The organism is Microbacterium sp. KU4F, from assembly GCF_056868075.1.
This window is the reverse complement of the sequence record NZ_CP200324.1, coordinates 1,291,275-1,403,955: the sequence shown is the minus strand read 5'-3', so window position 1 is coordinate 1,403,955 and position 112,681 is coordinate 1,291,275. Positions and strand designations below refer to the sequence as shown.

Below are 112,681 nucleotides of genomic sequence, written 5' to 3'. Positions count from 1 at the left end.
CGCGGGCTCAGCGGCCGACTCTACTGGCTCGCGGTGCTGCCGTTCCACGGTTTCGTCTTCCGCGGCATGGCCGAGCACATCATCGCTGCAGCCGAGGCCCGCGAGCTCTGACGCACGTCGTAGGCTGACCGGTATGCGTCTGGCGGCTGTCATCACCGTGTCCGATCGGTCCGCCGCGGGCGAGCGCGAGGACGCATCCGGGCCCGTCGCGGTCGAGCAGCTGCAGGCCGCGGGGTGGGAGTGCCCGCCGGCTCGTGTCGTGGCGGACGGCGTCGACAGCGTCGAGAGCGCACTGCGCGCGGCTCTCGCCGCGGGCGCTCGACTGATCGTCACCTCGGGCGGTACGGGCGTCTCGCCGAGGGATCAGACTCCGGAGGCGAGCGCGCGCGTCATCGAACGCGAGCTGCCCGGCATCGCGGAGGAGCTGCGTCGGCGCGGCGGCGAGAGCAAACCGGCGGCACTGCTCACCCGCGGCCTGGCCGGAACCGCGCAGGGCGCGTTCATCGTCAACCTGCCGGGCAAGCCCGCAGCGGTTGCGGAGGGGATGCCGCTCATCATCGCCGTCGCCGACCACGTCGTCGACCAGCTCGCCGGAGGAGACCACTGATGCCCGTCGTCATCGCACGCGTGAGCGCCGAGCCCCTCGATCTCGACGCGCACCTCGCCGCCGTGGACGACGCCGCATCCGGCGCGCTCACCACGTTCGTGGGTCGCGTGCGAGACAACGACCCCGATGCGCGCACCGCGGTCGTGGCCCTCGAGTACTCGGCCCACCCGGATGCGGAGCAGTTCCTGCACCGGATCGCCGAGCAGGCCATCGGCGACACCGGCGCGCTCGTGGCCGTCAGTCATCGCATCGGCCGACTGGAGGTGGGCGACGCCGCGGTCGTCATCGCTGTCGCATCCGGGCACCGCGACGCGGCCTTCACCGTGTGTCGCGAGGTGATCGAGCAGATCAAGAGAGAGCTGCCGGTGTGGAAGCGCCAGGTCGAGTCCGACGGCACGACAGCCTGGAAGGGCCTGGGCGGCTGAGCTCAGCCGCCCGCGAAGGGCGGCAGCACGTCGACCAGGGTGTCGGCGTCCAGCGGTGCATCGTCGTCGCGCCGCGCCCCGGCGACCAGCACGGCACATCGCGGCAGGATGCCGCCGAGCCCTGGGCGCTCCGCGGCCAGGGCACGACGGAGCTCTCCGACCGTCGCCTCTGTGCGGTGCTCCTCGGCGCGCCCGGCGAGCTCCTCGGCTGCAGCGAAGTAGCGGACGTGCGCCATCACGCCTCGCGCTCGGCGACGAGGTCGGCGATCTCGGCGATGGCCCGCCGCACGTCTTCGGCCGAGCCGCCGGCGCGTCCGGCCGCCAGTCCTGCCGCGAAAGTGCTCACCGGTGCGGCGGGACGCGCGACGCCGCGCGCGACCACACCCGCCAGATCCAGCACGGCCGAGATCGGGAGGTCGTCGGGCGTGAGTCCCAGACGCTCGGCGATCTGCGCCGCCCATTCGTCCAGCGCCTCCGGCGGAAGGTGCTCGCTCATCGGTCCTCCTCCTTCTCGATGCCGGGCGCGACGGCGCCCGCATCCTGCAGATCCTGCCACGTGTCGATGTCGGCCACGACCCCGTCCGGCGCGCGCACGACCGCGATCGCGAGGTCGGCCATGACCTGACGAACCGGTTGGTCCCTGCCTTCGTCGGCAAGGGATGCGGTTCCGCGTGCGAGTGCCGCGGTGCGGTAGAGCCCCGTCAGCCATTGCGGACGGGAGGAGGCATCGCCGAGGCAGACACCGTCGGTGTCGGCGGGCAGCAGTTCTCGATCCGCCATCAGACGGGGGACCGCCTCGGCTGGGCGGACGAGATCCACCGCCAGGACAAGCGTCCAGGGCACATCGGTCGCGACCGCCATCGCGGCGTGCAGCGCCGCCGCAGGTCCGGTGAACACCGGCTCCTCCCGGACCCACCGAACGTCGTCGGGTGCGGGCCGCACCTCGGGTCCGGCGACGATGACGGGCGCAGCGCCTGCAGAGCGTACGGCGCTGACCGCGCGCTCGAGCAGCGTGGCGCCCTCGAGGCGCACGAGCGGTTTCGGGATGCCGTCCAGTCGCGCGGCTCGTCCACCCGCCAGGATGATCGCCTGCAGGTCGGTCATGCCTCGCCCGGACGCTCCCAGGTGCCGGACTTGCCGCCCTCCTTGCGGACGATCCGCACGTTCTCGATCGACGGGGACTTGTCGATCGCCTTGACCATGTCGATCACGGTCAGCGCAGCCACACTCACCGCCGTGAGCGCCTCCATCTCCACGCCGGTGCGATCGGCCGTCCGCACCGTCGCCTCGATCTCGACGCCGGCCTCCACGACCGACAGGTCGACGACGGCGCCGTGCACGCCGATCACGTGCGCGAGCGGCAGCAGCTCGGGCGTGCGCTTGGCCGCCTGGATGCCGGCGATCCGGGCGACGGCGAGCACGTCACCCTTGGGGACGGAGCCGTCGCGCAGCGCCGCCACGATGTGGGCGGAGGTGCGCACGAAGCCGCGGGCCGTCGCCGAGCGGACGGTCGGCTGCTTGGCGGTGACGTCGACCATGCGGGCATGGCCCGCCGCATCCAGGTGGGTGAAGCTCATGAGATCAGCATGACATCGACGAGATCGCCCTCGCGGACCTCCTCGACCTCCGCGGGAACGACCGCGTAGGCCTCGGCGCGTGCGAGGCCGCCCGCGAGGTGCGAGCCGGAGCCGCCCGCGGTGGCGGGTCCCACGCGCCAGGCGGCGGGGTCGGAGCGGTCGATGGCGGCGGGCAGGTACTGGCGCCGGCCGGGCGGTGTGCGCCATCCGGTGGCCGCGGGCAGGCGGATGAGGTCGCGGTGCAGCCTGGTACGACCGAGCATCTGCAGGAGCGCCGGTCGCACGAACACCTCGAACGAGACAGCGGACGAGACCGGATTGCCCGGCAGCGCGAACAGGAGGGGTCCTGCGGCGAGACGTCCGAAACCCTGCGGCTTGCCCGGCTGCATGGCGATCTTGGGGAAGTCGATGTCGCCGCTGAGCGCGTTCTTGACGACCTCGTACGCCCCCGCGCTGACGCCGCCGGAGGTGATGACCACGTCCGCGCCGGCGTCCTGCGCGTCGCGAAGCACCGCGAGCAGCGACGCGTCCGTGTCGTCGACGCTCACGCGCAGGACGACGTCGGCGCCCGCGGCGGTCGCGAGGCCCGCCAGCAGGATGCTGTTGGACTCGGGGATCTGTCCGCGCCGGAGCGGAAGGCCCGGAGCGACGAGCTCGTCGCCGGTCGACACGACGGCGACGCGCGGGACCTGTGTCACCTCCACCTCGCCGACGCCGGCCGCCGCGGCCGCCGCGATCTGCAGTGGACCGAGGAGAACACCGGCGTCGATCACCACATCGCCGGCGGACAGGTCGGAGGCGCGTCGGCGCACGTGTGCGCCGGGGGCGGGTGGGGCGATGAGCACGGCGATCTCGTCCAGCGAATCGTCGAGGCCGCCTGCGGTGTGCTCGAAAGGCACGACGGTGTCGGCGGCGGTGGGCACGGGGGAGCCCGTCATGATGCGCGCGGCCTCACCGGGGCGCAGGTCGGGGTCGAGGGCGGTGCCGGCGGGAAGGTCGGCGACGACGCGCAACCGGCTCGGCTCGGCATCCGTCGCGGCTCGGACGTCGGCGAAGCGCACCGCGAAACCGTCCATCGCGGAGTTCTCGAAGACGGGGATGTCGATGCCGGCGCGTACGGGCGCGGCGGTCGTGCGGCCGGCCGCGGACGAGAGAGCGATCCGCTCGGCGGGCAGCGCCACCGCCTCGGCGAGCACGAGGGCGAGCTGATCCTCGACGGTACGGATACTCATGCGCGGCCTCTGCTCCACGCGTCCATGCCGCCGGAGAGCACCACCACGTCGGCCCCCGCCGCGGCGAGGGCGCGGGCGGCGCGGTGCGCCCGCATGCCGGCCTTGCAGACGACGGCGTAGGGGCCGGCGCCGAGCGCAGCGGGATTTTCGAGGACCGTCGCCAGCGGCACGAGCCGGGCGCCGGGAACCGTGCCCAGGTCCGTCTCTGCGGGCTCCCGCACATCCAGCACGGCGACGCCGGCGGCGCGGCGCGCATCGAACTCCGCGGTGTCGATCTCGGCGATCTCGGGAAGCGGATCGGGTGCCGGCGTCGGGCTCTGTCCGCTCGGGCGCAGCGGAACCTCGCGGACGCGGGCGGTGAGGGCGTCGACGAGCAGGATGCGGCCCAGCAGCGGCTCGCCGATGCCGGTGAGGAGCTTGACGGCCTCGATCGCCAGCATTCCGCCGACCTGTACGCACAGGGCCCCGAGGACGCCGACCTGGGAGCAGGAGGGCACCTCGCCCACCGTCTCCGGCGGGTACAGATCGGCCAGCACGACCGGGGCGACGCCGTTCGGCGGCGCCGACCAGAACACGGTCACCTGGCCCGCGAACTCCTGCACGGTTCCCCACACGAGCGGGATGCCGCGGCGTTCGCACGCGGCGGCGACGGCCGCACGGGTGGCGAAGGTGTCGCTGCCGTCGATGACCAGGTGGGCGCCCGCGAGCAGGTTGTCCGCGTTGGTGCCGTCGATGCGCGTCCGGATGCCGGTGACCACGGTGGCCGAGCCGAGGTCTTCGGCGGCGCGGCGGGCGCTGTCGACCTTCGGGGCGCCCACATCCTCGACGCGGTGAAGCACCTGACGCTGCAGGTTGGTGAGCTCCACCTCGTCGTCGTCGATGACGATGAGCTCGCCCACACCGGCGGCCGCCAGCGCGAGCACGACGGGGGAGCCGAGTCCCCCGACGCCGATGACGGCGACGCGGCCGGCGGCCAGGCGACGTTGACCGAGTTCACCGAACCCGGCGAGGACGGCATGACGCGCGGTGCGCGCGCGCTCGGACTCCGACAGCGCGGCAACCGGCTCGACGAGCGCGGGCAGGGGCATGTCCCCAGGGTAGTCGCGGCCGGCGGGCATCGGATCGAGCGGACACCGGGGTCGCCGCGCCACAGCTCAGGCCTCGACGGTCACCTTCGTGACGGCGTCGTCGGGACCGAAGTGAACGGCGGGCCAGTATCCGTCCAGGAAGTGCTGACCGCAGGTGTCGTTGAAGTGGACCGTGACGGCGGCGTCGGGAAAGACCACGATCTGCTCGGCCCTGAGGTCCACGGCTGCCTCATCGAGCTCGGTTTTCGTCGGGTCTTCGGAACTGAACTCGACGACCACCGCGTCGGTGGCTGCGCGCTCCCAGAGCGCCCGACGCGACAGGAACGCCTCGAGGCGGTTCAGAAGCCCCGCAGCGATCGCCGTGTCGCCGGTCTCGAGCGTGAGGTGCGGATCACCGGCGACCGAGAACCGCTCGAAGACCCTGACCTCGCCGTCGATCGACGTCACCGAATCGCGGGAGAAGACGCCCCACGGGGACGGGAGACTCGCTGACTCGTCGGGCATGTGCTCAGGATAATCGCGGCCCTCGTCCCCACGCGTCCTCAGGCAGAGCCCGCGCCCGGCCACGCCCCCATGGTGAGCTCCGGCTCGATTCCCGCTGGCACGGGGAACCAGGCGAGGAATGTGACACCCTCCTCGGTGGCATCGAAGCGTGTGATCGTTGTGTCTGCGGGCTCGAAGAAGGTGTCCCCCGCGTGCAGAACCTGCTGGGGGTGGTCCTGCACCTGGAAGAAAGCGGAGCCAGATTCGATCACGCCGAACACCGGGCCGTTGTGCCAGTGGACGCCCGGATGGATGTTCGGTGCCATGGTGATGCGTCGCACTTCCATCGAGGCGAAGCTCGCTGCATCGTCGATCACGAATGAGCTCACAACGGTGCGGGTGACAGGCGACTCGTCCATGTCTCGATCATGCCAGCGGCGAATCGGGAATCGAGCAGATCGCAGTGGACGCGGATGCGGAGTAATCGATGCTGATTGTCCGCGAATGCGGATAATGTTGCGGGCATGCACTCCTTCAAGGTGTCTCACGCCGCTCGACTGCTCGGTGTCAGCGACGACACCGTCCGGCGGTGGATCGACCAGGGCATCCTGCCGACGACCGATGCCACCCCCGTCGAGATCCCCGGCGACGCGCTCGCCGCGCGAGCGAGCGAGCTCGCCGCCGCATCCGACGATCCGAGCGACGTGCTCTCGAGCGCCCGCAACCGCTTCGTGGGCCTCGTGACCCGGGTGCAGATCGACGGGGTGATGGCCCAGGTCGACATCCAGGCCGGTCCGCACCGGGTCGTCTCGCTCATGACGGCGGAGTCGGCCCGGGACCTCGCGCTCGAGCCCGGGTCTCTCGCCGTCGCCGTCGTCAAGGCGACCACCGTGATCGTCGAAACCCCGAAGGACTGACATGACCGCTCGCCGCCTCTCGCTCATCGGCGTCGTCGCCGCCGGTGCCCTCCTGCTCGCCGGCTGCGCCGGAGCGGCCACGCCGACCTCCGACCCCAGCACATCTGCGACCGCGGAGCTGACCGGAACGCTCACGATCTCCGCCGCCGCCTCCCTGAGCGCCGCGTTCGACGAGATCGCCCAGAGCTTTCAGGAGCAGTACCCGGGCGTGCAGGTCCTGCCGATCTCGTACGACGGCTCGTCGACCCTCGCGACCCAGATCATCGGCGGCGCGCCTGTCGACGTGTTCGCCTCCGCGGACGAGAACAACATGAACAAGGTGGTGGACGCCGGCCTCGCCCAACACCCGCAGGTGTTCGCCACGAACACGCTCGTCATCGCCGTGCCCGCAGGAAACCCTGCCGACATCGAATCGCTCGCCGACCTCGCGAAGCCCGGCGCGAGCGTCGTCCTGTGCGCGCCGGAAGTGCCGTGCGGCGCCGCATCCCAGAAGCTGCTGAGCGCGGCGGATGTCAGTGTCACCCCGGTCAGCCAGGAGCAGAACGTGACCGCGGTGCTGACGAAGGTCGCTGCCGGCGAGGCCGACGCGGGCCTGGTCTACGCGACCGACGTCAAGGGCCGCGACGATGTGGACTCGCTCACGCCCGACGGAGCGGGATCCGTCGTCAACCGGTACCCGATCGTCGCGCTCACGGATGCTCCGGATGCGGCGGCCGCCGCAGCCTTCGTGGCCTATGTGCGTGGTGAGCGCGGCCAGCAGATCCTGGCCGTGCACGGTTTCGGCGCGCCGTGAGCGGAGCCCCACGCGGCCACCTGCCGCGCTCCCTCGCCATCCCGGCTGCGATCGGGCTCGCGTTCCTGCTCCTGCCCCTGCTCGCCCTCGTCGCCCGCGTCGAGTGGTCCACGTTCGCATCCGATATCACGTCGCCGGCCGCACTGAGCGCGCTCACCCTGTCGCTGGGCACGGGGGCCGTCGCGACGGCCGTCTGCGTCGTCGTCGGCGTGCCGCTCGCGCTGCTCATCGCCCGTGCGGCTGCCCGCCCCGCCGCCGTGCTGCGCGCTCTCGTGACCGTGCCGCTCGTGCTCCCGCCGATGGTCGGCGGTGTCGCGCTGCTGTACCTCTTCGGACGCAACGGGGTGCTCGGCGACGCCCTCGGCTTGGTCGGGGTGCGCGTGCCGTTCACGACGGCGGCCGTCGTCATGGCGCAGGTCTTCGTCGCGCTCCCGTTCCTCGTGCTCGCCGTGGAGGGGTCGCTCCGTGCCATCGGCACGGGCTACGAGCGTGCCGCCGCATCCCTCGGCGCCGGTCGGTGGACGGTGCTGCGCCGCGTCACCCTCCCGCTCGCCGCCCCCGGGCTCGTCGCGGGCGTCGTGCTGTGCTTCGCGCGGGCGATCGGCGAGTTCGGTGCCACCGCCTTGTTCGCCGGCAATGCGCCGGGTGTGACCCAGACCATGCCGCTCGCGATCTACACGGCGTTCAACGGGGCCGGTGTGTCACAGGGCACCGCCGTGGCGTTGTCGCTGCTGCTGCTGGCGACCGCGGTCCTGGTTCTGCTGCTCGTGCGTGCCTGGCGCCCGGGGGCCGTGCGATGACCGCGCTGCACGCCCGCATCCACGTCTCGCGCCCGGGGTTCGAGCTGGAGGTCCCCCTTTCGGTGGCATCCGGCGAGACGGTGGCGATCATGGGCCCGAGCGGCGCCGGGAAGTCCACGCTGCTGGATGCGCTCGCCGGTTTCGTGCCGCTCGGCGACGGGCGGATCCTCCTCGACGGGGAGGAGGTCTCGACCCCCCGGTTCCAGCTCGCTTCCGCCCGGCGCGGGACCGTGCTGCTCGGTCAGGACCCCCACCTGTTCCCGCACTTGAGCGCGCGCGAGAACGTGGCGTTCGGACTCCGCGCCGCGGGGACACCCGCTCGCGCCGCGCGGAGGCAGGCGGAGGACTGGCTGGCGCGGGTGGGACTGGCGGATGCGGGGGACCGGCGACCCGCGGAACTGTCCGGGGGGCAGCAGCAGCGCGTCGCGATCGCGCGGGCGCTCGCCGCATCCCCTCGGCTCGTGCTGCTCGACGAGCCGCTGACCTCGCTCGATCCGGTGACGGCGGACGGCATCCGGGCTCTTCTGGCGGAGCACCTCGGGGGGCGCACGTGCGTGCTGGTGACGCACGACGCGGTGGATGCGGTCGCCTTCGCCGATCGCGTCGCGGTGGTCGAGGCGGGCCGGCTCACACAGGAGGGGGCGGTGCGCGACGTGCTCGGTGCCCCGGCGACGGCGTTCGTCGCCTCGCTGGCCGGACTCAACCGCGTGGTCGGCGCCCCCGCATCCGGCGGAGTCCTGGTCGACGGGGTGCTGATCGAGGGGCGCGGAGACCTCGAGGGGACGCCGGTCGGGGCCGCGGTGTTCCATCCCATCGACGTGCGGATCGCCGCCGCAGGTGAGCCCGCGTCGTGGTCGACCCGCGTCGTGCGCGTCGAGCCCACGATCGCGGGCGCACGCGTGCACACCGCGACGGGCGGGATAGCGGTTGACGTGTCGCTCGACGAGCTCGCAGCGCGTGGCCTGCGTCCGGGGGCGGAGGTCATCCTCTCCGTGGCCCCTGAGTGCGTCCGACTGCTGCCCGCCTGATCTCCTCACCCCTTCGCCGAGCTCGCTCGGCCGGAAGGAAGGGAGGGGAGGGAGGGAGGGGAGGGATACGCTCGGTGCATGGGAGTCATCCGTCCGTTCCGACCGGGTGACGAAGACGCGCTGGCGGCGGTCTGTCTCGCGACGGCGGCCGCTGGCTCCGACGGCACAGGGATCCTGAGCGACGACGGCCTCTGGGCCGACCTCTACCTGTTGCCGTACCTCGAGCGGCATCCCGATCTCGCCTTCGTGGCGGAGGATGCAGAAGGTCGCCCGGCGGGCTACATCGTCGCCACCGACGACACGATCGCGTTCGACGCCTGGTTCGCACGGGACTGGTGGCCCGCCCACCGTGCGCGCTACGCGCTGCCGGACGCGAACGCCCGGCAGCGGGCGATCGTCGCCGAAGCGGATGCGCGCACGGAGAGCAGTGCGCTGCGCACCACCCACCCCGCGCACCTGCACATCGACCTGCTGCCCGTGCTGCAGGGGCAGGGTACCGGACGCCGCCTGGTCGAGACCCTCGTCGTCGCGCTACGCGAGCGCGGTGTGCGCGGCCTGCACCTGGGCGCGGACGCGCGCAACGTCGGAGCGCTGGCGTTCTACGACCGTCTCGGGTTCGTGCGCGCCGCCTCGCCCGAGGGCGCCCAGCTGTTCACCCTCGATCTCTGAGTCAGGCGGATGCCGCCAGCCGGCCGTTCTCGAGACGCACTTCCCGGTCCACGAGCCCTTCCGGCGGTGCGATGTGCGAGATGAGCACGACGGCGCGGTCCTCATCGACGGCGCTCAGCAGATCTCGCAGAAGCAGATCGGATGCGGCCGGATCCACGCCCGCGGTCGGCTCGTCGAGCACGAGCACGGGGAACCGCGCGAGCAGAGCGCGTGCGAGCGCGATCCGCTGCGCCTGCCCGCCGGACACGAGCGCACCGCGCTCGCCGAGGTCGGCGTCGAGCCCGCCACGCTCGCGCGCCCATTCGGCGAGCCCGACGCGCTCCAGCACGTCCCAGAGGTCTGCGTCGTGCGCGGTCTCGCGGGCGAAGAGCAGGTTCTGCCTGAGCGTCTCGTCGAACAGGTACGGGGACTGCTCGCAGAGGCCGATCGTGCGGCGTAGGTCATCCCCGGAGATCTCACGAACCTCCGTGCCGCCGATGAGGTAGGAGCCCTCGTAGTCGAGGAAGCGCACGAGGACGTGCGCGAGGGTCGTCTTGCCCGCACCGCTCGGGCCTGTCACCAGCACGCGCTCGCCGGGGCGTACGTGGAGGTCGATGTCCGCCAATCGGCCGGAATCGTCGACGGATGCGGACGCCGCGTCGTCGCGGGACGTGCGAGCGTCGAGGCGGTCGGGCCAGCGCGCCGACACGCCCGACAGGCGCAGTCCGTCACCGAGGGGCGGGGCATCTCCCGTCGCCGTCGGCTCGTCGCGGGGGAGTCCCGCGGGCACCTCGTCGGGCACGGTCTCGGCGACGCGCTCGGCGGCCGTGCGTACCTGGCGCCACGCCGCGAGGGCCAGCGGCACCGCCCCGAAGACCTCGAACACCGCCATCGGCAGGAGCACGACGACGGCCAGAGCGGGACCGTCGAAGCCGCCCTGGCCGAGTAGCGCGGCGCAGGCGAGGAGGGTGGCCAGCGAGGCGATCCCGGCGACGAGCGACACCGCGCCGGAGGTGAGCCCCTGCGCGCCCGCGCGGCGCACCGTGGCCCGGCGCAGCCGCTCGTCGGCCTGACGGATGCGGCTGCGAGCCGCATCCGTGGCGTCGAACGCGGTGAGCACATCGAGAGTCGTCAGCTGGTCGAGGAGGGCATCGGAAAGGTGCGAGCGCAGCGGCGTGATGCGGTTCTCGGCCCGCGCGCCGGCCCGCCAGCCCACCCACGCGGCCAGGGCGAACGCCGCCGCGAGGCACACCGCGAGCACGGTGGCCGCGATCGGCTGCAGGAAGGCGGTGAACACGACGCTCGCGACCGAGGCGAGGGTTGCGGTGGCGAGCGGCATGACGACGCGCAGCGGCAGGTTCTGCAGCTCGTCGACGTCGTCGACGAGGCGGGAGAGCAGCGCGCCGCGGCGGGTCGTACCCAGCCCGTCGGGAGCCAGCGGCACGATGCGGCGCACGAGGTCGGCGCGTACGGTCGCGAGGCGTCCGAGTGCGGCATCGTGGCCGCTGAGGCGCTCGAGGTAGCGGAAGACGCCGCGCCCGAGCGCGAAGGCGCGCACAGCCACCACGACCGCCGTGATGTACATGACGGCAGGCTGCTCGGCGGAACGCGTGATGAGCCAGGCGCTGGCCGCCAGCAGAGCGATCGCGCTGACGGCGGTTCCCGTTCCGGCGGCGAGGGCCCACCAGAAGCTGCGCAGCGGCGGCTGCGCCGACCTCAGGACGTCGGAGGTTCTCACGCCGCGCCCCCTTCCGCCGCGGAACCGAGAGCCGCGGCGGACGAGACGGCGATCACGCGGTCGGCGATCGTCCGCGCCGTCGGCCGGTGCGAGACGAGCAGGACCGCGGCGCCTTCGGTGTCGGCCGCGCGCCGCACCGTCTGCCAGAGCTCCGCCTCGGTGTGCGCGTCGAGGGCACTCGTCGGCTCGTCCAGTGCGAGCACGGGCGTACCGCGGTGCCGCATCCGGTACAGGGCGCGTGCCACTGCCACGCGCTGTGCCTGACCGCCCGACAGTCCCCCTCCGGACACGCCGAGCACGACGGCGCCGTCGACATCGGCGACCGCGTCCGCCAGGCACCGCGCCACGAGAGCCTCATCGGGTCGGTCGTCGCCGAGGGCGACGTTCTCCGCGACGGATCCGGTCACCAGTCCCGGCCGCTGCCCCGCCCACGCCAGGATGCCGCGCGCGGCCGCATCCGTCGCGGGGATACCGGCCACCTCGAGACGACCCGTGTAGTCGGCGAAGCCGAGGAGGGCGGCGAGGATGCTCGACTTGCCCGCGCCGCTGGGGCCCTCCAGCAGCACGATCTCTCCCGGTGACAGATCCAGGTCGATCGGGCCGATCACGCGGTCGTCGCGAGCCACGCGTAGCTCGCGCAGGCGCAGCAGAGGTGCATCGGTCGGCACCGGTGCCGCCGCGGAGTCGACGGGGGCGACCGGCGCCAGGGCGCGGGCGTCGTCCAGGGTCCGGAAGATCTCGTCGGTCGCGGCCACGCCCTCGGCCGCGGCGTGGAACTGCACGCCCACCTGTCGCAACGGCAGATACGCCTCGGGCGCGAGGAGCAGCACGAACAGGCCCACCAGCAGCGGCATCTGCCCGCCCAGCAGGCGGAAGCCGATCTCGACGGCGATGATCGCGACGGAGATGGACGCGAGGAACTCGAGCGCGAAACCGGACAGGAACGAGACGCGCAGCACCGCCATCGTCTCGCGCTTGTAGTCGCCGGTGACCTTCTCGATGCTGCGTGCAGCGCGGTGCTGGCGTCCGAAGACCTTGAGAGTTCCGAGACCGGCCACCGTGTCGGCGAAGCGCGACGCGAGATGTTGCAGGGTGTCGTACTGCCGGCGCTGCACGGTTTGTGTGGCCAAGCCGATCAGCACCATGAACAGCGGGATCAGGGGCATCGTGAGCACGACGATGAGGCCCGAGAGCGGGTCCGAGACGAGGATCGTCACGATCAGGATGGGCATCGTGATCGCGGTGGCGACCAGCTGCGGCAGGTAGCGGCCGAAGTAGGCGTCGAGCGCTTCCAGACCGTGGCCCGCCGTGACCGCGAGCGCGGCACTGTTGCGGCGGGAGAGCCACGCGGGGCCGAGCCGGTCGACCGCGGACACGAGCGCCGCGCGCAACTGCAGCGACGCGCGAGCCGCACCCACGGCCGAGGTGCGCTCGGATGCGGCGATCAGCAGTCCGCGCAGGAGCGCGAGCGCCGCGGCGCCCCCGAGCGCGGGAAGGAGGGTCTCGACGGGCTCGCCGGCGATGGCGCCGACCAGCGCCGTCGTCAACAGCCAGGCGAAGCCGATGATCACACCGGTCTGCGCGAGCACGGTCGCGGCGGTGATCAACAGGAAGTGGCGCGACGCGGAGCTGTATCGCAGCAGCCGCGGATCGATCGGGCGGTTACTGCCCGACGCGCGGGTGGCGGCGTCCGTATTCACTCTTCGATCCTGCCTCATATGCCGTCGGACCGGCCGATGCCCGGGAGCATCCGCCGGTCCGACGGGGTGTGCCCTCATCCGCTCCGAAGGGGAGGAGCGGATGGGAGCAGTCAGTGGACGACCGCCGCGGCCTTCTCGATCCGCGAGCGCATCACGCGCTTGCGGAAGACCCAGTACGTCCAGCCCTGGTAGAGCAGCACGAGCGGCAGGAAGACCACTGCGGCCCAGGTCATGATCGTGAGGGTGTAGTCGGTGCTCGAGGCGTTCTCGATCGTCAGGGTGCCCGCGGGGTCCGTCGAGGACGGCATGACGTTCGGGAAGAGCGCGAGCCACAGCGTCAGCACGGCGAAGGCGACGGTGCCCGCGCCGAACGCGAACGCCCATCCCTCGCGGTCGGTGGCGTTGGCCAATACGGATGCGATCAGCAGCACGGCCGCGACAACGGCGCACACGATCACGAGCGGCAGCGCGGGAGCCTGGGCGCCCATCGCGTTCACGACCGTCCAGCCCAAGAACGCGGCAGCGACCACGATCGTCAGCAGGCCCGAGGTGCGCGCGAGCTTGCGGGCATCGGTGCGCACCTGGCCGTCCGTCTTCAGGGCGACGAAGTACACGCCGTGCGTGAAGAACAGCAGCAGTGTCGTGACGCCGCCGAGCAGGCCGTAGGGATTCAGGAGCGTCAGCAGCGAACCGGTGAACTCGTGGTGAGCATCCAGCGGCACGCCCTGCACGATGTTCGCGACCGCCACACCCCACAGCAGCGCCGGAAGGGCGGAGCCGACGACGATCATCGTGTCGAATCCCTTCTTCCACCGCAGCGAATCACGCTGGTGGCGGTACTCGAACGAGACGCCGCGGGCGATCAGGGCGAGCAGGATGAGCAGCAGCGGCAGGTAGAACCCGCTGAACAGCGTGGCGTACCACTCCGGGAACGCCGCGAACAGGCACGCGCCGGCGACGATGACCCACGTCTCGTTGAGGTCCCAGACGGGGCCGATCGTGTTGATGATCTGCCGGCGGCCGATGTCGTCCTTGCCGAGGAACGGCAGCGACATCCCGACGCCGAAGTCGAAGCCGTCGAGCACGAAGTATCCGACGAACAGCACGCCGACGATGAAGAACCAGATGTATGCGAGATCCATGGCGAGCTCCTCAGTAGACCGTGGTCATGCGGTGGGCATCGTCGTCGGCACTCTCGCCGTCCCCGGGTTCGGGGATCGGCTCGGGCCCCTTCCTCGCGGCCTTCAGGATGAGGCCGAACTCCACGACGGCCAGCGCCGCGTAGGTGAGGGTGAAGGCGATCAGTGAGATCAGCACGTTCCACCCCGGAACACTGGGCGAGACGCCGTCCTGGGTCAGCATGAGACCGAACACGATCCAGGGCTGACGCCCCATCTCGGTGAAGAGCCACCCGACGAGGCTGCCGAACATGGGCAGCGGAGCCGACCAGATCGCCACACGCCACGCCCACTGCGGGACGGCGCGCTTCGCCTTCTTGCGGGTGAGCCACAGGCCGACCACGGAGATCACCGCGGCGAGGCCGCCGAAGCCGATCATCCAGCGGAAGGACCAGTAGGTGATCCAGATCGTGGGGGCGAAGGGCAGGTCGCCGCCGAGCTGGTCGGCGAACACGGGCCAGTTCTGGGTGTACTCGGCGTTCAGATTGTTGATGCCCTCCACGCAGCCGTCCAGCGTGTGGGTGGACAGGAACGACAGCAGGTACGGCACGCGCAACGACCAGATCTCGCTCGTTCCGTCGGGGGTGCCGAGCGAGAAGATCGAGAACGACGCATCCGCGCCGCACGCCGTGTTGTACAGCGCCTCCGCGGCCGCCATCTTCATCGGCTGAGTGGCCACCATCTGAAGGCCCAGCAGGTCGCCGGAGATGGCGGTGCCGGCGAAGGAGATGATGACCGTCCACATCCCGAAGCGCAGGGCGGGACGCATCGAGTCGAAGTGCTTTCCGCGGGCCAGATGCCAGGCGGCGACGGCGACCACGACGGCGGCGGCGAACATGATGGCCGCGAACATCGTGTGCGGGAAGGTCGCGAGCACGACGCGGTTGGTCAGCACCGCGAAGAAGTCGGTCATCTCCGCGCGGGTGCCGTCGGGCGACATGGTGTAGCCGACGGGGTTCTGCATGAAGGAGTTCGCGGCGAGGATGAAGTACGCAGACAGCGTCGCTCCGATCCAGGCGCACCAGATGGTGGCCAGGTGCACGCGCTTCGACAGGCGGTCCCAGCCGAAGATCCACAACCCGATGAAGGTCGCCTCGAAGAAGAAGGCGAGCAGGCCCTCGAAGGCGAGGGGAGCGCCGAACACGTCGCCGACGAAGCGCGAGTACGCCGACCAGTTCATGCCGAACTGGAACTCCTGCACGATGCCGGTCACCACGCCCATGGCGAAGTTGATCAGGAAGATCTTGCCGAACAGGCGCGTCAGCTGCAGCCACTTGGTCTCGCCGGTGCGCACCCACCAGGTCTGGAAGATCGCGACGATCAGACCCATGCCGAGCGTCAGCGGCACGAACAGGTAGTGGTACAGCGTGGTCAAGCCGAATTGCCAGCGCGCGAGCGCGAGCGGATCAAGAAAATCCATGAGCGTCCCCTTCAGAGCCCTCGCCTCGACTCCCGGCCGCAGGACCGGTCGGATCAGAGGTTGCGGCACAGTGTCGCAGTTCGAAATGAGATGGCCGCAGGGGGCGGCCGTGAATAATGGCGAGGGATTTCCGCGTCGATCCGCGCCGGGGGTCCGAGCGCGGCACGTACCCTCGTGTCATGGGCGATCGAGCGGCGGAGGTCAGAGGATGACGGCGATCCCGCTCCAGCTGCGCCGCACGCCGCCGGTGGATGCGGGGCAGCAGCGACAGGGCGATCCGCTCGTCGACGCGTTCGGCCGGGTGCATCGGGACCTCCGCATCTCGTTGACCGACCGCTGCTCGTTGCGCTGCACGTACTGCATGCCCGAGCAGGGCAACGAGTGGCTCGCGCGCAACAGCATCCTGACGACCGACGAGATCGAACGCGTCGCCCGCATCGCCGCCGCCGACGGGATCAGTACCTTCCGGCTGACCGGCGGTGAGCCCCTGCTGCGCCGCGACATCGTGGACGTCGTGGCGCGCCTGGCGCGCATCGAATCCCCCGAGGGACCGGTCGCGATCGCGATGACGACCAACGGGATCCGCCTGCCTGAGCTGCTGCCCGAGCTCGTCGCGGCGGGACTCAGCCGGCTGAACATCTCCATCGACACGCTGCAGCGCGACCGTTTCGCCGAGCTCACGCGGCGCGACCGCCTCGAAGAGGTGCGTGAGGCGATCGCCGCGGCTGCCGCATCCGGGCTCCGCCCGCTCAAACTCAACGCCGTCGCGATGCGCGGGGTGAACGACGACGAGCTGGTCGACCTGGTCGAGTTCGCCATCGCGCACGACGCGCAGATGCGCTTCATCGAGCAGATGCCGTTGGATGCGGGCCACACGTGGGACCGTTCGCAGATGGTCACCCGCGAGGAGATTCTCGAGGCGCTCGGCCGCCGGTGGAGCTGACCCCCGTGCCCGGCCGCGGCGGCGCGCCCGCCGAGCGCTGGACGCTCGATGGCGGCCCTCACACGGTGGGTGTCATCGCGTCGGTCACGGCGCCGTTCTGCGGTGACTGCGACCGGATGCGGCTGACCGCCGACGGGCAGCTGCGCAACTGCCTGTTCTCCACGACCGAGTACGACCTCGTTCCCGTGCTGCGCGGGGGTGCGTCGGACGCGCAGGTCGACGCCATGCTGCGCTCGTGCATCGCCGGAAAGCTCGCGGGACACGCCATCGATGACCCCTCGTTCCTGCAGCCGTCGCGGGGAATGAACGCGATCGGCGGCTGAGGGCCGTTCGCTCATGCCGGTAGCGGCACCCGCTGCGCGAGCATCAGCTTGACGACACAGTTGCGCGGGTCGCACGAGGCGGCCATCTTGTCCACGCGAAGCGGGCCGCCGGCCTCGGCGAGCACGCCGTCCATGAGTCCCAGATGCACGTCGCAGAGCGTCTCGCGGTGATCGGGGTCGGCGCCCGCGTTGGGGCAGGGGGAGATGTCGACGGTGAGCTCGGCCTCGTCGACGATCGGGTCGAACCCGGCGTCGCCGAGGTCCTCGACGAGGGCGTCGATCTGGTGAACGGCATCCGGGGTGAGCCCGGTGTCGGTCACGTTCGTCCACGGCATGATGCGGCGCATGAGGTCGCCGCGCTGTGCGGCCTCGCGCACCTTGCGCTGCGAGATGACGCTGATGCCCCGGCGGTCCGAGGTGGTGCTGTACAGCACCCGCGGGCGGCCGCGGGTGGTCCGGTGCTCGGTCTCGGCCACGATGTAGCCGCCGTCGAGCAGACGCTGCAGGTGCTCGCGAACCGTGTTCGGGTGGAGTTCGGTCGCCTCGCACAACTCGGCGACCGTGCGCTGTCCGCGCTTCTGCAGAACGTGGAGGATCTGGACGCGCGAGTAGCTGGAGATCGCGCTGTAGCCGGGGCGGGTCATGCCTTCATTGTTCATGTTTCCGGATGAAATTGAAAGGTCAGACCACAACATTTCCGAGGTTCCACAGTTCCGATCGCGCATTCGCGCGGAGGGTGTTGTGGATTATCCACGGCTCGCGTCGGGAGATCGTCATACCGTGCTCGCATCCGCAAGCGGAGCCGTGCGCCGCGCGGAGGGTGAGAGCATGTGTGCATGCCCGCATCCCGCACCGCCATCGTCTACAACCCGAGCAAGACGAAGCGCGAGGATCTCGCGCGCGCGTGGGCCGGTGTCAGCGCCGAGGCCGAGCCGGAGTGGTTCGAGACGACCCCCGAGGACCCGGGGCAGGGGCCCGCGCGCGCGGCCGTCGAAGCCGGGTGCGATCTGGTCATCGCCGCGGGCGGCGACGGCACCGTGCGGGCGGTGGCGGAGGGGCTCGCCGGAACGGATGTCGCCCTCGGCATCGTGCCGCGCGGCACCGGCAATCTCCTGGCGCGCAATCTCGGCGTGCCGCTGCTGAGTCTGCCTGCCGCGATGCGACGGGCCCTGACGTCGGAGTCGCGATCGATGGACATCGGCTGGGTCGATCTCACGCGGGAGCGCGGCACCGAGCGTCACGCCTTCGTCGTGATGGTGGGCTTCGGCCTGGACGCGCAGATGCTCGCCGAGACCGACGACGATCTGAAGTCGAAAGCGGGGTGGCTCGCCTATGTGGCCGCGATGGGACGCGCGCTTTCGTCGTCGAGCGTGATCGATGTCCGCCTCGCGCTCGACGACGAGCCGGCGCAGAGCGTCGAGGCCCACACGCTGCTCGTGGGCAACTGCGGCGCCATCCAGGGCGGGGTCACCCTCTTCCCGGACGCCCAGCTCGACGACGGACTGCTCGATGTGCTGATCATGAGCGCGGCCGGTGTCGGCGACTGGCTCGAGACGCTGCGCACCGCGATGTGGGACAACGGCATCCTCCGCCTGTTCGACCGCGAGCGTTCGGCGACGAGCACCGACTCTGCGCGGCATGCGCAGGCTCGGCAGCTGCGCGTCGAGTTGTCCGAGCCGTGCGCGTTCGAGATCGACGGCGAAGAGGTCGGCGAGGTGACCGGCTTCGCGGTCAGCGTCGAGCCTGGGGCGTTGCGCGTTCGCTGATCGGGCTCAGGCGATCTGCTCGCCGCACATGCCGCAGACGCCGTTGGCGTTTGCCTCGAGGAAGCACGTGGGACACACGGCGCGCACGCGCTCGGGAACCACAGGTTTCGGCGCGCTCGTGCGGGCGGGGGCTGCCTGACGTGCCGCGGTACGCTTCGGGCGCGCCGCCGGCGCTGCGGGCGCTGATGCGCGGGGCGGCTCCGGGCGGTGCTCGACGCAGTAGAAGCGCACGAACCCGTCGTGGTTGTTGGGATGGCGGTGCTTGACGGCCCACAGCTCCGTGCGCTCGCGCGCCGGTGCGTCGGCGGGGCAGGATGCGCAGCGCCCCGGCTCGCCGGGGGCGATGTCGGCGACCAGCAGCGGTGTCTCGAAGGGGATGTTCTGCCGCCAGTCCGATGACGATGCGATCCTCACGGGGTCCTTCCTGGCGGGCGCGCTTCGGGTGCGGATCCTGCCTCTACAACGGTAGATCACCTGGCGGGGGCCGGGCGCCTCGTCCCCCGCCAGGAGCGGATCAGTTCGGGAACTCTTGCGCGGGTGCCGCCGCGCGGGTCACGTGCAGTTCACTGATCCGGCGGCGATCGATCGCGCTCACGCGGATCGTCGCGCCGTCGATCTCCACGACGTCGCCCACGCGGGCCAGGCGCCCGAGCCTCTCGACCACGTAGCCGGCGACCGTGTCGGCGCTGCCGCGAGGGATCGCGATGCCTGTCGCCTCTTCGAAGTCCTGCAGATTCAGCCGGCCGTCGACCGTGCCGCCCTCCGCGCTCAGCGCTTCGGCGACCGCATCCGTGTCGTACTCGTCGAAGATCTCGCCGACGACCTCCTCGACGAGATCCTCGAGCGTGACGATGCCGTCCGTTCCGCCGTACTCGTCGACGACCACCGCGATGTGGTGGCCCTGCGCCCGCATCCCTGTGAGAGCCGGCAGCACGCGTGCGGAGGACGGGAGGTACGAGATCTCGCGGGCGATGGACGCCAGTTCGTCACGGCCGGATGCGGATGCGGCGTCGAAGATGTCGCGCACGTGCACGAACCCGACGATGTCGTCGATCGACGTGTCGATGACCGGGTAGCGCGAGTGCGGCAGGTCTTTGACCCGCGTGGCGGCCTCATCGATCGGTTCACGGGCGTCGAGTGCGATCACCTCGGGGCGGGGTCGCATGACCTCGCTGATCTGGCGGTCGCGCAACGACAGCACGTCGTCGAGGATGCGGCGCTCATCCTCCGGCAAGCCCTCATGGCTGGAGACGATGTCGCGCAGCTCCTCGTCGGTGAGCTCATCGGCGGTCTTGTTCGGATCGCCGCCGAGCAGTCGCACGAGGGCGTTCGTCGACACGGACAGCAGCCAGATGACGGGGCGCATGAACCACGCGAATCCGCCGAGCACTGGGGCGACGGCGTAGGCGAACTGCGCGTTGCGCTGGATCGCGAGGCGCTTGGGGACGAGCTCGCCGAGCACCAGCGAGAGGTAGGCGATCACGAGGGTCAGCACGATCGTCGCGACGGTCGCCGCAACGGAATCGGCGAGTCCGAGCGACACGAACAGCGGCGTCACCGACGGTGCGATGGATGAGGCGCCGTACGCGGCCGAGGCGAAACCGGCCACCGTCACGCCGATCTGGACGGCGGAGAGGAAGGTGTTGGGGTTGCGGGCGAGATCGGCGACCTTGCGACCGCGCTTGCCCCGCGCCGCGAGCGCGTTGACCTGGCTCTCGCGCAGGGTGACGAGGGCCATCTCCGTGGCGGCGAACACGCCGCCGATGAGGACGAAGACGATGACGAGGGAGATATTGAGAAGGAGGTCGCCGTTCACCGGCCGACCTCCTCGATGTGCAGGCAGACGCCCGGGGTCACCCGGGCGCGCGGACTATGACTGTCGGAGGAATCGGCAGAGTGCGTCATTGCACCAGCGTAGAGGGGCGGCCGTCAGCGATGCTCGATGTTCGCCGAGAGCGCGGCCGCAGTCGCGCTTGACAGACGATGCGTTCGCGCTAACATCGAGCACAAGTCATTGGTACCGCTAACACGCGATGTCGCGTATCCGCATCCCGCTCGACGCTCCCGCATCCCTTGTGCGCGTTGCGGCGTGCGCCGATGACGACCCATCAAGTCGAAGAACGAGTGAGTGACCCATCGTCGGGTCACAGCAAAGGTGCACGATGCTCGCTGCGCACGCAGGCCCTCGGCCCGACGTCGCGACCGCACGCGGCGAGAGCACCCCTTTCACCGAGAGGGATGCGGCCGCGATCGCCGCCCTGTCGGGCCATCCGACGGCCGGAGAGTCCGGCCGTCGTGGAACTCGGCGCAGCTGTGTCGCTTCGCCGGAGATCGGAGACACACCATGAAGAAGGGCCTTCTCGCCCGGACCGCCGTCGGCCTGGTCGGCGGCGCACTTCTCATCGGCGCCGCCGGAGCGGCCGTTGCGGACGAGATCGGCAACGACGAGGTCGATGTCACCGTCGACATCGCGGCGCTGCCCGATGCCGGCGCGCTGACGTTGAGCGTCGCCCCCGGCTCCGCCGTGCTGACGGAGGGAGAATCGGCCGACCCCGACCAGCGCGTCTTCGGCGGCACGCTTCCCACCGTGACCGTCACCGATGACCGTGACACCATCCCGGCCGGCTCCGCCTGGTACGTGACGGGCCAGGCCAGCGCGTTGACCTCCGGCGATGCCTCGATCGACCCCGGTCATCTGGGCTGGAAGCCGAAGCTGCTGACGCAGAGCGCCGATGTGGCGGAGGGCCCGGACGTCGACACCGTGCTCGACGGCGGGCCGAACAACGTCGGGCTCGTGGACGCCGAGTTCCTCGCGATCGCCTTCGATGCACAGAGCGCTGCCGGCACCTGGCAGGCCACCGCCGATCTGCTGCTGAAGACCCCGAAGAATGTCACGCCGGGCAGCTACTCCGGCACGATCACGCTCACCCTCTGGGAGGAGCTCTCCTAAGCTCGCGCCCCCGCCTCGCGCACGTCCGACGCGGAGGAGCCCGTGACGGCTCCTCCGCCCCTTCCCCCAGGATGACCGCTGTGTTCCGACCCCTTCGTGCTCTGCCGTCCGTGATCCGGGCGTCGGCGCTCTCCGTCGCCGCGCTCGCAGTGATACTCGCGTCTCTCGCTCCCGCGGCGGCTGCCGCTGCCGAGGACGATCCTGTCCGCTGGTCGATCGCGCCCGCCGATGCCGACGGTGCGGACGGGCGGCGGGCCGTCGAACACGAGCTCGGGCCGGGAGAACGGGTGGACGAGCACTTTGTGGTGCGCAACCTCGGTGAGCGGGAGATCACCTTCCGGATCACGGCCGCCGACGGCTTCTTCACGCAGACCGGCCGCTTCGACATCCTCGCGGATGCGGCGGCGTCGACCGCGGCCGGCACGTGGATCACGGCACCCGCCGCGGTCACCGTCGCCGCCGGTGAGAGCGTCGTCGTCCCCTTCTCGCTGGCCGTGCCCGAGCGGGCGGAGCCCGGCGACTATGCGGCGGGCGTGACCGCATCCATCCTCTCGGCGGGCAGCGCAGAGGGAGGGGCGAGTGTCGGCGTCGAGAGCAGGGTGGGCTTCCGGGTGCTGACGCGCGTGACGGGTGAGATCACCCCAGCGGCTTCGCTCGACGCGCTCGTCGGCGACTACCGCCTGTCGTGGAACCCGCTGCGCCCGGGCGAGGCGCAGGTCTCGTTCGACGTCGTGAACGACGGCAACACACGCCTGGCCGCGGCGGGCACCGTGTCGGTGGGTGGTCGCACCGTCCCCTTCCCCGCGGAGGGCCAACAGGCGCAGGAGCTGCTGCCCGGTGACCGTCGCGAGATCACGGTCACGATCGATGAGGTGTGGCCCTGGGTGCTGCTGACCACGACCGTGACCCTCGCTCCGGAGGTTCTCGCGATCTCCGACACGGACGCGACCATCGCGCCGATTTCCGCCGACGCAGCCATCTGGGCGGTACCGTGGCCGCAGTTGGCGATCTTGCTGGGGGCGGGGCTCGTCGTCTGGGCTATCCTGTGGCGACGATCACGCTCCCAGAGGCGGATCTCCGCCATGATCGACGATGCGCTCCAACGAGGGCGCGAAGAGGGACGCAACGAGATGACCGACCGGGTAGGAGCATCATGAAGCGCTGGGGCGCGGTGCTGGCCACGGTCATGAGCGCGCTTGCTGCTGCCGCGGTGGCGGTTCCCGCCCGTGCGGCCGACATCGACCCCGACGCGGGGAGCATCGGTGTGAGCGTCCAGATCACGCCGATCGAGTGCGTGAGCGGATGCGGCGTCGGGGCCGAGGGGGTCGGATCTCTGGCCGCCAGCGGTCTTCCGCCCGTGGAGCCCGTCCTGTGGGCCGCGGCCCTGGTGCTCGCTCTGGGAACCGCCCTGGTGCTGCGCGCCACCGTCTCCCGCCGCGCGAGGACGACGTCCGCATCCGATTCCGGAGACGGTGCGTGTCAGAGGCTGACGCGGGGCTGGCAGCGCCCCAGCATCTACGACGTCGCCAAACATGCGGGCGTGTCTCATATGACCGTCTCGCGGGTCCTCAACGACCATCCCAACATCCGTGACTCGACGCGGCAGCGTGTGCTGAAGGCGATCGAGGAGATGAACTACACCCGCAGCTCGATCGCGCGGGCGCTGGCGACGCGGCGGGCCATGCGGATCGGTGTGCTGGTCGACGGTCCGGTGCAATTCGGTCCGAACAGCACGCTGCGCGCCCTGGAAGCCGCGGCGCGTGACGTCGGTTACGCCATCAGCGCGTTCTCGATCGACGACGACGACGATGCGCAGCTGGATGCGGGGGTCGTGGAGCTGGTGACTCAGGGCGTGGACGCCCTCTGCGTCATCGCGCCCCGCGCATCCTCGCTCGAGCTGCTCCGGCAGAAGAGCACGGGGCTTCCCACGATCGTCATCAAGGCGGAGTCCGACGACGTGTGGCACACGGCGGCCGTGGATCAGCGCAGCGGCGCATGGCTCGCGGTCGACCATCTGCTCGAGCTCGGCCACCGCCGCATCGCGCACCTCGCGGGACCGCTGGACTGGTACGACGCGAGGGAGCGCGAGCAGGGCTGGCGCGAATCGCTGGCCGCCGCGGGGCTCGACGCGGGTGAGGCGATCATCGGCGACTGGACGTCGGACTACGGCTACGAGGTGGGCAAGGCGTTCGATTCCGGCAGTGCGACGGCCGTGTTCGCCGCGAACGACCAGATGGCGCTCGGCCTCGTGCACGGACTGGTCGATCAGGGCTTGCGCGTGCCCGAGGACATCAGCGTCGTCGGATTCGACGACGTTCCGGATGCGCGGCACTTCCTGCCGCCGCTGACGACCGTCCGCCAGGACTTCTCGGCCCTGGGGGAGCTCGCTCTGCAACTCGTGATCGCCGCCATCGACGGCGAGGATCACACGCGACACGATCGCATCGCGCCGCTGCTGGTCGTGCGTTCGTCCACGGCTCCCGCGCCGCGCGACTGAGCCACTGCCACGCGTTGTTGTGCGCAACAAATGTTCGCGGTAACGGAAAAGTAACGAATCGCCCCGAAATAGTTGCGAAGTCGCTTTGTTAGCGCGCACAATGTGGCTACCCGACGTTCCCACTGGGGGCACACGGACCACCTCTTCGACGATGAGCGTCGGGGAGTCTCAAGGAGGAGATCACATGGCACACAACAAGCGCGCTCTGGGCATGCTGGGATTCATCGGCGTGGGGGCTCTCGCGCTGGGTCTGGCCGGCTGCTCGAGCGGGGACGCAGAGGCCGGCGGCGAGGCGAGCGGCGGCAGCGGCGACCTCACCACGGTCGGCTTCGTCGCGGTGGGTCCTGAGGGCGGCTGGCGCAACGCGAACGAGCAGGCCATCAAGGACGCCTTCACCGAGGACGCCGGCTTCGACCTCAAGTACGCCCCGGCCGCCAGCCCGAGCGACCAGAAGTCGCAGCTGGACGCCTTCTCGACGTTCGTCAACGACGAGGTCGACGTCATCCTGCTCACCGCCACCGAGGCGTCGGGCTGGGAGGACTCGCTCAAGCTCGCCAAGGAGGCCGAGATCCCGGTCATCCTGCTCGACCGTGGCGTCGACGCTCCCGAGGACCTCTACGTCACCCGCATCGCGCCCGACAACGTGCAGGTCGCGAAGTCGGTCGGCGAGTGGGCGACCACCGCGTTCCCCGAGGGTGCCAACTACTTCGTGCTCGAGGGCGTTCCGGGCCTCTCGGTCGTCAACGAGCGCAACGAGGGCTTCGACGAGGCGCTCAGCGGCAAGTCGGGCTGGAACAAGGTCGGCGCGCAGACCGCCAACTGGAAGACGGACGAGGGCAAGTCGGTCATCGAGACCGTGCTGAAGGCCAACAACAACGACATCCAGTTCATCTTCGCCCAGAACGATGAGATGGGCATCGGCGCGGCGCAGGCCGTGACGGCGGCGGGCCTCAAGCCCGGCACCGACGTGAAGATCGCCACGATCGACGGCACCAAGGGTGCGCTCGAGGCGCTGTCCAAGGGCGACCTGAGCTTCGTCGCTCAGTACAACCCCTTCTTCGGCACCGACGCCGTCGACGCCGTCAAGAAGGCCCTCGCGGGCGACAAGGTCGACTCGACCATCATCGTCAAGAGCGCCACGTTCGACTCGCCCGAGGCGGCGGACAAGGCGCTGGCCGACGGCCTCGCGTTCTGAGCGCCGCACACCCGCACTAAACCGCGCCGGCAGGCAGAGCGGGGATCGCCCCGGGCGATCCCCGCTCTCTGTCCGGCCCCAAGGGCATCAGCCCCGTAGCGAGGAAGCTCGTCAGTGATGACCGAATCACCCCCGATCGTCGAAGTCCGCGGCGCATCGATCACCTTCCCCGGCGTCAAAGCGCTCGACGCCGTGAACTTCCGACTCCTCCCCGGAGAGGTCCACACCCTGATGGGTGAGAACGGCGCGGGAAAGTCCACGCTGATCAAGGCGCTGACCGGTGTGTACCAGATCGACTCCGGATCGATCCTCGTGGGCGGCGTCGAGCGGCGCCTGACCGGCACCAAGTCCGCGCAGGATGCGGGGATCTCCACGGTCTACCAAGAGGTCAACCTCTGCACGAACCTGACCATCGGTGAGAACGTCATGCTGGGCCACGAGGTACGCGGCCCGCTCGGCATCAACTGGCGCAAGACCCACGCCCGTGCCGCGGAGGCGCTGGCACGCATGGGCCTCGGCCATCTCGACACGCGCGCCCCGCTGGCCTCCATCTCGATCGCGCTTCAGCAGCTCGTTGCCATCAGCCGCGCCATGGTCACCGAATCGAAGGTGCTCATCCTCGACGAGCCGACCTCCAGCCTGGACTCGGCCGAGGTCGAGGTGCTGTTCGGCGTCATCCGCAACCTCCGCGACCAGGGCGTCGCCATCCTCTTCGTCTCCCACTTCCTCGACCAGGTGTATGCGATCAGCGACCGCATCACGGTTCTGCGCAACGGCGCGTTCGTGGGGGAGTACCTCACCCACGAACTCGATCGCACGCAGCTCATCTCGAAGATGATCGGCAAGGACCTCGACGCGCTGCGAGCCCTCGGCTCGAACCGCCAGGTCGACGAGCGCGACCGGACCGACACCCCCGTGTACAGCGCGGAGGGGCTGGGCCGCAAGGGCGCCCTGAACCCGACCGACATCGAGATCCACCGCGGCGAGGTCGTCGGCTTCGCGGGTCTTCTGGGTGCCGGCCGCACGGAGCTCGCCCGCCTCATCATGGGGGCCGACCGTGCCGATTCCGGCACCGTGCGCATCCGGGGCAAGAAGGCCAGCATCGCCTCGCCCGTCGCAGGCCTCGCCAACCGGATCGCCTACTCGACCGAGAACCGCCGCGACGACGGCATCATCGGCGACCTGAGCGTCCGCGAGAACATCATGCTCGCACTGCAGGCCAAGCGTGGCTGGCTGCGCCGTGTGCCCGCCCGCGAGGTCGACGCGTTGGTCAAGACCTACATGGAGCGCTTCAGCGTCCGACCGAACGACCCCGACCGGCCGATCCGGCTGCTCTCGGGCGGCAACCAGCAGAAGGTGCTCCTCGGCCGCTGGCTGGCCACGGAGCCCGAGCTGCTGCTGCTGGACGAGCCGACCCGCGGTATCGATGTCGGCGCAAAGGCCGACATCCAGGAGACGGTCGCCGAGCTCGCGGAGGGCGGAATGGGCGTCGTCTTCATCTCCTCCGAGCTGGAGGAGGTCGTCCGCCTGTCCGAGCGCATCGTCATCCTGAAGGACCACGACAAGATCGGCGAGGTCGTCAACGGGCCTGATGTGACGGCCGAGCGCATCGTCTCGATCATCGCCGCCGAAACGGAAGAGAAGGCGGAGGCCCAGACCGAGGCACTCGCCGAAGGAGAAGCTGTCATGACGTCCTTCCTGAAGACGCTCGTGCGCACGCCCTGGTTCTGGGGCATCGTCGGAATCGTCCTGCTGCTGACGCTCAACGTCATCAAGGACCCGACCTATCTGTCGGTCGGCATCAACCCGACGACGGGGATGCTGGCGGGCAACCTGCTCGACATCCTCCGCGTCTCGGCGCCGATCATCATGATCGCCCTCGGCATGACCTTCGTCATCGCGACCAAGGGCATCGACCTGTCGGTCGGGTCGATCATGGCCGTCGGCGGCGCCGCGGCCATGGAGAGCCTCTCCGCAGCCGGCGCGCCGACCTCGGTGGGCGCCATGCTGACGGCGATCGGCATCGCGCTCCTGCTGGGCGCCGTCCTCGGTCTCGTGAACGGTCTGCTCGTGTCCGTCATCGGACTGCAGCCCTTCATCAGCACGCTCGTGATGATGCTCGCCGGCCGCGGTATCGCCCGCGTCATCACGGGGGGCCAGAACACCAACGCCACCAACGAGCCCTTCCGACAGATCGCGAACGGGCAGATCCTCGGACTGCCGATCAGCTTCGTCGCGGCGATCGTGATCGTGGTCCTCGTCTCGGTGATCATGCGGCGCACGGCGCTGGGGCTCATGATCGAGTCCATCGGTGTGAACCCGGCCGCCAGCCGTCTCGCCGGCATCCGTCCGCGGCCGATCCTCATCGCGGTGTACATCCTCTCGGGTGTGCTCGCGGCCACGGGCGGCCTGTTCACCGTCTCGGAGGTCATGACCGTCGACGTCTCGGGCACCGGCTACCAGATGGAGCTCGATGCGATCCTCGCGGTCGTGATCGGGGGGACGTCGCTCGCGGGCGGCAAGTTCTCGATCCTCGGTTCCACCGTCGGCGCCCTGCTGATCGCGACGCTCAACAAGACGGTCCTCTTCCTCGGGATCTCGGCCGCTGCGACCCCCGCCTTCAAGGCGATCGTCATCGTGGTGCTGGTTCTCCTGCAGTCCGAGCGGGTGCGCGGCTACGTGCTCCGACTCGGGCGCACCCGTTCCCGAAAGGAGGCCGTCGCGTGAGCGCGTCCGTCTCGACCTCGTCCATCGACCTCGACAAGGCACCCTCCCGCGGATTCGCTCGCGTCTGGGGGCGCAGCCAGTCGGTGATCCCCTCGCTCGCGGCGGTGCTCCTGCTGATCGCCATGCTCGTCTACGCGGAGCTCGCCTACGGCCGCGTGTTCCACATGGGCACGATGTCGAGCCTGCTCGTCAGCTTCGCGCCGACGATCATCCTCGCCGTGGGGATGACGATCGTCATCCTCTCCGGTGGGATCGACCTCTCCGTGGGCGCCGTCGTGGCCTTCACCTCGGTCGCCGGCGTCATGCTGATGAACATCGGCGTGAACGGGTGGCTCGCGATCGTGCTGATGATCGTCTTCGGCGCGCTGTTCGGCCTCGTCTCCGGAGTGCTCATCCAGTACTTCAACGTGCAGCCGTTCATCGCCACGCTGGCGATGATGTTCCTGGCCCGCGGGCTCGCGTCGATCCTCTCGACGGTACCGGTCCAGGCGCCCGACGACTCGCCGATCCTGCTGCTGGCCACCGACTTCAAGCTCATCGACGGCCCCAAGGTCAACGACCTCGTGCTCACGCCGGGGTTCTTCATCGCCGTGCTCGTCGTGATCGGTGCGTTCTTCTTCCTGCACCGCACCCGCTCCGGACGCACCATCTACGGCATCGGCGGCGCCGAATCGTCGGCGCAGCTGATGGGCCTGCCGGTCGCCCGCACCCGGGTGTCGATCTATATCATCAGCGGGGCGCTCGCGGGTCTCGCGGCCGTCGTCTACACGGCGGAGGTGGGCGGCAAGGCGCAGAACGTCACGGCCATCGGTTGGGAGCTCGACGCGATCGCGGCCGTCGTCATCGGCGGCACGCTGCTGACCGGTGGCGCGGGCTACGTCCTCGGCTCGGTCGTCGGATCGCTGGTGCTCGCGACGCTCTGGATGATCATCACGAAGGACGGCTCCATCCGCCCCGAGTACCTCACGATCATCACCGGCGGCATCCTGCTCGTCTTCGTGCTCCTGCAGCGTGTGCTGACGGCCAGACGACGTAAATGAACCCCGGCACGGCGTCGGGACGGATGCGTTGTCCGTTCCGATGCCGTGCCATGCCCGCACGCGGGCGGATCCACAACTGAACACCGCATCCGATGCGACGTCGGCCGTCACACGGCCCGGTCGCTCGAGACGAACAGGACTCTCGATGACGAGAAATTCCCCGCCCGTATCCGTCAGCGCGACACGGCATCGCCGGCGCGCCCGCGCGTTCGCCGCATCCGTGCTCGGCGCAGCGCTCACCGTCACCGGTGTCGGCGTCCCCCTCGCCGCACAGGCCGCCGACATCCCGGCCCCCACGGCCCACTACGACATGTCCCACCAGGGTCAGTCCCTGATCGATGTGTCGGGCAACGGGCGCAACGCCACGCTCACCGGCTTCACCGATGCCTCGTTCGCGGATGCGGCCGGCGACGCCGTGCTGCGCTTCCGGGCCGACGGGTACGCGTCGCTCCCCAAGGGGCTCGTGACCGGCACCGACAACGACTTCACCGTCGAGTACACCGTGGCCACGCAGACCGCAGCCAACCACTTCGGCTGGGTCATCGGTGACGGCGTGGGCCCGTGGAACACGACCCTGCTCGGCAACCACATCTTCCTGAGCCCGCGTTCGTCGCAGGGCGGCTACGTCAACCAGGCGCTCGCCGCGATCCGCGTGAAGTCCGGCAGCGATAACGGCGAGACGCGGATGCCGGCCGGCGGCGGCCTGAACCCGGGGTTCACCACCCTCACCATGGTGGGTCAGGGGAACACGCTGACGCTGTACCGCGACGGGGCCGTGATCTCGACGCTCACCCACACCCGTGCCCTCAGCTCGATCATCCCGAGCGGCAACGTCCTCGGGTATCTCGGACGCTCCCTCTACCAGGGGGACGCGCTGCTGCGCGCCGACGTCTCGGACGTGAAGTTCTGGGACGCAGCCCTCACCGCGGACGACGTGCGCGCCAGCATGCCGACGGCTCAGGAGAAGAGCGCGGCCACCGCAGCGCTGCTGCGCGGCGACGTGCTCGCCACGATGCTGGGGGCCAACCCCTCGCTCGATCGGGTGTCGACGAACCTGACGCTCGCGGCCACGGCCAACGGCGTCGCGCTGACGTGGGCCTCCTCCTCGCCCCAGACCGTGTCCACGACCGGCGTCGTCTCGCGCTCCATCGCCCAGGACACCCCCGTCACCCTGACGGCCACGAGCTCGCTGGGCACGCTGACCTTCGAGGTCACCGTCGTCGCGCCGTCCGTGGCGAGCGACCTCGACGCGATCGTGCTGGCGACGCGCACGACAGAGAACCTGCCGCTGGCGACGAAGGGTGCCGTCAACGGCGCCTCCATCACCTGGAGCTCGTCCGACCCCGCTCTGGTGACCGGCACCGACCGGGCCTACACCGCTCCGGCCGCGGGCTCGGCGGATCCGTTCGCGGGCGGCGGGATCGTCTCGCGGCCGGCGTACGGTGCGGGCGATCGCAGTGTGACGCTCACCGCGACCGCCACGTTGAACGGCCGCTCCGCCGAACGCACCTTCCAGGTCACCGTCGCTGAGCACGGCCGCTGGGCACCGGACGCCGGCTACGCGGCCGCGTACTTCAAATCCGACAGCGACGAGAAGATTTACCAGGCGGCGACCAGCGGAAACGACTTCTTCACCTTCTCCGCCGTCAACGGCGGAAACCCGGTCATCACCTCGACGACCGACACGAAGGGCCTTCGCGACCCGTACGTGCTGCGCTCCAAGGACGGCGACAAGTACTACATGGTCGCGACCGATCTCTGCATCAGCTGCGGTACCGGATGGGGTCCCGCACAATCCGAGGGCAGCCTGAAGATCGAGGTGTGGGAGTCGACGGACATGGTGCACTGGAAGCGCACCAACGACGCGAACACGGGCATCACGATCAACCAGCCGGCGGCCGGCATGACGTGGGCGCCCGAGGCGTACTGGGACGACGCCCTGCAGTCCTATGTGGTGCACTTCTCGTCGCGGCTGTACTCGGACGCGTCGAAGACCAACAACGACAACCTCCACGCCCGGGTGTTCACCGTGCTGACCCGCGATTTCCGCACCTTCACCTACCCGCCCGCCGAGTGGCAGAACACCGGTTACGCGCGGATCGATTCGACGGTGCAGAAGATCGGGGACTACTACTACCGATTCACCAAGAACGAGGACGGCGGCGCCGCCGACGGCCTCGAACGCGGAAAGGACATCTTCCTGGAGCGCTCGAAGGTGCTCACCGCGAAGACCACCCGTTCGGACTGGAACGCGAACCCCGAGACGGGCTGGCAGCTGATCGACACCGCCATGACCAGCCTCGAGACCGGGCAAGCGGGTGAGGGGCCGCAGATCGTCAAGCTCAACGACGGCGACCCGAACAACACCGCGGACGACGACGGGTACGTCTTCCTCGTCGACAACTACGGCTCCGGCGGCTACCGCGCGTTCGTCACGACAGGCGACGAGATCGCGACCAGCAACCAGGGCGACCGCCTCTCGCGCCGGGCCGACTGGAACGTGCGCCCGGTGGGCGGTCTGCCCGCAAGCCCGCGTCACGGCTCCTTCGTCAACGTGTCGCAGGCTGTCCTGACGGCCCTGCACGGATGGACGGATGTGGCCGCCGTCGCCTCGACGACGACGCTCACCGCTTCCGGCCGCACCGCCACCGCGCACGTCGTCGCCGCGGATGCCGGTCAGGTCGCCGGCACGGTGACCTTCGCGGGCGGCGGGTGGAGCCAGAGCGCGATCCTCGCCGACGGGATCGCCTCGGTCTCGGTTCCCGCCCAGGTCGGTGCCGTCACCGCCACCTACGACGGCTACCGGGATGGACGCGTCAGCGTGTCGAGTTCGGCGGCGGTCACGCTCGGCGCCGCGTTCACGACCACCGTCGCCGCGAAGTGCCTGGCCGGGAAGGTCGTGCACTCCGTTGCGGTCGTCAACACCGATCCGTCGACCATCACGGCGACCATCGTCGGTTCCTACGGCAGCAAGGCGCTGACGCTGGCTCCCGGTGCCTCGGCATCGGCAGCCTTCACGACGCGGCTGGCGGTGACGCCCGCGCAGACGGTGACCGTGACGGCGAGAGCCGCCGACGGGCGCACGACGACGCAGAGCGCTGTCGTGCCCTCGACCACCTGCGGCTAGGGGCGGTCCTACACCACCGGGGTCGGGTCGGCGCACAACTGGCCCGGCCCCGGTGCGTGTGCGCAGGATGGTAGGGAGCCTCGACCGACAGGAGCACGCATGAGCGCCGACGACATCGCCATCCATCCGATCTCACCCGAGGATGCGGGCGAGGTGCTGACTCTCCAGCGCGCCGCTTTCGTGCAGGAGGCGCTCATCTATCGCGACATCGACATGCCGGTGTTCACGCAGACGCTCGAGGAGGTCGCCTACGAGCTGCGGGACAACCTGGGCCAGGTCGCGCGGCGCGGCGGGAGGATGATCGGCGCGATCCGCGCGCGCATCGACGGCGATGTGCTGCTCGTAGGACGGCTGGCCATCGCCCCCGATCAGCAGGGCGGTGGGATCGGCTCGGCTCTGCTGGATGCTGTCGAGGAGCGCGGCCGCCGCGCGGGCGCCCGCGCGGCGGAGCTGTTCACCGGCAGGTTGAGCGAAGCGAACATCTGCCTCTACGAGCGCCAGGGCTACGTCATCTCCGAGGCCGCCGGCGGTGCCGGGGGCGAGGACGAGGTCTTCCTGCGCAAGGACCTCGCCGGCCCCGCCACCGCCGACGACTGATCGTCAGATGGTGGCGACCGACCCCGAGTCCACGCGGTAGTTCGACCCGTTGACGAAGGAGGCGCGCGCCGAGCAGAGGAAGGCGATCACCGAGGCCACTTCTTCGGGCTCGCCGCGGCGGCCGAGCTCCATGTACGGCCGCTCCTCATCGAGGAACGACGCGATCGCCTCGTCGAAGGACTCGCCCCGTTCCTTCGAGCGCTTCTCCATCATCGCGTCGGTCATGGGCGTGTGGATGAAGGCGGGGGAGACGGCGTTGACGAGCAGCCCCTCGGAGGCGTAGCTGCGCGAGAGCCCCTTCGCGAGCGCCAGAATGCCGGCCTTCGCCGCGCAGTAGGGCAGCTCGTCGTCGTAGGGCTGCACGGCATCCTCCGAGGCCAGGAGCACGAGGCGCCCCCATCCGCCCGAGCGCAAGTCCGTCAGGAACTCCCGGATCACGCGGACCGGTCCGAGCAGATCGGTCTCGATCGTCGACGTCCAGCCCTCGTCGTCGATCTCGTGGAACAGTCCCTGCGCGCCCGTGATGCCCGCGGACTGTACCAGGATGTCGATGGCGCCCACCGCATCAGTCGTCTTGCGGTGCAGCTCGGCCACGGATGCGAGGTCGGTGATGTCGGCGGCGAACGCGTGGAGTCGGCCCTCGGGCGCGTCGAGGCGGGCAGCGGACTCCTCGAGCTTCTCCGCGTCGCGGTCGGTGAGCACGACGGTCACTCCCTCACCGAGGAGGAGCTTCGCGGTCTCGAAGCCGATGCCCGAGTCGCCACCGGTGATGAGGGCTTTCTTGCCTGCGATGCCGAGATCCATGTAGGTGTCCTTTCATTCGCCTTCGGACGGGATCGGTCCGAACGTGTGTGCCGGACGCCCTTGGGCGTCCGTGTCGATCACGAAGATCGACCCGCTGAGGGGTGCCGCAACCAGCTCCTGCTCGGTGAGCTGCTCGCGAGCGGTTCCGACGAACAGCAGATTCCGCGAGGCCCCGCCGAAGGCGACGGAGGTCACCTGCGGCGCCGGGATGCGGATGCGGGCATCGACGCGTCCGTCAGGCGTCCACCGCACGACCTGCCCGGCGCCGTAGACGCCGTTCCAGAATCGCCCGTCGGTGTCCAGGGCGAGTCCGTCCGAGTCTTCGCCGACCAGGAACGGCTCCAGCTCGCCGAGGGCCTCGGCCTCCGGCGAGTACTCGCCGCGATAGACGGTTCGCGTCGCCGTGTCGGTGACGTACATCGCCCGCGCATCGTCGGACCACTCGAAGCCGTTGGCGACGCCGAAACCGCCGCGGAGCGCCCGCACGGTGCCCGACGCGTCGACGAGGAACAGACTCGCGTCGGGTGCTCCGGTCGTCAGGTTCATGGCTCCGACCACGAAACGTCCGAAGGGGTCGACCTTGGCTTCGTTGCTGCGAATGCCCGGGTGCGCGTGGGGGAGAGCGGCGACCGTCCGCACGATCGTGCCGTCCGCATCCAGCAGGACGACGCGATCCTTCAAAGCCGCGACGAACCCGCCGGATGCGGCGGGCTGCACGGCGCTCACCGGTGCCGGCAGTCGCACGACCGTATCGCGGGAGCCGTCCTCCGGGCCGTCCAGTCGGGCGCGGTGCATGGTGCCTCGAGTGATGTCGACCCAGACGAGCTCGTCGCTGCGGTCGTCCCAGAAGATGCTCTCGACGAGGATCGCGTCGAGGCGCCGGAAGATGCGGGGTTCAGCGGCCATCGAGCACCTCCGCGGCGACGAGGTCGCGGATCGTGAGAGCGGCGCCGATGACGGCGAGATGACTGAGCGCCTGGGGGAGGTTGCCCCAGGATGCGCCGTCGTGCTCCGAGATCATCTCGGCGTAGATGCCGACGTCGTTGGCGCGCGCGACCAGGTCGTCCATGGCGGCGACGGCCTCCTCGTGCCGTCCTACGCACGCGAGGGCACCGGCCCGCCAGAACGCGGAGGCGACGAAGGTGTGCTCCTCCTGATCCATCCCCGTGTAGCGGTAGATCAGGTGCCCCGCGCCGAGCCGTTCGGTGAGCACGTCGATCGTCCGTGACATCCGTTCACCGCGGTCGAACCCGCTCTCCGCGTGCAGGAGCACCGAGGTGTCGACGTCCGTGGAGCCCGGATGCATGACGTACGCCCCGATCTTCTCCGACCAGCCGTGCTCGGCGATCCACGCTGCGATGCGGTCGCGCTCGGAGGCCCAGCGCTCGGCGCTTCCCGGGATGGCGCCCGCCTCGGCGAGCACGACCGCATCGCGCAGCGCCTGCCAGCAGCCCATCTTCGAGGAGGTGTAGTGGCGGATCTCGGGAAGCTCCCACATCCCGGAGTCCGGCTTGCGCCACTCGTCGCACGTGCGGTCGGCCATGGCGGCGAGCATGCGGCCGGTGGCGACATCCAGCACGTTGCCCGCATCCACGTAGGTGCGGCAGATGGCGAAGAGGTCGCCGTACACGCCCAGCTGGAGCTGTCCGTGCGCCGGGTTGCCGGTCACGACCGGGCCGATCCCGCGCCAGCCCGGCGCCTCGTGCTCGACGACGTCCTGGGCGAGCGTGCCTCGGAGGCTGTACAGCACGTGCAGATCGGGACCGTTGTCGCGGATGGTGCGCAGCAGCCACGAGATCGCGGCGTGCGTCTCCTCTCGTAAGCCGAAACGAACGAGCGCGTGCGCGGTGTAGGCGAGATCGCGCACCCACGCGAACCGGTAGTCCCAGTTCTTGCCACCCCGGGGTTCTCCGGCAGCGACGTGGTCGCGGCGGCGGCGATGGCTCCCGTGGGGGAGTAGACCAGCAGCTTCAGTGCGAGCGCGCTGCGCTGCACGGTGGCTTGCCACGGGCCCTCGTAGCCGAACTCCCGCGACCAGGCACGCCACCCCTCGATCGTGCGGTCGATGCTGCGGTCGACGTTCTCCGGATGCGGCAGGTGCAGCGGCTCGCCGTCGGTCGCGACGACCACGAGCAGGTGGCGAGAGTTGTTCGAGGTCGTGAACGACCCTTCGACGCGCGGGCCGGCGCCGTCATCGACGGTCTTCGCTCCGCCGTGGTCCTGACCCACGACCGCCAGCGAGGTCTCGCCGACGCGGAGGATCGTCGCGCCGTCGCGCTGCTCCGCCCAGGGCGCCGCGGTGTTGAGGCGGGTGCCCGGCTGCACGCGCCAGGTGAAGGCGACCTCGCCGTCGATGCCCTCCACGCGTCGGGCCAGCTCCGCCCACGGAAGGCGCCCGGCGACACCCGTCACCATCGCGTCCGTCAGGCGCGCGGTGCCCGTCGGGGTGATGAAGGTCGTCTGCAGCACGTTCGTGCGCGCCACGTATCGGCGACGCACCTCGAACTCGCCCACGGGTGTGATCTCCAGACATCCGCCGTTCTCGGCATCGAGGATGCGTGCGAACACCGGCACGGAGTCGAGGTTGGGCACCGGCAGCCAGTCGATGCTGCCGCGCCGATCCACGAGCGCGACCGTGCGGCCGTCGCCGATCGCCGCGTAGGACGAGAGGTCGGAGGAGGGGCGGGGCACGGCAGCCACGCTAGGCGGCCCGCCCCCGGGTCGGGGCAGGCTTGCGTCGCGCGCGCGGGCGGGTTACGTGGCTGCCCGCGCACGGGCGCTAGCAACCCGCGGCGGGGCGGACAACCCCCGCCGCCGCGCCCCGACCCGGGGTTAGCGTCGCACCCGTCAGACACCGAGCGACGGGCACGACCCGTCCTCGACGACGAAGGAGGACGACATGGCCGCCACGAACGCATCGAGCACGACGCGCAACCGCCGCCGCCCCGCGAAGGGCGGAGCCGGAGCCGGGCTTACCGAGGAGCAGAACGCGGAGAGCGGGTTCACCGCATCCCAGGAGCTCAGCGACAACCTGCAGAAGGTGCTTGTCGACCTGATCGAGCTCTCGCTGCAGGGTAAGCAGGCGCACTGGAACGTCGTCGGCCGCAACTTCCGTGACACGCACCTGCAGCTGGACGAGGTCATTGACGCCGCCCGCGAGTTCAGCGACACCGTCGCGGAGCGGATGCGGGCGCTGCACGCGCTTCCCGACGGCCGCAGCGACACTGTGGCCGAGACGACCACGCTGCCGGAGTTCCCGCAGGGCGAGATCGACACGAGCGAGGTCATCGACCTCATCACCGAGCGTCTCGAGGCCACGATCGGCACCTGCCGCGACGTGCACGACGAGGTCGACGACGAGGACCCGACGAGCGCCGACATCCTCCACGCGGTGCTCGAGCGCCTCGAGCAGCTCGCGTGGATGGTCAGCGCCGAGAACCGCGCGCCGGCGGCGCGCTGAGAGGGGTCGCACATGAGCATGTACGACGCCCAGGATCCGACCACCCAGTTCCCCCGGCCGCCCTTCCCGCCCCAGCAGCAGAGCGCCCCCGGCGACATCCACAAGATGGACCCCGCGCCCGACCACGGCGAGACCAGCTACATCGGCTTCGGCCGACTGCCGGGCCGCAAGGCGCTCGTGACCGGCGCCGACTCCGGCATCGGCCGGGCGGTCGCCATCGCCTACGCCCGTGAGGGCGCGGATGTGGCGCTCAGCTACCTGCCCGAGGAGCAGGCGCAGGCCGAGGAGGTCGCGGCGCTCATCGAGAAGGATGGGCGCAAGGCCGTGCTCCTTCCCGGCGACCTGCAGCAGGAGCAGACCAACGTCGATGTCGTCGAGCGCGCCGTCGAAGAGCTCGGCGGCCTGGACATCCTGGTGATCAACGCCGGCACGATGCCGACGGTCGACAGCATCGACGACTTCGAGACGCACACGCTCGATCACGTCGTGAAGGCCAACATCTACCCGCTGTTCTGGCTGACCAAGGCGGCATCCGCTCACCTGAAGCCTGGCGCGGCGATCATCACGACCTCGAGCGTGCAGGGATTCCAGCCGTCGCCCTCGCTGGCCGAGTACGCGGTCTCGAAGGCGGGTATCGCCAACTGGACCCGTGCGATGTCGCAGCAGCTGATCGAGCGCGGCATCCGGGTCAACGGCGTGGCTCCGGGCCCCATCTGGACCCCGCTGCAGCCCCCTTTCGTGCCGAACGAGAAGATCGAGGAGTTCGGCTCGCAGACGCCGATCGGGCGGGCGGGTCAGCCCGTCGAGCTCGCTCCGGCGTTCGTGTTCCTCGCCTCCCAGGAGTCCAGCTACGTGGTCGGCGAGACGATCGCCGTCACGGGCGGGATGCCGGTGCACTGACCTTCGCGGGGGAGACGGCCGTCCGGACACCGGCGGCCGTCTCCGCGCGTGCGCTTAGCATGGGCGGATGGATCCGCGGGTGCGTCGCACGCAGGAACGCCTGCGCGCAACCGTGTTCGAGCTGGCATCGACCACGCCGTTGTCGCAGATCAGTGTGACGGATCTCTGCCGCGCCGCGGGCGTCACGCGCGACACCTTCTATCGGCACGCCGTTGGGGTGACCGAGCTGGTGGCCGACGCTCTCGAGGCGGAGCTGCGCGAGGTGACCGCCGCCCTCGGGGCGGATGCTGCGATCGGTGACGGCGAGCGGATGCTGCTGGAGCACGTCCGCATACGGGCCGCCGTCTACCGCTCGGCGATGGAGCCGCTGCTCGCAGCCCCCGTGCGGGCGGGACTCGAGCGGAGCCTCCGTCAAGGGCTGGAGCAGTGGATGCAGCGGCGCCCCGCCATCGTCCCCGCGGCGGTTGCCGGTGATCCCGTCGCCGTCTCGCTCGCCGTCGCCTACGCCGCAGCGGGGACGGTGGGGGCGATCGAGCAGTGGCTGCGCACCGACATGGCGGACCTTGACCGTGCGGTCGCCGTCATTCTGGCCGCATCCGCCGAGTGGTGGCAGCTCTGAACGGCCTCTGACATTTATAAGACAGGTGTCAGATAGATTGCCTAGACTGCTGTCGAGCAGCGACGCCGCCCGGTCGTCGCGGGAAGGCAGTCATGGCACGTTTCGACGGCAAGGTCGCGATCGTCACGGGAGGCGTCTCCGGGATCGGAGCGGCGATCACGCGTCGTTTGGTGGATGAGGGTGCTCGGGTCTTCGTCGCCGACATCAACGCCGAAGCGGTCGCCGCCGCGGGTGCGACCTTCGGTGACAACGTCGCGGGACTCGCGACCGACGTCACCGACGAGGGTGAGATGACGGCGCTCTTCGACGGCGCGCGGGAGAGATTCGGGCGTATCGACGCGGTCTACAACGTCGCGGGCGGATCGCGGCCCGGTCGCGTCGTGGACATGGACCTCGCGACGTGGGACTTCAACATTCGTCTCAACCTCTACGGCGCCTTCCTCGGCACCAAGCTCGGCGCCGCGCACTTCCTCGCCGAGGGCCAGGCGGGCGCGATCGTGAACATCGCATCGCTCAACTCGCTCGTTCCGATGCACTTCGGCGCGGGGTACTCGGCCGCCAAGGCCGGTGTCGTGATGCTCACGAAGAACGCGGCACTCGAGCTCGCCGGCGACGGCATCCGCGTCAACGCGGTCTCGCCGGGTCTCGTGGCGACCCCGCTCACCGACGGCCTCATGAGCATGCCCGGTGTTCCCGACGCGTACATGGCCCGCATCCCGGCCGGCCGTCCGGCCGAACCCGAGGAGATCGCCGGCGTGGCGCTGTTCCTTGCGTCGGATGACGCCGCGTATGTGAACGGGGAGAACGTCGTCGTCGACGGCGCCTGGCAGACCAGCGGCTACCCCGACCTGCGCCCCTTCCTCGGCTGAGGCCGTGCACGGGCGACTCCGAGGGTCGCCCGTGCACGCGTAGGCGAGCAGCAGACGATAAGTCAAGCCTCAGCTGTTTGCTACCGGCCGAGCGCACAGTGGAGGAAACCCCACGGAGCAGGAGGCGACGATGACGCTGCAGATGATGCCAGAGAATCGTACGCCCGCAGCCGATACCGCCCCCGAGGTCGCGCTCGCCGTGCCCGAGGCGCCGGTTCTGCGCTGGGAGCGCATCGCCCCCGAACGCTACCGGGCCCTGCGCGGCGACGAGTGCGTCGGATTCGTGGACGTCGTCGGCGCGGTCTTCGTCGTGCTCGCCGGATCCCGCTACGACCGCGCAGAGGAGATCGCCCAGACGCTCGACTTCGACAGGGTGACGGAGCTTCTGGAGGATTCGTCGGCCTGAGTGCGCCCGACGCTCCCGTGCCTCGCCGTCGGCGGTGGGACGCGGATATGCCAGATCGCGTATCCGGTGTCAACCCTCTTTGTTCGTGCACGAACGACCTCGATTCTCGTTGCTGTCACGCGGCTGCGTGTGGCGGATACTTCCCGCGTGGATCGGATCGATACCGAGCCGGCGGGCGGGTGATCGCACAGGGTGGGGATGCGCCGTGATCGGCGCGCGAGGAGGGCAGTTGGGCAGGTTGGATTCCACGGTCGTCGTTTCAGGTGACGGGGCGTGAACCAGGGAGCACCCTCCCGCCGTGGACTGCAGACGGATGACCCGCAACGCGCGCAGGAATCGGTGAGCGAGCTCTTCAACACCTCGATGGTTCTGACGGCCGACCCGCCGGCCGGATTCCGCTACCAGATGGCGGCCGTGAGTGACAGCACCCTCATGGCCACGGCGCTCCGCTTCGGCGGATCGAACCGCACGGACGCCGAGGAGTTCCCCCAGTTCATCGTCGCCCACGCGGTCGCCGGCCGTCATCGGTGGTCGGTGGGCCAGGAGAGCGGCGACGGCCGCATCCCGTTCCTCGTACCGCCGGCGACCGCGTTCTCGGCACGTTTCACCCAGCTTCAGCTGCGGGCGGTCAGCCTCGACGCCGACACGTTCCATCGGGTGCTGCGCGGGATGCTGGGGGAGGAGCCGCCGCGGCTTCGGACCGACCGGGTCAACGGCAGCGCGCAGCGCCACTCGATCGTCGCCGAGACGCTGCGCTTCATCGAGGCGACCCTGCTCGCCGACGAGACTGTGGCCACGTCGCCGCTCCTGCGCGCCCAGTTCACGCACCAGCTCGTGGCGACCATCGCGACTTCCTTCCCACTGTTGGGCGAGCACTCGCACACGCGCGCACAGAGCTCGCCGCGCACCGTGCGCCGGGCGATCGCGTTCATGGAGGAGCATGTCGCCGAACCCATCACCATCGGCGACGTCGCGCTCGCCGCGGGGACGTCGGTGCGCGGTCTGCAGCTCGCCTTCCGGCGCTCGTACGAGATGTCGCCGTCGGCGTTCCTGCGCCGCATCCGGCTCGAGGGGGCGCACGCGGATCTGATGGCGGCGGATGCGGGCGCTCGTACGGTGCGAGAGATCGCGGCCCGCTGGGGGTTCGCCCACACGGGCCGCTTCGCACATCTCTACGCCGAGGCGTACGGCGAGCCGCCGTCGCACACTCTGCGTCGCTGAGCGCGCGTCGGGGACATTTCGTGCGCGCCGGGAGCGGGTCGTTCCGGCCATCGCCCGGACTCGCATACCGTGAACGGCATGGGACAGATCTTCTACGGGACGGGCGAGACCGCGGTCGAGATCGAGGATCGCGCCCTCGCGCACCTGAAAGTCGTCATCGCCACGAAGCTGCGCCGCGGCGAGAGCTTCACGGTCTCTCTCACGCATCCGGACAGCGAGGAGGGCGGGCGCAGCACCCTCTGGTTCGCCCCCTCCATCCCGCTGAGATTCGTGTTCGACGACCCGGAGCCCGCCGAGATCAGCCGGGACTGGATCGAGGAGCTCGCGCGTTCGGCCCACTCCTCGGGTGGGATCGTGCTCCTTCCGGAGCACGATGAGCCCGGGGGCGGCGCGGGGTGAGCGGCGGCCGCGCGCGGGTGACGGCGACCGCCCGTGTTAGGATCGCTCCTTGGAAGTGTGTCCGAGCGGCCTAAGGAGCATGGCTGGAATCCATGTAGGCGGGGTAACTCGCCTCGCAGGTTCAAATCCTGTCACTTCCGCCACAAGATGAGCGTCACCCCCTCCGCGGGGTGGCGCTCATCTTCCTTCTGTGGACTGCCCGGGAGAGCTTCAGTGCAGCGATCTCGGCTTACGTCTCGTGTGGCCGTATCGCCAGACGCTTGATCTCGTCGGCTGACCAGTCCCCGCGCGCCTGCGCATCCGACGCCGTCACGACTTTGTCGAACATGCGGACCAACGGTCCGAGGTCTTGTTGGTCGGACCCAGCCCGTGCGGCGAGATGGTTCTCCTCGCCGTGGACGGGGCGCCAGTCGAGTTGCCATCCAGCGGCCGATGCGACGCGATTCCAGTAGATGCGCTGCATCCGTCCGTTTCCCTCGCGGAAGGGGTGGACGTAGTTGATCTTCTCGTAGTGATAGGCGAGTTGCTCGACGAACTCCTCACGGCTGAGGCCGACGAGGTGGTCGGCCTCGGCCAGCTCACTGAAACAGTTGCTAGCTGCTAGCTCGATGAAACCTACGGGGAGGAAGAACTCGGCGCCGGGCACGTTCTTTCGGACGTCGATCGTCCTCAGCTGCCCCGCCCAATCGTAGACATCTTGGAACAGGTGAAAATGGATCCGCATCAGCTCCTGCAGATCATTCGTCCCCGGAACCGGCTCGTCGAGCAGTTGAAGTGCTCGCACAAAGGAGAGGTCGGCTTCGGCGGCGCTGAGATCCTCGGCGGAGGTTAACCCGAGACGGTTCCGCAGGACATTCGTTCCCGGGAGCAGATAGGGATCAATAACCTCAGGAGAGGCCATATCGGGTGCGAACCCGGTCGACGAGCTCGCTCGAGTCGATCGTCCCGGCAACGTATGCGTCGGCGTCAGTGCGGGTTGCTTTGCTGATGCGCAGCCCTTCGATCTCGGCGCTGTGGATTGCCGCCTCGACATTCTTCGCCCGCACTGCGGTGGTCTTCATTTCCACTCCCGTCCGTTCTATCCAGTCTACGAGCCACGGCGGACTCTCAGGGGAACCGCGGGCACCTACCGTGTGATCATTGACGCGTCGCGAGCCAGCCCAGGAGCCGTTCCGTCTCTCTGCTCAGTCGAGAGCCCCGTCGACGCGAAGGCCTGGGCGGGGTTCTTGCATGTGCACTGTTCCGACGTGTCTAGACGCTCACCAGGGTGGCCTCGGGGTTCCAGCGTCGCCGGGACGGTTGCTCCACTTTTCGGCGGGAACGAGGCTACATCGTTGCCGGACTGGGGAATCCTCCCCATCGCATATCGCCGCTGCCCGAAGTTACCGTCGCTTGTAGTTCTGTAGCTCATCGCGTTCCGCACCTTCCCTGGGGGAATCCGCACCATGACCCGACCTCGCCGCCGTTTCTGCCGTACGTCTGTCCTTCTCGCTGCCGTTCTCCTCTCCGAAGCAGGACTGCTCACAGCCTGTGCAAGCTCGTATGGAGGCGATTCGGCCGCATCGCAGCAGGGCGATGTGGCCGAATCGCCTGCCGGAGGGTCTAGTGGGGGCGGCGCAGACACCGCGCCTGACCTCAACTCCCGCGATGGGTGGTGCAAAGCTGCCTTCGCAGCCAGCGGGCTCGAGAGCATCTACGCGATGGACACTGCCTCGGAACGCAACCGGGGGAACATCGGCAACGACGCGCTCGGGTTCGCGTGGAACTGCGTGTTCTATAACGCGGACAACACCTGGGGCTTCGCTGCGAGTTGGACGCCGTCGACGATGAAAGACACGTCGGAATCGCTCTCCGACGCGCTCGAAGTGTTCAACCCTCTGGTGGTGCCCAAGGCGACCCAGTGGAACGGTGCCGAGGGAGTCTTCGCCTACGGCGTCGACGGCCTCAAAGCCATGCAAGTTCAGGCTGGCGCAGTAATGCCCGGAGCCGACGGCTCGCCCGGATTCCTGTTCATCGCGACGAACGCAAACGAAGGCGCCATGACTGAGAGCCAGGCCCACGCGGCCGCCAGCAGCGTCCTCGCTTTCGCGACGGCCAACCCGCCGGGGAACTTCGCCAACTGAGGGGCGCAGTGACCCCAAGCCATCCTTGGGCCAGCGTGCTGACAACGCACTCGTGACAGCGTTCGTCCTCAAGCGCAGCAGCCGCTTCGTCCCCCTGCCCAGTTCGAAAGTAATCGCGTGGCCTTCGCCTCGCACGGAGCGGGTGGTTACTCGTTCCGGCGACGCTCGACCAGGACCGTGTCACGCCATTGTCCGACCCACGGCCCGTAGGTCATGAAAATGATCCGCTCTCTGCCCGCCGCACCGTTCCTCTCGCTCACCACGACCACGCCCAACCGCTCCTGACCGGAACCGAGGAACGTCATGACCGACTCCACCAAGCCCGCCGTCCTCTTCGTCTGCGTGCACAACGCCGGCCGCTCACAGATGGCCGCGGGCTACCTCCGAGCCCTCGCCGGCGATCGTATCGATGTCTTCTCCGCCGGGAGCGAGCCCGGCAACGCCATCAACCCCGCGGCCGTCGCGGTCATGGCCGAAGAGGGGATCGATCTCTCCGGCGCCACCCCGCAGATCCTCACTACAGATGCCGTTCGCCAGGCGGATGTCGTCATCACCATGGGATGCGGGGACGCATGCCCGATCTTCCCCGGCAAGCGCTACGAGGACTGGCAGCTCACGGATCCGGCGGGCCAGCCTGTTGAGGTCGTGCGCGAGGTCCGCGACGACATCAAGGGCCGCGTCGAGAAACTCATCGCCAGCCTCGGCTAGGAAGCCCCTGGTCTACAGAGGTGTGCGGGCGTGCTCGTGCCAGCCCACACCGGCCGCTGTTGTGCCGGGACGGATGACGAGAGAGCGCGGTGCGACGACGGCGAGGATGCGGCGCGGGCCGGTCGCCGCATCCATCAGTCCTCGGCGCACGCGCGAGGCCCCCGCGGCGAGGCTGTCTCCGTCATCGCCGGACGACGCGGATGCGGGCGCGTAGCTGGCGTGCTCGATGGCGTTCACGAGCAGCCGCAGATCGTCCGCCGGAGCCCCCGTAGCGACGAGGCGCTCCGCCAGTGCTCGCGGGGACGCGCTCGCAGGCACCGGCAGGCCCAGATCGATCGCGGACTCTTCGACGAGCAGCCACGCGGCGCGCGCATCGCCCCGCGCGGCGAGGACCAGGCGCCGGCGACGTCGCAGGCCATGCGCGAGCGCGGGAGCGGCGAGCACCAGGATCGCGGCGACCGTCACCCACACGGCGGGAACGATGGCGCCGGTTCCGGCGCTGCCGTTGACGGCGCCCGCCTGCGGGCTGTCGGGCGTGTCCGGGCGCTCGGTCGCGGCCGTGGTGGGCGTCGCCGCAGCCGTCGGCTCGGGGGATGCCGAGTCGACCTGATCGGGCGAGGTGCCCACGCCGCTGGAGAACACGGTCGGCACGCCCAGGCTGTTGGTCGGCTCGAACGGCACCCACCCGATGCCCTCGAAGTACACCTCGGGCCAGGAGTGCAGCAGGTCGCTCGAGACCGAGTAGACGAGGTCGCCGTCGATGCGATCCGTCGTGGGGGTGCCGGGCAGGTAGCCGATCACGATGCGCGTCGGCATGCCCAGCGACCTCGTCATGGCGGCGAAGGCGGATGCGAAGTGCACGCAGTATCCACTGCGCACCTCGAGGAACTGTCCGATCGCGTCGACGCCCGCCCCGTCGAATCCCTCCTGGACGGGCGCGTCGAGCGAGTAGGTGAATTCGCTCGAACGGAACCAGCGCTGCAGGGCGAATGCCGCGTCGTAATCGTTGCTCGTGTCCGTGGTCACGGCTCGGGCGAGCTCGGAGACGTTGGCGGGGGTGTCGTCGGGGATCTCACGCAGCTCCGGGTCGACATCCGCTCCGCGCGAGGTCGCGGCGCGGATCTGCTCCAGCGTCGGAGTGGGCGTCTCGGTGATGACCTCGTAGCTCTGACCGCGTGAGTCGCCGTCCTCACTGACGACTGTGCGGTTGTCGGCCACGATGCCCCAATCGCCCGTGAGCCCGCCGATCGCCGTCGCGGGGAAGGGGATGGGCAGGTACGGGGTGTTCAGCTTCACGATGTCGATCTTCGTGTCGGCGCTGACGCGAGGGATGTCGGGGTCGGTGCGCACCGGGCCGAACCCCGGCCCTTCGCCCACGGGAGTCGCATCGCGCTCGTCCGGCCGCCAGACCTCGCCCGCGAAACTCGACAGCGTGACCGCGCGCAGGTACGGCGCGCGGGACTCCGACGAACGCACCCGCAGCACCTCCACCGGGTTCGGCCGGCGCAGGTCATCGCCGAGACGCAGTGTGGGGTTGATGCCGCTGCTTCCAGCGCCGCTGACTGCCGCATCGCCGTCGGGGGCGGGGAGCAGCGGTGTGACGATCACGGCCACCGCGATGGATGCGACCGCGATGACGGCGGCGGACGCGGCGGCGGGTGCGCCGCGCGGGCCGGTCCTGCCGCGGCGGGTGCGCGTATCGGTCGCAAGCAGGAACAGGATGCTGGCGGCCAGCAGCACGAAGGCGAACATATCCATCGGCGCCGGAACCGCGATCGTGGGCACGACCGCTACCGCGACGAGGGCGATGGCGGCAAGCAGCGGCATCCGCGTCGTGAGCACGACATGGTCGAGGACGATGGCGAGCGCGCCGATCGCGGCGACCACGAAGAACGACAGCGCGGGTGTGGCGGTCAGCGGCGCCGCTCCCACCGCCATCTCCTGAATCGCGGAGGTGACCAGCGCGCCCACCGCATCGAACGACGCGGGGGAGGGGACGAGCCCGCCCCAGGCGCTGTCGCGCAAGTAGAGGAGCGTCAGGGTGAGCGCCCACACGACGATGTCGATGCCGGTGACCACCAGCCCCGCCACGCCGACGCGGCGCAGCACGGCGCCCAGGGCGAGGATGACCGCGGCGAGCCCGAGTCCCGCCGCCACCCAGGCATCGGGGGCGATGACGCGCATCACCGGAAGCGTCGTGGCGACGAGCGCGACGAACACGCCGACGGCGAGCGCCGCCTGCCCCTGGGCGCGCGTGGTCTTCTCAGCCGGCATGGGGGAGCCTCTCCGATACCGCGTCACGCCACGCATCTGCGACATCGCGACCGAGCGCGGCCGCCGTCCACCCTGTCGCCGCATCGAACGCCCCCGGAGCGGGAGCAGTGCTGAGCAGCACGGGGAACGCGCTGTGGTGGCCCACGGCGGCGAGCATCGCCGCATCCGTCTGCGACAGCGCGCCGGTCACGAGCACGAGCGGACCCGTCGTCTCGCCCGCGAACAGACCCGCGAGCGCACCGAGACGGTCATCCAGTCGTGCCTGCACCGTCGCCAGCATCAGCATCGCCGCCTCGAGCGCCGGCGCATCCGCCGGCTCCACGTGATCGCACAGCGGGGTGCCGTCGGGCTCGATGAGCGCGACCGTGTAGCCGTCGGCGACGAGTCGTGCCAGCGCGGAGGCGACCGCGCCGACAGCCGCCTCAAAGGCGGGATCGGAGCCGGTGGCCTCTGTGGCCTCGGGGGAGAACCGCCCCAGCGCGCGATCGAAGACGATGGTCGCCTCGGGCGAGCTCTCCTGCTCCTCCTGCCGCACCATGAGCTCGTCTCGGTGGGCGGACGCGCGCCAGTGGATGCGCCGCATGGAATCCCCGGGCGCCCACGGGCGGGCGATCACGTCGTCGGTGCCCTGCCCCAGCCGGTTCGTCGCGCGCGAGAGGCTGCCGCCGGAGGCTCCGGCCACACCCGCCAGCGAGATGAGTTCCTGGACCTCGGGGGTCACCACCAGCCGGGTCAGCTCACCCTGGGCGACCGTGCGACGGGCGATGCCGAACGGGTCGAGCGAACTGAGCTCGAAAGGGCCGATCCAATGGATGCCGCGACGGAGCACCCGGGCCCGGTAGCCCACGACGACCTCGCGATCGTCACGACTGAATCCGGAGGAGACGGCGGGGAAGGTGCCGGGGCCACCGCCCTCGATGCCGTCCGGCATCGTGTCGTGCCAGCGTCCACCGGAGGTGGGAAGCGCCGTGCGAGCCCCGACCCGCACGGTCACCTCGACCTCGTCGCCCGCATCCGGGACGGCGGGCACGACGGTGCGGGTGACGTCGGCGCGGCCGCGCGCGGCGAACACGGCCACCAGCGCCGCGACCACCAGCGAGACGAGGAGCAGACCCACGAAGACCAACTCGACGAGTCCCAGCTGGTTCGCGGCGGCGAAGCAGGCGAGAGCGAGCACGAGGGCGCCGGTTCCCCGCGCCGTGAGCGGCCAGCTGCGTCTCATGCGCTCACGTGCGCGCGGCGAGCGGAACGCGGACGCTGTCGATGATCCGCTCCAGGATCTTGGGCACCGAGTGCGAATCCGCGCCTCGGGTGCTGGACGAGCGCGTCGCGATGAGCCGGTGCGCGAAGACGGGCACGACGAGCGCCGCGATGTCGTCGGGGATGACGAACGCCCGTCCGTCGAGCGCCGCCCACACCTTCGCGGCCCGCACCAGCTGGAGGGTCGCCCGGGGGCTTGCGCCCAGGCGCACCTCCGGGTGGGTGCGCGTCGCGTGGGCCAGGGCCACCGCATACTCCTCGATGGCGGGCGCGACGTGGATGCGCCGGGCCCACGCGATGAGCTCCAGCACCTCACGCGCGTGCACGACGGGGCGGATGTGGGACAGCGGGTTCTCGGTCTCGCGCTGTCGGAGCATGAGGGCCTCGGCCGCCGCATCCGGATACCCCATCGAGATGCGCATCATGAAGCGGTCGCGCTGCGCCTCGGGCAGTGCGTACGTCCCCTCCATATCGAGAGGGTTCTGGGTCGCGACCACGAGGAACGGATCCGGGAGGTGATGCGCCTCGCCGTCGACGGTCACCTGACGTTCCTCCATCGCCTCCAGCAGTGCCGACTGCGTCTTGGGGGAGGAACGGTTGATCTCGTCGGCGATGACGATGTGCGCGAAGACCGCGCCGCGCTTGAACTCGAACTCGCGGGCCACGGGGTCGAACACCGACACGCCCGTCACATCGCCCGGAAGCAGATCCGGCGTGAACTGGATGCGGCGCACGGTCGCGTCCACGGACGCCGCCAGCGCACGGGCGAGCATCGTCTTGCCGACGCCGGGGACGTCTTCGATGAGCAGGTGTCCCTCGGCGAGGAGTGCCACGAGGGCGCTGCGCACCGCATCCGGTTTGCCGTCGATGACGGTGGCGACGCTCTTGCCGATCGCGCGCGTCAGGCGCATGAAGCGCTCGGCGTCCATCGCGGAATCGACCTCGTCGGTGAGGACTCGTGCGGTATCGGTCATGCCGGATGCCTTCCCGTCGGCGCGATCGTGTCCCGATCGTAACGTGCGCGGCGCAGTACGAGGCGGCGTATTCGCCGTGAGCGACGGCGTGCGGGCTGGGTTAGACTTGTGGCAGCTCTCCGCGAGGCGGCATCCAGGCCAACTCCCCCAGGACGGAAACGTAGCAAGGGTAACCAGGCTCTGCCGGGTTCGCGGAGAGTCTTTCTTTTCCCGCCGGCGGTGCGACGAGCGTAGGGTGGCGCCGTGCACCCGGAGACCGAGCGGGACGACCTCCGGGTCATCCTCGACGTCAGAGGCGACGTCCAGGTGAGCGGGGCGGCCGGTCTCGACGGTGCTCTGCCGGTGTCGACCCTGGCCACCATGGCCATGAGCGCGCTCGCTTCTGCTGTCGACGCTCTGCTTCGGAGCGCAGATCTTGCGCCCGGCGCCGAGGTGCGGGTCGAGCGGCCCCTCGTCGACGCGTGGCTCGGCCGCCACATCCGCCCCGCGCAGGGGTCGTTCCCCTCGCCGTGGGATCCCTTCTCGGGCGCCTTCGCCACGGCCGACGGCTCATGGATCCGCACGCACGCCAACGCGCCCCGCCATCGGGCGGCCCTGCTGGCCGCACTGGCGCTGCCCGACGCGCAGACCGTCGAGGAACTGTCCGCCGCGATCGCCGACCGCGGCGCCGAAGAGCTCGAGTCGGCCATCGTCGCCGCGGGCGGCGCGGCGGCGGCGCTGCGCACCCGGGCCGAGTGGATGCGGTCCGCGCCCGGCTCCGCTGTCACCGCGGAACCTCTCATCGCCCGCACCGAAACCGCACCCGCGCGCGCGGGCTCGACCTGGCATCCCGAGTCGGCGAGACCCCTCGCGGGTCTGCGCGTGCTCGATCTGACGCGCGTCATCGCGGGGCCCGCCGCCACACAGGTGCTGGCAGGTCTCGGCGCCGACGTTCTGCGCGTCGACCCCGACACCTGGGACGAGCCCGCTGTGCTCCCGTATGTGATGGCCGGCAAGCGCTCCGCCCGCCTGGATGCGACCACGCCCGCCGGGCGCCGTGCGCTCGCCGACCTGCTGGCTGAGGCCGACGTGCTCGTGCACGGCTACCGCGCGGGCGCCGTCGACCGGCTGGGGCTGGGGGAGAGCGAACGGCAGCGCCTGCGCCCCGGACTCGTGGAGGTCGGCGTCCGCGCGTACGGCTGGAGCGGACCCTGGGCCGGCCGGCGGGGATTCGATTCGCTCGTGCAGTTCTCCACCGGAATCGCGGAGATCGGCATGCGGCACGCGGACGCGTCGGCGCCCGTGTCGCTGCCCGTGCAAGCTCTCGACTGGACGACGGGATACCTCGCGGCGGCCGCAGCCGTGACCGGTCTCACCCGCCGCCACGTCACCGGCCGCGGCAGCACGTGGCGACTGTCGCTCGCCCGCACCGCGCACGCGCTCACCGCCCTGGCGCCGGAGGCCTCCGCATCCGCATCCGGCGGCGCCGGTTCCGTGTTCGGTGCGGAACAGCGGATCGAGACGCCCGACGGTGCGCTCCTGCTCGCACCGCCTCCTTTCCGCGTGGGCGAGGCGACCCTGCGCTTCGACCGCGCGGCGACCCGCCTCGGCGGCGACTCGCCCGCCTGGCTCTGACCCGCCCCGCATTCCCGCCCCGGCATCCGCCTCACCGCGAGACTGTCCCCACGCCCTCTCCACGCCCGCTGCGCGGACGCGGAGCCTCTGGGCGCGTGGGCCCACCTCGAGCACGAGATCACTGTCATCACCCGTGATCTCGTGCGAAAGATGCAGTCTCGCGAGAAGTGAGGGCCGAGGGGGCGGATACGTGAGGGGGATGCGGGCAGGGGAGAGGGGCTGCCGGGGGAGCGGATTTTATTCACGGACGCCTCATCTGGCTCCTCGCATAAGGCGCGCCTAGGCTGATCGGGTGGCTCAGAGCATCCTCATCACGTCCGCGGAAGGTCATTCGGGAAAGTCCACGATCGCATTGGGAGTGCTCGAAGCACTCAGCCATGCGACCGCGCGCGTCGGCGTCTTCCGCCCCATCGCCCGTTCGACGACGGAGCGCGACTACGTGCTCGAGATGCTGCTCGACCACGACGGCGTTGACCTCGCCTACGACGACTGCATCGGCGTCGGCTACGACGACATGCACGCCGACCCGGATGCGGCCCTCGCGCGCATTGTGGAGCGATACAAGACGGTCGAGGCGCAGTGCGACGCGGTCGTCATCCTCGGCAGCGACTACACGGATGTCGGCAGCCCCGCCGAACTCGGATACAACGCCCGCATCGCTGCGAACCTCGGCGCCCCGGTGCTGTTGGTCGTGGGAGGCCGCGCCCAGCAGGGCCAGGCCGAACAGCTCGGTGCGAGCGACCCGCGCACGCCCGCCGACATCGCCCAGATCGCGAAGCTCTCGGTCGGCGAGCTGCGCCAGGCCCGCGCGGAGCTCTTCGCCGTGGTCGCCACCCGCGTCGACCCCACGATGCTGGACGAGACCGTCGAGGCCGTCCGCGAGATCGTCCCCGCCGGCATCGAGGTGCCGGTCTGGGCGCTTCCCGAGGACCGCTTCCTTGTGGCACCGACGGTGCGCGGGGTCATGCGCTCCGTCGACGGAACGCTCGTCAAGGGCGACGAAGAGCTGCTCACGCGCGAGGTGCTCGGCGTGATCGTGGCCGCCATGAGCCCCGCCAACGTGCTCCCGAGGCTCAGCGACGGGGCCGTCGTGGTGATCCCCGCCGACCGCACCGAGGTGCTTCTGGCGACGCTGCTCGCGCACGCCTCGGGCACGTTCCCGTCGCTGTCGGCCATCGTCCTCAACGGCCCGTTCCCGCTGCCGGCCGACATCGACCGCCTGATCGACGGCCTGGGTTCGCGGCTGCCGATCATCGCGACCGACCGCGACACCTACGACACCTCCGTGCGCATCATGAACACGCGCGGTCGCCTGGCCGCCGACTCGCAGCGCTCCTACGACACCGCGCTCTCGCTGTTCGAACGGCACGTCGACGGCGTCGAGCTGACGCGTCTGTTGGGACTTGCCAAGCCCACTGTCGTCACGCCCCTCATGTTCGAGTACGGCCTCGTCGAGCGGGCGCGCTCGAACCGCCGCCGCATCGTGCTGCCGGAGGGAGACGACGACCGCGTGCTGCGCGCCGCCGCCACCGTCCTCGCCCGCGGCATCGCCGACCTCATCATCCTGGGCGAGGAGGTCGAGGTCCGCTCACGCGCGCTCGAGCTCGGCATCGACATCGCCGCGGCGCAGGTCATCAGCCCCTTCGATCCGGTGCTGGTGCAGAAGTTCGCCGAGGAGTACACGCGCCTTCGCGAGCACAAGGGCATGACCATGGCCCGCGCGGCCGACACCGTCACCGACGTCTCCTACTTCGGCACGCTCATGGTGCACCTCGGCCTCGCCGACGGCATGGTCTCGGGTGCCGCCCACACGACAGCCCACACCATCCGCCCGGCGTTCGAGATCATCAAGACGCGTCCGGGCGTCGGCGTCGTCTCCAGCGTGTTCCTCATGGCGCTCGCCGACCGCGTGCTGGTCTACGGCGACTGCGCCGTCATCCCCGACCCCACCGCGCCGCAGCTGGCCGACATCGCGGTCTCCTCCGCGGAGACCGCCGACCGCTTCGGCATCGAGCCGCGGGTCGCGATGCTCTCCTACTCGACCGGCGAGTCGGGTTCGGGAGCGGATGTGGAGAAGGTGCGCGAGGCCACCGTCATCGTGCGCGAGCGGGCGCCGGAGCTTCCCGTCGAAGGCCCCATCCAGTACGACGCGGCCGCGGACGCCGCCGTCGCCTCGAAGAAGATGCCCGGCTCGCCCGTCGCCGGTCGCGCCACGGTCTTCGTCTTCCCCGACCTCAACACCGGCAACAACACCTATAAGGCCGTGCAGCGCTCGGCCGGGGCGATCGCGATCGGCCCCGTCCTGCAGGGTCTGAACAAGCCGATCAACGACCTGTCGCGCGGTGCGCTGGTCGAAGACATCGTCAACACCATCGCGATCACCGCGATCCAGGCTCAGGGCGATGCGCCCGCATCCGAAGGGAAGGCATGAACGTGAGCGTCGTTCTCGTCATCAACAGTGGCTCGTCCTCGTTCAAGTACCAGCTGCTGGACGTCGAGACCGAGACGGCGCTGGCGTCCGGGCTCGTCGAGCGCATCGGCGAGGGCATGGGAGCGGCCAGCCACAAGGTGCACTTCACGGGTGTGGGGGCGGCGGCGGTCGATGCGACCTACACACAGGAGCTGCCGATCCCCGACCACGCCGTCGGTTTCCAGGTGATGCTCGACGCCTTCGCCGAGCACGGTCCGTCGCTCACCGAGAACGCCCCGGTCGCCGTCGGTCACCGCGTCGTCCAGGGCGGCGCGCGCTTCTTCCAGCCCACGCTCATCACCGACCTCGTCGAGATCAACATCGATGAGCTCTCGGTGCTGGCCCCGTTGCACAACCCCGGCGCGGTGCAGGGGATCCGCGCGGCGCGTGCGGCCTTCGGCGACCTGCCCCACGTCGCGGTCTTCGACACGGCGTTCCACCAGACGCTGCCGCCGGCGGCCTACACCTACGCCATCGATCGCGCCATCGCCCGCAAGCACCGCATCCGCCGATACGGGTTCCACGGCACGAGCCACAAGTTCGTCTCGGAGTCCGTCGCCGAATACCTCAGCCGCCCGCTGCGCAGCCTCAAGCAGATCGTGCTCCACCTCGGTAACGGCGCATCCATCACCGCCATCGACGGCGGACATTCGGTCGAGACGTCGATGGGGCTCACCCCGCTCGAGGGGCTCGTGATGGGTACCCGCTCGGGAGATCTGGACCCGTCGATCCTGCTCGTGCTGGCGCGACGCGAAGAGATGTCCCCGGCGGAGCTCGATGCATTCCTGAACAAGAGCAGCGGGATGCTGGGGCTCGCCGGAGTGTCTGACATGCGCGACATCGAGGACCGCCGCGAGGCCGGCGACGGTCCCGCGTCGCTCGCCTTCGACGTGTACATCCATCGCCTTCGCGCCTACATCGGTTCCTACATCGCCCAGCTCGGCGGCGTCGACGTGATCTCCTTCACGGCAGGCGTCGGCGAGAACTCGCCCCTCATCCGCGCCGCGGCCCTGGAGACGCTCGGATTCCTCGGCATCAAGCTGGATGCGGCCGCCAACGAGGAGCGGCGCAAGGGCATCCGGACGATCTCCACCCCGGACTCGTCGGTGACCGTGCTCGTGGTGCCCACGAACGAGGAGCTGGAGATCGCGCGGCAGGCACTTGCCGTCGCCCGCGTCGCCTGAGCGCGCGCGACACCGACGCGTAACCTGCCGCGACTACGCTGGGTGCGCCCGATCGAGCGCAACTTTGGAGGCTTCGTGACCGACCTGCCCGATCTGTCGTCCTACGACGCCGTGCTCTTCGACCTCGACGGGGTGCTCACCCCGACCGCCGAGGTGCACATGCACGCCTGGCAGACGATGTTCGAGGAACTGTTCGCCGCGTGGGGCATCACCCCGCCCTACACGGAGCAGGACTACTTCCTTCACCTGGACGGCAAGAAGCGCTACGACGGCGTCGCGAGCCTGCTGCGCTCGCGCGACGTCGAGGTGCCCTGGGGCGAGCCGGACGACGATCCGTCCGCTGACACCGTCTGCGGCATCGGCAACCGGAAGAACGAGGTCTTCGCGCGGGTCCTGCGCAGCGAGGGGATCGCACCGTACCCCGGCTCGCTCGCTCTGGTCGACCGGCTTCGCGAGAAGGGCGTTCCCGTCGCCGTCGTCTCCAGCTCGAAGAACGCCGAAGAGGTGCTCGCCGCCGCCGGCATCCGTGATCGGTTCGCGGTCGTGATGGACGGCGTCGTCGCCGAGCGGGAGAATCTCGCGTCCAAGCCCGCGCCCGACGTGTTCCTGGGCGGCGCCCGGATGCTGGGCGTCGACCCCGCTCGCAGCGCCGCCGTCGAGGATGCGCTGAGCGGAGCCGAATCCGCCGCCACGGCCGGGTTCGCCCTCGTGGTGGGCGTCGACCGCGGCGTCGGTGCCGAGGCGCTTCGCGCCGCCGGCGCGGACGTGGTCGTCGACGACCTCGCCGCCTTCGTAGACTGAGCCGGTTCTGTCGCGATACCCGATCGCATCTGCTTCACCCGTATCCCCTGGCCGTGTCATCGGCGGAAGGCATGTTCATGATCGATAGAGACCGTTTCCCGGTCGACCCGTGGCGACTCGTCGAGCGTTCGTTCGACATCGACGAGGCGGGCGTCACCGAGACGCTGTTCACCGTGGGCAACGGATACCTGGGGCTCAGGGGCAACCAGCCCGAAGGGCGCTTCGGCCACGAGCAGGGCACCTTCATCAACGGCTTCCACGAGGTGTTCCCGATCCGTCACGCCGAGCAGGCCTACGGGTTCGCCGAGGTCGGCCAGACGATCATCAACGCCCCCGATGCCAAGGTCATGCGCGTCTACGTCGACGACGAGCCGCTCTCGTTCGACGTCGCCGAGATCCTCGAGTACGAGCGCAGCCTCGACCTGCGCGACGGTGTGCTGCGGCGCCACCTCCTGTGGCGCACGCCCTCCGGCAAGGAGGTGCGCATCGACTTCGAGCGCATGGTGTCGTTCGAGGAGAAGCACCTCGCGCTGATGAGCATCGAGGTGACGGTGCTCAACGCCGACGCCCCCGTGACGATCAGCTGCCAGCTCGTGAACCGCCAGGACGGCGAGGACGTGTACGGCGGCCGGCCCGCGAGCAAGCTCAAGGCCGGCTTCGACCCCCGCCGCGCCGAGCGCATCGAGGAGCGGGTTCTGCAGCCGCAGGAGTTCTGGCAGGACGGCGCGCGCTCGGTGCTCAGCTACAAGGTGACGCACTCGGAGATGACGCTCGCCGTCGCCGCCGACCACATCGTCGAGACCGCGAACGAGTACACGGCGCGCACCCTCATCCAGCCCGACATCGCCAAGAACGTGTTCCGCGTGCAGGCGAAGGCCGGGATCCCCGTCAAGGTGACGAAGCTCGTGAGCTACCACACCTCGCGCGGGGTGCCGGCGGCGGAGCTCGTCGACCGGTGTCGCCGCACGCTCGACCGCGCCGGCCAGGAAGGTGTGGCGACGCAGTACGCCGTGCAGCGCGCCTGGCTCGACGCCTTCTGGGACCGCTCGGACGTGCGCATCGCCGGTCACGACGACCTGCAGCAGGCCACCCGCTGGTGCCTCTTCCAGCTCGCGCAGGCGGCGGCGCGCGCCGACGGACTGGGCGTGCCCGCCAAGGGTGTGTCGGGTTCGGGATACAGCGGGCACTACTTCTGGGACACCGAGGTGTACGTGCTGCCCTTCCTCACGTACACGAGCCCGCACTGGGCGCGCAACGCCCTGCGGATGCGGGTGCACATGCTCCCCGACGCGCGTCGTCGCGCCTTCCAGCTCAACGAGGCGGGCGCGCTGTTCCCGTGGCGCACGATCAACGGCGAGGAGGCCTCGGCCTACTACGCCGCCGGCACCGCGCAGTACCACATCAACGCCGACGTGAGCTTCGCGCTCGCCAAGTACGTGCGCGCCACCGGCGACGTCGACTTCCTCTACCGCGAGGCGGTCGACATCGCGGTCGAGACCGCGCGGCTGTGGAACTCCCTCGGCTTCTGGCGCGACGAGGTCGACGGGGCGGACTCGTTCCACATCCACGGCGTCACCGGTCCCGACGAGTACACGACGGTCGTCAACGACAACCTCTTCACGAACGTCATGGCGCGCTTCAACCTGCGCTTCGCCGCCCGCACGGTGCGCGAGATGGAGCTGGCCGCTCCCGAGGCGTACCGCCTCATGGCCGACCGCCTGGGACTGGACCCGGAGGAGCCGGAGATCTGGGAGAAGGCGGCGGATGCGATGCACATCCCCTTCAGCCCGGCGCTCGGCATCCACCCGCAGGACGCCGTGTTCCTCGAGCGCGAGGTGTGGGACCTGGAGAACACCCCGGACGAACAGCGTCCGCTGCTGCTGCACTTCCACCCGCTCGTGATCTACCGCTACCAGGTGCTGAAGCAGGCGGATGTGGTGCTCGCGCTGTTCCTGCAGGGCAACCACTTCACCGAGGCGGAGAAGCTCGCCGACTTCCAGTACTACGACCCGCTGACCACCGGCGACTCGACCCTGTCGGGCGTCGTGCAGTCGATCCTGGCGGCGGAGGTCGGCTACCAGGACCTCGCGCTGGAGTACTTCCTGGACTCGATCTTCGTGGACCTCGCCGACCTCCACAACAACGCGGCGGACGGTGTGCACGTCGCCTCCGCGGGCGGCGTGTGGGCGTCGCTGGTCTCCGGCTTCGGCGGGATGCGCGACCACTACGGCGAGCTCACGTTCGACCCGCGGCTGCCCGCCGCGTGGCCCGAGCTCTCCTACGCGCTCACGTGGCACGCGTCGCACCTGGACATCACGCTGCGCCGTGAGGAGATGATCGTGCGCAACCGCGCTGGGGGAGAGGACGTCGCCTTCTCCGTGCGCGGTACCGCCTACACGATCTCCCCCGACGAGGAGCTCGTCGTGCCGCTGGCCACGCAGGGTCCCGTGCGCGCAGGGCGGCCGACGCTGCAGATGTTCGCGGATGTGAGGCTCGAGGACGGCACGCTGCTGTCGGCATCCGTGCCCACGCTCACCGCTTCGCTGCCCGTCGTGACCGGGCCCACGCTCATCGGCGACGACCAGGCGCACTTCGATGCCTGACCCGACGTCGCGGCGGGCGAACGCACCCGCCGCGACGTCGGTGGCACGCCGTAGGCTACTGGGGTGACCACAGCCCTCTACCGCCGGTACCGTCCCGAGGCGTTCGGTGAGATGATCGGGCAGTCCCAGGTGACCGACCCGCTCATGACGGCCCTGCGCGGCGACCGCATCGGCCACGCCTACCTCTTCTCCGGCCCCCGCGGATGCGGCAAGACGACGAGCGCCCGCATCCTCGCGCGCTGCCTGAACTGCGCCGAGGGTCCCACCGACACCCCGTGCGGCACGTGCGACAGCTGTGTCGAGCTCGGCCGCGGCGGCGGCGGGTCCCTCGACGTCGTCGAGATCGACGCGGCCAGCCACAACGGTGTCGACGACGCGCGCGATCTGCGCGAGCGGGCGATCTTCGCCCCGGCTCGCGACCGGTTCAAGATCTTCATCCTCGACGAGGCGCACATGGTCACCCCGCAGGGGTTCAACGCGCTGCTGAAGCTCGTCGAGGAGCCGCCCGCGCACGTCAAGTTCATCTTCGCCACGACCGAGCCCGAGAAGGTCATCGGCACCATCCGCTCGCGCACCCACCACTATCCGTTCCGGCTGGTTCCGCCCGCGGCGATGCTCGAGTACGTGCAGCACATGTGCGAGACCGAGGGTGTCTCGGTCGAGCCCGGGGTGCTGCCGCTGGTCGTCCGCGCGGGCGGCGGGTCGCCGCGAGACACGCTGTCGCTGCTCGACCAGCTCATCGCCGGATCCGAGAATGCGGCGATCGGCTACGAGCGTGCGGTCGCCCTCCTGGGCTACACGCACGCCGAACTGCTCGACGAGGTCGTCACCGCCTTCGGCGACCTCGACGCCGCCTCCGCGTTCGCCGCCGTCGACCGGGTCGTTCAGACCGGGCAGGACCCGCGGCGTTTCGTCGAAGACCTGCTCGAGCGTCTTCGCGATCTCATCGTCATCGCCGCCACCGGTGCGGGTGCGTCCGCCGTGCTGCGCGGCATCCCGTCCGACGAGCTCGAGCGCATGTCGCGTCAGGCCGAGATCATCGGCACCGCGCGCCTCTCGCGCACCGCCGACATCGTCGTGGCCGCCCTCGACGAGATGTCGGGAGCCACCTCGCCGCGCCTCCAGCTGGAGCTCATGGTCGCCCGGGTTCTCGCGAACGCTCCCACCGTCGGCGCGCCTCCCGCCGCCCCCGCGGCGGCGCGTCCCGCCTCGGCTGCCCCGGCCGTCGCCCCCCGCGCGGCCGAGCCCGCGGCCGTGCCGGTCCCGCCGGCGCCCGTGCCGGTCGCAGAGCCCGCCCCCGCCCCGTCCGCGCCTGAGACGCCTGCCCCGTCCGCCCCCGTCGCCGAGTCGGCGCCGCAGGCCGCGCCCGCGGTCGACGTTCCTGCGGGCCCCGTCACGGTGCAACGACTGCGTGACGCGTGGCCCGAGGTCCTCGGCCGCCTCGAGACCATCAGCCGCAGCTCGTGGCTGATCGCGACGGCGGCTCGCGTCGCGGCGCTCGAGGGCGACATCCTCACCCTCAGCTTCCGAAGCCAGAGCGACATCGCTGCGTTCAAGAAGCGCACGGCGGGTGCCGGACCCAGCGAAGATCTCCGCCAGGCGATCCAGGGCGTGCTGGGCATCCGGGTCAAGTACATCGCGCGCCACGACCAGGACACCGACCCCGCCCCGTCCTCGGATGCGGCTCCCGCCGCGCCGTCCGCGCCGCCGCGCGCGGAACCGCCCGCTGCGCCGGCCGAGCGTCCGGGTCCTGCTCGTGCGTCCTCCGTGGCTCCGGTCACCGAGTGGGCCGTGGCGCCGATCCCCGCCTCGGATGCGGGGGAGTCGCCCGCGGCGCCCGTCGCCCAGCTGGCCGTCGACGAGGAGCCCGAAGACGCCCAGGCGTCTGCGACGCGCACGCTGACGGTGGCGCCGCCCGCGGGGGCCGTGCTGCCCGCCGCCGAGGTCGCGACCTCGTTCGAGCCGGAAGAGCCGGTCGATCCGGCGGACGAAGAGATGTACCCGACGGATGTGGCGGCCATCCCGCCCGTCGTCCCGCCGCCCGCGCCCGTGCGCTCCGCGCCGGCCGACGGCATCCAGCGCTACGGCGAGGCCGTGGTGCGCCAGGTGCTCGACGCCCGCTTCGTGCGTGAAGAGCCCTACCAGCAGCCGACGAGGTTCTCCTGATGTACGACGGCATCGTCCAGAACCTGATCGACGAGTTCGGCCGTCTGCCGGGGATCGGCCCGAAGTCCGCGCAGCGGATCACGTTCCACATCCTGCAGACGCCGAACTTCGACGTCTCCCAGCTCGCGCAGCTCCTCGTCGAGGTGCGCGAGAAGGTGCGCTTCTGCGAGATCTGCGGCAACGTGTCCGAGCAGGACCGCTGCGCGATCTGTCGGGATCCGCGACGCAACGAGACGCTCATCTGCGTCGTCGAAGACGCGAAGGACGTGGCGGCGATCGAACGTACCCGCGAGTTCCGCGGGCTCTACCACGTGCTCGGCGGTGCCATCAGCCCGATCGCGGGCGTCGGGCCCGACGACCTGCGCATCACGCAGCTCATGCAGCGCCTCGCCGACGGCACGGTGCAGGAGGTGATCCTCGCCACCAACCCGAACCTGGAGGGCGAGGCGACGGCGACCTACCTGAGCCGTCTGCTGACGACACTGTCGATCCGCGTGACCCGCCTCGCCTCCGGCCTGCCCGTCGGCGGTGACCTGGAGTACGCCGACGAGGTGACGCTCGGACGGGCCTTCGAGGGCCGCCGCGCCATTTGAGCGACCGGCGTCAGCCGCTGCGTCCCGGCCCGTCGTAGCGTCGCAGCCTCGCGCGCGAGCGGGTCACACCCGACAGCGACGCCCGCACGGGCTGCCCGAGGTACAGGCCCAGTGACGCGCCGACGGCGAGGCTGATCCCGATGACGGCCGCGTTCACGAGCGTCGCGAACCCGGTCATCATCACCGCGGTGTCGCCCGCGGACTCGACGACACCGAGAAGCCCGCGGAACACCGCGGCGCCCGGCACCATCGGCAGGATCGCCGCCGTCGTCACCGCCACCGACGGAACGTGGAGACGGAAGGCGATCACGATGCCCACGAAGCTCGCCACGAAGGCTCCGATGCCGCTCGCCGCGGCGACCTCCAGTCCCGCTGCGGAAGCGGCCGTGTAGCCGCCCCACGCGACCAGGCTCAGCAGCGCGCTCACGGCGACCACGCGTCCGCCGGCGCCGTTGAAGACGGCGACCGCGATCGCGATGATCGACGCGCCGACGAACTGCATGACCGGCGGCCCGAGCGGCAGGGCCGTGTCGGGCGGCTCCATCGCGAGTCCCATCACCCGCACGGTCTCGAGCCCCGCGAGGATGCCGATCACGACGCCGATCGTCTGCGTGACGAGCTCCAGGATGCGGCCGGTGGCCGTCAGGGCGAAGCCGTCGATCGCGTCCTGCGCCGCTCCGACCACGGTGAGGCCCGCGAGCATGAGCACGATCCCGGCGGCCACGATGACAGAGGGGCGGATGTCGTCGGCGCCGGGGACGCCCAGCACCGCGAGAAAGCGGCTCATCGCCGCGATGACCGTGAGTACGAAGGCGCCGGCGACCTGGCTGAAGAAGTACGGCACGCGCGCCTTCGCGAGCGCGAACTGCGTGAGGGCGGCGCAGGCCGCCCCGGTGAACGCGAGTGCGATGAGCAGCCAGTTGGCGCCGAACATGACCGCGACACCGACCGCCAGTGCGCCCTGGGCCGTGATGACGGCGGCGGGCGGATAGCGGAACGGCGCGCGTCGGATGCGGCGCGCAGCCGTCTGCGCGTCATCCAGGCCCATTCCGGCGGAGATGTCGGCAAGGAGCGCCTGGAGCCGCATCAGTCGATCGTGGTCGGGGGTGCTGCCGCGCACGACGCGCAGGAGTGTGACGGGGCGGGCGGCGCCCGAGCGGTGGTAGGCCGCGGTGATCGAGTTGTACGTGACGTCCACGTGCACCGGTGTCAGGCCGTACACCTCGCACACGCGCACGATCGTCAGGGTGACCTCGCTCGCGGGAGCGCCGGCGACGAGCATCGTCTCGCCCATCCGTACCGCGAGATCCAGGATGCGGACGCTGAGGGCGTCGTCGACGACGGGGAGGAGATCCGTCGTGTCCGCGGGCGGTTCCACGCGTCGGCGGGCGGGCCTGAAGAACCTCGGCAGGGCGGGGCGGGGGGACATCGAGTGCGTCGGCCTCCGTGTCAGCGGTGTCCTCTCGAGCGTAACCGGCGAGCTCTGAGCCCGCCGTCACATGGCGGGGATGGAATGCCGGGCTGCCTAAGATGGAGCGTTGGACGCCGCATCCGAGCGTTCCATCGTCGTCGCGCCGGACACGGCGCATCCCCGGGAGCAGCACAGTGGCGTTGATCGTCCAGAAGTACGGCGGGTCGTCGGTCGCCGACGCCGAGAGCATCAAGCGCGTCGCGAAGCGCATCGTCGACACCCGTCGCGCCGGCCACGACGTCGTCGTGGCCGTCAGCGCGATGGGCGACACGACCGACGAGCTCCTCGACCTGGCGAACGAGGTGGCACCGATCCCCGCCCCCCGCGAGCTCGACATGCTGCTCTCCTCGGGCGAGCGCATCTCGATGGCGCTGCTGGCCATGGCGATCCACTCGATGGGCTTCGAGGCGCGCTCGTTCACCGGCAGCCAGGCCGGAATGATCACCGATGCCAAGCACGGTGCGGCCCGCATCGTCGATGTGACCCCGGTGCGCCTGCGCGAAGCGCTGGACGAGGGGGCGATCGTCATCGTCGCCGGATTCCAGGGCTTCAACCGCGACACCCGCGACATCACGACCCTCGGCCGCGGCGGCTCCGACACCACGGCCGTCGCGCTGGCCGCAGCCCTGGGCGCCGACGTCTGCGAGATCTACAGCGACGTCGACGGCATCTTCACCGCAGACCCCCGTGTCGTCCCGCGCGCGAGGAAGCTTCCCGTCGTCTCGACGGAGGAGATGCTGGAACTCGCCGCCAACGGCGCGAAGGTGCTGTACATCCGCGCGGTCGAGTACGCGCGCCGTCACGGCGTCGTCATCCATGCGCGGTCGACCTTCAGTTCGAGCGAGGGCACCTACGTGCTCGACGCGCAGCAGCGTTCCGCCTACATCCCCGAGGGAGAAGCCATGGAAGAGCCGATCGTCGCCGGCGTCGCCACCGACCTCAGCCAGGCCAAGATCACCGTCATCGGTGTTCCGGACGTGCCCGGCAAGGCCGCGGAGATCTTCAAGATCGTCGCCAAGTCCGGTGCCAACGTCGACATGATCGTGCAGAACGTGTCGGCTGCAGCGACCGCCCGCACCGACATCTCCTTCACTCTGCCCAAATCGGATGCGGCCGCCGCGCTGAAGGCCCTGGCGGCCGACCAGCTGGATGTCGGCTTTGAGGCGCTCGTGCACGACGACCAGATCGGCAAACTGTCTGTCGTGGGTGCGGGTATGCGCACGAACTCGGGAGTCAGCGCGACCCTGTTCGAAGCGCTGAGCACGGCGGGCATCAACATCGAGATGATCTCCACCTCGGAGATCCGCATCTCGGTCGTGCTGCGTGCCGACGACATCGCGGAGGCTGCGCGGGTCGTGCACACGGCCTACGGTCTCGACGGCGAGGGCGACGCGGTCGTCTACGCCGGCAGTGGGCGCTGATCGGGCTTACGCCCGTTGCGACGACGGCGCCTGGCGCCGTCGGTCCGGCAGCCGGTTCCAGAACGGCTCCGGCAGCCGCTGTCCCGACAGCCCCCACGCGATGATGTAGAGCACCGCCCCCGCCAGGAACAGTGCGAGCAGCACGACGCCGACCACAGCGCCCGGTGCCAGTGCGAGATAGAGCAGCGGCGCGAGCGCGCGGCCACGGCGGTAGGTCACTCTCGCCACGAGCGCGAGGGCCGCCACGAGGACCGCTGCCGTGTACGCGCTCAGGGCGCCTCCCAGCACGATGATCGTGCCCGCCGGATCGCCCGCGAGCGCGCCCATCAGGATGCCGATGCCGCTCAGCACGAGGGCTCCTGCGAGGTAGATCGAGGAGAAGAGCACGATCGGCCCCTCGGTCAGTCGCGAGCGCACGATCGGCTCGAACAGCGAGCCCAGCCGTCGGCGCAGGCGGCTCGTCCACAGCGCGAGAAGTCCCAACGACGCCACCCACACGCAGATCTGCGCCACGACGCCGGCGACGGCGGGAGTGGTGGTCTCGATGCGCCAGCCAAACAGGCCCGCTCCGAGCGCGCAGAGCGCGAGGATCAGGGCGCTCGCGACCGCGATGATCGCCAGCGGCGGCACGAGCAGGCGCGTGCTCGCCATCTCGAACGCCGCCTCCGTGTCGGTGTCCTGCGGCGACTCGCCCAGCATCCGGGCGAGCTGGATCGCTGCATCCGCGTCATCCGATCCGCGGTTGAGGGCGGGCCAGAGGCGCCGGCCCCACGGATGCGTCGGATCGATCGCCAATGCCGCGCGCACGTGCGTCTCGGCCTCTCGGCGTCGCCCCGCGCGCACGAGGGCGTCGGCCAGCTGCGCGTGGAGGTCGGGGTCATCGGGTTGCTGGCGCAGCGCCGCCTCGAGCGCCTCGATCGCGTCGTTCGCCCGACCACATCCGAGCATGACCTCGGCGTACACCGAGAGCGCCCAGGGAGTCTCGCCGGACAGTCGCCGCACGGCGTCGGCGCCCTCCGCGGCGTCATCCCAGCGGTGCAGGTCCAGCGCTGTGAGCGCCGCCAGACGCCAGGCCCAGGACTCGTCCGGGTAGAGGGCCACGGCCTGACGGGCGAGGTCGTCCGCCTCGTCGACCCGCTGGAGCAGCCGCAGGCACTCGGCGCTGATCCGCAGGGCCGGCGCCGATTCCGGCTGCTGGGCGAGCTCGCGCCCCGCCTCGCGGAGCGCCTGATCGTGACGGCCGAGGTCGAGGAGCGTCTGCGCGCGCGCCAGCGCCGTGTCGGACGCCTCGCTCATCGCCGCCCGCTCTGACGCAGATACTCGCGTAGCTGGGCGAACGTTCCGTCGTCCTCCCCGAAACGGACCACGTTGCGTGCCGACTCGAGCCAGGGCCCCGTGGACGGCGTGATCTGCGCGACGCTCTGCCGGAGGTCTGACATCCCGATCAGGCGCGGCACACCGCTCCTACTGCTCTCCAGCAGCGCGTTCTCGCTCGCCAGCTCGCAGACGTAGGCCAGATCGGCGCCGCTGAAGCCCTCGGTGCCGGCGGCGAGGGAGGCGAGGTCGACGCCCTCGACAGGGCGCCCCGCGAGGTGGTGTCGCAGGATCGCCTGGCGCGCCTCGGCGTCCGGCGGCAGGACGAGCAGCGTGCGGTCGAGCCTGCCCGGGCGGCGAAGCGCCGGGTCCACATCCCACGGCTGGTTGGTCGCGGCGAGCACGAACACGCCTTCGTTGTCGTTTCCGAGACCGTCCAGCTCTTCCAGGAGCGAGACGACGACCCCGCGCATCCCGCTCTGGCGGGCGAGAGATCGGCGCTGTCCGATCGCATCGATTTCGTCGATGAAGAGCACGGTGGGCGCCTGCCTGCGGGCGAGCCGGAACAGCTCCGCACGTTGCGCTCGCTGTCGCCCATGAACTGACCGAGGATGTCGCTGAGCCCGACGCTCACGAACGCGGCGCCGAGCTCGCCGGCCACGGCGCGGGCCAGGAACGTCTTTCCGCAGCCCGGTGGGCCGTACATCAGAAGCCCGCCGCGCAGGCTCTTGCCGTACAGGGCGCGCAGTTCGGGGTTGCGCAGCGGGGCCAGGAAGGCGGACTCGAGGCGCTCCTTGACCTCCCGCATCCCCCCGACGTCGGACAGCGTCACCGTCGGCCGCTGCACGTCGTGCTCGTCGAATGCGGGTGCGCCGTCGCCGACGAACATCGGCTGGGCGATGTGGTCGAGCTCGGCCTCCGCCGCCGACCAGTCGAATCCGGTGCCGCTCGTCGTCGGGATCCGGGCCTGCGAGTCGGATGCGGCGGACACCGGCGCGGTCGCCTCGGGAGCTGCAGGGGTCTGAAGGATGCGGGCGAGCATCTCGCGCGCGCGTGCGTTGCCCGGATCGGCGGCGAGAACCGTGCTCGCCTCGGCCAGCGCGCGCTCGGTGTGCCCCCGATCCAGCAGCACCGTCGCCAGGTGCAGCCGCAGCTCCGCGTCCGCGGGCGCCGCCGCGACCGCACGTGCGAGAGCGTCGATGACCGGATCCTCCACGGCATCCCCTTCCGTCCCTCGCCATTGTCTGCCACGGTGCGCCGTCACGCAGCGCTTTCCCCAGGGATTCTTAGCCCCTGCCGCACGGTAGAATCGGGCAACCCTGCGCCCGTCTCCGTTCGATGCGGCGCGCCCCGCGACCTCCCGAGGAACAGACATGACCCGCATCTCCGAATCCGGACTCTCCGTCGCCGTCGTCGGCGCCACCGGTCAGGTCGGCACCGTCATGCGGGAGATTCTCGCGGAACGCTCCTTCCCGATCGGCGAGCTGCGCCTGTTCTCCACGGCGCGCTCGGCCGGCACCGCCGTCGAGTTCGGTGGTCAGACGGTCATCGTCGAGGACGTCGCCACGGCCGACCCCGCCGGCATCGACATCGCCCTCTTCTCCGCGGGCGCCACCGGCAGCCGTGCGCACGCGCCGCGGTTCGCCGCGGCTGGCGCCGTCGTCATCGACAACTCGAGCGCCTGGCGCAACGACCCCGAGGTCCCGCTCGTGGTCAGCGAGGTCAACCCGCACGCGATCGACGAGCGCCCCAAGGGCATCATCGCCAACCCGAACTGCACCACGATGGCCGCCATGCCCGTGCTGAAGGTCCTCGACGCCGAGGCAGGCCTCGAGCGGCTCATCGTCAGCACGTATCAGGCCGTGTCCGGGTCGGGGCTGGCCGGCGCCCAGGAGCTGCTCGGACAGGTCGAGGGCGTCCTCGCCCAGGGCGACACCCTGCGTCTCGTGCACGACGGGTCGGCGGTCGACTTCCCGCAGCCGGAGAAGTACATCGCGCCCATCGCGTTCGACGTGATCCCTTTCGCCGGCAACCTGGTCGACGACGGTGACAACGAGACCGACGAGGAGAAGAAGCTCCGCAACGAGAGCCGCAAGATCCTGAGCTGCCCGAGCTGCGGGTCGCGGGCACCTGCGTGCGCGTCCCCGTCTTCACGGGGCACTCGTTGTCGATCAACGTCGAGTTCGCTCGTGACATCACCCCCGAGCGTGCCCGCGAGCTGCTCGCCGCAGCCCCCGGCGTCGCGCTGGAGGAGGTCCCCACGCCGCTGCAGGCCGCAGGCAGCGACCCCAGCTACGTCGGTCGTATCCGGCGCGACCAGTCGGCGCCCGAGGGCAAGGGTCTCGTGCTGTTCATCAGCAACGACAACCTCCGCAAGGGTGCCGCGCTCAACGCGGTGCAGATCGCCGAGATCGTCGCCGCCCGCCTGGGCGTCACCGCCTGAGTCGCCCCTGCGGCAAGAACCGCGAAAGTTCCCGCGCGCGGCCCCTCCCACTGGCGGAGGGGCCGCGCGCGCCGCTCTAGACTTGTCGGGTGACAGGAAACGTCGACGTCCTCCTGATCGGTGGCGGCATCATGAGCGCCACACTCGGGACTTTTTTGCAGCAGCTCCAGCCGGACTGGAAGATCGCGGTGTTCGAGCGCCTGGGCGAGGTCGCCCAGGAGAGCTCCAACGCGTGGAACAACGCCGGAACCGGACATGCCGCCCTGTGCGAGCTGAACTACATGCCCGCCGCCCCCGACGGCTCGGTCGATCCCGCCAAGGCCGTGGCGATCAACGAGCAGTTCCAGCAGAGTCGGCAGTTCTGGTCGACGCTCGTCGAGCGCGGTGTTCTCGCCGCGCCGGAGACCTTCATCAACCGCACGCCGCACATGACGTTCGTGCGGGGTGAGAAGGATGTGGCCTACCTCAAGCGCCGGTACGAGTCGTTGAAGCAGCAGCCGCTGTTCGAGGGAATCGAGTACAGCGAGGACTCCCGCGTCATCAATCAGTGGGCACCTCTGCTGATGCAGCAGCGTCGCAAGGGCGAGCCGTTCGCCGCGACGCGGGTGCCCAGCGGCACCGACGTCGACTTCGGTTCGCTCACGCGTCAGCTGCTGGATTCGATGCAGCGGGGCGGCGCCGAGGTCCTCACGGGCCGCGAGGTGCGTTCCCTCAAGCGGCAGAAGGACGGCTCGTGGCAGGTCGGTTACCGTCACACGGTGGGCCGGACTCCGGGGCGCATCAACGCGCGCTTCGTGTTCATCGGCGCGGGCGGTTGGGCGATCAAGCTGCTGCAGCGCTCGCGCATCCCCGAGGCGAAGGGCTACGGCGTCTTCCCCATCGGCGGACAGTGGCTGAAGACCAGCAACCCCGCCCTCGTCGCGCAGCACAAGGCGAAGGTCTACTCGCAGGCATCCGTCGGAGCACCGCCCATGTCGGTGCCGCACCTGGACACCCGTGTCGTCGACGGTGAGACCTCGCTGCTGTTCGGTCCGTTCGCGACCTTCAGCCCGAAGTTCCTCAAGAACGGCTCGCCCTGGGACATCGTCACCCAGGTACGCCTCTCGAACCTCGGCAGCATGCTGACAGCCGGCGCCACCAACCTCAACCTGGTCAAGTACCTGGTCAGCGAGCTGCTGAAGACGCACAAGAAGAAGGTCGACAGCCTCCGGGAGTTCATGCCGTCGGCCGACGGCGCGGACTGGGAGCTTCTGAACGCCGGTCAGCGCGCTCAGGTCATGAAGGGCGGCAAGCTGCAGTTCGGCACCGAGGTCGTCGCCTCGGCCGACGGCTCGATCGCGGGTCTGCTGGGCGCCTCCCCGGGTGCGTCCACGGCCGTGTCGATCATGCTGGGCCTGCTGAAGTCCTGCTTCCCCGACCGCATCGACGAGTGGGAGCCGCAGCTGCGGGAGCTCATCCCCAGCTACGGCACGACGCTGAACCCTGATCCCGCCGCGGCCGAGGCCTCCCTCGCGGCGACGGCCGAGGAGCTGCACCTCACGGTCTGAGCTGCGCTGCTCTCAGCCCCGGTCGCCGCGCCACTCCTTCTCCTTCTGCACGTACTCGTTGTCGGAGTAGTCGGCGAAGTCGGTCTCGTCGGTGATCCGGCGCACCTCGATCTTGTTGCCGCTGCCCAACGGTGCGCGCGTGGCCCACTCGACCGCCTCCGCCTGCGTGGCGACCTCGATGATCCAGAAGCCGTTGAACAGTGCGTGGGGCTCTCCGTAGGGCCCCTCGCTGATGCGGGGATCGTCATCGGTGAACTCGACCACGACGCCCTGCGCCGCATCCGTCAGGCCGTCACCGCCCGCGAGGACACCGGCGTCGATCATCGACTCGTTGTAGGCGCCCATCGCGTTGATGATCGCCTCGAAGTCCAGGTCCTGCGACGGTGGCACCGCCCCGCTGTCTCGCATGATGAGCATGTACTTGGACATCGGTCCCTCTTCCGTCGGCGGATGCGGTGGCCCGCTCTCCGGCATCGAGCGACGCGGAGGAGGGGATCCGTCGGCAGCCTAGACTCTCTAGGTGGCCAAGCTCTACTTCCGCTACGGGGCGATGAACTCCGGCAAGTCGACCGCCCTGCTGCAGGCCGCGTACAACTACGAGGAACGCGGACAGCATGTCCTGCTGGCCAAGCCCGAGATCGACACGAAGGGCGCAGACCGCATCTCGAGCCGGCTCGGCGTCTCGCGCGGAGTCGACTTCCTCATCCGACCCGACGATGATCTGCGTGAACTGTTCGCGACGCACCGCGCGCGGGTACGCGAGCGGGACGGCGTGGATGTGGCGTGTCTGCTGATCGACGAGGCGCAGTTCCTGACGCCCGCCCAGGTCGACGATCTGCTGCGCATCGTGGTGCTGGACGGCGTGCCGATCCTCGCCTACGGCATCCGCACCGACTTCCAGACGCAGGCGTTCCCCGGCTCACGCCGCCTCATGGAGCTCGCCCACAGCCTGGAGGAGCTCAAGACGATCTGCCGCTGCGGTCGCAAGGCCCTCTTCAACGCGCGGCTGGTCGGAGGCCGCTTCGTCTTCGAGGGCGACCAGGTCGCGATCGACGAGCTCAGCCACGAGAAGGTGACGTACGAGTCGATGTGCGCGCAGTGCTACCTGACCGCATCCGGCGGACGCCTCAGCTGAGCGCCTCGGCGCTCCGGCGGCTGCGCGGCGGCCACGGCACCAACATCGAGGTCGTTCGGCGGTACTCGGCGTAGGCGGGGTACTTTCCGGCGGAGATCGATTCGGTGAACACCGTCGAGCCGATGAACAGCAATGTCAGCAGGATCGGCCCCGCGATCGTCACGTTGATCGCTCCGCCGAGGATGCCGGCTCCGGCGCTCAGCGCTGCATTGGCGCCGATCAGGTACAGCACCCACCACTGCGCCTGTTCGAAGAAGAAGTTGGGGTGGCGGCTGTAGCGGAAGAGTCCCGTGGTCACGAAGCCGGGCGCGAGCTCGCCGCCCGCCGCGGCCTTCGCCCGATGGAAGTTCCACTGCTGCTGGTCGGCGAGCCACTCGCCGGCGAGGAAAGCGAGGAACAGCAGCGCCCACACCGCATCCCAGCCGTTCAACGGCGTCGCATTCAGTAGTGCGGCCGCCGCGGGCAGGGTGATCAGCACGAGCAGCGCGTTCTGGTACAGCACGATGAAGAAGAGGTTGAAGACCTGGAACTGCCAGGGCCGCATCCGGGCGCGCAGGATCGCCCAGCGATAGTCCTCCATGCCGCTGTAGCCGCCCTTGCGGGCGAAGTTGAAGGTGAGCCGGGCTCCCCAGAGCGTCACGAGCACGGCCATCAGGACGAGCCGTGCGGCGTCGATACCACCCGCGATCGCGACGCCCGCGAAGATCCAGACGTACGCGACCGGCACGATCGACCAGATCCGGTCGACCCACGAGGTGTCCTTCGTGATCAGCGAGAGGACCCAGCACAGCGCGCAGACCGCGCCGGCGAGCACGATGACCATCCCCAGAGCGCCCATGACGTCACCGTAGCGCTCGCACCGCGGCGCGGGGAAGGGTCAGCGGGTGGGGAGTGTGGGGATGAGGGTGTCGAGGTAGTCGGCGGTGTCTTGCCATCCGTGGACGGCGTGGCAGGTGACTCCGAGGGCGAGGACGGGGTAGTCGTTGCCGTCGGGGTCGAGGCGGTCGCCGATGAAGAGCATGTCGTCGAGGCTGATGCCGGTGTGTTCGGCGAGGCGCTGCATGCCGTAGGCCTTGTCGATGCCGCGGTGGGTGATGTCGACGCTGGTGGATCCGCCGGAGCGGACTTCGAGGTCGGGGATGCGGGCGGCGACCGCTTCGCGGAGGGTGTTCTTCTTCTCCCCGGTGGGATCCCACGCGGTCTTCGCGTCGAGGGGTGCGGATTGGCCGAGGGCGGAGAAGGTGATCTGCGAGCCGCGGTCTTCGAGGATGGGGCCCCAGGTCTGCTCTGCCCAGAGTCCGAGGCGTTTGGCTTCTTCTTCGACGGCGGCAAGGGCGCGGGTCTTCTCGTCGTCGGTGAGGCTGTGGGCGTAGACGGTGGTGATGCCTGCGGGGGTGAGGCGGTAGTACTGGGTGCCGCACGTGGGCAGCAGGTGCATCCGGTCGAGGACGTCGTCGGTGGTCTCGGGCAGCTGCTCGACGACCTGCGCACGGAACTGCGCGAGCTGGCCGCCGGAGATGATCGCGACCTCGACGCGGGAGGCCAGAGCGAGCAGCAGGTCCGCGATCCGCGGGTCGACCGCGCTCTTGGACGGGGCGAGCGTGTCGTCAAGATCGAACGCAACGAGCTTCGGCGGCTGAGTCATGACGGCTCTCCAGCGGGTGTCGGGTTCTGCCGGCGGCGCGGCGGAAGGATCTGAGCGCGGCGGCGCGGCTTCTCCCATCCTATCGGGGCGCGCCGCATCCGCCGTGCGCCCGCCGGCCCTCGCCGCGCGAACGCCCCTCACACCGGTCACACCCCTCACCCTCCACCGCGAGACTGCACTTTGAGCACGAGATCACGGTCATTACCCGTGATCTCGTGACGAAGATGCAGTTTCGCGGGAGCCCAGGTGGAGCCGGCGTGGAAGGGGCCGGGCGGGGATGTACATGAGAATGCTCTGGCAAGTCGTTCGTAGTAGGCGTCCGCTCGCGCGAGTGCGCAAGGTACCTATCGTCGACCGGGTGTCGGCGAGCCGAACGCGCGATGTATGAAGCGAGTTGATCATCTGCGCCGAAACTGGCTCTCTCCGACTCATGAGCCACGTGTTGCGACTGAGGAGGTGTCCGACCCAAAGTGGAGGTCGTCGCAGACGAGCTGTGACGGTGAGGGTAGGGCTAGAGGATGACCACGGTGCGCACTCCGGGTTCGTCTTTCGCCGTCCAGGCGGTCTCGATGTCGGAGAGGGGGATGGTGCGTGTGCTGATCTGGATGCGGCCGTCGCTGATCGCCTCTGCGAGGGAGGGGAGTTCGGAGAGGTACTCGCGGGCGCCGATGGATCCTTGGCCGCTGCCGATCAGGCGGAGGTGGGCGGAGCGCAGAGCGGCCGACGGCAGCTGGATGCTGGGGCCTGCGACCGAACCGATCTCGATCCAGTCGATGGGATGTGATCGGTCGCTGCGTGCGGTGAGCAGGGCCGGGAGAGCGCTTTCGGTGGGTGCGCCCCACAGGTAGTCGAGGACGATGTCGACGTCGGCGGCGGAGGCGGCCAGCGCGGCGGCGTCCGCATCCGGATCGTCGGACAGGGCGACGAGCGCGTCCGCTCCGACCGAGGTCAGTTGTGCGAGGCGGAGCGGGTCGCGGCCAGCGCCGATGACCGTTCCGGCGCCGAGGAGCTTTGCTATCTGGACGGCCATCGCGCCGGCGTTGCCGGTCGCGCCGAGCACGAGGACCGACGCCCCCTGCGGAAGGCTCGCGCGGCGGCGCAGTGCGACCCAGGACGACATGGCGGGGTTCATCGCCGCAGCGATGCGAATCGGATCCGCGTCGTGCGCGAGCGTGATGATTCGGCGAGTGTCGACGATCGTTCTCGTCGCCATCGATCCGATCTGGTCGTCATCGAGCGCGAAGTAGACCAGGGAGCCGTCGGTTCGGCGGCCGACTCCGTCGATGCCGGGGATGAGGGGGAGTCTCCCCGTGCTCGTGTAGTGGGCGCCGCTCGCGCCCGACCGTACGCAGGGATGAAGCCCCGCGGCGAGCACCTCGACGATCTCTTCGGTGTCAGTGGGCGTGGGGAGAGCGGACTGCTCGTAGCGCGGCGGTCGAGCGAAATCCGTGACGACTGCAGCCTTGATGGTCGACATGATCCGTCTCCTAACTAGTTCGTGTCACGTACCAATATAGTACGTGACGCGAACCATGTCGATAGGATCAGAGGATGACGATGGATATCTCGCCGGCGGACGCCTTGGCACAGCTGTCCTTCCTGGTCAACGCCCGCGTGGAGCGGCGTGCCCGCGCGCGGGGCATGTCCGTTGTTCAAGGCCGGATGCTCGGCATCCTTCGTGATCGAACCCCGCTGATCAGCGAGCTGGGGGCGCGACTCGGACTCGACAAGTCGAGTGCCAGTGGACTGGTCGACCGGGCCGTGAAACGCGAACTCATCGAGCGCGTGCCGTCGACCGAGGACCTGCGCGCCGTGCACGTGCGTCTCACCCCGGCAGGGCGCCGTCTGATCGCTGAGCTGGAAGCGGAGTTCGACGACGACATCGCCGCACTCCTCACGCCGCTCTGCGCCGACGACCAGGAGGTGCTCACCGAGCTCGCGGGCCGAATCATCGCGGCCCAGGCAGCCGCAGCGGGCATCGACCAGTCCTAGCGACGAGTGCGGCCGTTTCGTCTCTTACGCCTCGCCAGTGAAGAGTCGCTCCGAAGCCTGGCTACAGTGAGAAGTCCACGCCTTGTTCCCCTGCGATCTTTCGAAGGTCCGTCATTGTCTGCGCCGGAAGTCGTAGCCCGCCGTCCTGCCTGACTCGAGCCGCGGATCGGTCCTCGAGCTCGCCCGGGTAGTAGATCTCTTCCGAGTCCAAAGCGAGGGGGGTGGACTTCACTTCATCGACCAACTGCTTGACGCGTTCCGCGTACCCGTCTGGGTCACCTGTCGCTTGCACATCGATCGCCAGGAACAGATGGCCCGCGCCGCTGCGCTTGTCTGCTTCGTAAGGGCCGTGCACGCTGGCGCCGACAGCACTGCCCGTGAGTGCCCCTGACAGCACATCCATCATGAACGTAATGGCGTACCCCTTGTGTCCGGCCATCGGGAGAATGACGCCGTGCACTGCCTCGGCGGCGTCCGTGGTTCGTCCGCCCCCGGACGTGAGTGCCCATGTGTCGGGGATTGGCTCACCCTTCTGGCGCGCGAGGTAGATCTTGCCGCGCGCGACCGCTGTATTGGCGATGTCGACGGCAACGACCTTGTCTCCGTAGGGCGCGGCGATTGACCACGGGTTGGTCCCGAGCATTTTCTTCCGGCCACCCCACGGGGCCATCGCCGGCGAGGCGTTTGTAGTGAGGATGGCTGCGCAGCCGTCAGACGCTGCGCGGCGGGTGAAGTACATTGCGGTGCCGAAATGGTTCGAGTTGCGAACCCCAACCGCCCCGATGCCGTACTCTCGAGCGCGGCGCACCGCTTCGACGCGCGCGCGCTCAGTCAGCACCTGCCCGATCCCGTCATTGCCGTCAAGGATCGCGAGAGCGCCAGAGTCCATGGCCATGGTGGGTTCGGTAACAGACTTCATTGCTCCGGTGCGCAGCCGTTCCAAGTACCACGGCAGGCGAAGAACGCCGTGGGACTGGTGACCCCATTCGTCCGCGGCGACGAGACTGTCCGCGACCAGGGCGGCGTCGTCAGCGGGTACGCCCTGCGAGATGAGGATCTGCGATGAAAGCTGGCGGAGAGATGCCGGGGAGACCAGCTCGCGTGTTGCTGTCTCAGTGGAAGGCTGAGCGGCCATTGGTCTGCCCGTCCGATCTGTTAGTGAACCTCAGTACACCTACAGGTATACACTAATCCCAACACTCGAGCATCAGGACCCCCGAGGAGACGTCATGCATTCAGTGTGGGTAGAGGTCCGGGTTGTTCCCGGCAAGCGCGAGGAGTTCCTTAACGCCATTCGAGCCAACGCTGCCGCATCGTTGGCGGATGAGCCTGGATGCTACTTCTTCGACGTGATTGAACTCGAGGCCGCGGAGTTGCGGTACGCGTTCTATGAGATCTACCGAGACCGCGAGGCCTTCACCGTCGAACATCGTGGTGCCGCGCACTACGGCACATGGAAGCAAGCTGTCGTTGAGACGATCGTCCCCGGAAGTCAGACCATCACAGAAGGCAGTCGGCTCTTCGGGTCGTCCGCAGAAGTGCCGATCAAGTAATCAGCAGCTCGCCCGCCTCGCCAGTGATCAGCTGCTGGAAAATGGCCTGGTCGACATGATTGAGGTGGGCCGTCATTGCCGCGGCGGCCGCATCGCCATTCCCATCGACGATCGCATGGCACATGTCCACGTGCTCTTCGACTGACTCTTGAAGCCTTGACACGTCGCCATGAGCGATGTGGCGCAATCGAGCGCTGTGGGGGCGCAGGTCAACGATGGATCGTCCCAGGTACTCATTGGGTGTGTTGGCGGCGATGAGTCGATCGAACTCCGCGGCCGCATCGCGAAAGCGTTCGGCGAACTCTGTCGAGTACGGGACTCCGCGGATTGCCGCGAACGAGTCGAGGACCTGAAGAAAAGACTCGCGCAGCGAGGCGTTGTCCGCGGCCTTCTGTGCGACCATGCGGATCGCGAGGGGCTCGAGGATGCGGCGAAAGTCGAACAGGGCGCGTGCGCTGCGCAGCGAGATGCGCGACACGGTTGGCGCGCGCCGGGGCGCTAGGTCGACGAGCCCCTCTGCGGCGAGTCGACGGATTGCTTCGCGGACGGGCGTACGGGAAGCACCGGTGTACGCAACCAGCTCAATCTCCGAGAGGGTCTGGCCGGGAGCAAGGACACCCGTCTCTATATCGGTGCGCAGCTGCGCGTATGCCCGCTCGGCCTTCCCGCGCCACGCTCTGTCGACGGTGCTCATGACATCATCCTAGTTGGCAATCAGGTATACCTGCGTGTATAACTGTTTCCACGCATGGTGCCTGCTCGGTGCCCGACCTCACAAAGGAGCAACGATGCTCGTGATTCTTGGCTTCCTGATGATCGCCGTCTTCATGTATTTGGTGATGGCGAAGAAGGCCACTCCGGTGGCGACTCTGATCCTCGTTCCGATCATCTTCGGGCTGTTCGCCGGCGCGGGGCTCGGCCTGAGTGACATGATCGTCGAGTCGTTTCTGAAGCTCGCTCCGACGGCAGGGTTGCTGTTCTTTGCGATCATCTTCTTCGGCACGATGATCGACGTAGGTCTCTTCGACCCGCTCATCAGACTCATCCTCAGATTCGTGGGTAACCATCCAACTCGTCTCGTGGTCGGGACGGCGCTACTCACCTCGATCGTCTCGCTCGACGGGGACGGGTCGACGACGTTCATCATCGTGACCTCGGCGTTCCTGCCGATCTACCTGCGCCTGGGGATGAGCCCGGTCATCCTCACCGTCGTGGCAGCCATGTCGAACGGGGTGCTGAACACGGTTCCGTGGGGTGGCTCGACTGCGCGGGCAGCGGCGGCACTCAATGTTTCACCCATTGACATCTTCGTGCCGATGATTCCATCGATCGCCGCGGGGCTCCTCTCTGTCTTGGTGATCGCGTACTTCCTCGGCCGGCGCGAGACTCGTCGGATTGGCAAGCTCGAGCTCACTGAGTCGCCTGGTTTCCTCGTGAGGAAGGCCGATATTGTCGGCGCGCAGCTGAAGCACTCTGCCAGCCACTTGCGTGAGCACCGTGCCGACGCCGGCGAAACGTGGGACTCGTCCGTTGTGGTCACGAACAACTTCGCGGTTCCTGTCGCGGATGACGGTCAGCACCTGCTCGAGCGCCCGAATGCGCGGCCCCGCCTCATCTGGTTCAACCTGGTTCTCGCGCTTTCCGTGATGACGATCCTCGTCATGGACGTCACAGAGCCGGTCGTGATCTTCATGGTCGCCGCGGCTATCGCTCTTGTCGTCAATTTCCCGCGTGTGCAGGAGCAGTCCGCCCAGCTCAAGGCTCACGCGTCGTCTGTCATCTCCGTCGTCGGCATGGTGTTCGCTGCATCGGTGCTCACCGGTGTCATGAGCGGCACGGGGATGGTCGAAGCGATGGCGGCATGGCTGGTCAGCATCATCCCGCCGGCGCTGGGGCCGTTCATGGCTACCATCGCGGGCGTTCTGAGCATCCCGCTGACATTCATCATGACGAACGATGCGTTCTACTTCGGGGTACTGCCCATCCTCGCCGAGACCGCGACCCACTTTGGAATCGAGCCTGTCGAGATGGCTCGCGCGTCGCTGGTTGGTCAGGCGCTTCACCAGTCCAGCCCGCTCGTCGCGTCGTTCCTTCTCCTCATCGGCCTCGCAAATGTCAACCTCGGAGAGCACTTCAAGAAGGTCATCTGGCGCGGTGCGATTGTCGCTGTCGTGATGCTCGCCGTCGGCGGACTGTTCGCTTACCCCCTGTTCTGATCCACCGAAAGGCATCGTCGTGATCTCCTCCATCAATCCCGCAACCGAAGAGACGGTCGCTACCTTCACCGCGCACACCGCTGAGGAGGTCGAGCGGAAGCTGGCGGCCGCGGACGCGGCTCAGCGCGCTTGGCGTTTCACCCCCATTGAAGAACGCGTCACGCTCCTGCGTCGCATCGCGGACGTTCTCCGTGAGGGCAAGGAAGTGTACGCGCGGACGATCACGATTGAGATGGGCAAGCCCATCGTCGAGGCCCGCGCCGAGATCGAGAAGTGCGCCGTGACGCTCGAGTACTACGCCGAGAACGCCCCGCGTTTCCTGGCAAACGAGCGCATCTCGTCTTCCGCGACGGACAGCGGCGTCGTCTTCGAGCCGCTCGGTATCGTGCTCGCGATCATGCCGTGGAACTACCCGTTCTGGCAGTTCTTCCGTTTTGCCGCGCCAGCTCTGGCTGCAGGAAACGCTCCGCTGCTCAAGCACGCGAACAATGTTCCGCAGTCCGCGCTCGCAGTCGAAGAGATTGTCCGTAGAGCGGGGGCGCCTGACGGACTGTGCACCACGCTCCTCATCGAATCAGACCGTGTCGCGGCGCTGATCGAGGACGATCGGGTGGCTGCGGTCACTCTGACTGGCTCCACTCAGGTCGGCCGGATCGTTGCGAGCCAGGCAGGTAAGGCGCTCAAGAAGCAGGTGCTGGAGCTCGGTGGTTCCGACCCCTTCATCGTTCTCGCTGACGCCGACGTCGAAGCAGCCGCGAAGGTCGCCGTGAAGGCCCGCTTCACCAATGTGGGACAGCAGCTGCGTAAACGCAAAACGATTCATCGTGGAGGATGCGATCGCCGACCGGTTCGTCGACGCGTTCGTCGCTGGTGTAGAAGCTCTGAAACTCGGCGACCCGCTCGAAGACGGCGTCGACATCGGCCCGATGGCGCGGGGGAATCTGCGCGACGAACTGCACGAGCAAGTCCAGCGCACCTTGCAGAACGAGAAGACTACTCTCCGCACTGGTGGAGCCCCCGTCGATGGGCCCGGATACTGGTACCAGCCGACAGTCATCGACAATGTCGAGCCGGGAGATGTCGCGTTCGACGAGGAGACCTTCGGGCCTGTTGCCGCGATCATTCGGGCCCGGAATGCCGAGCATGCCGTCGAACTCGCGAATGACACAGAGTACGGTCTTGGAGCCGCCTTGTGGACCGCGGACCTCAGCCGAGCCCGTGCGATCACGCGACGCATTGATGCGGGTGCGGTGTTCGTCAATGGGATGGTCGCGTCGGACGCTCGCCTGCCCTTCGGCGGCATCAAAGCCTCCGGGTACGGGCGTGAGCTCGGCGACTATGGCCTGCGGGAGTTCGTGAACGTCAAGACCTACTGGATCGGGGCCACGCAGTGACGAACGAACACCCAGAGATCACTTCCCAACGCGCACACGTCTTTCGCCCCGACGAGCTTCCGTCGAAGAAACGTGGCGGAGGGGCGAGAACAATCCCGTTGGTGACCGCCGCGCGCGGTGCCACCACCTACCTCAACGGGATAACGCTCTTCGAAGCGGGCGCCCAGATCGCTCACCACACGCACAATGTCGCGGAGTCGGTCATGGTCATCGCGGGCGACGCGATCGTGGACATCAATGGCCAACGGACGCGGCTTCGCACCTACGACACCACCTTCGTGCCCGCCAACATTCCGCATCACTTCGAGAACGTGTCCGATACCGAAGAGATGCGGATCTTCTGGACCTATGGTTCGCTGGACTCGACCCGCACCATTGTCGAGACGGGCGAGTACGGTCGCGTGGACAGCGAGTCCTCCGAAGCCGCCGCCTCGCTCCGCCTCGTCCGTGAGGTCGCAACGATCACAGTTCATGCTGGACACGAGGAAGCCTTCGAGGCGGCAGTCACTCGGGCGATCCCTCTTTTCCAGCGGGCGCATGGCGCCCGCTCGCTAACACTCGATGTGTCAGAGGAAAAGCCGCAGACCTACAGGTTGAACGTCGTATGGGAGAGTGTGGACGACCACATGGTGACCTTCCGCAAGTCCGATGCGTTCCCGATTTGGCGCGCTCTGATCGCGGACCACGTTGACGGCGCCCCTCAGGTAGAACACCTGCGGAACGTCGTGACTGGCTTCTGACCCTGCGAAGCCGGTGAGCGGCGACGCCTCGGGCGTGTTGCTAGAGGGCGGGGTCAACGCGGAGACCGTTGAGGTGGATGCTCAGGAAGCGCTGCCACTGGCCGCTGCTTTCGCTGGCAGGGTCAGTGATGATCCCGCGTAGTGCGACGATGAGGGTTTTGATGTCTTCCGCGGTGACGGTAGAGGCAAGTGCCCCTGCGGACACTGCGCGAGCTGTAAGCTCGCGAACCTTTTCGGCGGTTCTCGCAGCGACGTCGCCGCTGGGTACACGGTCGACGAGGGCGGCGGCGTAGCGGTGTTTTTCAGCGTTGAACTCGCCGACGAATCGGAGAAACTCCTCGAGGGCGGCGGCAGGATCGGGGTTCTGTAGCGCTGTGGCGGCGGCGTCGTCGAGTTCGTCGACGAGCAGCCGCGAGATCGCGTCGAGGAGGGCGTCTTTGCCTGCGAAGCGCCGGTAGATCGTTCCCACGCCGAGGCCCGCCCTCGACGCAATAGATTCCATACTCGCCCCTGTGCCCTGCTCGGAAAAAACCTCTCGGGCTGCGGCGAGAACGAGCGCGTCGTTGCGTACGGCGTCGCGACGAGGTGCGCGGGCGACGGAGGTGGTCGGGGTCGGGGGCATACACCCATCATAACAAAACGGAAGAGAGATTCACTTTAGGGTGTATGGTGAATGAACATTCCGTTTTGGAGAGGATGCTCCCATGAGCGCCACCACCGGTTGGCAGAGCACTGGCCAGGGCAGTAATGCGATGAGTCGAGTCGTGATAGAGCGGCGCGAGCTGCGTTCGGACGACGTTGAGGTCCGTATCGACTACTGCGGGGTGTGTCACAGCGACCTGCATCGCATCCACGGGATGCTCGGCGAGAGTGACCTCGTCCCGGGCCACGAGTTCACCGGGGTCGTCACAGCGATCGGTGCTGACGTCACCCGTTTGGCTGTGGGTGATGCGGTCGCCGTGGGCACGATCATCGACTCGTGCGGCGAGTGCTCCATGTGTCAGATCGGGCAGGAGAACTTCTGCCTGAAGGGCGCGACGACCACCTATGGTGGCAGGGAGAATCTCAAGGGCGGTTACAGCCGCGCTTACGTCCTGAAGGAGAAGTTCGCCTTTCTCCTCCCGGAAGGCCTCGACCCGGTGTCGGCGGGTCCGCTGATGTGCGCAGGTGTCTCGGTGTGGGAGCCGATGGTCGCCGCCGGCGTCGGCCCGGGGACACGGATGGCGGTGGCGGGCCTGGGTGGGCTCGGTCACCTCGCCGTCAAGCTCGGTGTCACCCTCGGTGCGGAGGTCACGGTCCTCAGTCGCACTGCGGACAAGGCCGCGGACGCCATCGCCCTGGGCGCGAAAGGCCTGATCGTGACGACCGATGGCGTATCCATGGTGCAGGCGATGGGGCGGTTCGATTTCATCATCGACACGATCGCCGCTGACCACGACCTCTCTCCACTGCTGCGCCTGCTCTGGGTCGATGGCACCCTCTGCGTGCTCGGCAACCCACTGATGACCGGCCCTCGCCTGCTCGAGCTCGGCTACGGCCGCAAGAGACTGACCTCTTCCGGTACCGGTGGCATCCCGCAGACCGCGCAGCTGCTCCAGTTCTGCGCCGACCACGACATCGCCGCTCAGGTGGAGGTCCTGCCCTCGGCGCAGGTGGAGAACGCCCTAGACCGCCTCGCGGTCGGTGACGTTCGCTACCGGTTCGTCCTGGACATGTCCGACCTCGACCAGGCACCTGCGAGCGCCTGAGTTACCCGCATCGCCGACACAGGTCGGGATCCCGCGAAAGGCGCCGACCGGCGCGTTCCGCTCCGCGACATGAGGCGACGCCGCGGTCGCGTAACCGGCCGGGGTCCGTCGGCTCACCTAAGGAGTCCGTGCCACGCATCAAGAGTCACTCACGCGCCGTGTTGCTTCTTGCGCACTCGCCCAAACCCCACCGGAAGCCACGGTTTCGTAGACGAAACCGTGGCTTCTCAGTTCTGGACTCTCCTGGAGTCCCCAAAATCACGGCATACCGCGGTGTGCTGGAGACGGGTGGTATACGAACCGGGTTTTCTGTGCTAACTTCCTCGTGCGGAGCGTTTTGCTCGGCGAGCACGACGGATTGTTACTGCGACAGCAGGCAAAACCTGAACTCTCATCGCTGTTTGGCGATGTCGGAGTTCAGGTTTTTTTGTTGCCCGAAACCGTCCTGAGGGTTCACAGGTCCATGACTGCAGTGATGCGGTCGATTGATTGCCGCACAGGTGCGGCAGAGAGCGGTGTTCCATGGATTACTCCAAGACCGCGGCCGACATTCTGCGGGGTGTCGGCGGCGAGGCGAACGTGCGATCGCTTGTCCACTGCGCAACTCGGTTGCGCTTCGTGCTGGCGGACGAGTCGAAGGCCGACACGCCTGCAATCAAATCCACCAAGGGCGTTGTCACGGTTGCTCAGGCGGGCGGGCAGTATCAGGTCGTCATCGGCAACGACGTGCCTGAGGTGTATGCCGAGATCGGAAAGATCTCGAGTCTCGGTGTCAGCACGCCGGAGGGCAGCGGGTCTCGCGCAGACGGACCGAAACCCACCCTCTTCAACCGCTTCATCGCCATGATCGCCGCCATCTTCACGCCCCTGCTGTGGGCCTTGGCGGGAACCGGACTCCTTAAGGCGTTCCTCGCTGCCGCGGTGACGTTCGAGTGGCTCTCCACCGACACGACGACGTACGTCGTCCTCAACGCGCTGTCTGACGCCTTCATCCACTTCCTGCCTCTGGCGTTGGCATTCACCGCCGCGCGCTACTTCAAGGCGAACGAGTTCACATCCTTTGCCATTGCTGCAGCCCTGCTTTATCCGGCCCTCTCGACACTTGAGGGCGCACCCGACCTGACGTTCTTCGGCATTCCGTTCACCATGGTCAGTTACGTCACGAGCGTCATTCCGGTCATTGTCATCGTGTGGCTGCAGAGCTACGCGGAGCGATTCCTCTACGCAAAGCTTCCGGGGATCCTCCGTCGATTCGTGACCCCCATGATCGTTGTGCTCGTCGGTGTGCCGATCGTCCTCGTCGTCGTCGGCCCGCTCTCTGCTGTCGTCAGCGGCTGGCTCGGCGCCGGCATCAGCTGGGTGTTCGAGGTGGCGCCCTGGGCTGGAGGCGCACTCATGGGTGGGCTCTGGCAGGTGTTTGTCATGTTCGGACTCCACTGGGGGCTGGCCCCGCTGGCCGCTCTCGAACTCCAGAGCGGCCGTTCGCTGATCATCGCTCCGCTCTTCGCAGCGGTCCTCGCTCAGGGCGCGGCCACAGCTGCAGTCCTTCTGCGTGCGCGGAACAAGAACCTCAAGTCGCTGGCTGCGCCCGCAACGCTTTCCGCCCTTCTGGCGGGAATCACCGAGCCTGCGATCTATGGCGTGAATTTGCCCCTCAAGCGGCCCTTCGCCTTCGGCATCGTCGGCGGGGCCGTGGGTGGGGCGATCATCTCGTTGGGCGGCGGCTTCACCACGGCGTTCGTCACGCCGTCCGGGCTCGCGCTGCCCGCTCTTATCGGCAACGGCAACGCCCTTGCCATCGTGGCCGGTCTCGTGGCGTCGGTCGTCATTCCATTCGTTCTGACACTGATCGTCGGATTCAAGGAACCGAGCGAACCTGATGCGCAAGGAGCCGACGGCACGGACCTGGATGTTCTCAGCCCTCTCGACGGCACCGTCATTCCGCTCAGCGAGACTCCTGATGCGGCATTCGCTGATGGCTCGTTCGGGCAGGGCGTGGCGATCATTCCGCGCAGCGGCGCCCTGTACTCGCCCGTCGACGCGACCGTCGTCGCGGCGTTCCCGACCGGGCACGCGATCGGCCTGCGCCACGCCGACGGAGCGGAGATCCTGATCCATGTCGGCATCGACACGGTTCAACTGGGTGGGCAGCACTTCGCCCTCAAGGTCCAGAGCGGGGAGGTTGTCGCCAAGGGAGATCTGCTGATCGAGTTCGACCTCGAAGCGATTGCCGCGGCCGGGTACAACCTCACCACGCCTGTCATCGTGACAAACGGCGACCTGTACCCGTCTATCACCTCGATCGCTTCCGGCCCGATCGCTCACGGAGACCAGCTCTTCCGTGCAGTGGCTGTCGAGCACGCCGTCGCCGCGAAGTGAAACCCGGATCAGAAAAGAAAGGCAGGCTATGACCACGACACCTTTCCCTCAGGGCTTCCTGTGGGGCGGAGCCACGGCAGCCAATCAGATCGAAGGTGCTTACGCCGAGGACGGGAAGGGGCTTTCTGTCCAGGACGTCCTCCCGAACGGACTGCGGACTCCTCGGACGTCACAGCCCACGGCCGATAACCTCAAGCTCGAAGCGATCGACTTCTACCACCGCTATGCACAGGACATCGCGCTCTTTGCAGAGATGGGGTTCAAGGTCTTCCGGTTCTCGATCGCCTGGAGCCGCATCTTCCCGAACGGCGACGATGCGGAGCCCAACGAAGCCGGACTTGCGTTTTACGACCGCGTGCTCGACGAGCTTGAGAAGCATGGTATCGAGGCTCTCGTCACCATCTCTCACTACGAGACGCCGCTGCATCTCGCGGACACGTACGGAGGATGGACTGACCGCCGCCTCATCGGGTTCTACGAACGCTACGCACAGACCTTGTTCGAGCGCTACGGAAGCCGTGTCAAGTACTGGCTGACCTTCAACGAGGTCAACTCGCTCCTGCATGAGCCGTTCATGTCGGCGGGCATCCCGGTGACTGACCAGTTGACGGAACAGCAGCTCTATCAGGCGATGCACCACGAGCTCGTCGCGTCGGCACGAGCAACCCGAATCGCTCACGAGATCGCTCCGAACGCCAAGGTCGGCTGCATGATCATCGCCATGCCGATCTACCCGCTTAGTCCGTCGCCGGCCGACGCGCTGGCGGTGATGGACTTGGATCACTCAAACCTCGCCTTCGGCGACGTGCACACCCGCGGGGTTTACCCCGGGTACTTCTTGCGGACGCTCCGCGAGAAGGGCATCGAGCTGGAGATCACCGACCAGGACCGCGAGGACCTGACCAACACGGTCGACTTCGTCTCGTTCAGCTACTACCAGTCGGTGGCGCACACCTCGGATCCTGAGAAGCTGATTCGGGGTGAAGGCAACATCATCGGTGGTGTTCCGAACCCGACGCTCGAGGCGAGCGAGTGGGGCTGGCAGATCGACCCCGTGGGTCTTCGCCTCGTGCTCAACCAGTTCTGGGACCGCTGGCAGAAGCCGCTGTTCATCGTCGAGAACGGCCTGGGCGCCAGGGACGAACTGGTCGAGGTCGACGGCGTCAAGACCGTCATCGACGACTACCGCATCGCCTACCTCAACGACCACCTCGTGCAGGTCGGCGAAGCCATCACCGACGGCGTGAACGTGCTCGGCTACACCTCGTGGGGCTGCATCGACATCGTCAGCGCCACGACGGCGCAGATGAGCAAGCGATACGGGTACATCTACGTCGACCGCAACGACGACGGCAGCGGCACACTCGAGCGCTTCAAGAAGAAGTCGTTCGGCTGGTACGCCGAGGTCATCCGCACCAACGGGGCTTCCCTCGAGAGCTGACGCATCTGAGTGAGGTGGTCGCCGACTCTTCTGTCGGCGACCACCTCACTTCGCATTCAGGGCGCGGCAAGCACGTCTGCGTGGACCGTGCGCCGAAGGTAGCCGATAACGGCATCGCGGCTCTTCTCGAGGCACACGATTCTGTTCTCGACGACGCGAAGCTCCCGCACGAGCTCTTCAGCGAGTGCGCGGCTGCAGGAATCTGAGTGCTCGGGGAGCCCCGGCGCTTCGATGTCGAGCACGATCTTGATCATTCGGGAGGACAAGCCGGCTTCCACAAGCGCCCGGACATGTCGAGCGTGCTCTACTTGCTCAGCCGAGTACTCGCGGTATCCGTTGGATGAGCGCGAAGACGCAATGAGGCCCTGCTGCTCGTAGTAGCGAAGCATCCGGGTTGGAGCTCCGACGGCCTTCGCGGCCTCGCCAATCTTCATCGTGGGTCCTCCCGACGGCATCAACTTGACCTTGACACTGGTGTCAAAGTTTACCGTCGGACTGGCGCGCATGGACGTGAGGTACGAAACGTCCGCCGACCGCGCACCGAGAAGATCAACAAGAACCTGCAGGGACGTAGCAATGACTCATGAAAGCTCGACTGAGCGCTCACGGAACATCCTCATCATCGGAGCGGGGAGCTGGGCATGCCCGTGCTGCGCAACGTCGCTCGCCGTGCCCGCGATGTAGACGGTGCGTCGGTGAGCGTACTTCTTCGGCCCAGTGCACTGGTGTCAACCTCCGCCGAGAAGCAGCGTGATCTAGCCGAGATCCGGGCTCTTGGCATCACGATCGTGCAGGGCGATTTGGTCACAAACTCGATCGAGCAACTTGCCGAGACCTTCGCCGGCTACGACACGGTCATCGGCTGCACGGGCATCACGGCCGGGCTCGAAACTCCCATGAAGGTCGCGAAGGCCGCGCTGCAGGCAAAGCTGCCGCGGTACTTCCCGTGGCAGTTCGGGGTCGACTTCGACGTCATTGGTCGAGGGAGCCCCCAGGACATCTTCGATTCGCAGCTCGACGTTCGCGACTTGCTCAGGTCCCAGTCGGAGACGGAGTGGGTCATCATTTCCACTGGCATGTTCATGAACTACCTCTTCGATGCAGGATCGGGCATGGTAGACCTGGATGGTGACACGGTGAATGCGCTGGGGAGCGCGGACACGGCAGTGACAGTGACGACGCCCGAGGACATCGGTGTGCTCACGGCGGAGATCCTGTTTGCCGAGCCGCGGATCAGCAACGAAATCGTCTACGTTGCTGGCGACACCATCACGTATCGTGAGCTGGCGGCCACGTTGGAGTCAGAGCTTCGGCGTCCCTTCCAGCTTGTGGAGTGGACGGCACCGTTCCTGCTTGACGAGCTTGCTAAGGATCCCGACAACATGACGCGCAAGTATCGCGCTGTTTTCGCACAGGGGCGGGGCGTGGCGTGGCCGAAGGAGGACACTTTCAACGCGCTTCGAGGACTCCCCGTCACTTCGCTGCGCGAGTGGGTGGGGGAGAATCTCGCCGCCCAAGGTCGGCCGTGAGCGTGAGTTGGTCTGGGCGATGATCCGGCAGCCCAGGCCAACTCGCGGGGAGCGGAGCGGCGAGTGAGACAGGCGGCTAGGCGCTTGCGTTCACGCCTACGCAGGAGGGGTGCTCGAGGTTGCGCGTCGAATGTGCGCAGACATGAGCGCCTCGGCGAGGAGGGCGTCACCCCCGGCGATAGCGGCGCGGATCTCGTGGTGATCTTCCCAAAGATGGTCGTTGTCTGCCGAGATCGACGCGCTGTTGATCCACTCCGACCGGCTACTGAGCACGTGCACGAAGGATGCGAGTACTTCATTGCCGCAGGCCGACGCTACAGCATCGTGAAAGCGGGAGTTCAGACGGTGCAGCTTCGTGGCCTTGCGTTCTTCGAGTGCTTGGTCCCCTTCCTGGAGGATCGCGTCGATCAGCGCCAGGTCGGCATCGGTGCGGTTGAGCGCTGCCTCGCGAGCGGTGGCGGGTTCAAGGACGTTTCTTGCGAGATGAACCTCCTTCACGACATGTTCCGTGAGCTGTCGCACGGTAGGTGATCCGTAGAGTTTGAGATCTATCAGCCCCTCCGTAGCGAGGACTCTGATCGCTTCCCGAACAGGGACGCGGGAGACGCCGAATCGGCTCGCGAGCAATGGCTCCGTGACGCGCGATCCGGGCGCGAGCTCGCCCGCGATGATGAGATCACGGATGGCGTCCACAAGCGCAACACCGCTCACGGAGGACTTCTCCACAGGTGCTCTCCTATCCACAGGCCGTTCTCACTGTATTGCCACCAGCGGGCAGGCTCACACTTCGAAGTCCGCTATTCGTATCCGAGCATGCACGCCTTTAACCAGGTCTACGACCTGCGAGATGTTGAAATCTGTGGCGGCGCTGAGGTATGCGTACGCGTGACGAGGATCCATGCCGTACCTTGCGCCGAGGAGCGCGATCGCCGCGCGCGTGCATTTCTGTACGGCGGTATCGAGATCCTCATCCAGACCGGTGGGCACCAGGAAGTCGTGGGTCTGGCCTAGGGGAGACGTGACATGGCCGAACGAAGAGAGCGCCTCAGACTGCGATACCACTTCGAGGCGCACGCGAACTCTTAGGCTCGCCTCTACCGCGGTCAGCGCCACCTCGCCGTCACCCTGGGCGAAGTGGGGGTCACCCACGTAGGCGAGAGCGCCGGCTACCTGGACCGGAAGGTAGATGCTGGTGCCCGCTGTGAGCAGTGCGATATCGATGTTGCCGCCGTGAACGCCCGGCGGGACCGAATGAGGTCGCTCAGTCGCTGCGACGGCAACCCCCATGATGCCGAGGAATGGCCGCAGCGGGAACCTCGCGACCCTGTCATCGCTCGGGCTGAGGGGCATGATGCCGTGGGGGGCTTCGTTGGCGTCGTATTCCACCCTCGTGAACACACTGAACGCGGTGTCGTGGAGCGGGTACTCGCCAGGGAGTGCGCCACGACCATGCCGGTTCGACACCACGCCGTATGGCACGCGGGGCTCGGCATCGACCAACGTCATCCGAAGAAGATCGCCAGGCTGAGCGCCGCGTACGGCGACCGGTCCGGTGACGACGTGCGGGCCATCCGCGTCGCTTCTGCGAAAGGGGCCGCCCTCTGCCAGAGCGATCGCGTCGCGGAGCACGCCCTCGGGGGGACCCCGTGCTGAGCGAAGAACGCGACCGGGTCGCGCCCCTGATCTTCCAGGATGCCCTCATGGCTGATGGTGTCGAAGATGACCTCGGTCCCGGAATCGACGGTGAGTACCGGAACGTCTGTCGCGCAGGGAAGACGCCCCCACATCACCGTGTCAGGTCGAGCCGGTAGGTAAGGCACCCCACGGGCCACACCCTCACCGGGCTGGATCGCCCAATCCGAGCCTCGCACGTCCATTGCCTCCTTCGCGGCCTGTCGTGCCCTCACGCTAGCGCGAAGGTGTTTCCGGAATGTATACGACATCGAGTGCCGTGCGAGGCGATAGATGTACGTCAGATCGACTCGCGGTCATCACGCGGGCTGGAATTACCGAGTTAGAGCGCCGCTGGCCTCAGGATCGGTTGATCCAGTGCCGCTGACGCGCGCCGATAGCCTGACGGGATTCGTATACGCTCGATGAAGTGTCGAGCGTGACCGAAGAGATGCGAACCAATCTAGTGACAGACCCCGCACGCTGGTCGAAGGATGCTTCGGCGGTATCGGACACGGGCCGACCAGTGCTTCGTGGACGGGCCCTCGTCGACGCCATTCGAACCGAGATCGTCGAAGGTCGGCTGGCCCCGGGAGAGCGGCTTGCCGAGCCCTTTCTCGCCGAGCGCTACGAGGTTTCGCGAGTTCCCGTTCGTGAGGCGCTTCGCGTTCTCGCCGCGGAGGGCTTCGTGACGCTGAGGCCCCACGGAGGCGCGGCGGTCCAACTTCTGACGAAGGACACTGCTGACGAAGTTATGGCTGTGAGGCAAATGCTCGAGCCGTTCGCGTCGAGGACGGCCGCCGCGCACCGCGTCCGGGATGACTTAGTGCAGCTGCGGGACATTCTCGAGGCTGGGCGTCGTTCACTTCACGCATCTGACCTCAGCCCGATCCCGCGCTTGAACACGGAGTTTCACGTTAGCGTGGGGCGGGCGACCGGCAACTCGATCATCGCGAGCATGGTCCAACAGATCGCGCACAAGACGGAGTGGGTCTACTCCGCGGTGGTGCAGACGCGCGCCTGCTTCTCCTGGGACGAGCACTGGGCAATCTATGACGCGATTGTCGCGCAGGATGCCGAACGTGCGGAGCGGCTCATGGCACTTCATGTCGATTACACCAAGGACGCGCTCCCGGCCGCGCTTGAGCGCGTCGCTACCGCCGCGGTCACGGTACCGGGTGCTCGACGACAGGATTGACAATGGTGCCTAGGCCCTCCACCGTGATCTCTACCTGTGCGCCGACCTGGACGGGCACGATCGTGTTGGGCGCACCGGTGAGGACGACGTCTCCTGGGCCCAGCTGCAGCGCGTCCGACAGGTAGACGAGTAGATCCGCAACGTCTCGTTTGAGAAGAGCCGTCGTCGAGTCTGCCTTCACCTCCCCGTCGACACGAACGACGATTCGCGCGTCGCTCGGATCGAAGTCCGTCTCGATCCAGGGGCCCGCTGGCGCGTACCCGTCGCCGTTCTTTGCCGGCACGAGGAGTTCGTGATCGTTGATGTGGTCGAAGCTCGTGAAATCGTTGATGACGGTGTAGCCGAGGATGACCTCGGGCACTTGAGCCCGGGTGAGGTGGCGCGCCGGCGCCTTGAGCACGACGGCCACCTCACCCTCTGCGACGAGACGCCCGACACCTGCAGCCGGCGAGATCGGGTCACCGCTGGCGACAATGGATCGCACGGACTTAAAAGTGCCTCGTGGAGGCCTCGTCAGCGCGTCATCGGCGGCGTTACCGATGAACCCGACCATCACGCGTGGTTCGATGGGCGGCAGAAGCCTTGCGGTGTCTCGTGGCCACCGATGACCTGTGTACTCGAGCTCATCGGCGTAGGGCGTGCGGATGGAGACCCAGTCGTCGCCCTCTTGGACGGCATACCCAGGGCCAGCAGGCGTGTCTATCCGTGCGATGCGCATGATGGTCTCGTCAGGCCGCGGACAGCCGCGACCAGAGCTTCTCTTCGGCTGCTCGGCGAAGATCGTAGCCGTACATCTCCTGTACGTCGCGGGGAATACCAATCCCGATTCCGCTGACGCTCGGATCGCCGGGCGCAACAAGGTCCGGGGAGAGCATGGCGAGATTGCCGTCGTTGGTCGCGGCAGTACGGGCCAGATGACGAGAGCCAATCTGAACCTCGCGGGTGCGCGGAATACGTAGAGACTCGTAGAACGAGAGTGCCTCCGAAACGTCGTCCGCAAATGATGACAACGCGAGCGCGAGCGCGAACGCGGATTCGATCGACATCGATGCACCCTGGCCGTAGGTTGGCAGCGTGCCATGCGCGGCGTCGCCGACGAGGGTTACGCGACCTTCGCTCCAGTGGTGCAGAGGTTCGATGTCGTACATGGGCCACCGCATGAAGTGCTCGGGGTGTGCGAACACTTCCTGCATCCGCGGGTCCCAGTCCTCGATGAGAGGCAGGATCGCGTCGCGCGGGACAACGTCATGCGTTCGTCCATCGGGAAGCTGAAGATCCGTGCCCTCGGTGCCCAAGATGAGGTTGAGATAGCCCGGCCCGGCAAAGGAGATGAGGCCGTCGTTCGCGGCGCGGGCAAGGACGAGGAGGTGCTCATCATCGGCGATCTTGGATGCGAGAGGTGTGGCATCCCGCGGCACGAGCGCGCGGTGCGCCCACCCACCGCGGAACACTCGCGGTGACGCGGGGAAGAGGGCGTTGCGAAGCGCCGAGCGGTTGCCGTCCGCTGCGATGAGCAGGTCTCCATCGACGGTTGATCCGTCCGCCAGGGTGAGGTGCACGCCCTTGGTATCTTGCTGGAATCCGGTGACCTTCGCCTGAAGCTTGAGCACCCCTGCGGGGAGTGCGTCAGACAGCGTCGAGAGAAGGTCTCCACGGTGGATGTGAAGAAGGGGCGCTCCGAAAGTCGCTTCGGCTTCGAGACCCAAGCGCATCCCGTACATCACGGATAGGTCGCGCACGTCCATGCGTACTGCTGCGCGTGTCTGCACTGCACGCTCGCGCAGCTTTGCGAGTAGTCCGCTCGGCTCGAACAGGCGGGTCGAGTTGGGCGACAGCATCACGGCTGCGCCCGCCTCGCGGTTCCCGCCGCTCTTCTCGTAGACCTCGACGTCGATGCCCTCGGTGAGCAGTGCGTGCGCAGCGCTCACTCCGGCGATACCACCGCCGGCGATCAGTACCTTCATGTTCGTGTCCTTCTGGGTTGATCTCGGGCGCCGTCGTGGACGACGCCGTGGCTAAGCTGATGGAAGAGAACGCCGTTCGCGTAGAAGTACTTGCTGTTGCGTTTCGTATACGAAACTGTGTCGCTTCGACGTTTCGTATACGTTTCTGCGCAGTTCCGTGCCTGTGAAGACTCGCTCTCGCCCCAGATTGCGCGGAATTTGGAGCTTGATTCTCCGATGGTCTCGATGAGAAGAATGCAGCATGATCCGTAATCGCATACGAACTGTGAGCGGGTGACGGTTTGCGACACATTGGTCGGACCGTCGAACATCGGCGACTTACTTGAGGAAGAATCCCTCGGGAGCCAGCACATCGTCGGGAGTGAGCTCGTGGATCGAGCCCTTGCCCAATCCGATCAGCGCGCGCTCGATGCCGATGCGGAACGTCTCGAGCACCTCGTAGACGCCACGTTCTCCGTCGACTGCCAGTCCGTAGAACCAGGGCCGCCCGATCAGCACGGACTTGGCGCCCAGTGCGAGTGCCTTGACAACGTCGGTGCCTCGGCGGACACCGCTATCGAAGGTGACATCAACCTGGCTGCCGACAGCCTCGACAACGGCAGGGAGGAAGCGCAGCGGCGACGGTGTCGTGTCGAGGTTGTTGCCCCCGTGGTTCGAGACGCCGACCGCTGTCGCCCCGGCGTCCACGGCTCGTCGTGCATCATCGGCTCGCACGATTCCCTTCACAAGCAGCGGGCCACCCCACACCTCGGCGAGCCACTCGATGTCTTTCCACGTGGGTTCCGGGTGCGTCAGCCACTCCATGAGGGCGCCGACCAAGGTCGGCTCTGTACCGTCCTTGCTCGCCATATTCGGTGCGTTCAAGCCGGGGATCGCACCTCGCCTGATGTAGCGCGAGATCCACCGCGGGTTGCCGATCGCCATCGGCGCGTACTTCACCAAGGACATGAGGTTCAGCCCATCGGGGTAGACGACGGACCCCCAGTCCCGCGGCTGCTGGGCGACTCGGAAGGCGGATAGGTCCATGCTGAAGATCAGACCCTTGACCCCCGCCTGTCGAAAACGTTCCACGCGCGCCGCGATGGTGTCGCGGTCTCCCGCGAGGTAGACATGAGCGAACGTGTCGGCGTTTTCCCTGGTGATGTCCTCGATCGGCATTGACGCGAAGTTGGCCACTCCGATCGCTGTCCCGGCGCGCCGCGCGGCGCGCGCTACTCCTACCTCGCCGTCCGGGTGCATTGCCTGGGCAGCAGCCGGTGCGATAACCACCGGAAGATCGACCTTGCGCTCGAGGAAGGACGTTGAGAGCTCGAACTTCGAGGGAAGATCCTCTCCGACGTGAGGAATGAGACCAACCGTTTCGAATGCATCACGGTTTGCTCGCAGCGTCGCACCGCCATCGCTTCCGGCCCACAGGGCTTTGAACACATCGGTGGGGAGGAGCTTGCGCGCGCGACGCTCCGCCTCAGCAACGGACTCGAGAGGTTTGTGTGAGAACAGTGCCATGCCGGCTCCCGTCGTTTGTAGCGCCAGAGTGTGGGCGCGTAGAGGGCGAGTAGGGGGGGTGGAGGTGGGGTGTAACGGATTCAGTTACCGACAGCGATGAGAGCGCGCGTCGACTTCCGGAGTGCGAAGGGGCTTCGAGGGCGGAATGGCCATCGAGCTTCCCGCCCTCCGGTCAGCCCTTGCGGCCGCATGATGATGATGAGCACCATCACCACCGCGACGACCACCAGGCGGCTTCCCGATGGAAGGGACACGATGGCTCCTCCGATCTGGACGCCGTGTTCGAGTAGTCCAAGGACATGATTCAGGGTCGAGATCACCAACGTGCCGACTACCGCACCCCAGAGCGACAGCATTCCGCCGACCACCAGCATCGCGATAGTCGTGAAGGTGAAGTCGAAGGAGAACTGGCTCGCCTGAACGACACGGTTGGTCTGCGCCCAGACGGCACCACCCACACCTGCGAGCGCCCCGGAAACAGTGAAGGCGACGATCCGATGAAGGATCACATTGATCCCGGAACCGGGGGCAGCCTGGATGTTCTCTCGCGAGGCGCGCAGCATGCGTGCGCTGCGACTCTGCCCGTATCCCCATGCCAGTGTGATGACGATAAGTGCGATGAGAAGCACCGTGGAGAGTTCGAAGCTCTTCGGTACTCCTGTCATCGACTGCCCCGACTTGGGGGCGACACCGCTCCAGTAGGTAAGGACTTGACCGACGAGCATCAACAAGGCGAAAGTGGCGATGCCTGCCTCGAGCCCGTGCAGACGCATGATGGCAGCACCACTGATCAGAGCGGTCAGGCCTCCCACCACGGCCGCGCAGAGGAGTGCCACAAGCGGGGAGGCTGATGCGTCCGCTAGTGCCGGGATGATGTCCGGCATGATCGAGCCCTTTACGGCGGGGGAGATGGTGAGGAGAGACATCGTCCACGCCCCCACCGCGACGAAGGCGATGTGCCCGAAGGAGAGCACGCCACTGTTGCCGATGAACGTCCACATGGCAACGACGATGATCAGATTGGACAGTGCGTAGCCGAGGTCGATGGCGGCCGCTGCTGAGAACGAGCTCGCGGCCACGGCGAAGAGCCAAACCACCACGAGCGGAACCGCGAGACCCCACAGCGATACGACCGGCTCGGGGACGCTGATCTTCGGGACAGTAGTGCGGGAGGTGCGGGTGGAGGTCACGTGCGCTCCTTGACGGTGCGGGCGGCGAAGATGCCGTTGGGGACGATGACGAGAACGACGATGACGAGCAGGTAGACGAAGGCGACTCGGAAGTCGCTGAGCCCGCCTGGCAACCACGAGGTCAACAGCGACAGGACGAATCCGACGCCGAATCCGCCGATGACGGCGCCGCCGACCTTGTCGAGCCCGCCGATGACGGCACCGATCAGCCCGAACACGGTGACCTGGACGCCGAAGGTTGGACTTACTGCCCCGGACTGCGCGGTGAGGACGAAGGCGACTGCAGCCGCGAGGATGCCGCTCATCGCGAGGGTGATCGCGATGACGACGCCCGAGCGTATGCCCAGGATGCGAGCCACACGGAAGTCCGCGGCGGCAGCCTGCACCTGGAGCCCGAGACGGGTACGGGAGAGGAACAGACGCAGAGCCAGCAGCAGTGCTGCCGCTAGCACGATGGAGACGAGCGCCAGCAAGTTGATGCGTAGGTCCCCGATCGTGACGGACTGCGTGAGCGCCGGGGCCACGGACCCGGTGCGCACGCTCGTGCCGAAGAAGCCCTCGTACGCGCGCTGGAGCAGAATGCTCGCGCCGAAACTGGCAATGAGAAGCGCAGCTGGTGACTGCGAACGCATCCAGCGGAACACGGCGAGGTCAAGGAACAGCGACAGTGCCACCGCGACGAGCGCCGAGCCGAGGAGCGCCAGCGGCCATGCGATGGGCCATAAGAAGAGCAGCGTGTAGGCCGCGCCGGTGATGATCTCACCGTTCGCGAAGTTGGCCAGACGCAGCACACCGAAGACGAGTCCGATGCCCAGCGCAGCCAGGGCGTAAACGGCGCCCGCCGAGGTCGCATCAATGAGTGATTGGAGAATCGGGATCATGAGCCGAGGTACGCCTTCATGAGGAGCGCGGAATCATCCGCGTCGGTGGGAGACAGAGTCATTGTGATCCGCCCTTCACCGAGCACATGTGTTCGGTCGGCAGTCATCACTGTCTGTTGAGCGCGCTGCTCGACCAGCAGGACTGCAGTGCCGCGGTCGCGGATGCTTTGGATGGCAGCGAAGACAGTCTCCACGGCTGTCGGTGACAGCCCCAGTGAAGGCTCGTCGAGTGCCAGCAGGGTCGGAGCTGCCAACAGCGCACGACCGATCGCGAGCTGCTGTTGTTGCCCGCCGGAGAGCAACCCCGCCGGACGATCAGCGAACTCACTGAGGATGGGAAACAGCTCGTGCACCCAAAGCAGATCCTCCGCTAGCCCGTCGCGGCTTCGACGCGCGACGGATCCGAGCCGGAGGTTCTCGCGCACGGTGAGCTTGCCGAAGATATGGTGTCCTTCAGGCACGAGCGCGAACCCGTGCCGCGCGACTCTCTCGGGAGAGAGGCGGCGAAGATCGACTCCCTGCAAGCTTGTCGAGACCGACTCCGATCGCACGGCATTCACCAGGCCCAGAAGCGTCGACGACTTACCGGCGCCGTTCGGACCGATGATGCCGACCAGTTCGCCCGCATCGACATGGAAGGTCAGATCGGAGACGGCTGGAACGCCGCGGTAGGACACACGGAGGCGCTCGACCGTCAGCACGCGCTGCGCCGCCGCGGTCACGCTGCGTTTCCCTTCACCACGAGCTGCGTGCTCGTACCGAGGTAAGTCGTGGCCAGACGGGAGTCGTTACGAATGGCTTCCGGGTGACCGTCGACGACGTTTCGTCCAGCTCCGAGGACGAAAATGTGGTCGCAGCTTCCAAAGACCAATGGCATGTTGTGGTCAATCAGCAACACGCCGATTCCTCGCGAGGCGAGACCGCGCATCGTCTCTCGGAAATGTTCGGCCTCGCCGTCATTCAAGCCTGCGGCGGGCTCGTCGAACAGCACCCACGAGGGTCGCGTGGCAAGGGCACGCGCCACGCCCAGCCGTCGCTCGACACCGTGCGGCAGGTGGTCGGCCTCATGTAGCGCCCACTCCTCGAGCTGAAGCTCTGTCAGGAGCGAGAGTGCGAGTGCACGCGCCGCTCGTCGCCGCAACCCGCATGCCATTGCGGCGATCTCGACGTTCTCAAGAACGGACAAGCGTGGGTAGAGGTGACCATGCTGGAAGGTGCGCGCGATTCCGCGCCTGGCTCGTCGGTCGGCCCGGTCGTGCGGAAGCTGTTGTTCGTCGATTGCAACGGCGCCGGCGTTGGGGCGGTCATAGCCACTGAGAATGTTCACGAGTGTCGACTTTCCGGCGCCGTTCGCGCCGATCAGTCCCGTCACGCGGCCGCGCGGGACGTCGATGTCAACGGTGTCGAGGGCCTGCACGCCCCGGTACGACCGCGAGATGCCGCGGGCCTGGAGCCGATCGCCGAAGCGACCGGCCCCGTCGTTGAGTCGAGTGTCATCCATCGAGGTTGACCTTCTGAGGGGCGCGCCGCTCGACGAACTTGAGCGTCCCGTCAGCGACGACCAGAACTGCCTGCGGACGGTCGACACCAACGTGCACATCACTGGTGAAGGTGGTCGGCCCGATGGGCAGATCGACATCCTTGAACGTGAGCATCGCGTCTGCAAGGGCTTTCCCATCCCAGCTCTGCGCAATCTCGTGCGCCTTCACGATCGCATCCAGGGTCGAGGGCCCCGCGATGAAGCTGGAAGTGGTCGGGGGCTCGCCGTATGCCGTTTCGAAGCGATCGACCAAGTCGTTGACGGTCGGATTCGGGTCGTCTCCGGTGATCGAGGCGTACGTGACGATGTAGTAGTCGCTGAGCCCGGGGTTGGAGCCGAGCCAGAACGTCCCGTCCATTCCGAAGCCGGAGATGATGGGTGCCGAGATCCCGCCGTCGCGTAGGTCCTTGGCGACCTGAGCCCCGCCGGGGTTGTATCCGCAGTTGAAGATGACGTCGGGGGTGGGGCCGCCGGAGATCTTGGAGACGATCTCGCGTATTGAGTCGCCTTGGACGTAGTCGTAGTCCCCCACGGAGGTCCCGCCGAGTTCCGCGAAGCGCTCCTTCGCGAACCGGCACTCGCTCTGGGTGTACTTGAGGGTGGTGTCTGTGAGGAATACTGCGTTACGCCAGCCCTTGTCGTAGGAGAACTCCGACATGACGGCGCCTTCGCCTGGGGTGGCGTTTCCGAGCGAGAACCCGAGGTTCAGCCCGCCCTTCGGACCCCAGATCGTGTCGCCGACACAGGGCGATAGGTTCAGAACCCCGGCTTGATCTGCCACGAGCGCTCCGGGGCTTGAGACGTCGTAGTCGCAGGTGAGGATGATCGCCTTGGCCCCGGCGTCCACCAGCTGCTGTGCGGCGGGTGCGTACTTGTCGAGGTCGGACCCCGTGTCGATCACGCGCAGATCGACCGGCTTCCCGTCGATACCGCCGGAGGCGTTGAGATCGTCAACGGCGAGCCGCAGCGCGTTGAGCGCCGGCGTATCCGCGATGGACATGAACCCGGTCTCGGCGACAGCAGCCCCGATCAGGATGCTGTCCGAGTCTGAGGCGGATGCTGTTCCGCCTTGAGGGGCGCTGGAGATGCATCCGGCGAGGCTGAGCGCCGCGATCGCGACGCCGGCTACGAGCACGGCGCGGGGGAGAGTTCTCATCGATGTGTTCCTTTGGTGGGAAGGACGGAGCAGGGCGGAGAGAGCAGATCAGAAGGGAAGCAGCTTTGATTTCGATCCGAGTTACGTCCTCAGGAAGAGTTCACAACGACCTTGGTCGTATACGACCCGGATGCTGGGGACGTGAGTCATACCCAAGACCCTGAGCCTTACGATCTCGATTCGGATGTGTTTCCGGCAGGAAAATTCGCTGTTTATCGGAGCGCAGGGCCTCAAGAGGCTCGGCTGGGCATCTTCTCCGTGCCGGCTGGTGTTACCGGGATGTATACGATCGGAGACGGATGTGTATACGATCTGGCTCACAGCGTCTCCTGAGAGCTACGCTCGCTCTATGAGGCTTACTAAGTACGACCACGCCACGATGCGCATTGAGAAGGACGGCGTTTCGGTCGTCACGGACCCCGGTACGGTCGCCCCTGAGACCGCTGCCCTCTTGGATGAGGCCACGGCTGCGCTCGTGACCCACGAACACTTCGATCACTTCGATGTCGAGGTCGTGCGCCTGGCACTGGCGAAGAATCCGCGCCTGCATGTCTACGGGCCAGCAGGTCTGGCGGAACTCGTGGATGGTGATCTGACCAACCGATTCACGGTTGTCGGCCCGGGCGAGACATTCGCCGTCGGAACGCTCGAGATCTCGACGTTCGGTGGCGCTCACGCTGTACTTCATCCCGATCTGCCCCCGCTGCCGAATGTGGGATACCTCTTCGATGGCAGGGTCTTCCACCCCGGTGACTCTATGCAGCTGCCGGGGGTTCACATCGAAACGCTCCTGATGCCGACGAGCGGGCCGTGGACATCGATGGAGAAAGCCATCGACTACATTCGTGCGGTCGCGCCAACTCGAGCGTTCCAGATCCACGAGGTCGAACTCAGCGAGGTGGGGCGTGAGTACGCGCTGTACTTCCTCGGCCCGGACGGGCCCGGCGGCGCGCAGATCTCGTCCCTCGCCGTTGGCGAGACGATCGAGGTCTGAATCGAGAGCCCGCGCTCGGGCGCTCGTGCTGTAGCGAAACCACCGCCCCCTCCTTCCCAACGCTGAGCGCTACGGGAGAAGGGGGCGGTGGTTTATTGCACCTATCGCTCTTCGCGCGACGAGCGCCGGGGTGCTGGCGCCCCTCTCGATGGACTCGCCCCATGGAACGGGCTCGAGCTAATACTCTCGGCGTTGCCCACCGGACCAGCCGAACCAGCGGTCAATCGCGACGCGCACGGTGACGAGGGGGCTGTCCTTGGCGGGGTAGTCGTTGCCGAGGTAGTGGCGGGAGAGTCGGTCGATGTCCGCGAATTCCTCGTCCGGTTCGATGGACACGACGTGCCCTTGAATCGACAGGTGGGATCCAAAGTCGTCGGCCGCGAACGCAGTGAGTGCGACATGGCCATTACTCTGCAGGTGCTTGAGTCGGGCGCGATCCGCGTTCATGCACAAGAGGACATGGCCGTCGTCATCAATGAGGTACCACGTGGCGACGGAAGCGGGGACTCCTCTCTTTGACACCGTGGCCATGACGGCGGGGTTCGGCTTGCGGAGGAAAGCGAGCGCGGCCTCCGGCAGCGGCAGATCAGACATGGATGGACCTTTCGAGAATCACGAGGGTTATCGAGACAGTAGTTCGTCTACGGTGTCGTCCGGGAGTGCGATCGTCACGGTGGTGTCCCATGGGTCGGTCAGGGATATGGAACGTCCATCTGCAACGAACGGGATCGACCTGTCCCGTAAGCGGTCACCAAGCGCCTGAAGCTCTCCAGCTGTCGGTACCGTGACTGCTACCTCTCCCAGCCCAAGGGCCGCGGCGCGAGGCCCCGCGCCGGCGCTGTTCCACACATTCATTGCCACGTGATGGTGGTATCCGCCGGCAGAGGCGAAAACGGCGCCTGGAACGCCGGATTGGGTCAAGCCGAATCCCAACGCATCCACATAGAAAGCTTGGGCGCGTCCGACGTCGCCAACCTGGAGATGGACGTGGCCGACTCGCGTTGCCGGGAGGGCGCCTGCATCTGAGCCCGCTCGACCGAGGTGGGTGCGGAGATACTCGTTTGGGTCGAGGTACTCCGTCGTCATCCAGATCTCGTCTCCGTGCCGTATCCATCGAGAGCGGTCACGGTCGGTGTACAGCTCGAGGCCGTTTCCTTCGGGATCGGTGAAGTAGAACGCCTCACTGACATGGTGGTCACTCGAGCCCGTGAAGCGGCTCAGCGGATGCTGGGCGGCACGATACACCGTCCCCGCCAGGCTGCTGGGATCCTCGAGGAGGAAGGCGGTGTGGAACAGACCCGCCTCGCCTCGATGAGGGACGGGTAGGTCTGGTGTGTGAATGAGCCGCACCAGCGGGGTGAGGTCTCGCCCGAGCACGCGATGAACTTCGCGGCCCCGAGAGCGTTCGTCGATCGGTTCCATCGACAGGGCTGTGGAGTAGTAGCCGGACATCACTTCGAGGTCGGCAACGCGAAGTGTCACCGCGCCCATCGTCGTATCAGGATGGAGGACGCGGCCGTCGGTCTCGACTGTCATGAAGGCTCTCCCGTGCTCGGGCGTGGGGAAATCAGCGGATAACCGCGAACCCGCCCGTCCAGGACACCTTCTCGCCGATGGCGAGGGTGAGCTGCAGGAAGCCGATAGCTTCGAGCTCGCGCGCACGACCGAGAGTGCCTGCGTCAATGGCCGTGGCTCCGCCGTCGGAGATGGCAGCGGACAGCATCGTCTTCGCGTCGGAATCATCACCGGCGATCAGTACGGTAGTCGGCACGCTGCCCACCTGCTTGGTGGCGAGGGTCGCCGCGAAGTTGGTGTTGAACGCCTTGACGACGGAGCTGTTGGGGAGCTTCGTCTGCAGCTCTGCGGCGGCCGAGCTGTCGGCCGGCACCAGGAGAGAGTCGAAGGTCTCAAAGTTCAGCGGGTTGCTGATGTCCACGACGATCTTGCCGGCGAACTGATTGCCAGCCTTCGCGATGATGTCGTCGATGGCGCTGTACGGCACGGCCAAGATCACCACCTCGGCATCGATGGCCGCGGACGCGAGCTTTTCGTGCGTCACGTGCGTCACGTCGTGTCCGCCAGCTGCCAGCAGACCGCCAATAGCGTTGCCCATGCTGCCGGTTCCGATGATGGTGAAGGTCGACATGACTCGTGCTCTCTTTCGATCGAGGTACTCAGGCGGATGATCGCCTGAGTTCGTTGTAGGTACAACCTTACAACATTCGCTTGTATCTACAACCTGTACGATCGAGTGCTATGGAGGCTCTGACACATGACGAACGTGTGGCCGTCGCGCGTCTGCGAGCGCTGCTGGAGCTTCTTCCCACCGCCTTGGACAGATACCTCGCTGATGCCGGACTCACATCGTTCGAGTTCTCGTTGTTGGAAGCGCTTCACGAGGCAGACAGCAATCGACTTCGGCTCACAGCGCTGGCCGCTCGAACTAATGCAACGCTCCCTCGGCTGTCGCGCGTCGTAACTGGGCTCGAAAAGAAGGGCCTGGTGAAGCGGGCTCCGTGTGAAGAGGACGGACGTGCCACCAATGCTCTGCTGACGGAAGCGGGGGAGCGCGCTTACATGAGTAGCCGCCCGAGCTTCGAGAGCGCGGTCAGGGAGATGATCCTCAGCGCCCTCGAACCTGGCGGTGTGCAACGGTTGGCCGACATCTCGTACGCCATCTTGGGCAATCTCGACCCGGATCGACGACTGGCGGTCACTGCTATCGCGGCGACCGAGTCGTGCGACGCCGACCCACTCGCCTGCCCTGCGGATCCTGCAAACGAAGCAGCCACATCCTCTCAACCAATCGTTCCGGCAAACCGAGGCAAGACCAGGATGCTCTGATCCCAACGAAGAGAACCCTCCGCGATTCTGCGGAGGGTTCTCTTGCCTTGGTTCTTCAGACGACTTCTTCGTTCAGAGCTGTGAACATCCTTCAAATGGTCGGGGTGACAGGATTTGAACCTGCGGCCTCTTCGTCCCGAACGAAGCGCGCTACCAAGCTGCGCCACACCCCGTGGCAACCGTTCGAGTCTACCCCAGCCCGACCGATTCCCCGAATCGCAGGCGCGTCATCGACGCTGCTCGCGGTGTCGTCGCCACGCGAGGATGGATGCGGCCGCGAATCCGAGTGCGAGCGCGCCCACGCCGAGTCCCGCGACCGTGCGCATCGAGGGTCCGCCGCTCAGCGCCAGCATGTCGACGAAGGTCGTCTCGCCCTCCTCCCCGCAGGCACCCGTGTGCAGCACGACGAGCTCCGCGCCCGGCGTGGGCCGGTAGGCGAGCTCGGCGATCCAGAGCTTGGTCCCGGCCTCATCCGAGACGACGTCGGGAGAGACGTACTCGCCGGATCCGGAGACCGTCACCGGAGCCGTCCGATGCTCGAGCGTCTCCGCATCGCAGCGCGGCTCGATGCCGGGCTCGTTGTGGAACACCGAGAACACCAGCTGTGCGTCCACGCCCTCGCCCAGCCCCGTGACGGTGGCCCGGTCGACGAACGGATCACCGACGCCCACGTGTTCGGTCGCGCGGGTGGTGACGGCAGGCCGCTCGACCACCGTGGTCTCCTCGGCCAACCCACACGATCCGCGAGCGAGCAGACGAGCCTCGCCACCCTCCGGCGTGTGCCAGAGCGATTCGATCCAGTAGTGAACGCCGGCACCGTGGAGGCGCACCGCGGGCGAGGCGTACTCGCCTGCGGCGGTCACGGCGACGGGAGAAGCGGCGGTGTCTGCGACACGCGTCTCGGTCGTGCACGCTTCTGCGGGAGCGACGCCCTCGGGAGCCTGGAAGACCTCGAAGCTCACCCACGTGGTGCCCGAGGTGGGGACGAGGCCCTCGACCACAGCCGTGTCGACCGCCGCGCCGCCGAGTCCCACGGTGCTGACCGCTCGCGTCGACACCGTGGGCAGGGGAGCACGCGTCGTCTCACTCTCGATGCCGCACGCGCCCTCGTGAATGAGCCGGCCCTCCATGTCGGTGGCGCGTTCACGCCACACGTACGTGCCGAAGTCGGGGACGACGGGCCCGGTGACGCGCACCGAGCCGGGCTCCGCCACGCGCACCGGATCCTCGGGTCCCTGCCAGATGAGATTCTCCGCCGTGCAGGCATCCGTCGCCGCAATGCCGTCGGGAACGCGGAACACGGATGCGGTCACGAGAACACCCGACGCGGGTAGGGGCGCCGCCACGATGACCTCGTCGGACATCCGGTCGCCGACCGCCACGAGGGCATCGGCTTTCGATGACACCTGCGGAACCATCGTGATCTGGCTCTGCACCCCGAAGTGTTCCTGCCAGGTGTAGTCCGCGGTGAGCGCCGCGGCGGTCTCGTCGCTCTGCCGGGACCGTTCGATGCGCCAGACGGCGGTGTAGAAGCCGGGACCGGGCAGCGGCTCGGCGGACTCGACTCGGTACGGGGCCGTCGGTCCGATGGCGGGATCGGTCGTCGCCTCGAGCGCGGCGACCTCCTCCGCGTCCGCGGGGGGAGTGTCCGTGAGCTGCGGCTCCGTCTCGGTCCGGTACAGCGTCGCGGTCGCCGTGACCGGAAGGTAGCCGCCGTCCCCTGTACGTCCCCACGCTCCGCGGGCGCTGGCGAACGTCACGTCGTCGACGTAGGAGCCGCCGGGGACGTACCGCGACACCACCTGTGTCGTGACGACCGGGTCGAACGTCGTGTCGCGCTCGTGCTCGTCGGCGCCCGCGAGCGGGAACTCGAGACGGCCGCCCGGACCTGCCGTGTCCTGGCCGCCCGGCGTGGTGAAGTGTCGAACGAGGGGCAGGAACCCGCCGACGAACTGTCCCTCGCCGGAAACGCGGAAGCGGGTCCCACCGGCGGGAGCGGCCGCGACGATGTCGTACGCCACACCGATTGCGGCATCATCGCGTGTGGCCGCGCCGGTGTCGGCGAACACGGCGTTCTGCAGCGTGATCCGCCCCCGCGCGCCCGGGGCGTCGGCGACCGCGGTGACGGTGCCCCGCAGGGGAGAGGCAGCATCCGTCGCGAACTGCAGCGACCCCGTGGCCGTCATCTGTCCGGCGGGCAGCGCCATCGCCTCGGCGTAGTACGCGGCTGCGAGGTTCTGCACCGCGCCGTTGTGCTCGGGCGCGACATGGCGGAACACCCAGTCGATCGCGCCCTGCAAGGTGTCACCGGGGTAGCCGAAGTGGTGCAGTGATTCGTTCCAGTTGGCGATCGCCTTGACCGCCCAGGCGACGGCAGCGGCCTGCACCGGGTCGCCGGTCTGCCCGTAGGTCGAGACGAGCATGTTGATGGCCGTGAGTCGCTGCGGATCGAGGCCCGCGGCACTCGGGCTCAGCCCGTTGTCGACGCTGTCACCGGTGGGCAGCGGACGCCCCGGGAAGATGCAGTAGGTGTGCATGCCGTTGATCGCCATCGACCCGTGCCACCCGTAGCGGGTGGAGCTCGCCCACTCTCCGAACCCGGTTCCGGGCGATGCGGCGGACGCAGGCATGATCGACACGACAGCGGCGACGACAGCAGCGGCGAGGACGAGAAGGGCGGCGAGCACGCGTTTCATGTCCCGATGCTCGGACGGTGCCGGCTCCTGGCATCGGCGGAAGCCGGTGAATGGGGACGGCGCGCGCGCCGCATCCGGATGTGGAGAACCGGATCCGCTCCGTCAGGACGCGGGGACCAGGGTCAACAGCGATGCCTCGGGGCGGCAGCCGAAGCGCACCGGCGCGAAGATCGAGTGGCCGATGCCGGCGCTGACGTTCAGGGGGACACGGCGTCCGCCGTCGGCCCAGGTGCTCAGTCCTCGTGCCTGATCGAGCGGGATATCGCAATTGGCGACGAGCGCCTTGGGGGAGAAGGGGACGCGGACCTGACCGCCGTGGGTGTGCCCGGCCAGCAACAGATCGGCGTCGAGATCGATGAAGGAATCGAGCACCCGCCGGTACGGCGCGTGTGTCACGCCCAGCACGAGGTCGGCCTCGCCCGTGGCGCGCTGTTCGGCGCGCTTCGGGATGAGGGCGGCGGTGTCGTCCCAGTGCCGATGGGCGTCGTTCACGCCGAAGGCATCGACGCGCAGACCCGCCACTTCCAGGGTCGCCGCGGTGTTGTCGAGCGCGTGCCAGCCCAGTTCGTCGGTGAGGAAGCGGTCGAGGGCGCCCGTGTCGAGCGCCTCGGCCGACCGGTGCGCCTTCGACGGCCCCGTGAAGTAGCGCAGCGGGTTACGGGGAGACGGCGCGTACAGATCGTTGGAGCCGTGCACGTACACGCCGGGCACGCCCCGCAGGCCGGCGAAGGCGTGACGGATGCCGGCGAGTCCCTCCGCATGACCGAGGTTGTCGCCCGTGTTCACGACGAGGTCGGGTGCGAGTTCGGCCAGACGTGCGATCCACTCCTGCTTGCGCTGCTGCCACGGCGCCATGTGGGCGTCCGACAGATGCAGCACGCGCAGCTCTCGGGAGCCCGCGGGCAGGATCGGCAGGGTGTGCTCGCGCAGCGTGAACAGGTACCGCTCGACGCCGATGCCCCAGATCGCAGCGCCCACGCCGACCGCCCCCACCGCTGCGACAGCGGTGAGGGCGGTGCGGCTCGGACTGCCGGTCGACGAGCTTCTTGGAGTAGTTGATCAGAATCTGCGAACCGCGGTTGACGGCGGTGCCGGCGGCAGGATTGGTGCCCGTCGCGCGACTCTCGTTGTCGGGCAGCTTGTCATCTGGGGTACAGGTTCCCAGCGCGATGGAGGTGAATCCCGCATCCTGGAGCGTCTTCTGCGCGTCCTGCACCTTGCCGCTGACGGCTGGGACGGTCGCCCCCTGACCGTTGCTGGGGCTGATCGTGACGGTCGTGCCGCCCGCGACCTGCCCGGCACCGGGGCTCTGCGCAGCGACGATGTTCGTCGGCTGGTCGGAGTCGACCGGGTCGCCCACGGTCACCTGGAAGCCGGCCGCCTCCAGCGTCGCCTGGGCCTGTTCGACGGTCTGGCCCACCACGTTGGGCAGATCCTTCAGCACGCGCTTGGTCAGGTTGGGATCCGGCGCCGGGAACCCGTCGGCCGGATAGAGCTGGTCCGCGGCGCGCTGCAGGTTCTTCGCGAGGGTGTAGCGGATGTTCTGCAGGCCGCGACCGAACATGTCGTTCTCGCCGGAGACCGTACCGACCAGTGCGGCGTTCACGACGCGGGTGCTTCCCTCGATCATCCAGGTCTGCAGCGCCTCGTGCGTACCGGTCTTACCGATCAGCTGCGTGCCGTCGTTCGGGTTCGCGGCCCCACCGGTGCCGCCGTTCATGACGCCTCGGAGCGCGTAGGCTGCCGTCGCGGCGACCTCGGGGGAGATCACCTGCTCACAGGTGCGCTCAGGAGCCTTGAGCTCATTGCCCGAGGTGTCGGTGACGCGATCGATGACGCGGGGCTGGCAGTAGACGCCGTTGTTCGCGATGGTGGCGTAGGCGCCCGCCATGGCCATGGGCGACACCTTGTCGACGCCGATGACCTCGGCGGGGTACTGCATCGTGATGTCCGACCCGTTGCCGAAGGTCACGCCCATCTTCTTGGCGGTCTTCGCGATGTCGCACATGTCCAGCTGCTCGGCCATCGCGAGGTAACCGGTGTTCAGCGACTGCGCGGTGAAGGCCATCGGCGTGTTCACGCTGCCGCCCACCTTGCCGAAGTTGTTGATCGGCGTGTTGTTGGCGATGTTGCCCGTGCACGAGTTCGTGAAGTTCTTGAACACCCGCATCCGGCCATCCAGCACCTCGTTCACGGACCGCCCCTGCTCGAGCCAGTCGACGAGGGTGAAGAGCTTGAACGTCGATCCCGCTTCGAAGCCCTCGGAGTTTCCGAACGTCGAGTCTCCCGCGTACACGAGCGAGCTGTAGCCCTCGCCGGCGTTGGCCTCTTCGGAGAAGTTCGTGTTCTGTCCGATCGCCAGCACGCGGCCGGACTGCGCCTCGATGCTCACCGTGGATGCGGCGAACTGGATGCCGGAGATCGATGCGGGCGCGTTGTCGCGCATGCTGACGTTCGCGGTGTTCTGCAGCGACGGGTCGAGCGTCGTGTAGATCTGCAGGCCGCCGCGGCGAAGCGCCATCGCGCGGTCTTCGGCGGTGGCGCCGAAGGCGGGGTCGTTCTTCACGACGGAGACGACGTACTGGCAGAAGTACGGTGCGCCGGTCGACGCGCAGCCCGAGGTGGGCTGCGTGATCTGCGGAGTGATGGGCTCCGCAACGGCGGCGTCGTGCTGCTCCTGCGTGATCTTGCCGTCGTCGAGCATACGGTCGAGTACGTACGTCTGTCGCTTCTTGGTCAGCGCGTAGCCGTCCGCCGCGCCGTTCGTCTCGCGATCGGGCTGATCGATGCGGTACGTGTTCGGATTCTGCACGATGCCCGCGAGGGTCGCCGCCTGGCTGAGGTTGAGGTTGGCGGCGGGAACACCGAAGTAGTAGCGGGCGGCGGCGTCGATGCCGTACGTGATTCCGCCGAAGTTGGCGATGTTCAGATACCCGAGCAGGATGTCGTTCTTCGAGTACTTCTGCTCGAGTCCGATGGCGTAGCGCATCTCCTGGAGCTTGCGCTCGATACCGCTCGAGCCCGAGGAGTCCGTCGCCTGCAGGAAGCACGACTGCCGCTCGTCCTCGCTCTGCGCGTTCCACTCGCAACGCTGGATGAGGATGTTCTTGACGTACTGCTGGCTGATCGTCGATCCGCCCTGCGTGTTGCCGCCGCCCTCCAGGTTGGAGAGCACGGCGCGTGTCGTGCCGATGAGATCCACCCCGCCGTGGTCGTAGTACCGCGGGTCTTCGCTCGAGAGGATCGCGTCGTACATGACGGTTGCGATCTGGTCGAACGTGACCGGCGAGCGGTTCTGGTCGTAGAAGGAGGTCTGCGGCGCGTAGTTGCCCGAGCCGTCCTTCCAGTAGATCGTCGACGGTTCCATGATGTCGTCGATCACGAGGTAGTTCGGCATGTTGTCGAACAGCTTGATGGCCTGCGAGGTTGCGGCGCCGGTGACGGCGATGGCGGGCGTGACCGTGGCGGTGATGAGAACACCGGCGACGACGCTCAGGCCGACGAGTCCGGCGAGGCCAGAGAGCACACCGGTGGCCGTGCGTTTCTTATCGGGCATAGGGTGATCGTAAGCCAGGATGCTGGGCGAACACTCGATGGCGCTGCATCCGGCTCTCGCTGTTTCCGGGGCTCAGACCCCGTCCCCATCCACGAACGGGAGACGCCGTGACCACCTGGGAGTACCTCACCACTCCGCTGTTGATCCACAACACCGCCGCCATCTTGAACAACTGGGGCAAGCAGGGCTGGGAGCTCGTCCAGGTCGTGCAGGGTCCCGAGGGCGGTCTCGTCGCCTATTTCAAGCGTCCGGTCGGCACGGATGCGGCCGCCAACACCGGCCTCGGTGCGGCGCAGGTCGCCGCGCGTCAGTTCGAAGGAGAGAACGTATGAGCACCGTGTCCGAACGACTCGCGGAGCTGGGAATCGACCTGCCGGAGGTCGTGCCGCCCGTCGCGTCCTACATCCCCGCCAAGGCCTTCGGTGACCTCGTGCACACGGCCGGCCAGCTCCCGTTCGTGGCGGGTCAGCTTCCCGCGACAGGCAAGGTCGGCGAGGGTGAGGGCCTCGTTGCGCCGGCGGATGCCGCGACCTACGCCCGCCAGTCGGCGCTGAACGCGGTGGCGGCGGCCGCGGCCGCCGTAGGAGGCGTCGACCGCCTGACCGGTGTGCTGAAGGTGACCGGCTTCGTGTCGTCGGTGCCCGAGTTCACCGGACAGCCCGGCGTCATCAACGGAGCCAGCAACGTGCTCGCCGAGATCTTCGGTGAGGCCGGCCGTCATGCCCGTTCCGCTGTGGGCGTGCCCGTTCTCCCGCTCGACAGCCCCGTCGAGGTCGAGGTCGTCTTCACGCTCGTCTGAGGCCCCACCCATGCAGGAGCCCCGCGCCCCCCAAGGTCGCGGGGCTCCTGCATGTGCCCGACCGGTGGTTCGCGCTCCGACAGCACGGTCGGCGTTCCACGGCTTCGTGACGACGCTATTGGGGGCAGCGCCGCGCATCCGGGATCGAGCGACGGATCCCAGACGATCCCGGACAGCCCTGGTCGTCTGTTGTCGCGTCGTGAGGCGGTGCGCCAGAATGAGCGTCTGGGAAAAGCGGGGGGCAGGATGAACGGCGACGACATCGGTCGTGTCGCGGGGAGCGGAGCGGTGATCTCCGTCGCGGAGGATCTCCAGCGGCTCCGCCATGAGGCGGGTGGGGTGAGCTACGCCGAGATCGCGGCGCGCGTCACGGGTCTCAGAGCGGATCGTTCCGGCCGTTCGTCGGTCGCCGTGTCGCGCTCGACGGTCTACGACGCGTTTCGGCCCGGTCGCACCCGACTCGACGCCGACCTCGTCGTCGACGTCGTGCGCAGTCTCGGCGTGACCGAGGCCGAGGCGGAGAGCTGGCGCGCGCGGTGCGTCGCGGCCAAGTCCGCCGCACCGCGGCCCTCGCAGCGCGCGGCGACAGCATCCGGCCTCGAGGCGCCGCCGGTCACGGCGGCCTCCGTGCTCCGCATCGAGGCGCCTCGGAGCGGCGGGCGTCGAATCGCCCTCGTCATCGGCGTCATGGTCGCAGCCGTGCTCCTCAACGTGGCGGGCGGCCGCGTCGTTCTCTGGCTTGATCTTCCGCTCTATCTGGACATGGCCGGCACGGCGGTGGTGGCCGTCGCTCTCGGCCCCTGGTACGCGGTCGCGACGGCCATCGTCACTCAACTGGGCGGCGCGTTGCTCAATCAGAGCACCTTGGGTCTTCCGTTCACACCCGTCGCAGTGGTGGGGGCCCTCCTCTGGGGCTATGGCGTGCACCGCTGGGGATGGGGGCGCTCGCTCTCGCGGTTTCTGCTGCTCAGCGTGGTCGTCGCCGTCGCCTGCACGGTCGTCGCCGCCCCGATCACGGATCTCGTGTACGGCGGCTTCAGCGCTCATGTCGCCGGAAACTCGTTGACCGCGCGGTTCCTGGACGCGGGGATGGTGCTCCCGATCGCGATCGGGACCGCCAATCTGATCACGTCGCTGCTGGACAAGCTGATCGCGAGCTTCGTGGCCCTCTCGCTGGCTACCACCATCCGACGCTGGATCACGCGGGATCGGACGCCGTCGCCGGATCTTCCTCCGATGGCTCTGTCCGCCGCGGTGCGCCCCTCGACGGCCCTGCACGCCGGCTTCACCGCGCGGCGCGCATCCGTCTGGTGAGCGACGCGACGCCGTACCCGGCGCCGGGGCCGGAACGCGGCTGGCGCAACGACCTCGTCGCGGCGCTCTTCTGGCTCCTCGCCGTCGTGGGCGTGCTCGTGATGACCGGCGCATGGTTCCTGCTCGCGCTCGCCTCTCTCGAGGAGGTCACGGAGCAGCCGAAAGCTCTCGCCGCGGGAACGACGATGGCGGGAACGACACTGCTGCTCGGCGTTGCGCCGCTGGTCGTCGCGCACCTCGCGGGCTTCGCGCTTCTGTGTCTGGTGGCGACCGCGGGCCGGTTCGACAGGGCGAGGGGAGTGCTCTGGGCTGGAGGGGCTGTGGTCGTCGCATCCCTCGTCGGACTCGCCGTCGTGCTGGCGCTCTCCGGCGGCGAGCTCATCGCTACGCAGCCCGGGTACGTTCCCTGAGGAGTCTCGCGCACGAGAGAGCCCCGCGTCCTCCGAGGGATGCGGGGCTCTCTCGTTCGCTCCTACTTCGTGGAGAGCTTGGCCTGGATGGTGGACATCACCATGGTGTCGGCGAGGGTGGTCGTGTCGCCGACCTCGCGTCCCTCTGCGACGTCGCGGAGCAAGCGACGCATGATCTTGCCGCTGCGGGTCTTGGGCAGCTCCGTGACGATGTAGACGTCGCGCGGCCGGGCGATAGGGCCGATCTGCTCGCCGACCCACGCCCGCAGGGTCTGGGCGAGGCCCTCGGGGGAGTGCTCGCGCAGGTAGCTCTCCTTGATGATCACGAACGACACGACGGCCTGGCCGGTGGTCTCGTCGCTGGCGCCGACGACGGCCGCCTCGGCGACCGCTTCGTTGCCCACGAGTGCCGATTCGATCTCGGCAGTGGACAGGCGGTGTCCGGAGACGTTCATGACGTCGTCCACACGGCCCAGCAGCCAGATGTCGCCGTCTTCATCGCGGCGGGCGCCGTCGCCGGCGAAGTAGTAGCCGCGGTCGGCGAACTTCTCCCAGTACGTCTCGACGAAGCGGTCCGGGTCGCCCCAGATGCCGCGCAGCATGCTGGGCCAGGGCTCGGTGACCACGAGCAGTCCGCCCGCATCGTTGCCGACTTCCTCGCCCGACTCGTCCACGACATCCACCGAGATGCCGGGGAGTGGTACCTGCGCCGACCCGGGCTTGGTCTCGGTGACGCCGGGGAGGGCCGAGATCATGATGGCGCCGGTCTCGGTCTGCCACCAGGTGTCCACGATCGGAGTGCGCTCGGCGCCGATCACGTTGCGGTACCACATCCACGCCTCGGGGTTGATGGGTTCGCCGACCGAGCCGAGCAGCCGCAGCGACGAGAGGTCGAACTCCTGCGGCACCTGGCGTCCGATCTTCATGAACGACCGGATGGCGGTGGGCGCCGTGTAGAGGATCGTGACGCCGTACTTCTCGACGATCTCCCACCAGCGGCCGGGATGCGGCGCATCCGGTGTTCCCTCGTATATCACCTGCGTGGCGCCGTTCGCGAGCGGGCCGTACGTGACGTAGCTGTGGCCGGTGATCCAGCCGATGTCGGCCGTGCACCAGTAGACGTCGCGCTCGGGGTGCAGATCGAAGACGTTGCGGTGCGTGTAGGCGGCCTGCGTGAGGTAGCCGCCGGAGGTGTGCAGGATGCCCTTGGGTTTTCCGGTGGTGCCGGAGGTGTACAGGATGAACAGCGGATTCTCGGCGTCGAAGGGCTTCGCCTCGTGCTCGGCGGATGCGGCCGCCACCGCGTCGTGCCACCAGATGTCGCGGCCCGGCTTCCAGTCCACGTCGTTGCCGCCGCGGCGCACGACGAGCACGTGCTCGACGGTCTCCTGCGCGCCCGAACCCCGGTCGGCGAGGGCCTGATCCACGGCGGGCTTCAGGGGTGAGACCTTTCCCTTGCGGTAGCCGCCGTCCGCCGTGATCACGAGCTTCGCACCGGCGTCGTCGATGCGTGCGCGCAGGCTGTCCGCGGAGAATCCGCCGAAGACGACGGAGTGGATGGCGCCGACTCGCGCCACTGCGAGCATCGCTGCCACCGCCTCGGGGATCATCGGCAGGTAGAGCGCAACGCGGTCGCCTTCGCCGATTCCCAGCTCCGTGAGCACATTGGCCGTGCGCTTGACCTCCTCGGTCAGCTCCGCGTAGGTGACGCGGCGCTCGTCGCCGGGTTCGCCCTCCCACAGCAGCGCGACGCGGTCGCCGTTGCCGGCGAGCACATGGCGGTCGAGGCAGTTGTAGGCGACGTTGAGCTCGCCGTCACCGAACCACCGGGCGAAGGGAGGGTTCGACCAGTCGAGCACCTCGGAGAACGGGGTGTGCCAGTGCAGGAGCTCGCGTGCCTGGTCCGCCCAGAAGCCTTCTCGGTCGGAGGCCGCCCGCTCGTAGAGCTCGGCGGTGGCGACTGCGCCCGTTGCGAACTCGGCGCTGGGGGCGAAACGACGGGTCTCGTTCAGCAGGTGGTCGATCTGGCTGCTCATGGCTCGCTCCTTTGCGCGCTGTTCGGGATGACGTGCGGGACGTCTCGCACATCATCACCCGCCCCGGTCGCGGGCGGATACCTCCATTAGAAGGTGGACGGCGGACACCGATATATCAATGCGATTGGTCCGGCATGCCGTTTGGCCGCCGGTGTGAGGTTGCGTATGCTCGTGTGCGCCCGCCCTCGCGGCGGGGAGCACGGCCCTCATCACCCCCAATTTGCGGGGCTGTGCTCGGCGGCATCCCAACCCCCCAATGGGATGCCGCCTTTTCTTTTGCCCGGAGTGCGTCGCGCCTCCGCCGGCCGCTCGGATCTCCCCAGCCGCTGCGCCGCCGCGGTTCGTCAACCGGGCATTGCTGCACGCCGGTTCAGCGGCGGGCGCGCGCCTAGCGTCGTCTCCATGCCGCAGCCCTTCGTCGTCGCGCCACGGGGTGCGTCTGCATCCGGCGGGGCTGAGGCGCAGGCGGTCGCCCGCGACGCCGATGCGTCGCGCCCGATACTGGGCGGGCTGTCGGTCGCGGCGTGGGATCCGGTGCGGGTGCATCTGAGTGACCCGGAGGTCACCGACATCTTCATCAACGGCGAGCGCGGCCTCTTCGTGGATCGCGGCCGCGGCGCCGAATCGGTGCCGCACTGGCAGGCGACCGAGAGCGAGGTCCGCGAGATCGCGACGGGCCTCATCGCGCAGGGCGGTCGACACATCGACGAT

103 protein-coding genes, 2 tRNA genes, 1 other RNA gene and 8 pseudogenes (2 of these 114 only partly in view) are annotated in these 112,681 nt (G+C 68.4%); 60 read left to right on the top strand and 54 right to left on the bottom strand.

The window, feature by feature from the left end:
- The 3 genes in view from AC1VNH_RS07160 to AC1VNH_RS07150 are tightly spaced (at most 22 nt apart) and all read left to right on the top strand, a layout consistent with a single transcriptional unit that may run on beyond the window.
- A protein-coding gene (locus AC1VNH_RS07160; protein WP_483110589.1) for an SDR family oxidoreductase crosses the window boundary here: on the top strand, positions 1–111 show its final stretch. 1,422 nt of this gene lie to the left of the window's left edge; only the last 111 of its 1,533 coding nucleotides appear in the window; the start codon falls outside the window, past its left edge; the stop codon is at positions 109–111.
- Between the two features lie 22 nt (positions 112–133).
- Entirely contained in the window at positions 134–607 is a 474-nt protein-coding gene (locus tag AC1VNH_RS07155; protein ID WP_344230004.1) for a MogA/MoaB family molybdenum cofactor biosynthesis protein, read from the top strand.
- Positions 604–1,032 (top strand): molybdenum cofactor biosynthesis protein MoaE, encoded by a 429-nt coding sequence (locus tag AC1VNH_RS07150; protein ID WP_234075535.1) that lies wholly within the window; start codon positions 604–606, stop codon positions 1,030–1,032. Before AC1VNH_RS07155 ends, AC1VNH_RS07150 begins: the two co-directional genes overlap by 4 nt.
- 2 nt (positions 1,033–1,034) lie before the next feature.
- Here AC1VNH_RS07150 and AC1VNH_RS07145 read toward each other — a convergent pair whose 3' ends face one another.
- From AC1VNH_RS07145 to AC1VNH_RS07110, 8 genes are all read right to left on the bottom strand, one after another.
- On the bottom strand, positions 1,035–1,268 hold the full coding sequence (locus tag AC1VNH_RS07145; protein WP_483110588.1) for a MoaD/ThiS family protein: 234 nt from the start codon (positions 1,266–1,268) through the stop codon (positions 1,035–1,037).
- Positions 1,268–1,528: a DUF6457 domain-containing protein gene (locus tag AC1VNH_RS07140; RefSeq protein ID WP_243231647.1), complete on the bottom strand. Its 261-nt coding sequence runs from the start codon at positions 1,526–1,528 to the stop codon at positions 1,268–1,270. Before AC1VNH_RS07140 ends, AC1VNH_RS07145 begins: the two co-directional genes overlap by 1 nt.
- Positions 1,525–2,136: a molybdenum cofactor guanylyltransferase gene (gene mobA, locus AC1VNH_RS07135; protein ID WP_483110587.1), complete on the bottom strand. Its 612-nt coding sequence runs from the start codon at positions 2,134–2,136 to the stop codon at positions 1,525–1,527. The genes AC1VNH_RS07140 and mobA overlap by 4 nt, the downstream gene beginning before the upstream one ends.
- Complete coding sequence (gene moaC, locus AC1VNH_RS07130; RefSeq protein WP_483110586.1) at positions 2,133–2,609, bottom strand: cyclic pyranopterin monophosphate synthase MoaC; 477 nt, start codon at positions 2,607–2,609, stop codon at positions 2,133–2,135. The genes mobA and moaC overlap by 4 nt, the downstream gene beginning before the upstream one ends.
- The gene (locus AC1VNH_RS07125) at positions 2,606–3,841 is read right to left on the bottom strand and encodes a molybdopterin molybdotransferase MoeA (protein ID WP_483110585.1); all 1,236 of its coding nucleotides are present in this window, start codon (positions 3,839–3,841) and stop codon (positions 2,606–2,608) included. Before AC1VNH_RS07125 ends, moaC begins: the two co-directional genes overlap by 4 nt.
- Complete coding sequence (locus AC1VNH_RS07120) at positions 3,838–4,929, bottom strand: ThiF family adenylyltransferase (RefSeq protein ID WP_483110583.1); 1,092 nt, start codon at positions 4,927–4,929, stop codon at positions 3,838–3,840. Before AC1VNH_RS07120 ends, AC1VNH_RS07125 begins: the two co-directional genes overlap by 4 nt.
- A gap of 66 nt (positions 4,930–4,995) precedes the next feature.
- The gene (locus AC1VNH_RS07115) at positions 4,996–5,433 is read right to left on the bottom strand and encodes a hypothetical protein (protein WP_483110582.1); all 438 of its coding nucleotides are present in this window, start codon (positions 5,431–5,433) and stop codon (positions 4,996–4,998) included.
- A 38-nt stretch (positions 5,434–5,471) separates the two neighbouring features.
- Positions 5,472–5,942: a cupin domain-containing protein gene (locus tag AC1VNH_RS07110; RefSeq protein WP_483110581.1), complete on the bottom strand. Its 471-nt coding sequence runs from the start codon at positions 5,940–5,942 to the stop codon at positions 5,472–5,474.
- On the opposite strand from AC1VNH_RS07110, the gene AC1VNH_RS07105 reads away from it, so the two are divergent.
- From AC1VNH_RS07105 to AC1VNH_RS07085, 5 genes are all read left to right on the top strand, one after another.
- On the top strand, positions 5,937–6,329 hold the full coding sequence (locus AC1VNH_RS07105) for a TOBE domain-containing protein (protein WP_344230019.1): 393 nt from the start codon (positions 5,937–5,939) through the stop codon (positions 6,327–6,329). The genes AC1VNH_RS07110 and AC1VNH_RS07105 overlap by 6 nt on opposite strands.
- A gap of 1 nt (position 6,330) precedes the next feature.
- Positions 6,331–7,122, top strand: a complete 792-nt coding sequence (modA, locus tag AC1VNH_RS07100) for a molybdate ABC transporter substrate-binding protein (RefSeq protein WP_483110580.1) — start codon at positions 6,331–6,333, stop codon at positions 7,120–7,122.
- The gene (locus AC1VNH_RS07095; protein WP_483110579.1) at positions 7,119–7,922 is read left to right on the top strand and encodes an ABC transporter permease; all 804 of its coding nucleotides are present in this window, start codon (positions 7,119–7,121) and stop codon (positions 7,920–7,922) included. The genes modA and AC1VNH_RS07095 overlap by 4 nt, the downstream gene beginning before the upstream one ends.
- The gene (locus tag AC1VNH_RS07090; protein WP_483110578.1) at positions 7,919–8,950 is read left to right on the top strand and encodes an ABC transporter ATP-binding protein; all 1,032 of its coding nucleotides are present in this window, start codon (positions 7,919–7,921) and stop codon (positions 8,948–8,950) included. Before AC1VNH_RS07095 ends, AC1VNH_RS07090 begins: the two co-directional genes overlap by 4 nt.
- A gap of 78 nt (positions 8,951–9,028) precedes the next feature.
- On the top strand, positions 9,029–9,619 hold the full coding sequence (locus AC1VNH_RS07085; RefSeq protein WP_483110577.1) for a GNAT family N-acetyltransferase: 591 nt from the start codon (positions 9,029–9,031) through the stop codon (positions 9,617–9,619).
- Between the two features lies 1 nt (position 9,620).
- On the opposite strand, the gene cydC is transcribed toward AC1VNH_RS07085, so the two are convergent.
- The 4 genes from cydC to AC1VNH_RS07065 all read right to left on the bottom strand — a co-directional run bounded on the left by cydC (position 9,621) and on the right by AC1VNH_RS07065 (position 15,634).
- Positions 9,621–11,336, bottom strand: a complete 1,716-nt coding sequence (gene cydC, locus AC1VNH_RS07080) for a thiol reductant ABC exporter subunit CydC (RefSeq protein WP_483110576.1) — start codon at positions 11,334–11,336, stop codon at positions 9,621–9,623.
- The gene (cydD, locus tag AC1VNH_RS07075) at positions 11,333–13,036 is read right to left on the bottom strand and encodes a thiol reductant ABC exporter subunit CydD (RefSeq protein ID WP_483110574.1); all 1,704 of its coding nucleotides are present in this window, start codon (positions 13,034–13,036) and stop codon (positions 11,333–11,335) included. Before cydD ends, cydC begins: the two co-directional genes overlap by 4 nt.
- Before the next feature lie 110 nt (positions 13,037–13,146).
- Entirely contained in the window at positions 13,147–14,178 is a 1,032-nt protein-coding gene (gene cydB / locus AC1VNH_RS07070; RefSeq protein WP_344230032.1) for a cytochrome d ubiquinol oxidase subunit II, read from the bottom strand.
- A 10-nt stretch (positions 14,179–14,188) separates the two neighbouring features.
- Complete coding sequence (locus AC1VNH_RS07065) at positions 14,189–15,634, bottom strand: cytochrome ubiquinol oxidase subunit I (RefSeq protein ID WP_309735527.1); 1,446 nt, start codon at positions 15,632–15,634, stop codon at positions 14,189–14,191.
- Between the two features lie 208 nt (positions 15,635–15,842).
- Here AC1VNH_RS07065 and moaA point away from each other — a divergent pair.
- Positions 15,843–16,900 (top strand): annotated as a pseudogene (gene moaA / locus AC1VNH_RS07060) (GTP 3',8-cyclase MoaA).
- Between the two features lie 11 nt (positions 16,901–16,911).
- Here moaA and AC1VNH_RS07055 read toward each other — a convergent pair.
- Positions 16,912–17,544, bottom strand: a complete 633-nt coding sequence (locus AC1VNH_RS07055) for a helix-turn-helix transcriptional regulator (protein WP_243231617.1) — start codon at positions 17,542–17,544, stop codon at positions 16,912–16,914.
- A 192-nt stretch (positions 17,545–17,736) separates the two neighbouring features.
- On the opposite strand from AC1VNH_RS07055, the gene AC1VNH_RS07050 reads away from it, so the two are divergent.
- Positions 17,737–18,666, top strand: coding sequence for a diacylglycerol/lipid kinase family protein (locus tag AC1VNH_RS07050; RefSeq protein ID WP_483110573.1), 930 nt, complete (start codon positions 17,737–17,739; stop codon positions 18,664–18,666).
- A 6-nt stretch (positions 18,667–18,672) separates the two neighbouring features.
- Here AC1VNH_RS07050 and AC1VNH_RS07045 read toward each other — a convergent pair whose 3' ends face one another.
- Together AC1VNH_RS07045 and AC1VNH_RS07040 are read right to left on the bottom strand one after the other, a co-directional pair.
- A complete protein-coding gene (locus tag AC1VNH_RS07045) occupies positions 18,673–19,080 on the bottom strand; it encodes a glucose-6-phosphate dehydrogenase (protein WP_483110572.1) in 408 nt (135 codons plus the stop codon).
- A 100-nt stretch (positions 19,081–19,180) separates the two neighbouring features.
- Positions 19,181–20,482 (bottom strand): hemolysin family protein, encoded by a 1,302-nt coding sequence (locus AC1VNH_RS07040; protein WP_483110571.1) that lies wholly within the window; start codon positions 20,480–20,482, stop codon positions 19,181–19,183.
- A gap of 528 nt (positions 20,483–21,010) precedes the next feature.
- Here AC1VNH_RS07040 and AC1VNH_RS07035 point away from each other — a divergent pair.
- The 9 genes and pseudogenes from AC1VNH_RS07035 to AC1VNH_RS06995 all read left to right on the top strand — a co-directional run bounded on the left by AC1VNH_RS07035 (position 21,011) and on the right by AC1VNH_RS06995 (position 32,799).
- Complete coding sequence (locus AC1VNH_RS07035; protein WP_483110570.1) at positions 21,011–21,616, top strand: hypothetical protein; 606 nt, start codon at positions 21,011–21,013, stop codon at positions 21,614–21,616.
- 80 nt (positions 21,617–21,696) lie between these two features.
- The gene (locus AC1VNH_RS07030) at positions 21,697–22,773 is read left to right on the top strand and encodes a COG1470 family protein (RefSeq protein ID WP_483110568.1); all 1,077 of its coding nucleotides are present in this window, start codon (positions 21,697–21,699) and stop codon (positions 22,771–22,773) included.
- The gene (locus AC1VNH_RS07025; RefSeq protein ID WP_483110567.1) at positions 22,770–24,113 is read left to right on the top strand and encodes a LacI family DNA-binding transcriptional regulator; all 1,344 of its coding nucleotides are present in this window, start codon (positions 22,770–22,772) and stop codon (positions 24,111–24,113) included. Before AC1VNH_RS07030 ends, AC1VNH_RS07025 begins: the two co-directional genes overlap by 4 nt.
- Positions 24,114–24,297: 184 nt before the next feature.
- Positions 24,298–25,308 (top strand): ABC transporter substrate-binding protein, encoded by a 1,011-nt coding sequence (locus tag AC1VNH_RS07020; protein WP_483110566.1) that lies wholly within the window; start codon positions 24,298–24,300, stop codon positions 25,306–25,308.
- A gap of 117 nt (positions 25,309–25,425) precedes the next feature.
- Positions 25,426–26,982, top strand: a pseudogene (locus AC1VNH_RS07015) (sugar ABC transporter ATP-binding protein); the annotation flags it as partial.
- A 12-nt stretch (positions 26,983–26,994) separates the two neighbouring features.
- Positions 26,995–28,035 (top strand): ABC transporter permease, encoded by a 1,041-nt coding sequence (locus AC1VNH_RS07010; RefSeq protein WP_243231604.1) that lies wholly within the window; start codon positions 26,995–26,997, stop codon positions 28,033–28,035.
- The gene (locus AC1VNH_RS07005) at positions 28,032–29,075 is read left to right on the top strand and encodes an ABC transporter permease (protein ID WP_483110564.1); all 1,044 of its coding nucleotides are present in this window, start codon (positions 28,032–28,034) and stop codon (positions 29,073–29,075) included. Before AC1VNH_RS07010 ends, AC1VNH_RS07005 begins: the two co-directional genes overlap by 4 nt.
- A 145-nt stretch (positions 29,076–29,220) precedes the next feature.
- Positions 29,221–32,202: an immunoglobulin-like domain-containing protein gene (locus AC1VNH_RS07000; protein WP_483110562.1), complete on the top strand. Its 2,982-nt coding sequence runs from the start codon at positions 29,221–29,223 to the stop codon at positions 32,200–32,202.
- Between the two features lie 99 nt (positions 32,203–32,301).
- On the top strand, positions 32,302–32,799 hold the full coding sequence (locus AC1VNH_RS06995; protein ID WP_483110560.1) for a GNAT family N-acetyltransferase: 498 nt from the start codon (positions 32,302–32,304) through the stop codon (positions 32,797–32,799).
- A gap of 3 nt (positions 32,800–32,802) precedes the next feature.
- Here the strand turns inward: AC1VNH_RS06995 and AC1VNH_RS06990 are convergent, their stop codons facing one another.
- From AC1VNH_RS06990 to AC1VNH_RS06980, 3 genes and pseudogenes are all read right to left on the bottom strand, one after another.
- A complete protein-coding gene (locus tag AC1VNH_RS06990; RefSeq protein WP_483110558.1) occupies positions 32,803–33,603 on the bottom strand; it encodes an SDR family NAD(P)-dependent oxidoreductase in 801 nt (266 codons plus the stop codon).
- Between the two features lie 12 nt (positions 33,604–33,615).
- Positions 33,616–34,509 carry an SMP-30/gluconolactonase/LRE family protein gene (locus AC1VNH_RS06985; protein ID WP_483110557.1) on the bottom strand — a complete coding sequence of 298 codons (894 nt, stop codon included), beginning with the start codon at positions 34,507–34,509 and terminating at the stop codon, positions 33,616–33,618.
- Positions 34,499–36,303 (bottom strand): annotated as a pseudogene (locus AC1VNH_RS06980) (glycoside hydrolase family 15 protein). The gene AC1VNH_RS06985 and the pseudogene AC1VNH_RS06980 overlap by 11 nt, the downstream one beginning before the upstream one ends.
- A gap of 199 nt (positions 36,304–36,502) precedes the next feature.
- Here AC1VNH_RS06980 and AC1VNH_RS06975 point away from each other — a divergent pair.
- The 8 genes from AC1VNH_RS06975 (at position 36,503) to AC1VNH_RS06940 (ending at position 41,620) form a co-directional block, all read left to right on the top strand.
- On the top strand, positions 36,503–37,063 hold the full coding sequence (locus AC1VNH_RS06975; RefSeq protein WP_234074791.1) for a Dps family protein: 561 nt from the start codon (positions 36,503–36,505) through the stop codon (positions 37,061–37,063).
- Between the two features lie 12 nt (positions 37,064–37,075).
- Positions 37,076–37,963 carry an SDR family oxidoreductase gene (locus AC1VNH_RS06970; protein ID WP_483110556.1) on the top strand — a complete coding sequence of 296 codons (888 nt, stop codon included), beginning with the start codon at positions 37,076–37,078 and terminating at the stop codon, positions 37,961–37,963.
- A gap of 67 nt (positions 37,964–38,030) precedes the next feature.
- A complete protein-coding gene (locus tag AC1VNH_RS06965; protein ID WP_483110555.1) occupies positions 38,031–38,582 on the top strand; it encodes a TetR/AcrR family transcriptional regulator in 552 nt (183 codons plus the stop codon).
- 92 nt (positions 38,583–38,674) lie between these two features.
- Positions 38,675–39,451: an SDR family NAD(P)-dependent oxidoreductase gene (locus AC1VNH_RS06960; protein ID WP_483110553.1), complete on the top strand. Its 777-nt coding sequence runs from the start codon at positions 38,675–38,677 to the stop codon at positions 39,449–39,451.
- Between the two features lie 145 nt (positions 39,452–39,596).
- Positions 39,597–39,857 (top strand): hypothetical protein, encoded by a 261-nt coding sequence (locus AC1VNH_RS06955; protein WP_483110551.1) that lies wholly within the window; start codon positions 39,597–39,599, stop codon positions 39,855–39,857.
- Between the two features lie 339 nt (positions 39,858–40,196).
- Complete coding sequence (locus AC1VNH_RS06950; RefSeq protein ID WP_483110550.1) at positions 40,197–41,078, top strand: helix-turn-helix transcriptional regulator; 882 nt, start codon at positions 40,197–40,199, stop codon at positions 41,076–41,078.
- A gap of 78 nt (positions 41,079–41,156) precedes the next feature.
- Positions 41,157–41,477: a DUF7882 family protein gene (locus AC1VNH_RS06945; RefSeq protein ID WP_483110549.1), complete on the top strand. Its 321-nt coding sequence runs from the start codon at positions 41,157–41,159 to the stop codon at positions 41,475–41,477.
- A 51-nt stretch (positions 41,478–41,528) separates the two neighbouring features.
- Positions 41,529–41,620, top strand: a tRNA-Ser gene (locus AC1VNH_RS06940).
- Positions 41,621–41,706: 86 nt separating this feature from the next.
- Here AC1VNH_RS06940 and AC1VNH_RS06935 read toward each other — a convergent pair.
- Both AC1VNH_RS06935 and AC1VNH_RS06930 read right to left on the bottom strand, forming a co-directional pair.
- Positions 41,707–42,378, bottom strand: a complete 672-nt coding sequence (locus AC1VNH_RS06935) for a Fic/DOC family protein (RefSeq protein ID WP_483110547.1) — start codon at positions 42,376–42,378, stop codon at positions 41,707–41,709.
- Positions 42,365–42,538, bottom strand: coding sequence for an antitoxin VbhA family protein (locus tag AC1VNH_RS06930; RefSeq protein ID WP_483110545.1), 174 nt, complete (start codon positions 42,536–42,538; stop codon positions 42,365–42,367). The genes AC1VNH_RS06935 and AC1VNH_RS06930 overlap by 14 nt, the downstream gene beginning before the upstream one ends.
- 639 nt (positions 42,539–43,177) lie before the next feature.
- On the opposite strand from AC1VNH_RS06930, the gene AC1VNH_RS06925 reads away from it, so the two are divergent.
- Positions 43,178–43,600: a hypothetical protein gene (locus AC1VNH_RS06925; protein ID WP_483110543.1), complete on the top strand. Its 423-nt coding sequence runs from the start codon at positions 43,178–43,180 to the stop codon at positions 43,598–43,600.
- A gap of 303 nt (positions 43,601–43,903) precedes the next feature.
- Entirely contained in the window at positions 43,904–44,308 is a 405-nt protein-coding gene (locus AC1VNH_RS06920) for an arsenate reductase ArsC (RefSeq protein ID WP_483110542.1), read from the top strand.
- A 12-nt stretch (positions 44,309–44,320) separates the two neighbouring features.
- On the opposite strand, the gene AC1VNH_RS06915 is transcribed toward AC1VNH_RS06920, so the two are convergent.
- The 3 genes from AC1VNH_RS06915 to AC1VNH_RS06905 are packed head-to-tail and all read right to left on the bottom strand — an operon-like array spanning position 44,321 to position 48,816.
- Positions 44,321–46,582, bottom strand: coding sequence for a transglutaminase TgpA family protein (locus tag AC1VNH_RS06915; protein WP_483110540.1), 2,262 nt, complete (start codon positions 46,580–46,582; stop codon positions 44,321–44,323).
- Positions 46,572–47,804, bottom strand: a complete 1,233-nt coding sequence (locus tag AC1VNH_RS06910; RefSeq protein WP_483110538.1) for a DUF58 domain-containing protein — start codon at positions 47,802–47,804, stop codon at positions 46,572–46,574. The genes AC1VNH_RS06915 and AC1VNH_RS06910 overlap by 11 nt, the downstream gene beginning before the upstream one ends.
- Positions 47,805–47,808: 4 nt before the next feature.
- A complete protein-coding gene (locus AC1VNH_RS06905) occupies positions 47,809–48,816 on the bottom strand; it encodes an AAA family ATPase (RefSeq protein WP_374208993.1) in 1,008 nt (335 codons plus the stop codon).
- Positions 48,817–48,926: 110 nt separating this feature from the next.
- Between AC1VNH_RS06905 and ffs the strand changes: the two genes are divergently transcribed.
- The 8 genes from ffs to recR all read left to right on the top strand — a co-directional run bounded on the left by ffs (position 48,927) and on the right by recR (position 60,247).
- Positions 48,927–49,023, top strand: an RNA gene (gene ffs / locus AC1VNH_RS06900) — signal recognition particle sRNA small type.
- A 36-nt stretch (positions 49,024–49,059) separates the two neighbouring features.
- Positions 49,060–50,430 carry a CoA transferase gene (locus tag AC1VNH_RS06895; protein ID WP_483110536.1) on the top strand — a complete coding sequence of 457 codons (1,371 nt, stop codon included), beginning with the start codon at positions 49,060–49,062 and terminating at the stop codon, positions 50,428–50,430.
- Positions 50,431–50,722: 292 nt separating this feature from the next.
- Positions 50,723–52,861 (top strand): phosphate acetyltransferase, encoded by a 2,139-nt coding sequence (pta, locus tag AC1VNH_RS06890; protein WP_483110534.1) that lies wholly within the window; start codon positions 50,723–50,725, stop codon positions 52,859–52,861.
- Positions 52,862–52,863: 2 nt separating this feature from the next.
- Complete coding sequence (locus tag AC1VNH_RS06885; RefSeq protein WP_483112705.1) at positions 52,864–54,084, top strand: acetate/propionate family kinase; 1,221 nt, start codon at positions 52,864–52,866, stop codon at positions 54,082–54,084.
- A 75-nt stretch (positions 54,085–54,159) separates the two neighbouring features.
- Positions 54,160–54,885, top strand: coding sequence for an HAD family hydrolase (locus tag AC1VNH_RS06880; RefSeq protein WP_483110532.1), 726 nt, complete (start codon positions 54,160–54,162; stop codon positions 54,883–54,885).
- 77 nt (positions 54,886–54,962) lie between these two features.
- Entirely contained in the window at positions 54,963–57,488 is a 2,526-nt protein-coding gene (locus tag AC1VNH_RS06875; RefSeq protein WP_483110530.1) for a glycoside hydrolase family 65 protein, read from the top strand.
- Between the two features lie 63 nt (positions 57,489–57,551).
- Entirely contained in the window at positions 57,552–59,654 is a 2,103-nt protein-coding gene (locus AC1VNH_RS06870; RefSeq protein ID WP_483110528.1) for a DNA polymerase III subunit gamma and tau, read from the top strand.
- Positions 59,654–60,247 carry a recombination mediator RecR gene (recR, locus tag AC1VNH_RS06865; RefSeq protein WP_137417744.1) on the top strand — a complete coding sequence of 198 codons (594 nt, stop codon included), beginning with the start codon at positions 59,654–59,656 and terminating at the stop codon, positions 60,245–60,247. The genes AC1VNH_RS06870 and recR overlap by 1 nt, the downstream gene beginning before the upstream one ends.
- Before the next feature lie 10 nt (positions 60,248–60,257).
- Here recR and AC1VNH_RS06860 read toward each other — a convergent pair whose 3' ends face one another.
- Positions 60,258–61,625 (bottom strand): threonine/serine exporter family protein, encoded by a 1,368-nt coding sequence (locus AC1VNH_RS06860; protein WP_483110527.1) that lies wholly within the window; start codon positions 61,623–61,625, stop codon positions 60,258–60,260.
- A gap of 227 nt (positions 61,626–61,852) precedes the next feature.
- Here AC1VNH_RS06860 and AC1VNH_RS06855 point away from each other — a divergent pair, with 227 nt between their 5' ends.
- Positions 61,853–63,139, top strand: a complete 1,287-nt coding sequence (locus AC1VNH_RS06855) for an aspartate kinase (protein WP_309735598.1) — start codon at positions 61,853–61,855, stop codon at positions 63,137–63,139.
- A 6-nt stretch (positions 63,140–63,145) separates the two neighbouring features.
- Here the strand turns inward: AC1VNH_RS06855 and AC1VNH_RS06850 are convergent, their stop codons facing one another.
- From AC1VNH_RS06850 to AC1VNH_RS06840, 3 genes and pseudogenes are all read right to left on the bottom strand, one after another.
- Positions 63,146–64,435, bottom strand: coding sequence for a tetratricopeptide repeat protein (locus tag AC1VNH_RS06850; protein WP_483110525.1), 1,290 nt, complete (start codon positions 64,433–64,435; stop codon positions 63,146–63,148).
- Complete coding sequence (locus AC1VNH_RS06845; protein ID WP_483112704.1) at positions 64,432–64,827, bottom strand: hypothetical protein; 396 nt, start codon at positions 64,825–64,827, stop codon at positions 64,432–64,434. Before AC1VNH_RS06845 ends, AC1VNH_RS06850 begins: the two co-directional genes overlap by 4 nt.
- Positions 64,828–64,839: 12 nt before the next feature.
- Positions 64,840–65,105: pseudogene (locus AC1VNH_RS06840) on the bottom strand (AAA family ATPase); the annotation flags it as partial.
- Between the two features lie 142 nt (positions 65,106–65,247).
- Here AC1VNH_RS06840 and AC1VNH_RS06835 point away from each other — a divergent pair.
- The gene (locus tag AC1VNH_RS06835; protein WP_483112744.1) at positions 65,248–65,478 is read left to right on the top strand and encodes a hypothetical protein; all 231 of its coding nucleotides are present in this window, start codon (positions 65,248–65,250) and stop codon (positions 65,476–65,478) included.
- Between the two features lie 53 nt (positions 65,479–65,531).
- On the opposite strand, the pseudogene AC1VNH_RS06830 reads toward AC1VNH_RS06835, so the two are convergent.
- Positions 65,532–65,828 (bottom strand): annotated as a pseudogene (locus AC1VNH_RS06830) (hypothetical protein); the annotation flags it as partial.
- Here AC1VNH_RS06830 and AC1VNH_RS06825 point away from each other — a divergent pair.
- Together AC1VNH_RS06825 and mqo are read left to right on the top strand one after the other, a co-directional pair.
- Positions 65,827–66,896 (top strand): annotated as a pseudogene (locus AC1VNH_RS06825) (aspartate-semialdehyde dehydrogenase). The pseudogenes AC1VNH_RS06830 and AC1VNH_RS06825 sit on opposite strands and share 2 nt — an antisense overlap.
- Before the next feature lie 89 nt (positions 66,897–66,985).
- Entirely contained in the window at positions 66,986–68,443 is a 1,458-nt protein-coding gene (gene mqo, locus AC1VNH_RS06820; protein ID WP_483110523.1) for a malate dehydrogenase (quinone), read from the top strand.
- A 12-nt stretch (positions 68,444–68,455) separates the two neighbouring features.
- Here the strand turns inward: mqo and AC1VNH_RS06815 are convergent, their stop codons facing one another.
- Complete coding sequence (locus AC1VNH_RS06815; RefSeq protein WP_483110521.1) at positions 68,456–68,872, bottom strand: YciI family protein; 417 nt, start codon at positions 68,870–68,872, stop codon at positions 68,456–68,458.
- Positions 68,873–68,963: 91 nt separating this feature from the next.
- Between AC1VNH_RS06815 and AC1VNH_RS06810 the strand changes: the two genes are divergently transcribed.
- On the top strand, positions 68,964–69,578 hold the full coding sequence (locus AC1VNH_RS06810) for a thymidine kinase (RefSeq protein ID WP_460737761.1): 615 nt from the start codon (positions 68,964–68,966) through the stop codon (positions 69,576–69,578).
- Here AC1VNH_RS06810 and AC1VNH_RS06805 read toward each other — a convergent pair.
- The 3 genes from AC1VNH_RS06805 to AC1VNH_RS06795 all read right to left on the bottom strand — a co-directional run bounded on the left by AC1VNH_RS06805 (position 69,571) and on the right by AC1VNH_RS06795 (position 72,700).
- Positions 69,571–70,416, bottom strand: coding sequence for a DUF1295 domain-containing protein (locus AC1VNH_RS06805; RefSeq protein WP_483110519.1), 846 nt, complete (start codon positions 70,414–70,416; stop codon positions 69,571–69,573). The two genes, AC1VNH_RS06810 and AC1VNH_RS06805, sit on opposite strands and share 8 nt — an antisense overlap.
- A gap of 39 nt (positions 70,417–70,455) precedes the next feature.
- Positions 70,456–71,223, bottom strand: coding sequence for an HAD-IIB family hydrolase (locus tag AC1VNH_RS06800; protein ID WP_483110517.1), 768 nt, complete (start codon positions 71,221–71,223; stop codon positions 70,456–70,458).
- Between the two features lie 511 nt (positions 71,224–71,734).
- Positions 71,735–72,700 carry a zinc-binding dehydrogenase gene (locus AC1VNH_RS06795; protein WP_483110515.1) on the bottom strand — a complete coding sequence of 322 codons (966 nt, stop codon included), beginning with the start codon at positions 72,698–72,700 and terminating at the stop codon, positions 71,735–71,737.
- A 74-nt stretch (positions 72,701–72,774) separates the two neighbouring features.
- Here AC1VNH_RS06795 and AC1VNH_RS06790 point away from each other — a divergent pair, with 74 nt between their 5' ends.
- The gene (locus tag AC1VNH_RS06790; protein WP_483110513.1) at positions 72,775–73,215 is read left to right on the top strand and encodes a MarR family winged helix-turn-helix transcriptional regulator; all 441 of its coding nucleotides are present in this window, start codon (positions 72,775–72,777) and stop codon (positions 73,213–73,215) included.
- A 61-nt stretch (positions 73,216–73,276) separates the two neighbouring features.
- On the opposite strand, the gene AC1VNH_RS06785 is transcribed toward AC1VNH_RS06790, so the two are convergent.
- Positions 73,277–74,350 carry an Ldh family oxidoreductase gene (locus AC1VNH_RS06785; RefSeq protein WP_483110511.1) on the bottom strand — a complete coding sequence of 358 codons (1,074 nt, stop codon included), beginning with the start codon at positions 74,348–74,350 and terminating at the stop codon, positions 73,277–73,279.
- 94 nt (positions 74,351–74,444) lie between these two features.
- Here AC1VNH_RS06785 and AC1VNH_RS06780 point away from each other — a divergent pair, with 94 nt between their 5' ends.
- Positions 74,445–74,768 carry a putative quinol monooxygenase gene (locus tag AC1VNH_RS06780; RefSeq protein WP_483110509.1) on the top strand — a complete coding sequence of 108 codons (324 nt, stop codon included), beginning with the start codon at positions 74,445–74,447 and terminating at the stop codon, positions 74,766–74,768.
- On the opposite strand, the gene AC1VNH_RS06775 is transcribed toward AC1VNH_RS06780, so the two are convergent.
- Positions 74,761–75,462, bottom strand: a complete 702-nt coding sequence (locus AC1VNH_RS06775; protein WP_483110507.1) for a GntR family transcriptional regulator — start codon at positions 75,460–75,462, stop codon at positions 74,761–74,763. The two genes, AC1VNH_RS06780 and AC1VNH_RS06775, sit on opposite strands and share 8 nt — an antisense overlap.
- Before the next feature lie 94 nt (positions 75,463–75,556).
- Here AC1VNH_RS06775 and AC1VNH_RS06770 point away from each other — a divergent pair, with 94 nt between their 5' ends.
- The 4 genes and pseudogenes from AC1VNH_RS06770 (at position 75,557) to AC1VNH_RS06755 (ending at position 79,118) form a co-directional block, all read left to right on the top strand.
- On the top strand, positions 75,557–76,984 hold the full coding sequence (locus AC1VNH_RS06770; protein ID WP_483110505.1) for a CitMHS family transporter: 1,428 nt from the start codon (positions 75,557–75,559) through the stop codon (positions 76,982–76,984).
- A 19-nt stretch (positions 76,985–77,003) separates the two neighbouring features.
- Positions 77,004–77,723, top strand: a pseudogene (locus AC1VNH_RS06765) (aldehyde dehydrogenase family protein); the annotation flags it as partial.
- Positions 77,724–77,808: 85 nt separating this feature from the next.
- A complete protein-coding gene (locus tag AC1VNH_RS06760) occupies positions 77,809–78,378 on the top strand; it encodes an aldehyde dehydrogenase family protein (RefSeq protein WP_483110503.1) in 570 nt (189 codons plus the stop codon).
- Between the two features lie 101 nt (positions 78,379–78,479).
- A complete protein-coding gene (locus tag AC1VNH_RS06755; protein WP_483110501.1) occupies positions 78,480–79,118 on the top strand; it encodes a cupin domain-containing protein in 639 nt (212 codons plus the stop codon).
- A gap of 40 nt (positions 79,119–79,158) precedes the next feature.
- On the opposite strand, the gene AC1VNH_RS06750 is transcribed toward AC1VNH_RS06755, so the two are convergent.
- Positions 79,159–79,740, bottom strand: a complete 582-nt coding sequence (locus AC1VNH_RS06750; RefSeq protein WP_483110499.1) for a TetR/AcrR family transcriptional regulator — start codon at positions 79,738–79,740, stop codon at positions 79,159–79,161.
- An 82-nt stretch (positions 79,741–79,822) separates the two neighbouring features.
- On the opposite strand from AC1VNH_RS06750, the gene AC1VNH_RS06745 reads away from it, so the two are divergent.
- The 3 genes from AC1VNH_RS06745 (at position 79,823) to AC1VNH_RS06735 (ending at position 84,686) form a co-directional block, all read left to right on the top strand.
- The gene (locus AC1VNH_RS06745; protein WP_483110498.1) at positions 79,823–80,866 is read left to right on the top strand and encodes an NAD(P)-dependent alcohol dehydrogenase; all 1,044 of its coding nucleotides are present in this window, start codon (positions 79,823–79,825) and stop codon (positions 80,864–80,866) included.
- Positions 80,867–81,388: 522 nt separating this feature from the next.
- Complete coding sequence (locus tag AC1VNH_RS06740; RefSeq protein ID WP_483110496.1) at positions 81,389–83,245, top strand: beta-glucoside-specific PTS transporter subunit IIABC; 1,857 nt, start codon at positions 81,389–81,391, stop codon at positions 83,243–83,245.
- 28 nt (positions 83,246–83,273) lie between these two features.
- Positions 83,274–84,686, top strand: coding sequence for a glycoside hydrolase family 1 protein (locus AC1VNH_RS06735; RefSeq protein WP_483110494.1), 1,413 nt, complete (start codon positions 83,274–83,276; stop codon positions 84,684–84,686).
- A 56-nt stretch (positions 84,687–84,742) separates the two neighbouring features.
- Here AC1VNH_RS06735 and AC1VNH_RS06730 read toward each other — a convergent pair whose 3' ends face one another.
- Positions 84,743–85,120 (bottom strand): MerR family transcriptional regulator, encoded by a 378-nt coding sequence (locus tag AC1VNH_RS06730; protein WP_483110492.1) that lies wholly within the window; start codon positions 85,118–85,120, stop codon positions 84,743–84,745.
- A 201-nt stretch (positions 85,121–85,321) separates the two neighbouring features.
- Between AC1VNH_RS06730 and AC1VNH_RS06725 the strand changes: the two genes are divergently transcribed.
- Complete coding sequence (locus tag AC1VNH_RS06725) at positions 85,322–86,215, top strand: aromatic alcohol reductase (RefSeq protein WP_483112703.1); 894 nt, start codon at positions 85,322–85,324, stop codon at positions 86,213–86,215.
- A gap of 96 nt (positions 86,216–86,311) precedes the next feature.
- Here the strand turns inward: AC1VNH_RS06725 and AC1VNH_RS06720 are convergent, their stop codons facing one another.
- Positions 86,312–86,941, bottom strand: a complete 630-nt coding sequence (locus AC1VNH_RS06720; RefSeq protein ID WP_483110491.1) for a GntR family transcriptional regulator — start codon at positions 86,939–86,941, stop codon at positions 86,312–86,314.
- Between the two features lie 54 nt (positions 86,942–86,995).
- Positions 86,996–87,721, bottom strand: a complete 726-nt coding sequence (locus AC1VNH_RS06715; protein WP_483110490.1) for an acetamidase/formamidase family protein — start codon at positions 87,719–87,721, stop codon at positions 86,996–86,998.
- Positions 87,722–88,325: 604 nt separating this feature from the next.
- On the opposite strand from AC1VNH_RS06715, the gene AC1VNH_RS06710 reads away from it, so the two are divergent.
- Complete coding sequence (locus AC1VNH_RS06710; protein ID WP_483110489.1) at positions 88,326–89,084, top strand: GntR family transcriptional regulator; 759 nt, start codon at positions 88,326–88,328, stop codon at positions 89,082–89,084.
- Here the strand turns inward: AC1VNH_RS06710 and AC1VNH_RS06705 are convergent.
- The 8 genes from AC1VNH_RS06705 to AC1VNH_RS06670 all read right to left on the bottom strand — a co-directional run bounded on the left by AC1VNH_RS06705 (position 89,053) and on the right by AC1VNH_RS06670 (position 97,321).
- A complete protein-coding gene (locus AC1VNH_RS06705; protein WP_483110487.1) occupies positions 89,053–89,802 on the bottom strand; it encodes a fumarylacetoacetate hydrolase family protein in 750 nt (249 codons plus the stop codon). The genes AC1VNH_RS06710 and AC1VNH_RS06705 overlap by 32 nt on opposite strands.
- A 10-nt stretch (positions 89,803–89,812) precedes the next feature.
- Positions 89,813–91,048 carry an FAD-dependent monooxygenase gene (locus tag AC1VNH_RS06700; protein ID WP_483110486.1) on the bottom strand — a complete coding sequence of 412 codons (1,236 nt, stop codon included), beginning with the start codon at positions 91,046–91,048 and terminating at the stop codon, positions 89,813–89,815.
- Between the two features lie 318 nt (positions 91,049–91,366).
- Positions 91,367–92,554 carry a pre-mycofactocin synthase MftD gene (mftD, locus tag AC1VNH_RS06695; RefSeq protein ID WP_483110484.1) on the bottom strand — a complete coding sequence of 396 codons (1,188 nt, stop codon included), beginning with the start codon at positions 92,552–92,554 and terminating at the stop codon, positions 91,367–91,369.
- 80 nt (positions 92,555–92,634) lie between these two features.
- Positions 92,635–93,744: a branched-chain amino acid ABC transporter permease gene (locus tag AC1VNH_RS06690; RefSeq protein ID WP_483110483.1), complete on the bottom strand. Its 1,110-nt coding sequence runs from the start codon at positions 93,742–93,744 to the stop codon at positions 92,635–92,637.
- Positions 93,741–94,625 carry a branched-chain amino acid ABC transporter permease gene (locus AC1VNH_RS06685; protein ID WP_483110481.1) on the bottom strand — a complete coding sequence of 295 codons (885 nt, stop codon included), beginning with the start codon at positions 94,623–94,625 and terminating at the stop codon, positions 93,741–93,743. Before AC1VNH_RS06685 ends, AC1VNH_RS06690 begins: the two co-directional genes overlap by 4 nt.
- Entirely contained in the window at positions 94,622–95,347 is a 726-nt protein-coding gene (locus tag AC1VNH_RS06680) for an ABC transporter ATP-binding protein (protein WP_483110479.1), read from the bottom strand. Before AC1VNH_RS06680 ends, AC1VNH_RS06685 begins: the two co-directional genes overlap by 4 nt.
- Positions 95,344–96,126 (bottom strand): ABC transporter ATP-binding protein, encoded by a 783-nt coding sequence (locus AC1VNH_RS06675; protein ID WP_483110477.1) that lies wholly within the window; start codon positions 96,124–96,126, stop codon positions 95,344–95,346. Before AC1VNH_RS06675 ends, AC1VNH_RS06680 begins: the two co-directional genes overlap by 4 nt.
- Complete coding sequence (locus tag AC1VNH_RS06670) at positions 96,119–97,321, bottom strand: ABC transporter substrate-binding protein (protein WP_483110475.1); 1,203 nt, start codon at positions 97,319–97,321, stop codon at positions 96,119–96,121. The genes AC1VNH_RS06675 and AC1VNH_RS06670 overlap by 8 nt, the downstream gene beginning before the upstream one ends.
- Before the next feature lie 349 nt (positions 97,322–97,670).
- Between AC1VNH_RS06670 and AC1VNH_RS06665 the strand changes: the two genes are divergently transcribed.
- Positions 97,671–98,315 carry an MBL fold metallo-hydrolase gene (locus AC1VNH_RS06665; protein WP_483112702.1) on the top strand — a complete coding sequence of 215 codons (645 nt, stop codon included), beginning with the start codon at positions 97,671–97,673 and terminating at the stop codon, positions 98,313–98,315.
- 177 nt (positions 98,316–98,492) lie between these two features.
- Here AC1VNH_RS06665 and AC1VNH_RS06660 read toward each other — a convergent pair whose 3' ends face one another.
- Genes AC1VNH_RS06660 through AC1VNH_RS06650 form a run of 3 tightly spaced genes read right to left on the bottom strand, consistent with a single transcriptional unit; the run spans position 98,493 to position 100,461 of the window.
- Entirely contained in the window at positions 98,493–98,909 is a 417-nt protein-coding gene (locus AC1VNH_RS06660) for a pyridoxamine 5'-phosphate oxidase family protein (RefSeq protein WP_483110473.1), read from the bottom strand.
- A 27-nt stretch (positions 98,910–98,936) separates the two neighbouring features.
- Positions 98,937–99,851 (bottom strand): VOC family protein, encoded by a 915-nt coding sequence (locus AC1VNH_RS06655; protein WP_483110471.1) that lies wholly within the window; start codon positions 99,849–99,851, stop codon positions 98,937–98,939.
- Between the two features lie 31 nt (positions 99,852–99,882).
- Positions 99,883–100,461 carry an NADPH-dependent F420 reductase gene (locus AC1VNH_RS06650; RefSeq protein WP_483110469.1) on the bottom strand — a complete coding sequence of 193 codons (579 nt, stop codon included), beginning with the start codon at positions 100,459–100,461 and terminating at the stop codon, positions 99,883–99,885.
- Between the two features lie 110 nt (positions 100,462–100,571).
- Here AC1VNH_RS06650 and AC1VNH_RS06645 point away from each other — a divergent pair, with 110 nt between their 5' ends.
- Entirely contained in the window at positions 100,572–101,159 is a 588-nt protein-coding gene (locus AC1VNH_RS06645; protein ID WP_483110467.1) for a MarR family winged helix-turn-helix transcriptional regulator, read from the top strand.
- A gap of 96 nt (positions 101,160–101,255) precedes the next feature.
- Here AC1VNH_RS06645 and AC1VNH_RS06640 read toward each other — a convergent pair.
- The 4 genes and pseudogenes from AC1VNH_RS06640 to AC1VNH_RS06625 all read right to left on the bottom strand — a co-directional run.
- Positions 101,256–101,332 (bottom strand) — tRNA-Pro (locus tag AC1VNH_RS06640).
- Positions 101,333–101,386: 54 nt separating this feature from the next.
- A complete protein-coding gene (locus AC1VNH_RS06635; RefSeq protein ID WP_483110465.1) occupies positions 101,387–103,855 on the bottom strand; it encodes a hypothetical protein in 2,469 nt (822 codons plus the stop codon).
- 102 nt (positions 103,856–103,957) lie between these two features.
- Positions 103,958–104,848, bottom strand: coding sequence for a metallophosphoesterase (locus AC1VNH_RS06630; protein WP_483110463.1), 891 nt, complete (start codon positions 104,846–104,848; stop codon positions 103,958–103,960).
- A gap of 64 nt (positions 104,849–104,912) precedes the next feature.
- Positions 104,913–107,222 (bottom strand): annotated as a pseudogene (locus AC1VNH_RS06625) (transglycosylase domain-containing protein); the annotation flags it as partial.
- A gap of 296 nt (positions 107,223–107,518) precedes the next feature.
- On the opposite strand from AC1VNH_RS06625, the gene sp36 reads away from it, so the two are divergent.
- The 4 genes from sp36 (at position 107,519) to AC1VNH_RS06605 (ending at position 109,934) form a co-directional block, all read left to right on the top strand.
- The gene (gene sp36, locus AC1VNH_RS06620; protein ID WP_483110462.1) at positions 107,519–107,743 is read left to right on the top strand and encodes a Sp36 family protein; all 225 of its coding nucleotides are present in this window, start codon (positions 107,519–107,521) and stop codon (positions 107,741–107,743) included.
- Positions 107,740–108,210 (top strand): RidA family protein, encoded by a 471-nt coding sequence (locus AC1VNH_RS06615; RefSeq protein ID WP_483110460.1) that lies wholly within the window; start codon positions 107,740–107,742, stop codon positions 108,208–108,210. The genes sp36 and AC1VNH_RS06615 overlap by 4 nt, the downstream gene beginning before the upstream one ends.
- Positions 108,211–108,456: 246 nt before the next feature.
- A complete protein-coding gene (locus tag AC1VNH_RS06610) occupies positions 108,457–109,524 on the top strand; it encodes a hypothetical protein (RefSeq protein WP_483110458.1) in 1,068 nt (355 codons plus the stop codon).
- On the top strand, positions 109,521–109,934 hold the full coding sequence (locus AC1VNH_RS06605) for a hypothetical protein (RefSeq protein ID WP_483110456.1): 414 nt from the start codon (positions 109,521–109,523) through the stop codon (positions 109,932–109,934). Before AC1VNH_RS06610 ends, AC1VNH_RS06605 begins: the two co-directional genes overlap by 4 nt.
- A 62-nt stretch (positions 109,935–109,996) precedes the next feature.
- Here the strand turns inward: AC1VNH_RS06605 and acs are convergent, their stop codons facing one another.
- Positions 109,997–111,970, bottom strand: a complete 1,974-nt coding sequence (gene acs / locus AC1VNH_RS06600; RefSeq protein ID WP_483110454.1) for an acetate--CoA ligase — start codon at positions 111,968–111,970, stop codon at positions 109,997–109,999.
- A gap of 402 nt (positions 111,971–112,372) precedes the next feature.
- Between acs and AC1VNH_RS06595 the strand changes: the two genes are divergently transcribed.
- Positions 112,373–112,681 carry the start of a TadA family conjugal transfer-associated ATPase gene (locus AC1VNH_RS06595; protein WP_483110453.1) on the top strand. The gene runs 732 nt beyond the window's last position, so the window shows 309 of its 1,041 coding nt (coding positions 1–309); its start codon is at positions 112,373–112,375; its stop codon lies off the right edge, out of view.

Excerpts from the sequence above, each read along its gene's own strand:
- AC1VNH_RS07155 (WP_344230004.1), top strand. The coding sequence starts at position 134 with ATGCGTCTGGCGGCTGTCATCACCGTGTCCGATCGGTCCGCCGCGGGC.
- AC1VNH_RS07145 (WP_483110588.1), bottom strand. The coding sequence starts at position 1,268 with ATGGCGCACGTCCGCTACTTCGCTGCAGCCGAGGAGCTCGCCGGGCGC.
- AC1VNH_RS07140 (WP_243231647.1), bottom strand. The coding sequence starts at position 1,528 with ATGAGCGAGCACCTTCCGCCGGAGGCGCTGGACGAATGGGCGGCGCAG.
- mobA (WP_483110587.1), bottom strand. The coding sequence starts at position 2,136 with ATGACCGACCTGCAGGCGATCATCCTGGCGGGTGGACGAGCCGCGCGA.
- moaC (WP_483110586.1), bottom strand. The coding sequence starts at position 2,609 with ATGAGCTTCACCCACCTGGATGCGGCGGGCCATGCCCGCATGGTCGAC.
- AC1VNH_RS07125 (WP_483110585.1), bottom strand. The coding sequence starts at position 3,841 with ATGAGTATCCGTACCGTCGAGGATCAGCTCGCCCTCGTGCTCGCCGAG.
- AC1VNH_RS07120 (WP_483110583.1), bottom strand. The coding sequence starts at position 4,929 with ATGCCCCTGCCCGCGCTCGTCGAGCCGGTTGCCGCGCTGTCGGAGTCC.
- AC1VNH_RS07115 (WP_483110582.1), bottom strand. The coding sequence starts at position 5,433 with ATGCCCGACGAGTCAGCGAGTCTCCCGTCCCCGTGGGGCGTCTTCTCC.
- AC1VNH_RS07105 (WP_344230019.1), top strand. The coding sequence starts at position 5,937 with ATGCACTCCTTCAAGGTGTCTCACGCCGCTCGACTGCTCGGTGTCAGC.
- modA (WP_483110580.1), top strand. The coding sequence starts at position 6,331 with ATGACCGCTCGCCGCCTCTCGCTCATCGGCGTCGTCGCCGCCGGTGCC.
- AC1VNH_RS07090 (WP_483110578.1), top strand. The coding sequence starts at position 7,919 with ATGACCGCGCTGCACGCCCGCATCCACGTCTCGCGCCCGGGGTTCGAG.
- AC1VNH_RS07085 (WP_483110577.1), top strand. The coding sequence starts at position 9,029 with ATGGGAGTCATCCGTCCGTTCCGACCGGGTGACGAAGACGCGCTGGCG.
- cydB (WP_344230032.1), bottom strand. The coding sequence starts at position 14,178 with ATGGATCTCGCATACATCTGGTTCTTCATCGTCGGCGTGCTGTTCGTC.
- AC1VNH_RS07065 (WP_309735527.1), bottom strand. The coding sequence starts at position 15,634 with ATGGATTTTCTTGATCCGCTCGCGCTCGCGCGCTGGCAATTCGGCTTG.
- AC1VNH_RS07055 (WP_243231617.1), bottom strand. The coding sequence starts at position 17,544 with ATGACCCGCCCCGGCTACAGCGCGATCTCCAGCTACTCGCGCGTCCAG.
- AC1VNH_RS07050 (WP_483110573.1), top strand. The coding sequence starts at position 17,737 with ATGCCCGCATCCCGCACCGCCATCGTCTACAACCCGAGCAAGACGAAG.
- AC1VNH_RS07035 (WP_483110570.1), top strand. The coding sequence starts at position 21,011 with ATGAAGAAGGGCCTTCTCGCCCGGACCGCCGTCGGCCTGGTCGGCGGC.
- AC1VNH_RS07025 (WP_483110567.1), top strand. The coding sequence starts at position 22,770 with ATGAAGCGCTGGGGCGCGGTGCTGGCCACGGTCATGAGCGCGCTTGCT.
- AC1VNH_RS07020 (WP_483110566.1), top strand. The coding sequence starts at position 24,298 with ATGGCACACAACAAGCGCGCTCTGGGCATGCTGGGATTCATCGGCGTG.
- AC1VNH_RS07010 (WP_243231604.1), top strand. The coding sequence starts at position 26,995 with ATGACGTCCTTCCTGAAGACGCTCGTGCGCACGCCCTGGTTCTGGGGC.
- AC1VNH_RS07000 (WP_483110562.1), top strand. The coding sequence starts at position 29,221 with ATGACGAGAAATTCCCCGCCCGTATCCGTCAGCGCGACACGGCATCGC.
- AC1VNH_RS06995 (WP_483110560.1), top strand. The coding sequence starts at position 32,302 with ATGAGCGCCGACGACATCGCCATCCATCCGATCTCACCCGAGGATGCG.
- AC1VNH_RS06990 (WP_483110558.1), bottom strand. The coding sequence starts at position 33,603 with ATGGATCTCGGCATCGCAGGCAAGAAAGCCCTCATCACCGGTGGCGAC.
- AC1VNH_RS06985 (WP_483110557.1), bottom strand. The coding sequence starts at position 34,509 with ATGGCCGCTGAACCCCGCATCTTCCGGCGCCTCGACGCGATCCTCGTC.
- AC1VNH_RS06975 (WP_234074791.1), top strand. The coding sequence starts at position 36,503 with ATGGCCGCCACGAACGCATCGAGCACGACGCGCAACCGCCGCCGCCCC.
- AC1VNH_RS06970 (WP_483110556.1), top strand. The coding sequence starts at position 37,076 with ATGAGCATGTACGACGCCCAGGATCCGACCACCCAGTTCCCCCGGCCG.
- AC1VNH_RS06965 (WP_483110555.1), top strand. The coding sequence starts at position 38,031 with ATGGATCCGCGGGTGCGTCGCACGCAGGAACGCCTGCGCGCAACCGTG.
- AC1VNH_RS06960 (WP_483110553.1), top strand. The coding sequence starts at position 38,675 with ATGGCACGTTTCGACGGCAAGGTCGCGATCGTCACGGGAGGCGTCTCC.
- AC1VNH_RS06955 (WP_483110551.1), top strand. The coding sequence starts at position 39,597 with ATGCCAGAGAATCGTACGCCCGCAGCCGATACCGCCCCCGAGGTCGCG.
- AC1VNH_RS06945 (WP_483110549.1), top strand. The coding sequence starts at position 41,157 with ATGGGACAGATCTTCTACGGGACGGGCGAGACCGCGGTCGAGATCGAG.
- AC1VNH_RS06935 (WP_483110547.1), bottom strand. The coding sequence starts at position 42,378 with ATGGCCTCTCCTGAGGTTATTGATCCCTATCTGCTCCCGGGAACGAAT.
- AC1VNH_RS06930 (WP_483110545.1), bottom strand. The coding sequence starts at position 42,538 with ATGAAGACCACCGCAGTGCGGGCGAAGAATGTCGAGGCGGCAATCCAC.
- AC1VNH_RS06925 (WP_483110543.1), top strand. The coding sequence starts at position 43,178 with ATGGACACTGCCTCGGAACGCAACCGGGGGAACATCGGCAACGACGCG.
- AC1VNH_RS06920 (WP_483110542.1), top strand. The coding sequence starts at position 43,904 with ATGACCGACTCCACCAAGCCCGCCGTCCTCTTCGTCTGCGTGCACAAC.
- AC1VNH_RS06915 (WP_483110540.1), bottom strand. The coding sequence starts at position 46,582 with ATGCCGGCTGAGAAGACCACGCGCGCCCAGGGGCAGGCGGCGCTCGCC.
- AC1VNH_RS06910 (WP_483110538.1), bottom strand. The coding sequence starts at position 47,804 with ATGAGACGCAGCTGGCCGCTCACGGCGCGGGGAACCGGCGCCCTCGTG.
- AC1VNH_RS06905 (WP_374208993.1), bottom strand. The coding sequence starts at position 48,816 with ATGACCGATACCGCACGAGTCCTCACCGACGAGGTCGATTCCGCGATG.
- AC1VNH_RS06875 (WP_483110530.1), top strand. The coding sequence starts at position 54,963 with ATGATCGATAGAGACCGTTTCCCGGTCGACCCGTGGCGACTCGTCGAG.
- recR (WP_137417744.1), top strand. The coding sequence starts at position 59,654 with ATGTACGACGGCATCGTCCAGAACCTGATCGACGAGTTCGGCCGTCTG.
- AC1VNH_RS06850 (WP_483110525.1), bottom strand. The coding sequence starts at position 64,435 with ATGAGCGAGGCGTCCGACACGGCGCTGGCGCGCGCGCAGACGCTCCTC.
- AC1VNH_RS06815 (WP_483110521.1), bottom strand. The coding sequence starts at position 68,872 with ATGTCCAAGTACATGCTCATCATGCGAGACAGCGGGGCGGTGCCACCG.
- AC1VNH_RS06805 (WP_483110519.1), bottom strand. The coding sequence starts at position 70,416 with ATGGGCGCTCTGGGGATGGTCATCGTGCTCGCCGGCGCGGTCTGCGCG.
- AC1VNH_RS06800 (WP_483110517.1), bottom strand. The coding sequence starts at position 71,223 with ATGACTCAGCCGCCGAAGCTCGTTGCGTTCGATCTTGACGACACGCTC.
- AC1VNH_RS06795 (WP_483110515.1), bottom strand. The coding sequence starts at position 72,700 with ATGTCGACCATCAAGGCTGCAGTCGTCACGGATTTCGCTCGACCGCCG.
- AC1VNH_RS06790 (WP_483110513.1), top strand. The coding sequence starts at position 72,775 with ATGACGATGGATATCTCGCCGGCGGACGCCTTGGCACAGCTGTCCTTC.
- AC1VNH_RS06785 (WP_483110511.1), bottom strand. The coding sequence starts at position 74,350 with ATGGCCGCTCAGCCTTCCACTGAGACAGCAACACGCGAGCTGGTCTCC.
- AC1VNH_RS06780 (WP_483110509.1), top strand. The coding sequence starts at position 74,445 with ATGCATTCAGTGTGGGTAGAGGTCCGGGTTGTTCCCGGCAAGCGCGAG.
- AC1VNH_RS06775 (WP_483110507.1), bottom strand. The coding sequence starts at position 75,462 with ATGAGCACCGTCGACAGAGCGTGGCGCGGGAAGGCCGAGCGGGCATAC.
- AC1VNH_RS06770 (WP_483110505.1), top strand. The coding sequence starts at position 75,557 with ATGCTCGTGATTCTTGGCTTCCTGATGATCGCCGTCTTCATGTATTTG.
- AC1VNH_RS06750 (WP_483110499.1), bottom strand. The coding sequence starts at position 79,740 with ATGCCCCCGACCCCGACCACCTCCGTCGCCCGCGCACCTCGTCGCGAC.
- AC1VNH_RS06745 (WP_483110498.1), top strand. The coding sequence starts at position 79,823 with ATGAGCGCCACCACCGGTTGGCAGAGCACTGGCCAGGGCAGTAATGCG.
- AC1VNH_RS06740 (WP_483110496.1), top strand. The coding sequence starts at position 81,389 with ATGGATTACTCCAAGACCGCGGCCGACATTCTGCGGGGTGTCGGCGGC.
- AC1VNH_RS06735 (WP_483110494.1), top strand. The coding sequence starts at position 83,274 with ATGACCACGACACCTTTCCCTCAGGGCTTCCTGTGGGGCGGAGCCACG.
- AC1VNH_RS06730 (WP_483110492.1), bottom strand. The coding sequence starts at position 85,120 with ATGAAGATTGGCGAGGCCGCGAAGGCCGTCGGAGCTCCAACCCGGATG.
- AC1VNH_RS06715 (WP_483110490.1), bottom strand. The coding sequence starts at position 87,721 with ATGACGTTGGTCGATGCCGAGCCCCGCGTGCCATACGGCGTGGTGTCG.
- AC1VNH_RS06705 (WP_483110487.1), bottom strand. The coding sequence starts at position 89,802 with ATGCGCATCGCACGGATAGACACGCCTGCTGGCCCTGGGTATGCCGTC.
- AC1VNH_RS06700 (WP_483110486.1), bottom strand. The coding sequence starts at position 91,048 with ATGAAGGTACTGATCGCCGGCGGTGGTATCGCCGGAGTGAGCGCTGCG.
- mftD (WP_483110484.1), bottom strand. The coding sequence starts at position 92,554 with ATGGCACTGTTCTCACACAAACCTCTCGAGTCCGTTGCTGAGGCGGAG.
- AC1VNH_RS06685 (WP_483110481.1), bottom strand. The coding sequence starts at position 94,625 with ATGATCCCGATTCTCCAATCACTCATTGATGCGACCTCGGCGGGCGCC.
- AC1VNH_RS06675 (WP_483110477.1), bottom strand. The coding sequence starts at position 96,126 with ATGGATGACACTCGACTCAACGACGGGGCCGGTCGCTTCGGCGATCGG.
- AC1VNH_RS06670 (WP_483110475.1), bottom strand. The coding sequence starts at position 97,321 with ATGAGAACTCTCCCCCGCGCCGTGCTCGTAGCCGGCGTCGCGATCGCG.
- AC1VNH_RS06665 (WP_483112702.1), top strand. The coding sequence starts at position 97,671 with ATGAGGCTTACTAAGTACGACCACGCCACGATGCGCATTGAGAAGGAC.
- AC1VNH_RS06660 (WP_483110473.1), bottom strand. The coding sequence starts at position 98,909 with ATGTCTGATCTGCCGCTGCCGGAGGCCGCGCTCGCTTTCCTCCGCAAG.
- AC1VNH_RS06655 (WP_483110471.1), bottom strand. The coding sequence starts at position 99,851 with ATGACAGTCGAGACCGACGGCCGCGTCCTCCATCCTGATACGACGATG.
- AC1VNH_RS06650 (WP_483110469.1), bottom strand. The coding sequence starts at position 100,461 with ATGTCGACCTTCACCATCATCGGAACCGGCAGCATGGGCAACGCTATT.
- AC1VNH_RS06645 (WP_483110467.1), top strand. The coding sequence starts at position 100,572 with ATGGAGGCTCTGACACATGACGAACGTGTGGCCGTCGCGCGTCTGCGA.
- AC1VNH_RS06635 (WP_483110465.1), bottom strand. The coding sequence starts at position 103,855 with ATGAAACGCGTGCTCGCCGCCCTTCTCGTCCTCGCCGCTGCTGTCGTC.
- AC1VNH_RS06615 (WP_483110460.1), top strand. The coding sequence starts at position 107,740 with ATGAGCACCGTGTCCGAACGACTCGCGGAGCTGGGAATCGACCTGCCG.
- AC1VNH_RS06610 (WP_483110458.1), top strand. The coding sequence starts at position 108,457 with ATGAACGGCGACGACATCGGTCGTGTCGCGGGGAGCGGAGCGGTGATC.
- acs (WP_483110454.1), bottom strand. The coding sequence starts at position 111,970 with ATGAGCAGCCAGATCGACCACCTGCTGAACGAGACCCGTCGTTTCGCC.